General features: G+C 56.9%; 114 protein-coding genes and 1 pseudogene (2 of these 115 only partly in view). 63 read left to right on the forward strand and 52 right to left on the reverse strand.

From position 1 onward, the window contains the following. Positions 1 to 587, reverse strand: the 5' portion of a protein-coding gene (locus K5Q35_RS07110; protein ID WP_013964055.1) for an aspartate-semialdehyde dehydrogenase. It extends 436 nt beyond the left edge of the window; 587 of the gene's 1023 nt are visible here — the first part of the coding sequence; it begins with the start codon at positions 585 to 587; the stop codon falls past the left edge of the window. Between the two features lie 152 nt (positions 588 to 739). Between K5Q35_RS07110 and K5Q35_RS07115 the strand changes: the two genes are divergently transcribed. Then, complete coding sequence (locus K5Q35_RS07115; RefSeq protein WP_220799022.1) at positions 740 to 1891, forward strand: DUF3095 domain-containing protein; 1152 nt, start codon at positions 740 to 742, stop codon at positions 1889 to 1891. Here K5Q35_RS07115 and K5Q35_RS07120 read toward each other — a convergent pair. From K5Q35_RS07120 to K5Q35_RS07135, 4 genes are all read right to left on the reverse strand, one after another. Further along, complete coding sequence (locus K5Q35_RS07120) at positions 1888 to 2658, reverse strand: HpcH/HpaI aldolase/citrate lyase family protein (RefSeq protein WP_220799023.1); 771 nt, start codon at positions 2656 to 2658, stop codon at positions 1888 to 1890. The genes K5Q35_RS07115 and K5Q35_RS07120 overlap by 4 nt on opposite strands. Positions 2659 to 2736: 78 nt before the next feature. Beyond that, complete coding sequence (locus tag K5Q35_RS07125; protein ID WP_220799141.1) at positions 2737 to 3411, reverse strand: hypothetical protein; 675 nt, start codon at positions 3409 to 3411, stop codon at positions 2737 to 2739. Position 3412: 1 nt separating this feature from the next. Then, a complete protein-coding gene (locus tag K5Q35_RS07130) occupies positions 3413 to 3700 on the reverse strand; it encodes a hypothetical protein (RefSeq protein WP_013964059.1) in 288 nt (95 codons plus the stop codon). After that, positions 3697 to 3849, reverse strand: coding sequence for a hypothetical protein (locus K5Q35_RS07135; RefSeq protein ID WP_158308174.1), 153 nt, complete (start codon positions 3847 to 3849; stop codon positions 3697 to 3699). The genes K5Q35_RS07130 and K5Q35_RS07135 overlap by 4 nt, the downstream gene beginning before the upstream one ends. A 24-nt stretch (positions 3850 to 3873) precedes the next feature. On the opposite strand from K5Q35_RS07135, the gene K5Q35_RS07140 reads away from it, so the two are divergent. The 3 genes from K5Q35_RS07140 to K5Q35_RS07150 all read left to right on the forward strand — a co-directional run bounded on the left by K5Q35_RS07140 (position 3874) and on the right by K5Q35_RS07150 (position 6387). After that, positions 3874 to 4371 carry a hypothetical protein gene (locus K5Q35_RS07140; RefSeq protein WP_220799024.1) on the forward strand — a complete coding sequence of 166 codons (498 nt, stop codon included), beginning with the start codon at positions 3874 to 3876 and terminating at the stop codon, positions 4369 to 4371. Between the two features lie 199 nt (positions 4372 to 4570). Continuing rightward, positions 4571 to 5200, forward strand: a complete 630-nt coding sequence (locus tag K5Q35_RS07145; protein ID WP_220799025.1) for a ribonuclease HII — start codon at positions 4571 to 4573, stop codon at positions 5198 to 5200. A gap of 89 nt (positions 5201 to 5289) precedes the next feature. Beyond that, positions 5290 to 6387, forward strand: a complete 1098-nt coding sequence (locus K5Q35_RS07150) for a site-specific DNA-methyltransferase (RefSeq protein WP_220799142.1) — start codon at positions 5290 to 5292, stop codon at positions 6385 to 6387. Positions 6388 to 6577: 190 nt separating this feature from the next. On the opposite strand, the gene mutY is transcribed toward K5Q35_RS07150, so the two are convergent. Beyond that, positions 6578 to 7645 (reverse strand): A/G-specific adenine glycosylase, encoded by a 1068-nt coding sequence (mutY, locus tag K5Q35_RS07155; protein ID WP_220799026.1) that lies wholly within the window; start codon positions 7643 to 7645, stop codon positions 6578 to 6580. A gap of 84 nt (positions 7646 to 7729) precedes the next feature. Here mutY and K5Q35_RS07160 point away from each other — a divergent pair, with 84 nt between their 5' ends. Then, positions 7730 to 8239, forward strand: coding sequence for a DUF721 domain-containing protein (locus K5Q35_RS07160; RefSeq protein WP_220799027.1), 510 nt, complete (start codon positions 7730 to 7732; stop codon positions 8237 to 8239). A gap of 13 nt (positions 8240 to 8252) precedes the next feature. Then, positions 8253 to 8924 carry a DsbA family protein gene (locus tag K5Q35_RS07165; protein ID WP_220799028.1) on the forward strand — a complete coding sequence of 224 codons (672 nt, stop codon included), beginning with the start codon at positions 8253 to 8255 and terminating at the stop codon, positions 8922 to 8924. Between the two features lie 78 nt (positions 8925 to 9002). Here K5Q35_RS07165 and lpxK read toward each other — a convergent pair whose 3' ends face one another. From lpxK to K5Q35_RS07195, 6 genes are all read right to left on the reverse strand, one after another. Next, on the reverse strand, positions 9003 to 9998 hold the full coding sequence (gene lpxK, locus K5Q35_RS07170) for a tetraacyldisaccharide 4'-kinase (protein ID WP_220799029.1): 996 nt from the start codon (positions 9996 to 9998) through the stop codon (positions 9003 to 9005). After that, positions 9985 to 11232, reverse strand: a complete 1248-nt coding sequence (locus K5Q35_RS07175; protein WP_220799030.1) for a 3-deoxy-D-manno-octulosonic acid transferase — start codon at positions 11230 to 11232, stop codon at positions 9985 to 9987. The genes lpxK and K5Q35_RS07175 overlap by 14 nt, the downstream gene beginning before the upstream one ends. Positions 11233 to 11238: 6 nt before the next feature. Continuing rightward, the gene (locus tag K5Q35_RS07180) at positions 11239 to 11481 is read right to left on the reverse strand and encodes a DUF4170 domain-containing protein (RefSeq protein ID WP_013964068.1); all 243 of its coding nucleotides are present in this window, start codon (positions 11479 to 11481) and stop codon (positions 11239 to 11241) included. Positions 11482 to 11559: 78 nt separating this feature from the next. Next, a complete protein-coding gene (locus K5Q35_RS07185; RefSeq protein ID WP_044025473.1) occupies positions 11560 to 12336 on the reverse strand; it encodes a 3'(2'),5'-bisphosphate nucleotidase CysQ in 777 nt (258 codons plus the stop codon). Continuing rightward, the gene (locus K5Q35_RS07190) at positions 12323 to 13669 is read right to left on the reverse strand and encodes a TldD/PmbA family protein (RefSeq protein WP_220799031.1); all 1347 of its coding nucleotides are present in this window, start codon (positions 13667 to 13669) and stop codon (positions 12323 to 12325) included. The genes K5Q35_RS07185 and K5Q35_RS07190 overlap by 14 nt, the downstream gene beginning before the upstream one ends. An 84-nt stretch (positions 13670 to 13753) precedes the next feature. After that, positions 13754 to 15262, reverse strand: a complete 1509-nt coding sequence (locus K5Q35_RS07195) for a DUF2125 domain-containing protein (RefSeq protein WP_220799032.1) — start codon at positions 15260 to 15262, stop codon at positions 13754 to 13756. 133 nt (positions 15263 to 15395) lie between these two features. Here K5Q35_RS07195 and K5Q35_RS07200 point away from each other — a divergent pair, with 133 nt between their 5' ends. Both K5Q35_RS07200 and K5Q35_RS07205 read left to right on the forward strand, forming a co-directional pair. Then, entirely contained in the window at positions 15396 to 16145 is a 750-nt protein-coding gene (locus K5Q35_RS07200; protein WP_220799033.1) for an SDR family oxidoreductase, read from the forward strand. Then, complete coding sequence (locus K5Q35_RS07205; RefSeq protein WP_220799034.1) at positions 16142 to 16750, forward strand: enoyl-CoA hydratase/isomerase family protein; 609 nt, start codon at positions 16142 to 16144, stop codon at positions 16748 to 16750. The genes K5Q35_RS07200 and K5Q35_RS07205 overlap by 4 nt, the downstream gene beginning before the upstream one ends. An 18-nt stretch (positions 16751 to 16768) precedes the next feature. Here K5Q35_RS07205 and K5Q35_RS07210 read toward each other — a convergent pair whose 3' ends face one another. Then, complete coding sequence (locus tag K5Q35_RS07210; RefSeq protein WP_220799035.1) at positions 16769 to 17485, reverse strand: VIT1/CCC1 transporter family protein; 717 nt, start codon at positions 17483 to 17485, stop codon at positions 16769 to 16771. 181 nt (positions 17486 to 17666) lie between these two features. Between K5Q35_RS07210 and K5Q35_RS07215 the strand changes: the two genes are divergently transcribed. The 11 genes from K5Q35_RS07215 (at position 17667) to K5Q35_RS07265 (ending at position 29260) form a co-directional block, all read left to right on the forward strand. Continuing rightward, entirely contained in the window at positions 17667 to 19004 is a 1338-nt protein-coding gene (locus K5Q35_RS07215; protein ID WP_220799036.1) for an MFS transporter, read from the forward strand. A gap of 35 nt (positions 19005 to 19039) precedes the next feature. Next, positions 19040 to 20512, forward strand: a complete 1473-nt coding sequence (locus K5Q35_RS07220; RefSeq protein WP_220799037.1) for an NAD(P)-binding domain-containing protein — start codon at positions 19040 to 19042, stop codon at positions 20510 to 20512. Further along, complete coding sequence (locus K5Q35_RS07225; RefSeq protein WP_220799038.1) at positions 20509 to 20988, forward strand: hypothetical protein; 480 nt, start codon at positions 20509 to 20511, stop codon at positions 20986 to 20988. The genes K5Q35_RS07220 and K5Q35_RS07225 overlap by 4 nt, the downstream gene beginning before the upstream one ends. Next, complete coding sequence (locus K5Q35_RS07230; RefSeq protein ID WP_220799039.1) at positions 20988 to 21575, forward strand: peroxidase-related enzyme; 588 nt, start codon at positions 20988 to 20990, stop codon at positions 21573 to 21575. Before K5Q35_RS07225 ends, K5Q35_RS07230 begins: the two co-directional genes overlap by 1 nt. Further along, positions 21572 to 22678, forward strand: coding sequence for an NAD/NADP octopine/nopaline dehydrogenase family protein (locus tag K5Q35_RS07235; RefSeq protein ID WP_220799040.1), 1107 nt, complete (start codon positions 21572 to 21574; stop codon positions 22676 to 22678). Before K5Q35_RS07230 ends, K5Q35_RS07235 begins: the two co-directional genes overlap by 4 nt. A 44-nt stretch (positions 22679 to 22722) precedes the next feature. Continuing rightward, positions 22723 to 23829 carry a PotD/PotF family extracellular solute-binding protein gene (locus K5Q35_RS07240; RefSeq protein WP_013964080.1) on the forward strand — a complete coding sequence of 369 codons (1107 nt, stop codon included), beginning with the start codon at positions 22723 to 22725 and terminating at the stop codon, positions 23827 to 23829. 77 nt (positions 23830 to 23906) lie between these two features. After that, positions 23907 to 24884 carry an ABC transporter permease gene (locus K5Q35_RS07245; RefSeq protein WP_220799041.1) on the forward strand — a complete coding sequence of 326 codons (978 nt, stop codon included), beginning with the start codon at positions 23907 to 23909 and terminating at the stop codon, positions 24882 to 24884. Beyond that, positions 24881 to 25672, forward strand: coding sequence for an ABC transporter permease (locus tag K5Q35_RS07250; RefSeq protein WP_013964082.1), 792 nt, complete (start codon positions 24881 to 24883; stop codon positions 25670 to 25672). Before K5Q35_RS07245 ends, K5Q35_RS07250 begins: the two co-directional genes overlap by 4 nt. Continuing rightward, positions 25669 to 26754 (forward strand): ABC transporter ATP-binding protein, encoded by a 1086-nt coding sequence (locus K5Q35_RS07255; protein WP_220799042.1) that lies wholly within the window; start codon positions 25669 to 25671, stop codon positions 26752 to 26754. Before K5Q35_RS07250 ends, K5Q35_RS07255 begins: the two co-directional genes overlap by 4 nt. A gap of 366 nt (positions 26755 to 27120) precedes the next feature. Continuing rightward, a complete protein-coding gene (locus K5Q35_RS07260) occupies positions 27121 to 27858 on the forward strand; it encodes a serine protease (RefSeq protein ID WP_220799043.1) in 738 nt (245 codons plus the stop codon). 220 nt (positions 27859 to 28078) lie between these two features. After that, positions 28079 to 29260 (forward strand): MFS transporter, encoded by a 1182-nt coding sequence (locus tag K5Q35_RS07265; RefSeq protein ID WP_259650485.1) that lies wholly within the window; start codon positions 28079 to 28081, stop codon positions 29258 to 29260. On the opposite strand, the gene K5Q35_RS07270 is transcribed toward K5Q35_RS07265, so the two are convergent. Beyond that, positions 29241 to 30167, reverse strand: coding sequence for a LysR family transcriptional regulator (locus tag K5Q35_RS07270; protein WP_220799143.1), 927 nt, complete (start codon positions 30165 to 30167; stop codon positions 29241 to 29243). The two genes, K5Q35_RS07265 and K5Q35_RS07270, sit on opposite strands and share 20 nt — an antisense overlap. Before the next feature lie 340 nt (positions 30168 to 30507). Between K5Q35_RS07270 and K5Q35_RS07275 the strand changes: the two genes are divergently transcribed. The 5 genes from K5Q35_RS07275 (at position 30508) to K5Q35_RS07295 (ending at position 37590) form a co-directional block, all read left to right on the forward strand. Further along, the gene (locus K5Q35_RS07275) at positions 30508 to 31131 is read left to right on the forward strand and encodes a glutathione S-transferase family protein (RefSeq protein WP_220799044.1); all 624 of its coding nucleotides are present in this window, start codon (positions 30508 to 30510) and stop codon (positions 31129 to 31131) included. 45 nt (positions 31132 to 31176) lie between these two features. Then, positions 31177 to 32811, forward strand: a complete 1635-nt coding sequence (locus K5Q35_RS07280; RefSeq protein WP_220799045.1) for a pyridoxamine 5'-phosphate oxidase family protein — start codon at positions 31177 to 31179, stop codon at positions 32809 to 32811. Positions 32812 to 32949: 138 nt separating this feature from the next. Beyond that, complete coding sequence (locus tag K5Q35_RS07285; RefSeq protein WP_220799046.1) at positions 32950 to 34554, forward strand: FAD-dependent oxidoreductase; 1605 nt, start codon at positions 32950 to 32952, stop codon at positions 34552 to 34554. Between the two features lie 387 nt (positions 34555 to 34941). Next, positions 34942 to 35403 (forward strand): (2Fe-2S)-binding protein, encoded by a 462-nt coding sequence (locus tag K5Q35_RS07290; RefSeq protein WP_013964091.1) that lies wholly within the window; start codon positions 34942 to 34944, stop codon positions 35401 to 35403. Positions 35404 to 35406: 3 nt separating this feature from the next. Beyond that, positions 35407 to 37590, forward strand: a complete 2184-nt coding sequence (locus K5Q35_RS07295; protein ID WP_220799047.1) for a xanthine dehydrogenase family protein molybdopterin-binding subunit — start codon at positions 35407 to 35409, stop codon at positions 37588 to 37590. 92 nt (positions 37591 to 37682) lie between these two features. Here K5Q35_RS07295 and K5Q35_RS07300 read toward each other — a convergent pair whose 3' ends face one another. The 9 genes from K5Q35_RS07300 to K5Q35_RS07340 all read right to left on the reverse strand — a co-directional run bounded on the left by K5Q35_RS07300 (position 37683) and on the right by K5Q35_RS07340 (position 46770). Beyond that, positions 37683 to 38459: an oxidoreductase gene (locus K5Q35_RS07300; RefSeq protein WP_220799048.1), complete on the reverse strand. Its 777-nt coding sequence runs from the start codon at positions 38457 to 38459 to the stop codon at positions 37683 to 37685. Between the two features lie 11 nt (positions 38460 to 38470). Continuing rightward, a complete protein-coding gene (locus tag K5Q35_RS07305; RefSeq protein ID WP_220799049.1) occupies positions 38471 to 39346 on the reverse strand; it encodes an SMP-30/gluconolactonase/LRE family protein in 876 nt (291 codons plus the stop codon). Next, entirely contained in the window at positions 39346 to 40269 is a 924-nt protein-coding gene (locus tag K5Q35_RS07310) for a 3-keto-5-aminohexanoate cleavage protein (RefSeq protein WP_220799050.1), read from the reverse strand. The genes K5Q35_RS07305 and K5Q35_RS07310 overlap by 1 nt, the downstream gene beginning before the upstream one ends. Continuing rightward, complete coding sequence (locus tag K5Q35_RS07315; RefSeq protein ID WP_220799051.1) at positions 40266 to 41210, reverse strand: 3-hydroxyacyl-CoA dehydrogenase; 945 nt, start codon at positions 41208 to 41210, stop codon at positions 40266 to 40268. Before K5Q35_RS07315 ends, K5Q35_RS07310 begins: the two co-directional genes overlap by 4 nt. Then, on the reverse strand, positions 41207 to 42250 hold the full coding sequence (locus K5Q35_RS07320) for an ABC transporter ATP-binding protein (RefSeq protein WP_220799052.1): 1044 nt from the start codon (positions 42248 to 42250) through the stop codon (positions 41207 to 41209). Before K5Q35_RS07320 ends, K5Q35_RS07315 begins: the two co-directional genes overlap by 4 nt. A gap of 1 nt (position 42251) precedes the next feature. Next, positions 42252 to 43331: an ABC transporter ATP-binding protein gene (locus K5Q35_RS07325; RefSeq protein ID WP_220799053.1), complete on the reverse strand. Its 1080-nt coding sequence runs from the start codon at positions 43329 to 43331 to the stop codon at positions 42252 to 42254. Next, entirely contained in the window at positions 43331 to 44263 is a 933-nt protein-coding gene (locus K5Q35_RS07330; RefSeq protein WP_220799054.1) for a carbohydrate ABC transporter permease, read from the reverse strand. The genes K5Q35_RS07325 and K5Q35_RS07330 overlap by 1 nt, the downstream gene beginning before the upstream one ends. Next, a complete protein-coding gene (locus K5Q35_RS07335) occupies positions 44260 to 45108 on the reverse strand; it encodes a carbohydrate ABC transporter permease (RefSeq protein WP_013964100.1) in 849 nt (282 codons plus the stop codon). The genes K5Q35_RS07330 and K5Q35_RS07335 overlap by 4 nt, the downstream gene beginning before the upstream one ends. Before the next feature lie 66 nt (positions 45109 to 45174). Continuing rightward, on the reverse strand, positions 45175 to 46770 hold the full coding sequence (locus tag K5Q35_RS07340) for an ABC transporter substrate-binding protein (protein ID WP_220799055.1): 1596 nt from the start codon (positions 46768 to 46770) through the stop codon (positions 45175 to 45177). A 304-nt stretch (positions 46771 to 47074) separates the two neighbouring features. Between K5Q35_RS07340 and K5Q35_RS07345 the strand changes: the two genes are divergently transcribed. From K5Q35_RS07345 to K5Q35_RS07380, 8 genes are all read left to right on the forward strand, one after another. Further along, positions 47075 to 48130, forward strand: coding sequence for a sugar phosphate isomerase/epimerase (locus K5Q35_RS07345; protein WP_220799056.1), 1056 nt, complete (start codon positions 47075 to 47077; stop codon positions 48128 to 48130). A 4-nt stretch (positions 48131 to 48134) separates the two neighbouring features. Continuing rightward, complete coding sequence (locus K5Q35_RS07350; RefSeq protein WP_220799057.1) at positions 48135 to 49322, forward strand: Gfo/Idh/MocA family protein; 1188 nt, start codon at positions 48135 to 48137, stop codon at positions 49320 to 49322. A 63-nt stretch (positions 49323 to 49385) separates the two neighbouring features. Beyond that, on the forward strand, positions 49386 to 50363 hold the full coding sequence (locus tag K5Q35_RS07355) for an aldose 1-epimerase family protein (protein WP_220799058.1): 978 nt from the start codon (positions 49386 to 49388) through the stop codon (positions 50361 to 50363). Positions 50364 to 50387: 24 nt separating this feature from the next. Next, positions 50388 to 51380, forward strand: a complete 993-nt coding sequence (locus K5Q35_RS07360) for a LacI family DNA-binding transcriptional regulator (protein ID WP_220799059.1) — start codon at positions 50388 to 50390, stop codon at positions 51378 to 51380. A gap of 162 nt (positions 51381 to 51542) precedes the next feature. After that, positions 51543 to 52433, forward strand: a complete 891-nt coding sequence (locus K5Q35_RS07365; RefSeq protein ID WP_220799060.1) for a helix-turn-helix domain-containing protein — start codon at positions 51543 to 51545, stop codon at positions 52431 to 52433. Between the two features lie 163 nt (positions 52434 to 52596). After that, positions 52597 to 52797, forward strand: coding sequence for a hypothetical protein (locus tag K5Q35_RS07370; protein ID WP_220799061.1), 201 nt, complete (start codon positions 52597 to 52599; stop codon positions 52795 to 52797). 212 nt (positions 52798 to 53009) lie between these two features. Then, entirely contained in the window at positions 53010 to 54038 is a 1029-nt protein-coding gene (locus K5Q35_RS07375; protein WP_220799062.1) for an AraC family transcriptional regulator, read from the forward strand. 179 nt (positions 54039 to 54217) lie between these two features. Continuing rightward, positions 54218 to 55423, forward strand: coding sequence for an acyl-CoA dehydrogenase family protein (locus K5Q35_RS07380; protein WP_220799063.1), 1206 nt, complete (start codon positions 54218 to 54220; stop codon positions 55421 to 55423). Positions 55424 to 55993: 570 nt separating this feature from the next. On the opposite strand, the gene K5Q35_RS07385 is transcribed toward K5Q35_RS07380, so the two are convergent. Further along, entirely contained in the window at positions 55994 to 57343 is a 1350-nt protein-coding gene (locus K5Q35_RS07385; RefSeq protein WP_220799064.1) for a FliI/YscN family ATPase, read from the reverse strand. An 81-nt stretch (positions 57344 to 57424) separates the two neighbouring features. Here K5Q35_RS07385 and K5Q35_RS07390 point away from each other — a divergent pair, with 81 nt between their 5' ends. From K5Q35_RS07390 to K5Q35_RS07460, 15 genes are all read left to right on the forward strand, one after another. Next, positions 57425 to 57823 carry a FlgB family protein gene (locus K5Q35_RS07390; protein WP_013964113.1) on the forward strand — a complete coding sequence of 133 codons (399 nt, stop codon included), beginning with the start codon at positions 57425 to 57427 and terminating at the stop codon, positions 57821 to 57823. 13 nt (positions 57824 to 57836) lie between these two features. Continuing rightward, positions 57837 to 58226 (forward strand): flagellar basal body rod protein FlgC, encoded by a 390-nt coding sequence (gene flgC, locus K5Q35_RS07395; RefSeq protein ID WP_011566602.1) that lies wholly within the window; start codon positions 57837 to 57839, stop codon positions 58224 to 58226. Positions 58227 to 58279: 53 nt separating this feature from the next. After that, entirely contained in the window at positions 58280 to 58606 is a 327-nt protein-coding gene (fliE, locus tag K5Q35_RS07400; RefSeq protein ID WP_013964114.1) for a flagellar hook-basal body complex protein FliE, read from the forward strand. Position 58607: 1 nt separating this feature from the next. Beyond that, the gene (locus K5Q35_RS07405) at positions 58608 to 58877 is read left to right on the forward strand and encodes a flagellar biosynthetic protein FliQ (RefSeq protein ID WP_011566604.1); all 270 of its coding nucleotides are present in this window, start codon (positions 58608 to 58610) and stop codon (positions 58875 to 58877) included. Between the two features lie 2 nt (positions 58878 to 58879). Continuing rightward, positions 58880 to 59593, forward strand: coding sequence for a flagellar hook-basal body complex protein (locus tag K5Q35_RS07410; protein WP_013964115.1), 714 nt, complete (start codon positions 58880 to 58882; stop codon positions 59591 to 59593). A 30-nt stretch (positions 59594 to 59623) separates the two neighbouring features. Further along, the gene (flgG, locus tag K5Q35_RS07415; protein WP_013964116.1) at positions 59624 to 60409 is read left to right on the forward strand and encodes a flagellar basal-body rod protein FlgG; all 786 of its coding nucleotides are present in this window, start codon (positions 59624 to 59626) and stop codon (positions 60407 to 60409) included. Further along, positions 60406 to 60828 (forward strand): flagellar basal body P-ring formation chaperone FlgA, encoded by a 423-nt coding sequence (gene flgA / locus K5Q35_RS07420; protein ID WP_220799065.1) that lies wholly within the window; start codon positions 60406 to 60408, stop codon positions 60826 to 60828. Before flgG ends, flgA begins: the two co-directional genes overlap by 4 nt. 9 nt (positions 60829 to 60837) lie before the next feature. Continuing rightward, positions 60838 to 61569, forward strand: coding sequence for a flagellar basal body L-ring protein FlgH (gene flgH / locus K5Q35_RS07425; protein WP_013964118.1), 732 nt, complete (start codon positions 60838 to 60840; stop codon positions 61567 to 61569). 9 nt (positions 61570 to 61578) lie between these two features. Further along, positions 61579 to 62079 carry a flagellar basal body-associated protein FliL gene (locus K5Q35_RS07430; protein WP_220799066.1) on the forward strand — a complete coding sequence of 167 codons (501 nt, stop codon included), beginning with the start codon at positions 61579 to 61581 and terminating at the stop codon, positions 62077 to 62079. Positions 62080 to 62632: 553 nt separating this feature from the next. After that, on the forward strand, positions 62633 to 62938 hold the full coding sequence (locus K5Q35_RS07435) for a hypothetical protein (RefSeq protein ID WP_220799067.1): 306 nt from the start codon (positions 62633 to 62635) through the stop codon (positions 62936 to 62938). A 52-nt stretch (positions 62939 to 62990) separates the two neighbouring features. Then, positions 62991 to 63701, forward strand: coding sequence for a transglycosylase SLT domain-containing protein (locus tag K5Q35_RS07440; protein ID WP_013964122.1), 711 nt, complete (start codon positions 62991 to 62993; stop codon positions 63699 to 63701). A gap of 2 nt (positions 63702 to 63703) precedes the next feature. Then, on the forward strand, positions 63704 to 65788 hold the full coding sequence (flhA, locus tag K5Q35_RS07445) for a flagellar biosynthesis protein FlhA (RefSeq protein WP_013964123.1): 2085 nt from the start codon (positions 63704 to 63706) through the stop codon (positions 65786 to 65788). Further along, positions 65785 to 66555: a flagellar biosynthetic protein FliR gene (locus tag K5Q35_RS07450; RefSeq protein ID WP_013964124.1), complete on the forward strand. Its 771-nt coding sequence runs from the start codon at positions 65785 to 65787 to the stop codon at positions 66553 to 66555. Before flhA ends, K5Q35_RS07450 begins: the two co-directional genes overlap by 4 nt. Beyond that, the gene (gene flhB, locus K5Q35_RS07455) at positions 66552 to 67640 is read left to right on the forward strand and encodes a flagellar type III secretion system protein FlhB (protein ID WP_220799068.1); all 1089 of its coding nucleotides are present in this window, start codon (positions 66552 to 66554) and stop codon (positions 67638 to 67640) included. The genes K5Q35_RS07450 and flhB overlap by 4 nt, the downstream gene beginning before the upstream one ends. Beyond that, positions 67637 to 68050: a hypothetical protein gene (locus K5Q35_RS07460; protein ID WP_013964126.1), complete on the forward strand. Its 414-nt coding sequence runs from the start codon at positions 67637 to 67639 to the stop codon at positions 68048 to 68050. The genes flhB and K5Q35_RS07460 overlap by 4 nt, the downstream gene beginning before the upstream one ends. Before the next feature lie 102 nt (positions 68051 to 68152). Here K5Q35_RS07460 and K5Q35_RS07465 read toward each other — a convergent pair. The 7 genes and pseudogenes from K5Q35_RS07465 to K5Q35_RS07495 all read right to left on the reverse strand — a co-directional run bounded on the left by K5Q35_RS07465 (position 68153) and on the right by K5Q35_RS07495 (position 72792). Then, positions 68153 to 68862 (reverse strand): annotated as a pseudogene (locus K5Q35_RS07465) (IS6 family transposase). A 134-nt stretch (positions 68863 to 68996) separates the two neighbouring features. Beyond that, entirely contained in the window at positions 68997 to 69785 is a 789-nt protein-coding gene (locus tag K5Q35_RS07470) for a DUF1217 domain-containing protein (RefSeq protein WP_013964128.1), read from the reverse strand. Then, positions 69785 to 70189 carry a flagellar biosynthesis repressor FlbT gene (flbT, locus tag K5Q35_RS07475; protein ID WP_013964129.1) on the reverse strand — a complete coding sequence of 135 codons (405 nt, stop codon included), beginning with the start codon at positions 70187 to 70189 and terminating at the stop codon, positions 69785 to 69787. Before flbT ends, K5Q35_RS07470 begins: the two co-directional genes overlap by 1 nt. Further along, positions 70186 to 70557 (reverse strand): flagellar biosynthesis regulator FlaF, encoded by a 372-nt coding sequence (flaF, locus tag K5Q35_RS07480; protein ID WP_220799069.1) that lies wholly within the window; start codon positions 70555 to 70557, stop codon positions 70186 to 70188. The genes flbT and flaF overlap by 4 nt, the downstream gene beginning before the upstream one ends. A 70-nt stretch (positions 70558 to 70627) precedes the next feature. Then, positions 70628 to 71950 (reverse strand): flagellin, encoded by a 1323-nt coding sequence (locus tag K5Q35_RS07485; RefSeq protein ID WP_013964131.1) that lies wholly within the window; start codon positions 71948 to 71950, stop codon positions 70628 to 70630. A gap of 208 nt (positions 71951 to 72158) precedes the next feature. Next, positions 72159 to 72518, reverse strand: coding sequence for a flagellar export chaperone FlgN (locus K5Q35_RS07490; RefSeq protein ID WP_013964132.1), 360 nt, complete (start codon positions 72516 to 72518; stop codon positions 72159 to 72161). Continuing rightward, the gene (locus tag K5Q35_RS07495; protein WP_013964133.1) at positions 72511 to 72792 is read right to left on the reverse strand and encodes a rod-binding protein; all 282 of its coding nucleotides are present in this window, start codon (positions 72790 to 72792) and stop codon (positions 72511 to 72513) included. The genes K5Q35_RS07490 and K5Q35_RS07495 overlap by 8 nt, the downstream gene beginning before the upstream one ends. Positions 72793 to 72908: 116 nt before the next feature. On the opposite strand from K5Q35_RS07495, the gene K5Q35_RS07500 reads away from it, so the two are divergent. Next, complete coding sequence (locus tag K5Q35_RS07500; RefSeq protein WP_220799070.1) at positions 72909 to 74246, forward strand: flagellar hook-length control protein FliK; 1338 nt, start codon at positions 72909 to 72911, stop codon at positions 74244 to 74246. A gap of 9 nt (positions 74247 to 74255) precedes the next feature. After that, the gene (locus K5Q35_RS07505; RefSeq protein ID WP_220799071.1) at positions 74256 to 74936 is read left to right on the forward strand and encodes a flagellar hook capping FlgD N-terminal domain-containing protein; all 681 of its coding nucleotides are present in this window, start codon (positions 74256 to 74258) and stop codon (positions 74934 to 74936) included. Here K5Q35_RS07505 and K5Q35_RS07510 read toward each other — a convergent pair. The 5 genes from K5Q35_RS07510 to K5Q35_RS07530 all read right to left on the reverse strand — a co-directional run bounded on the left by K5Q35_RS07510 (position 74933) and on the right by K5Q35_RS07530 (position 80286). Then, positions 74933 to 76267 carry an FAD-binding oxidoreductase gene (locus K5Q35_RS07510; RefSeq protein WP_220799072.1) on the reverse strand — a complete coding sequence of 445 codons (1335 nt, stop codon included), beginning with the start codon at positions 76265 to 76267 and terminating at the stop codon, positions 74933 to 74935. The genes K5Q35_RS07505 and K5Q35_RS07510 overlap by 4 nt on opposite strands. Continuing rightward, complete coding sequence (locus tag K5Q35_RS07515; RefSeq protein WP_220799073.1) at positions 76267 to 77085, reverse strand: ABC transporter permease; 819 nt, start codon at positions 77083 to 77085, stop codon at positions 76267 to 76269. Before K5Q35_RS07515 ends, K5Q35_RS07510 begins: the two co-directional genes overlap by 1 nt. After that, a complete protein-coding gene (locus K5Q35_RS07520; protein ID WP_220799074.1) occupies positions 77082 to 77957 on the reverse strand; it encodes an ABC transporter permease subunit in 876 nt (291 codons plus the stop codon). The genes K5Q35_RS07515 and K5Q35_RS07520 overlap by 4 nt, the downstream gene beginning before the upstream one ends. A 37-nt stretch (positions 77958 to 77994) precedes the next feature. Beyond that, complete coding sequence (locus K5Q35_RS07525) at positions 77995 to 79122, reverse strand: ABC transporter ATP-binding protein (RefSeq protein WP_220799075.1); 1128 nt, start codon at positions 79120 to 79122, stop codon at positions 77995 to 77997. An 81-nt stretch (positions 79123 to 79203) separates the two neighbouring features. Beyond that, the gene (locus K5Q35_RS07530; RefSeq protein ID WP_220799076.1) at positions 79204 to 80286 is read right to left on the reverse strand and encodes a polyamine ABC transporter substrate-binding protein; all 1083 of its coding nucleotides are present in this window, start codon (positions 80284 to 80286) and stop codon (positions 79204 to 79206) included. Between K5Q35_RS07530 and K5Q35_RS07535 the strand changes: the two genes are divergently transcribed. The 7 genes from K5Q35_RS07535 to K5Q35_RS07565 all read left to right on the forward strand — a co-directional run bounded on the left by K5Q35_RS07535 (position 80286) and on the right by K5Q35_RS07565 (position 88376). Continuing rightward, positions 80286 to 81134 carry a GntR family transcriptional regulator gene (locus tag K5Q35_RS07535; RefSeq protein ID WP_308443343.1) on the forward strand — a complete coding sequence of 283 codons (849 nt, stop codon included), beginning with the start codon at positions 80286 to 80288 and terminating at the stop codon, positions 81132 to 81134. The two genes, K5Q35_RS07530 and K5Q35_RS07535, sit on opposite strands and share 1 nt — an antisense overlap. Before the next feature lie 78 nt (positions 81135 to 81212). After that, positions 81213 to 82610 (forward strand): aspartate aminotransferase family protein, encoded by a 1398-nt coding sequence (locus K5Q35_RS07540; RefSeq protein WP_220799077.1) that lies wholly within the window; start codon positions 81213 to 81215, stop codon positions 82608 to 82610. A 237-nt stretch (positions 82611 to 82847) separates the two neighbouring features. Beyond that, a complete protein-coding gene (locus K5Q35_RS07545) occupies positions 82848 to 83963 on the forward strand; it encodes an ABC transporter ATP-binding protein (protein ID WP_044025477.1) in 1116 nt (371 codons plus the stop codon). Between the two features lie 120 nt (positions 83964 to 84083). After that, complete coding sequence (locus K5Q35_RS07550) at positions 84084 to 85190, forward strand: extracellular solute-binding protein (protein WP_220799078.1); 1107 nt, start codon at positions 84084 to 84086, stop codon at positions 85188 to 85190. A 72-nt stretch (positions 85191 to 85262) separates the two neighbouring features. Beyond that, entirely contained in the window at positions 85263 to 85550 is a 288-nt protein-coding gene (locus K5Q35_RS07555; protein ID WP_013964145.1) for a DUF1330 domain-containing protein, read from the forward strand. 3 nt (positions 85551 to 85553) lie between these two features. Beyond that, complete coding sequence (locus K5Q35_RS07560; RefSeq protein WP_220799079.1) at positions 85554 to 87194, forward strand: ABC transporter permease; 1641 nt, start codon at positions 85554 to 85556, stop codon at positions 87192 to 87194. A gap of 3 nt (positions 87195 to 87197) precedes the next feature. Then, a complete protein-coding gene (locus K5Q35_RS07565; RefSeq protein WP_013964147.1) occupies positions 87198 to 88376 on the forward strand; it encodes an ABC transporter permease in 1179 nt (392 codons plus the stop codon). Between the two features lie 40 nt (positions 88377 to 88416). Here the strand turns inward: K5Q35_RS07565 and K5Q35_RS07570 are convergent, their stop codons facing one another. After that, a complete protein-coding gene (locus K5Q35_RS07570) occupies positions 88417 to 89772 on the reverse strand; it encodes a lytic murein transglycosylase (RefSeq protein ID WP_220799080.1) in 1356 nt (451 codons plus the stop codon). Positions 89773 to 89969: 197 nt separating this feature from the next. Between K5Q35_RS07570 and K5Q35_RS07575 the strand changes: the two genes are divergently transcribed. Continuing rightward, entirely contained in the window at positions 89970 to 90662 is a 693-nt protein-coding gene (locus K5Q35_RS07575) for a glutathione S-transferase family protein (RefSeq protein WP_220799081.1), read from the forward strand. On the opposite strand, the gene rnr is transcribed toward K5Q35_RS07575, so the two are convergent. The 6 genes from rnr to dapD all read right to left on the reverse strand — a co-directional run bounded on the left by rnr (position 90659) and on the right by dapD (position 96935). Next, positions 90659 to 92914, reverse strand: coding sequence for a ribonuclease R (gene rnr / locus K5Q35_RS07580; protein ID WP_220799082.1), 2256 nt, complete (start codon positions 92912 to 92914; stop codon positions 90659 to 90661). The genes K5Q35_RS07575 and rnr overlap by 4 nt on opposite strands. Positions 92915 to 92919: 5 nt before the next feature. Continuing rightward, on the reverse strand, positions 92920 to 93519 hold the full coding sequence (locus K5Q35_RS07585; RefSeq protein ID WP_220799083.1) for a TIGR04282 family arsenosugar biosynthesis glycosyltransferase: 600 nt from the start codon (positions 93517 to 93519) through the stop codon (positions 92920 to 92922). Beyond that, on the reverse strand, positions 93516 to 94661 hold the full coding sequence (dapE, locus tag K5Q35_RS07590) for a succinyl-diaminopimelate desuccinylase (RefSeq protein ID WP_220799084.1): 1146 nt from the start codon (positions 94659 to 94661) through the stop codon (positions 93516 to 93518). Before dapE ends, K5Q35_RS07585 begins: the two co-directional genes overlap by 4 nt. 67 nt (positions 94662 to 94728) lie before the next feature. Beyond that, a complete protein-coding gene (locus K5Q35_RS07595; RefSeq protein ID WP_013964153.1) occupies positions 94729 to 95082 on the reverse strand; it encodes a hypothetical protein in 354 nt (117 codons plus the stop codon). Between the two features lie 9 nt (positions 95083 to 95091). Further along, the gene (locus K5Q35_RS07600; RefSeq protein ID WP_259650486.1) at positions 95092 to 95916 is read right to left on the reverse strand and encodes a hypothetical protein; all 825 of its coding nucleotides are present in this window, start codon (positions 95914 to 95916) and stop codon (positions 95092 to 95094) included. 191 nt (positions 95917 to 96107) lie between these two features. Next, the gene (gene dapD / locus K5Q35_RS07605) at positions 96108 to 96935 is read right to left on the reverse strand and encodes a 2,3,4,5-tetrahydropyridine-2,6-dicarboxylate N-succinyltransferase (protein ID WP_220799086.1); all 828 of its coding nucleotides are present in this window, start codon (positions 96933 to 96935) and stop codon (positions 96108 to 96110) included. A gap of 171 nt (positions 96936 to 97106) precedes the next feature. On the opposite strand from dapD, the gene K5Q35_RS07610 reads away from it, so the two are divergent. After that, a complete protein-coding gene (locus K5Q35_RS07610) occupies positions 97107 to 97943 on the forward strand; it encodes a TIGR00730 family Rossman fold protein (protein ID WP_220799087.1) in 837 nt (278 codons plus the stop codon). A gap of 100 nt (positions 97944 to 98043) precedes the next feature. Here the strand turns inward: K5Q35_RS07610 and K5Q35_RS07615 are convergent, their stop codons facing one another. From K5Q35_RS07615 to K5Q35_RS07625, 3 genes are all read right to left on the reverse strand, one after another. Further along, positions 98044 to 98790, reverse strand: a complete 747-nt coding sequence (locus K5Q35_RS07615; protein WP_220799088.1) for a DsbA family protein — start codon at positions 98788 to 98790, stop codon at positions 98044 to 98046. Further along, the gene (gene rlmN, locus K5Q35_RS07620) at positions 98790 to 99974 is read right to left on the reverse strand and encodes a 23S rRNA (adenine(2503)-C(2))-methyltransferase RlmN (protein WP_220799089.1); all 1185 of its coding nucleotides are present in this window, start codon (positions 99972 to 99974) and stop codon (positions 98790 to 98792) included. The genes K5Q35_RS07615 and rlmN overlap by 1 nt, the downstream gene beginning before the upstream one ends. Before the next feature lie 108 nt (positions 99975 to 100082). Further along, complete coding sequence (locus tag K5Q35_RS07625) at positions 100083 to 100613, reverse strand: invasion associated locus B family protein (RefSeq protein WP_013964159.1); 531 nt, start codon at positions 100611 to 100613, stop codon at positions 100083 to 100085. A 174-nt stretch (positions 100614 to 100787) separates the two neighbouring features. Here K5Q35_RS07625 and K5Q35_RS07630 point away from each other — a divergent pair, with 174 nt between their 5' ends. Then, positions 100788 to 101768, forward strand: coding sequence for an asparaginase (locus tag K5Q35_RS07630; protein WP_013964160.1), 981 nt, complete (start codon positions 100788 to 100790; stop codon positions 101766 to 101768). 7 nt (positions 101769 to 101775) lie between these two features. On the opposite strand, the gene serB is transcribed toward K5Q35_RS07630, so the two are convergent. After that, positions 101776 to 102651, reverse strand: coding sequence for a phosphoserine phosphatase SerB (serB, locus tag K5Q35_RS07635; RefSeq protein ID WP_220799090.1), 876 nt, complete (start codon positions 102649 to 102651; stop codon positions 101776 to 101778). A 348-nt stretch (positions 102652 to 102999) separates the two neighbouring features. Here serB and K5Q35_RS07640 point away from each other — a divergent pair, with 348 nt between their 5' ends. Both K5Q35_RS07640 and serA read left to right on the forward strand, forming a co-directional pair. Continuing rightward, positions 103000 to 104163: a phosphoserine transaminase gene (locus K5Q35_RS07640; protein WP_220799091.1), complete on the forward strand. Its 1164-nt coding sequence runs from the start codon at positions 103000 to 103002 to the stop codon at positions 104161 to 104163. A 40-nt stretch (positions 104164 to 104203) separates the two neighbouring features. Next, on the forward strand, positions 104204 to 105799 hold the full coding sequence (gene serA, locus K5Q35_RS07645) for a phosphoglycerate dehydrogenase (RefSeq protein WP_220799092.1): 1596 nt from the start codon (positions 104204 to 104206) through the stop codon (positions 105797 to 105799). 71 nt (positions 105800 to 105870) lie between these two features. Here the strand turns inward: serA and tdh are convergent, their stop codons facing one another. The 3 genes from tdh to K5Q35_RS07660 all read right to left on the reverse strand — a co-directional run bounded on the left by tdh (position 105871) and on the right by K5Q35_RS07660 (position 108756). Continuing rightward, entirely contained in the window at positions 105871 to 106914 is a 1044-nt protein-coding gene (gene tdh / locus K5Q35_RS07650; RefSeq protein ID WP_220799093.1) for an L-threonine 3-dehydrogenase, read from the reverse strand. Continuing rightward, positions 106911 to 108098 carry a glycine C-acetyltransferase gene (locus K5Q35_RS07655; protein WP_220799094.1) on the reverse strand — a complete coding sequence of 396 codons (1188 nt, stop codon included), beginning with the start codon at positions 108096 to 108098 and terminating at the stop codon, positions 106911 to 106913. Before K5Q35_RS07655 ends, tdh begins: the two co-directional genes overlap by 4 nt. A gap of 94 nt (positions 108099 to 108192) precedes the next feature. Next, on the reverse strand, positions 108193 to 108756 hold the full coding sequence (locus tag K5Q35_RS07660; RefSeq protein ID WP_013964205.1) for a helix-turn-helix domain-containing protein: 564 nt from the start codon (positions 108754 to 108756) through the stop codon (positions 108193 to 108195). Between the two features lie 121 nt (positions 108757 to 108877). Between K5Q35_RS07660 and K5Q35_RS07665 the strand changes: the two genes are divergently transcribed. Next, positions 108878 to 110056, forward strand: a complete 1179-nt coding sequence (locus tag K5Q35_RS07665) for an acetyl-CoA C-acyltransferase family protein (RefSeq protein ID WP_220799095.1) — start codon at positions 108878 to 108880, stop codon at positions 110054 to 110056. 9 nt (positions 110057 to 110065) lie between these two features. Here K5Q35_RS07665 and ubiB read toward each other — a convergent pair whose 3' ends face one another. Both ubiB and ubiE read right to left on the reverse strand, forming a co-directional pair. After that, positions 110066 to 111613: a 2-polyprenylphenol 6-hydroxylase gene (ubiB, locus tag K5Q35_RS07670; protein ID WP_013964207.1), complete on the reverse strand. Its 1548-nt coding sequence runs from the start codon at positions 111611 to 111613 to the stop codon at positions 110066 to 110068. Next, complete coding sequence (gene ubiE, locus K5Q35_RS07675; RefSeq protein WP_220799096.1) at positions 111614 to 112366, reverse strand: bifunctional demethylmenaquinone methyltransferase/2-methoxy-6-polyprenyl-1,4-benzoquinol methylase UbiE; 753 nt, start codon at positions 112364 to 112366, stop codon at positions 111614 to 111616. It abuts the gene before it with no gap. Positions 112367 to 112585: 219 nt separating this feature from the next. Between ubiE and mutM the strand changes: the two genes are divergently transcribed. Further along, positions 112586 to 112767 carry the 5' end (the start) of a bifunctional DNA-formamidopyrimidine glycosylase/DNA-(apurinic or apyrimidinic site) lyase gene (gene mutM / locus K5Q35_RS07680; RefSeq protein ID WP_220799097.1) on the forward strand. 670 nt of this gene lie beyond the right edge of the window, so the window shows 182 of its 852 coding nt (coding positions 1-182); the start codon lies at positions 112586 to 112588; its stop codon lies beyond the right edge, outside the window.

Here is a 112767-nt window from a genome sequence, read left to right on the forward strand (position 1 = left end):
TTGAATGCGATCTGCTTGGTGAATTTCTTCGGTGGCTTGTCATCGGTCGGATTGTAGATGGATTTGGTCTGGTCCCAAAGCTCATCCGCCCCTTCCTTGCCCGCACCTGAAACCGACTGATAGGTCGAGACAACAACGCGTTTGATGGTCGCGCGGTCATGAAGTGGCTTGAGGGCCACCACCATCTGCGCGGTCGAACAGTTCGGGTTGGCGATGATGTTCTTCTTGGCATATCCTAGAATCGCATCGGCGTTCACTTCGGGCACGATCAACGGCACATCCGCGTCATAGCGGTACAGTGACGAGTTATCGATCACCACGCATCCGGCTTTTGCCGCTTTGGGTGCATATTTCTTGGTCGCCTCGGACCCAACGGCGAACAATGCCATGTCCCAGCCCGTGAAATCAAACGTATCAAGGTCCTTCGTCTTGAGCGTTCTTTCGCCAAAGCTGACGTCTGTACCCAGTGATTTGCGTGACGCAAGCACAGCAATTTCGTCCACCGGAAAGTGGCGTTCAGCAAGAATGTTCAGCATTTCGCGGCCCACATTGCCTGTGGCACCCGCAACAACGACGCGGTAACCCATCTAAATACTCCAATGTGTTTGATGTGATGGTGGGCGCGTCTTATACCGCTCAGCCCCCTGTGGAAAGGGCCGTCGTGCCTGCCCGTGCTGCGGCATAGAGTGCGCAGGTCGTTTTGTGATACGTGGAACATGGGGCAAAGAGGTGCAAGTCTATGGTTTCTCACCATCAGGGGGATAATTTTTACGATGGCTTGCCGCGTGAAACGAGCTTTGATCACCTGACGGACCTTGGTCGATACACGCCCTTGCCGGATGATTGGCAGATTGGCGTCGCTGATATCGTGAATTCCACCGGAGAAGTCGCCGCCGGGCGATATAAGACGGTCAATATGGTGGGGGCGGCAGTCATATCAGCGGTAATGAACGCGCTGGATGGGCAGCCGTTTCCATTCGTCTTTGGTGGCGACGGAGCCGGATTTGCAATTGGCCCGGATGAGGCTGCGGCGGCACAACAGGCATTGGCGGCGGTCGCGGTTTGGGCGCGCGCAGAATTTGACATTGGCATGCGGGTGGCATTGGTGCCGGTGGCCGACGCGCGCACTGCGGGTCACGATGTGCAAGTCGCCCGGTTTCAGGCCTCACCGGGGGCGGATTATGCGATGTTTGCCGGTGGCGGGCTGCTCTGGGCGGAGACGGAAATGAAAAGGCAGCGCTACGTCGTTGCCCCCGCCGCTGCCGGGACGATACCGGATTTGACCGGCCTGTCGTGCCGTTGGGCCCATATGAAAGCGCGCAACGGCAAAATCTTGTCACTGGTGGTCGCCGCAATGCCAGAAGCGGACGCCGCAGATGTGGCGGAGGTCTATAAGCAGGTCATTGATGTGGCGGAGCAGTTGGACCGGGGCGGTCATCCGGCCCCTCAGGTCGGCATGGTCTCACGTTGGCCACCGGCGGGTGCCACGCTTGAAGCTCATGCCGCGCGCGGGTTCGGATTGCTGGGTGCCGCGCGGCGCAAGGCGCTGTTCGAAGCACTGGTCGCTTGGGTCCTGATCCGTACCGGGCTGAAAATTGGCGGGTTTGATGCGCGACGCTATGCGCGGGTTGTTGCGGATAACGCTGATTTCAGAAAGCTGGATGACGGGTTAAAGATGACGCTGGATTGCGATGCAAAAACCCAGACGCGCCTGCAAGCGGTCCTTACCGCTGCGGCTGATCGGGGCATCGTTCGCTTTGGGATGGCCACACAGGACGAGGCCATGATGACCTGTATCGTTCCGTCGATCCTTACCGACGACCATCTGCATTTCATTGATGGGGCAGCGGGGGGATATACGCAGGCGGCCGCGCAGATGAAGACGCGTTAACCTTGTTTCCACTTGGCAGCGATTGATTTCCCGGTGTTCAAAAGCATCGCGATATCCATGGCAACAGCAACAAACCGGGCACCGGCATCCAAGGACGCCTTGATCATACCGTCGTCCGTGGTCAGAATACCTGCGGCCTTGCCGCTGTCGCTGATCCGCTTGATGGTTTTCAGGATTGTCGCCTGCATGTCCGGGTGCATGGTCTGCCCAAGGTATCCGAGGCTTGCAGACAGATCTGCCGGGCCAATGAACACACCGTCAACGCCATCGACCGCAAGAATAGCGTCGAGGTTATCAAGGCCGGTTTTATTCTCAACCTGCACCAGCAGGCACGTCTGCGCATCCGCGGTCGGGCCATAGTTTTCGATCTGGCCAAAGCCTGATGCACGCCCCACCGCGTAGCCCACGCCACGCCTGCCCTCCGGCGGGTATCGGCAGGCGCGCACGAGTTCCTGCGCCTGCTCCGCGGTTTCCACCATGGGCACGAGGATCGTCTGGGCCCCAAGGTCGAGCATTTGCTTGATGATCCACGTCTCGCCCACCGGCACGCGGATGATAGGGTGGCTGTCACTGCTTTTCAGCGCGATCATCTGGTCGCGGATCGAACGCACATCATTGGGCGAATGCTCGCCATCAATCAGCAACCAGTCAAACCCCGCATTGCCCAATATCTCTGCGGTGTAGCCCTCGGCCATGCTCATCCAGCAGCCAAAAAGCGTCTCCCCTTCGGACAGGGATATTTTGAACGTGTTCAGTGGCGCGGACATATCAGGCTTCCTTTTTGGGGTATTTGCGGGGTCTGTTCTGGACGTTCACGCGCTGAAACACCAGTGCAGCGCGCGGTTTCAGATAACTTTGATCACGTCCTTGTCGATGGCGAGCATATAGCCACGCCGCGCGATGTTCTTGACCAACAGCTCTGATACGATCTGGTTGCCAAGCGTGTCGCGCAAGCGTTTGATCCGTGTGGCGCCTGCGGCCTCTTCGCAATCGATCGCCTTGCGCCCTGAAATCATGCCTTCGATCTCTGAACCGGACAGAACATCGTCATCCATGCGCGCCTCAGCAAGGACCGACATCGTCTCCATCGCGGCGTCGGTCAGTTTGAAGCCCAGATTGTTGAGGTAGACCGTGTTTTCCTCGCGGCTGATCAGCAGCGAATTCACCTGTATGCCGACCCGTTCGATCTGCGCCATACGCCGGTTGAAACCGACCAGCATCACCAGAAAGACCAGTGCCGCGATCAGCATGGCCGTGGCAAAGACCAAAAGCACGAATATCACCACGCGGTAACTCATCAGGGTTTCAGAAAAGGCGGTGCCGGATTGTGCGAGAATCTCAAGCAGTTTGATTTCCGCCTGCGTGGTCAGATCGTCGTTCTCCACAAATAGCTTTTCGACCCGCGCATTAAACGCATTCGCATCCGGCAAGGCCCAGAACAGCATCGCGACCCCGACCGCAAGAATGGCGAGAATTCCCGCAATGCCATACCCAACGATCCGCCCACCCGAGCGGCGCATGTCAGTAGCGGAGGTAGTTTGGTCCTGCACTGTCTTTCCTTTCCGCCAGCCCGCTTTGGTCAAAGACCGATATCACGTTCAGCAGCGTCCACCCCTTTGGCGCAAGTCGGGCAGTCAGTTCCGCGCGGGCCGCCTTTTTGGAACATTCAGAAACCTCCGCAACCCCGTAATGCAGTCGCAGCGGATCGTCCTGTTTCGCCTTGTAATCGGCATAGCACCCGGCGGCCATGCCGGGCTGCGCCATGCATAAGGCGACAAGTGCGGCGCTGATAATGACAGAATATCTCATGTGAAGAACCTGCGCAGGATCACCGCGATATTCAATAACAAAAGGGGTCTGAGCCATGTGATATCGGATAACCATCCCACGATATTGTCTGTCGGCACGGGTCCGTCCCAGTTTGTGTCCAGAACGGCAGCACCCAAAGGCTGCCCCATGCACATCAGATAAGGACCTGCCCCATGACACGTAGATTTATTGCCACAGTGGTAAGCGCAGCGATCGCAGTTGCGGTGATCGGAAACACACCCGCGCGCGCAAATGAAGACCTGGCCCGCACGTTGGCTGCCATTGTTGGTATCGCGGTTGTCGGGGCGGTCATCCAGAACCAGCTGGATGATGACAAAAAGGACAAGCGAGCGAAACGCGCGCCGCATAACCGGTCCTCGGTGATCCATTCCAATGCGCGCTATAAAGACCATGTGATCAAACGCGCGACACCGGGCCGCTCGCCACGTCGCGTAAACCGCTGGCTGTTGCCCGGCGATTGTTTGCGCAGTTTTAACACCGGCAACGGGCGCTACCGTGTCTTTGGGAAAACCTGTCTTGAGCGGAACTATGGCGCGACACGCCAGTTACCGCAGGCCTGCAAAGTAAAGTTTCGCACGAATAGTAAAAACCGCGTGGGCTATGGCGCCCGCTGTCTGCGCCGCGCGGGTTACCAATTGGCCCGCGATTAAAGCGGGTCAGTCCAAGGCCGTATCGGTCCCTTCAAAGCGGCCTTGCACCTGAGGGAGGGCGTTCGGGCGTCTTCCCTCCTTTTTAACGAGTTCTGCGCCTCCGGTTACCGGGGGCGTTTTTTCGTTCTCAGCGCAGTAAATACCCCGCAAGCGGCAGCCGGGGCCTTGTGCCGGATGGCGAGACATTGGAAGAAAGCCCATGGAACCGAATTTTGAGATGGAAGAGGCCGCAATGGCGCTGGGCGCGCTGCGCGTGGCAGGCGTTGATGAAGTCGGGCGCGGCCCGCTCGCCGGACCTGTGACAGCGGCGGCGGTGGTGCTTGATCCGGCCAACATTCCTGACGGGTTGAACGATTCCAAACAGTTGAGCGCAAAACGGCGCAACCTGCTGGGCGAAGCGCTGGCCAGTAGCGCAGACATCAGTATTGGCCACGCCAGTGTTGAAGAGATCGAGCAACACAATATCCTGCGCGCCAGTCACATGGCGATGTTGCGCGCGCTTGCCGGCCTCAGGCTGCGACCGGATTATGTGCTCATCGATGGCTCCATGGTGCCGCAGGGGCTAAATCTGCGCGCACAACCTGTGGTCAAGGGCGACACCAGATGTCTGTCGATTTCCGCAGCCTCAATCATCGCCAAAATAGCCCGCGACAAGATCATGGTGGATTTAGCGCAACAGCATCCGGGCTATGGCTGGGAGAAGAACATGGGATATGGATCGAAAAGCCACATATCTGCGTTGCGAAATCTTGGGGTAACCCCACACCATAGACGTACCTTCAAACCGGTACACCATATGTTGTATCAAGATAAAATCGTAAAGCCTTGATTCAATAAAGAATTTGACCGCGAATCGACTTTGACTCATCTTACTCCCAACGAACGAGTGCAAAATGCACCGGGACCAGAGGCAGAATGATGATGACAAAGACCAAAAGTGCTGCGGCGCTTCCTTTGAACACGATTATTGATGGCGACTGTATCGAGGTGATGAACAGTCTGCCGGAGGCGTCCGTCGATCTGATTTTTGCGGATCCGCCTTACAACCTGCAACTCAAGGGCGATCTGCACCGGCCTGACAACAGCCGCGTGGATGCGGTGGATGATGAATGGGATCAGTTCGCCAGCTTTAAGGTCTACGATGATTTCACCAAGGCGTGGCTGAAGGCTGCGCGCCGTATCCTTAAACCTGATGGGGCAATCTGGGTCATCGGCAGCTACCACAACATCTTTCGCGTGGGGGCCGAACTGCAAAACCAAGGCTATTGGATTCTGAACGACGTGGTCTGGCGCAAATCCAACCCGATGCCTAATTTTCGCGGCAAGCGGTTCACTAATGCCCATGAAACGATGATCTGGGCGGGTCGTGACGAGAGCAGTAAATACACATTTAATTATGAGGCGCTCAAGGCGCTGAACGAGGGCATTCAGATGCGCTCTGACTGGGTGCTGCCGATCTGCACGGGTCATGAGCGTTTGAAGGACGAGAATGGCGACAAGGCCCATCCGACACAGAAACCGGAGAGCCTGCTGCATAGGGTACTGGTGGGGGCCACGAACCCCGGCGACGTCATTCTCGATCCTTTCTTTGGCACCGGAACGACCGGGGCAGTGGCCAAGATGCTGGGCCGTGATTTCATCGGCATCGAACGCGAAGCGGCCTATCGCAAGGTCGCCGAAAAACGCATCGCCAAGGTGCGCAAGTTTGACCGTGAAGCCTTGCAGGTCAGCGTGTCCAAACGTGCCGAGCCGCGCGTGCCGTTCGGGCAGCTGGTCGAGCGTGGCATGCTGCGCCCGGGCGAAGCGCTTTATTCGCCTCGTGGTCAAGTTGCTAAGGTGCGGGCCGACGGCACATTGATTGGGAATGACGTCAAAGGATCGATCCATCAGGTCGGTGCGCATCTCGAAGGCGCACCCAGCTGCAACGGTTGGACCTATTGGACGTTCAAACAGGATGGCAAAAAAGTTCCAATCGACGTTCTGCGCCAGCAAATCCGCTCAGAAATGACAAACTAGACATTCAAACATTTGAACACCGCCGGTGCCTGTGGCCTTTTTGAACAAGGCTGCCTGTGAGGGGCACTCACCTTAACCCCGCCTTTATTGGCGGGGTTTTTTTGTCTTTGCGTCTATAAAACGTTCTGGCGTTATAACCGCGACATGGTGAAAGGGGTCGGTGGCATAGGAATTTTTCGCTGGCACCGGATCACCTTGCGAGGTCAAAGGCCTTGCGCATGACCGTCGGCAGATCGGTGGGTTTGAATTCTGCAGCGTCGCGAAATTCCCCCGTTTCGGGTTTCGTGTCGATGGCCACCTGCGCGCGAAACACATGCAGGATCAGGTGGAAGTGTGTGAACGTGTGACGCACTTCGCCGTCGATCAACTGCCACTCGGCCGCGCAAGGCGGCGGGGCCTCGGGCAGGGGATGGCCGACATCGATCCAGTCTGATCCGGGCCAGCCCAGCATCCCCCCAAGCAAACCTTTGTCGGGCCGCGTCTCCAAAAGCCACGCGCCATCCGCCCGCCGAGCCAGAAAGACCGTGCCATGACGGGTTGGCTTGGCTTTTTTCGGCGTCTTTTTCGGCAGACCGGCGGCGGTCCCCTCTGCGCGCGCGGTGCAAGGGTCACGCCACGGGCAGATGCCGCAGGCGGGTGACTTCGGGGTGCAGATCGTCGCGCCCAGATCCATGACCGCCTGCGCGTAATCACCGGGGCGATCTGCGGGCGTCAGCGCGTCCGCCTTTTCCATCAGGATCGGTTTGGACGCGGGCAAGGGGACGTGAATGTCATGCAAGCGCGCCATCACGCGTTCGACGTTCCCATCAAGCACCGTATGCCTGAGATCGAAAGCAATCGAGGCAATCGCCGCAGCCGTGTAGGGTCCGATGCCGGGCAGTTTCAGTAATTCGGCATGATCGGCTGGAAATGCGCCGCCATAGTCCTGATCGACTGTGCGTGCGCATTTCAGCAGGTTTCGCGCGCGTGCATAATACCCAAGACCTGCCCATTCCGCCATCACATCAGCGTCTTTGGCTGCCGCCAGATCACGCACCGTCGGCCAGCGGGCGGTGAATTTTTCAAAGTAGCTTTTGACCGTGGCGACCGTGGTTTGTTGCAGCATCACCTCGGACAGCCAAATCCTGTAGGGGTCCGGCATTTGCCCAGCCCGGCGGTTCTGCGGTGGCACGCGCCACGGCATATTGCGCGCATGCACGTCGTACCACGCAAGGATCGCATCGCTCAGAACCAGTGGGTCATTTGCATTGTCACGCAATGTTTATATCCTTTGGGGCGCAGTAAGGCTGGTTGCGCAGCACTTCCGACGCTATGCTAGATCGACGTTTCAAGGAACATAGCGATGCCGCCTCGCCGCGCCAGTACAAAAGGATTTACCCGGACTTCGAGCCTGCTGACGCAGCGTATTCGCACGGCGTCTGAAACACGTGGCTTTGCACAAAGCCGTTTGCTGACCCATTGGAAAGAAGTAGCAGGCGACGCAATTGCCAGAATTTCCCGCCCGGTTGAGGTCAGCTATGGACGTGGCGGGCTAGGGGCGACGCTGACGTTACTGACCACCGGGGCCAACGCGCCCATGCTGGAGATGGAAAAGGAAAAGCTGCGCGCGCGGGTGAATGCGGTTTACGGCTACAATGCTATCGCGCGTGTGCGTGTGACACAAACCGCAGCGACTGGATTTGCCGAAGGACAGGTGGATTTCATACTTGGTGATGCCAAGCCAAAGACCGCCCCAATCGACCCTGCGCTGCGCCAAAAAGCGGCTGACACCGTTCAGCCTGTCGCGGACGAAGGGCTCAGAAGTGCGCTGGCGCTTTTGGGCGAGAACATTCTGAACAAGACAAACCGATGAAAAGGGAAACGCTATGTCGCGTATGATGATTATTTCGGCTGCAGTCGCAGTCATCGGCCTTGGGGCCTATTTTGTTACGTCGCCGGGCACAAACCCGGTGACGCCTGCGAACCCTCTGGGGGCTGCAAACGCGCAAGAGGCGGCTGATATCGATACCTCCACGATTGTTGATATGTCGCTTGGGAACCCTGACGCGCCTGTGACCGTGATTGAATATGCAAGCTACACCTGCCCGCATTGCGCCCGGTTCCATGAGGGGCCGTTCAAGCAACTCAAGACCGATTACATCGACACGGGCAAGATCAACTTTGTTTACCGCGAGGTGTATTTTGACCGCTACGGGCTGTGGGCGTCGATGATCGCGCGCTGTGCCGGCACGCCAGAATCGTTTTTCGGGATGAGCGATCTGATTTATCAAAATCAGTCTGAATGGTCCCGCGCGGGTGAACCGGCAGCGATCGTTGACGAACTGCGCAAGGTCGGCCTGCTGGCTGGTCTGGATCGCGACACGATGGAAGCCTGCCTGCAAAATGGTGACAAGGCGCAGACACTCGTCGCTTGGTACCAGGAAAATGCAACAGCCGACGGCATTGAAAGCACCCCAAGTTTCCTGATCAACGGCCAGAAATACAGCAACATGTCCTATGCGGAAATGGCCGAAGCGATCGACGCCGCAGCGGAGTGATCCGGGCGCGCAAGGAATACGTCACACAGGGTATCTAATCAGGCTGGCGGTCTAGCTGGCCTGATCAAGGTCTCGTATTCAAGGGTTCAAAACGGGTTTCAGCAGGTCTGCCAACGCGTTTTCCTGACCCTCAAAACTCAGACGAACGGGCAGCGTAATCACTTTGGTGCGGAAACTGTTCGGCAGGCGTGCGGCGTCTTTTTCGGTGGTTACAAGCTGCGCGTTATGCCTTTTGGCATCTGCTTCGAGGCGTGTCATCAGGGCCGTGCTCAGCGGCTGATGATCATCCAGCGGTTCACTGTGCACAACGTTTGCGCCCAAAGAGCGCAAGGTCGCAAAGAACTTTTCCGGGTGCGCGATACCGGCAAAAGCAATCGCGCGCATGTCGGACCAGTCCATACCCGTTTGCAGCGGGGTCAATGCGCCCCGGATGTGCACCAAATCGCGGGGCAGGATGCTGGTGTCAAATCGTGCTTGTGCATCCGCCGTGCCAATAGACAGCAAAGCATCAGCACGTTGCAGACCGACGTCCACCGGTTCGCGCAAGGGGCCCGCAGGCAGACACCGCCCGTTGCCAAATCCCTTTTCAGCATCAACAACAATCAGGTTGAAATCCTTGTGGACGGACGGGTTTTGAAACCCATCATCCAGCACAATCACGCTCGCGCCTGCTTTTACGGCGGCTGTGCAGCCTGCGGCACGATCGCGCGCAACCCACACTTCGGCAAAGGCCGCCAGCAGCAAAGGCTCATCCCCGACCTGCTCTGCACTGTGTTGAGACGGATCTACCTGAACTGGCCCCTTAAGAGAGCCCCCATACCCGCGCGTGACAACATGCGGCGTTTCAAACATATCCATGAGCGTCGTCAGCACCGCAATGACCGTGGGCGTTTTACCGGTCCCGCCGGCGTTCAGATTGCCAACGCAAATGACAGGTACATCCAATTTCAGAGGTTTGCCGTTTGCAAGACGACGGGCTGTTGCAATGCCGTAGACTGCCCCAAGCGGCTGTAAGAGCCGTGCAAAGACCGACGGCGCATGCGGAGGCGTGTACCAGAAGTCAGGGGCGCGCATGTGTCGTCTCCAGTTCGCCGTCCAATGCCGCTTGGACCAGATCAATGACGCGGTCGGTCAAGTCCGCCCCCTCGCTGACCACATCCCAGCCTGCATGCGCCATTGCTGCCGCCTGATCAGGTGCGATCAACTGCGTGACCGCGGCCCCAAGGGTCTCGCCATCCTTGACGATCCGTGCCGCGCCCGCTTTGGCCAGTCGTGAATAGAATGGCATGAAGCGACGCACATTGGGTCCATATAAAACCGCTGAACCCAGCGCTGCGGCTTCAAAAGGATTGCGCCCACTATAGCCCGCAACGAGTGAGCTGCCCATGAAGGTCACAGGTGCAAGGCGATAAAAAAGACCAAGGTCGCCATGATCTTCGGTCAGTAAAACCTGGCTTGCATCATCGGGCTCCTCTCCGAGGGTCCAGTCTGCTTTTCGCAGACCATCCGCCACGATTTTCTCGGCAAATACCTCAGAAAGACCACCATGGGCGGGATGCAGTACCAGTAGCAAACGATGGGACAGCCTGAGCGACTGCCGATGCGCCTGCAGGATAATTGGCAGTTCTTCTTCCTGAACATTGTTTGCCAGCCACACGGGCCGCCCCCGCAGGGTTTCGGTTAAATCAGTCAGATCCGCCTCGCGGCAAGCCAGCGCATTCCCGCCCGCCTGCAGAGGTGGCTTTTTGTCGATCCGCGCGGTTTCAACACCCAGAGCCTGCAATTTCTGCACAGCGGCGTTTGAGCGGACCATAATGGCGACAAAGGGTTCGAGCAATTGGCGCGAAAGCTCCGGAAGCCACCGGTCACGCTTGCCGTCGAACCCGGCCTCATCGGCATCAATCAGCGCGATTGGGCACCCGGCCGCATGTACCTTGTCCACCAGATTGGGCCGCAGATCACCCCACGCCCAGATCGCAACCTCCGGCATCCAATACCGCCAAAAGGACGTGATTGCATGGGGGTGCTCGCTTGGGATCTGTTCAATCTGGATCAGATCATGGGGCACCCAGCTGTGCAGGGTTTGCTCATAGGATGCAGGGTCGGGCAGCGTGATAAGAACATGAACCCCAAAGCGGGTGTTGCACAAGCGCTGTGCGAGATCCTGAACCGCCAGCATATTTTCCGGCTCACCTGCGTGTATCCATACCAAGGTGCCACGCGGGCGTTTTCCACGTGGCTTATAAGCCCGCTCGGTGGAGCGTTTGGACAACGCGCGATAGGCCGTCAGCCCGATGGAACGGGCCATAGTGAATTACTCCAGTTCTTCCGTGGAGGAGGCGGCGGTTTCCTCGTCACGCAACCGGTGGATATGCGCGATGAAATACCGCATATGCGCATTGTCCACCGTGCGTTGCGCCTCGGCTTTCCAGGCGTCGAAAGCGCCAGCATAATTTGCGTAAATTCCGACGATGTGGATGTCGTCGACATTTTTGAACGTATTCTTACTGGGATCAACCAGTTCACCGCCAAAAACAAGATGTAGCCTTTGTGCCATGCAAGCAGTCCTCAAAACGAAACGCGGGTGCATTCAGGGTTGCTGATATGCCCGTCGCGGTCAAGCGGTGCCCCCGCTTTACTGCGCGAGTGCTTGCATCAGGCTATAGTGCAACGGTTTGCCCGACGCCACCATGCCATTGAGCCTTGGGTCACGATTGTTGAAAAGCAGTGGCTTGCCGGACTGGTCCGTGGACGTCCCTTGTGCCTCTTCGACGATCAGGGAACCTGCGGCGACATCCCATTCCCACGTTGGTCGGAAGGTCAGCATGGCATCGAAACGACCCTGTCCGACCAGCGCCAGACGATAGGCCAGAGATGGACGGTGTGATCTGTTGAATCCCGGCACGCCGTTGGGCCAGTGATCCGCTGCGATCATCGGTTTGGCAGCTAATACTTCTGCGTTTTCAATATCGTTTGCGGTGGAAACCGAAATAGGCAAACCATTCAGCATGGCCCCTTTGCCCCGCGCCGCCGTATAGAGCAATCCGCGCAGCGGCAGATAGACGGCGCCTGCGGTAATGCGGCCTTTGTGGGATATGGCAACCGAATGCGCCCAGGTGCTTGAGCCATCCACGAAACTGCGGGTGCCGTCTATCGGATCGATGATGAACACCGTATCGCGCGACAGGCGCTCGCCTGTGTCTTCGCTCTCCTCAGAGAGCCATCCGTAGTCTGGCCGTGCCAGCCGCAAGACGGTTTCAAGATAGGTGTTAACAGCCAGATCGGCTTCGGTCACGGGGCCAGCACCGCCGGGTTTGTCCCAGCTTTGTGCACTCTGGCCGCTGAAACTGGTCGCAACGCGGCCGGCCATGACGATTGCGTCTGTGATCAGATCAAGGTCAGACGCCTGCAAGTGTCATCCCCGGCACCAGAAGCGAGGGCACGACCCGGCTCAGATGTGCGCGTGCATCGTTTGCGGGGACTATGTTCAACAGCATATCCCGCAGGTTTCCCGCAATCGTGCATTCGTTGACGGCATATGTCATCTCACCGTTTTCGATCCAGATGCCTGCGGCTCCACGGGAATAATCCCCAGTGTTGGAATTGATCGTCGAGCCGATCATCGAGGTGACCAGCAGGCCCGTGCCCATGTCGGCAATCAGGTCTGCGCGGCTTTGATCCCCTTGGGTGAGTGTGACATTCCACGTTGTGGGGCTTGGCCCCGAAGAGGCACTGCGCGCGGCGTTCCCTGTCGAGGAAATGCCCAGTTTGCGCGCCGTTGCAAGGTCCATGGTCCAGCCGGTCAGCACACCATCTGCCACGATGTCACGCGCCTTGGTTGGCAATCCTTCGGCATCAAAGGGGCGGGAGCCAGAGGTGCGGGGCCTGTGGGGCAACTCATGCAAGCTGATGCCTGATGGCAGAACCTGCTCGCCTTTCGCGTCGCGCAGCCAGGACGCACCCCGCGCCACGGAGGATCCATTCGCCGCCATCAACAAGTGACCAATCAGCGTTGAGGAAACACGTTCGTCGAACAGAACCGGATAGCTGCCGGTCGGGGGCTTGCGCGCGCCTGCGCGTTCAACAGTGCGCGCAGCGGCGCGGGTGCCGATGTCCTCAGGGCTGCGCAGGTCCGATTGAAAAATCCGGCTGTCGCCATCGTAATCCCGCTCCATCTCGGTGCCGGTGCCGCAGATGGCGACGCAGGACAGGCCGCGGTCGGTGCGCGCATAGCCCCCCCGAAATCCGTTGGTGGCCGCAAAATGCACCTCGCGCGATGAATACCCGGCGGAGGCGGATTGCACCTGACTGACTTGCGGGTTGCCAAGGGCTGCGGCCTCGGCGCGGGCTGCGTCCTCTTGCAGCGCGGCAGGCGATGGTTCCGGTGTGGGGTCATATAATTCCAAGGCGGCGATGTCGTAGCCTTGGGTGATCTGATCGGCGTCGGCAAGTCCGGCGCAGGGGTCTTCGGGGGCTTCTTTTGCCATGGCAACGGCCCGCTCGGCCATATCTTCAAGCGTATCCGAACGTGTGTCGGAGGCCGAGACAATCGCGCTGCGCTGGCCGAGAAAGACGCGCAGACCAATGTCGATGCCTTCCGAACGTTCAGCCTGTTCCAACGCGCCGTGGCGCACTTCGATGCCAAGGGACGTGCCCCGCACGGCCATCGCATCGGCATCATCAGCCCCCGCGCGCCGGGCAGCCTGCAAGAGTTGTTCGTTCAGATCGCTGAGGGCCTGCGTCATCATATGCTCCGTTAGAGGTGGGTTTGAGGTAGCGGCCTCGCTCCCCCTCTGCAAGGGCTGCGCTCAAAAACCGCGTCTGCGTGGTTACTGGATGCGCTGCCCGTTTGCCATCACATGGCCCTGATCGTTGATTTCGATCTTTGAGTTGAGCGTATCCGGCGCGTTTCCGGGCACCGCAAGCAAGCCCATCATCATACGTGCACCCATGGCCTGTTCCTCGGGCAACAAGCCGCCCGCCACCAGTTTGTCGATCAACCCATTTGCACCCGTCAGGGTCAGATCAACCGCCCCCTCAGGCTTGGGTGCACCCTCCGCGCTATTGTCGAACTCAAACGCGCCGTTGCCGACCAATTCCGCGCCAGCGACTGTGATCTGCATACGGTTGATGTCGAGCTTGTCGATTTCAGCCGGTGCCGCGCCGGGGTCGATCTCAGCGGCCACTGACGGGTCGAGGAAGTTGAACATCAAACGCGCCTTCCCGGCCAGGTCAAGCGCGATGGTCGCAGGGTCACGGGGCAGTTGCCCGCCGGGATCAAAAAGCCCCCAGAGCATGTCGGACATGGTGAAGCCATCAAGCGTAAAGCCCAGTGCAAAATCGTCCGGTGCCTCGGATTTGCGAATGGGCATCGCGATGTTCATCGCTGTCTGGGCCACGTTGAAATTGATCGGCAGCGGGAACTGAGGCGAGGTCATTTCCACCTGCATGTCGTCTTGTGCCGCATCATAGGTAAGCCCGTCCTGACCCAGTGTCACGCCGATGCGACCTGACTGACTGATCACCGATGCATCCGATGGCCCAGTCGGCGACGTGACATTCAGAGTCAGCGCGTTTGCGGCGTAGTTAAACGTCCCACCGGCCGTGAATCCTGCAGCAAGCATCGCCTCGACGTTGTTTGTATCAACGGCACGCAGGGGCAGGGTGCTTTGCCCATCAAATGTCAAGGACTGCATCTGCCCTGACATGTCGCTGCTACCGCCAGAGGCGGCATCGCTCGCTTTGAGCGCGTAGCGCGCCGCGCCAATTTCCATATCCTGCGTGTATCGCCGATGGGCATCCAGCACCATATCTGTCGTACCTGAGATATCATCCAAAGTGATCACAAACGCATTGCTCTGCGCGGGCAAAACCTGCCCATTCACTTCAAAACCGGTTGATTCCAGTGAAACCGTCTGCGCTGAATAGTCATACTGCAGGTCATTCGGGGTGCCTGACGCCACGATGCTCAGGCCGGTTTGTCGGTAGTCCGCAGAAACGCGGGTGATGCTGCCGGTGTCGTTCGGGGTCGCCATCTCAAATGGCATCACTGTGGGCAGGGCAACCGTCACCGTGCCATCGGCACGTTCCGTAAGCACGACCCGATCCATTGAAATGCTGCCGCCGCCAAGGCTTGCATCACCGCTTGTGATCGCCACACCGGTGACGGTCAACACATCGCCCGCGCGCGTTTCCTGCCCGGTCACGGAATACCCAAGACCGCTGATATAGGTTTTCCAATCACTCCAGACGTCATCTGCTGAAAGCTCCGCAAAGGCGGCGGGTGCGATCAGAACAAGGGCAGTGCTCGCCATAAAACGGCGCATGATACGGGGCATAAAGCGATCCTTTTTACACGGTTAAGCGCGCATGGTCTGCCAACGTCCTGCGATGGTCAAGAGCCGATGGGCTGGACGCTTAACAGTTGGGGGTTTACCACAGCAATAACAACCTGAGTGGAGGTGCGGTAACATGAATATGACAGGAAAAACGGTGATGATCACGGGGGCGAGTCGCGGGATTGGCGCCGAAGCGGCCCGCGTTTTCGCGCAAGCGGGGGCCAATGTCGCCCTTTTGGCCCGCAGTCAGCAACAGATTGCGGATCTGGCTGGCGAAATTGGGGAGCGGGCAGTTGCCATCCCCTGCAATGTCGCGCGCTACAGTGACATGGCCAAGGCCGTTGCCGCGACACAAGAAATGTTCGGCAGTCTCGATGTTCTGATCAACAATGCGGGGGCGATCGAACCGATTTCCCATCTGGCGGAGGCTGAGCCGGATGCCTGGGCTGACGTCATTGATGTGAACCTGAAGGGTGTTTTCTACGGTATGCATGCCGCTTTGCAGGTTATGAAGCCCGCAGGCGGCGGGACCATCATCACCATCAGTTCGGGTGCCGCGCATGGGCCGGTCGAAGCCTGGAGCCATTACTGCACCTCGAAAGCCGGGGCGCATATGCTGACCCGTTGTCTCGATCATGAGGAATCGCAGCACGGTATCCGGGCCATGGGCCTGTCGCCCGGCACTGTCGCCACGCAAATGCAGCGTGAGATCAAATCGAGCGGCATAAACCCGGTCAGCCAACTGGAGTGGGAGGTTCATATCCCCGCCGACTGGCCCGCCCGCGCCCTGTTGTGGATGTGCAGCGCCGAGGCGGATGAATGGTGTGGGCGCGAAATATCGCTGCGCGACGAGGGCATCCGCCGGAAGGTCGGTTTGACATGATTGATGTTGATCGCACGGGCGACATCTGGACCATCACGCTGAACCGCCCTGAAAAAGCGAATTCCCTGACTGAGCAGATGTTGGTCGATCTCAGGGACACGATGCGCGCCGCACAGACAGCGCGCGCCGTGATCCTGTCGGGCAGAGGTAAAGTCTTTAGCGCGGGGGCTGATCTGGAAGCTGCGCGCGCCGGTCTGGCCACATCGCCGCTGTGGGAAGAACTATCGCAGGCTGTTGCAAGTCTGCCGGGGTTATCGGTGGCTGCGCTGAACGGAACGCTGGCCGGTGGCGCCTTTGGTATGGCGCTGGCCTGTGATCTGCGTATCGCCGTGCCAAGTGCGAAATTCTTCTACCCGGTCATGAAACTGGGGTTTTTACCGCAACCGAGCGATCCGGGTCGGCTGGCTGCCCTGATCGGGCCGTCGCGGGCCAAGCTGATCCTGATGGGCGGTCAAAAGATCGCAGCGGATGAGGCGCTGGCATTCGGATTGATCGACCGGATCGTTGCACCGGATGATCTGATGGCGGTCGCGCAAACGCTGGTCGCGGATACTGTCGCAGCGAACAGTTCAATCGCGACGGGCATCAAGAAAATGTGCCGCTAACCCATGGATAATCCCGCGTTATCCGGGGTGAAAAAGGCTCCCGACCGAGAACGCGAGCAATGCCGCGACGCCGCCTATCAACAGCGTCTCAAGCCCTGATTTCCACCATTTTGACAAAGACCACCTGCTTTTTCCGGTGCCAATCAGAAAGAACGTCAACAAAGTCGCATAAATTGAAATCGAAAAAGCCGCATCAAGGTTCAGCAGGAAAGGGATCAGGGGAATACTGCCGGCCACGAGAAAGGCCGCGAATGTTGCCAGCGCTGCTTTCATCGGTTCCGGTTCAACACGCGACAGCCCGTATTCATCCGTCAGCATCAGGCCAATCCAATTCGTCTTGCTTTGGGAAATAGCCGTCGTGGCCTCTTCAAGCACGGTGCCGGACAGGCCGCGCAATTGCAGGATCTGACGCAATTCTTCCAATTCACCTTCGGGGTGTTGTTCGATGTGGCGCTCTTCGACCTGAACAATGCGTTTTCGGTCATCAAGTTCCGCCTTGGTGCCTGAATAGTTGCTGGCCGCCATTGAAAAGCCGTCAGCGATGATGTTCGCCACACCCAGAGCCACGATAATGTGGTGCGACAGCCCTGCCCCTGCGACCCCGGCGACGATGGCGAAGGTCGTGACCGCCCCATCAATGCCGCCGTAGATCATATCCTTGAGGTGCCCCGCGCGCTGACCTATCGAAAGGCGCTGGGCTATTTCTGTCGGGCTGTGTCCGTGTTCCTGTGTCATGCCTTCAATCTACACGATTGAAACGCGCCGTAATTGAGCAAGATCAAGGGACTGGCGGCCAAATGCCTCTTTTTGCGCAACGGATCCAGCGGGGCTGCGGGACACTTGCGCTGCCACTATCATGTTGATCCCACGACGTTAACTTCTATGCTGGCCCGTACACCCGAAGGGATTTCACGTCTTGAGCAGCCCGCTATCCAGCCCGACGTTTCGTCGACTATTCGCCGCGCAGATCTGCTCCTTGATCGGGGTCGGGTTGCTCACGGTCGCGCTGTCGCTTGCGGCGTTTCGGATTGGCGGCGCCGTTGCGGGCGGGCAAATTCTGGGGCTGCTGCTGGCGCTGAAAATGGTGGCCTATGTCATGCTCGCGCCGCTTGCAGAAACCCTGTTATCAGGGGTGTCGCGCAAGCGCGCAATGGTATCGCTGGACATGGGGCGTCTGCTGTTGCTCTTGCCCATGGCCTTTGTCACGCAACCTTGGCAAGTCGCCACGCTGGCCTTTGCGTTTTTCGTGCTGGCCGCTGGGTTCACGCCGCTGTTCCAATCGGTGATCCCGGACATTTTGCCTCAGGAGGCCGCCTATACCAAAGCGCTGGCGTGGTCGCGCGTCGCCTACACGACGGAAGCCGTCATGAGCCCGGTCATTGCAGCGGTCATGCTCAAGATCGTGGCGGGGGAGGCTCTGTTTTACGCCGCTGCACTTGCTTTTGCAGGTTCTGTGCTGGCGCTGTTGCTGACACGCTTTCCAACCGGCACACAAGCCCCCCGCAAAGGGCCGTTCCTGAAACGGGTCGGCCATGGGTTTTGGATCTACTGTCACACACCGCGTCTACGGGGATTATTTCTGTTGAACCTGTCGCTCTCCCTGTCCATGGCATGGGTGCTGGTCAACTCCGTGGTTTATGCGGGCACGCGACTGGGCGATTCCGAACATTACTTTCCCATCCTGATGGCCTGTTACGGCGCTGGTGCAGCTTTGGGGGCTGTCACCGTACCGAGATTGCTGACCCGCATCAGCGAACGCCGGGCGATGATCCTAGGGGCATTGGGTTTTGCGGGTGTTGGTGTCGCCTTTTCACTCCTGCCCGCGCCGCAAATGCCGTTTCTGGGCGCGGTCTGGGTGGCCTTTGGTGTGGCATCGTCCCTCGTGCTGACACCCGGCGGTTTGGTGATCACCAAGTCTGCGGCTCAAAAGGATCGCGCTTCGGTATTTGCTGCTCAGTTTTCTGCCAGCCATGCCGGGTGGCTGATTGCCTATCCGTTGGCCGGCTGGTTGGGTAGCTTGCTGTCGCTCGAAACGGCTCTTTTGTATCTTTCATTGATATCGATCGTTCTGACATTGATTGCGCTTCGGGTGTGGCCTGTGGATGATCCTCTGGATCTGGCGCACAGCCATCCGGAATTGCCAGACGATCATCCGCATCTACAACAGGTGCCCGCCTATGGCGCGCAGCACCGCCACATACACGCTTTTCGCATCGACGAGCTGCATCCGATCTGGACAGAGCAGTCGGTTTGATGCTGAAATGACAGGACTTTTGCAGGAAGAGGGCTATGACGGTTAAGGATTTCTCGCCAATCGACGCCATGGGTTTGCCCGCACTTGAAGGTCGGATCAAGGAAGATCTGGCGTTTTTGTGCTATCCCGGCAAAGCTTGGGTGCCGCAGCGCGAGGGCGTCACCGATGTGGTCATCATCGGCGGTGGGATGTGTGGCATGGTCGCGTGGCTGGGGCTGGCGACGGGCGGCATCCAGAATGTGCGTGTTCTTGACCGGGCAGAGACCGGGCGCGAAGGTCCATGGCTTAGCTATGCGCGGATGGAGACGCTGCGCTCGCCCAAGATGCTGACCGGTCCTGCATTCGGGCACGGCGCCTTGACGTTTCAGGCATGGTATCGCGCGCAATTTGGGGCCGCGAAATGGGATGCGCTGGATAAAATTCCGCGACCAATGTGGATGGCCTATCTGCAATGGTATCGCACCGTGCTGGAGGTTCCGGTGGAAAACGGCATCTCGGTTGATCATGTGGAGCCAGAGGGCGATTTGCTGCGCCTCACCGTCAAAGGGGCCGAAACACCAACGATCCTGACCCGCAAACTGATCTTTGCGACGGGTCGGGATGGGACGGGGGGGCCTAATATCCCTGACTTCATCAAGCACCTGCCGGGCCATCTTTGGGCGCATAGTGCGGATGAAATCGACTTTACCCGGCTTGCGGGCAAGCGGGTCGCGGTTATCGGTGTCGGGGCTTCTGCCGTGGACAACGCCGCCGAAGCGCTGGAGCATGGGGCTGCCGAAGTGCGCCACCTGATCCGCCGCAAGGAAATGCCGACGATCAACAAGATGATGGGGATCGGCAGTTTTGGGTTCACAGCGGGGTTTGCCGATCTGCCCGATGAATGGCGTTGGCGCTTCATGCAATACAGCTTTGCGACACAGACCCCGCCGCCGCACGGCTCAACCCTACGTGTCAGCCGCCATGACAACGCCTATTTCCATTTCGGCAAGGCCACGACCCGGATCGACCCACAGGGCGACGGAGCGATCATTCATTTCGCCGATGGCACCTTTTACGAAGCGGATTTCGTCATTCTGGGCACGGGATTTGTGATCGACCCCATGGCGCGGCGCGAATTCGGGGACACAGCGGGTGACATCCTGCTGTGGCAGGACGTCTACACTCCGCCGGAGGATGAAAAATCAGGTGATCTTGGCCGTTTCCCCTATTTGAACCCGGACTTTACGTTTCGCGAAAAACAGCCCGGCACGGCCCCATGGCTCGCCAACGTCTATTGTTTCAACTACGGGGCTTCGGCCAGTCTGGGTAAGGTCAGCGGCGATATTCCCGGTATCAGCGAGGGTGCTGCCTGGTTGTCGCGCGCCGTGGCGGCAAAGCTATATGCCGAGGATATCGAGGCGCATTGGGAGGGCATGCAGGCTTACGACACGCCTGAACTGAAAGGCGACGAGTGGGAGGCAACCCCCCTCGATGCCCACCCAGAGCCGCAAAAAGGGCGCGTTGCATGAGCATATTCGAAACGACCAGCCTGCGCGTGGCGGGTGTTGAGGTCGGTGGTAAGACTGCCGAAGCGATCAGCGGTCGGCACAACATCATCGAAATGACGCAGGCCGCCGAGGATGCGGTTTTACGCCCGCGCGATGCCGGTGCTTTTGGCCACGATCTGCGGGCGGCATTGGCGGCGCGGGTTGCAAGGTTGGCGGAGGATGATGCGCTGGCGTCCCACTACCTTGCAAAGGCAGGGGACAAGGCCGCGCTGGCTGATCCGACTGAAACCGGGGCGGCGCAGGGACTGTCCGCCGTTCTGGCCTTTGTCGACAAGGTCGCCAATCAGACCCGCGATATTGCGGCTGAGGATGTTTCCGGCTTGCAGACGGCAGGCGTTGAGGATGCGGATATCGTGCGGCTTTGTGAACTGGTGGCGTTTCTGGCCTATCAAACCCGCCTCATCGCCGGGTTGCGTTTGATGCAAGGGGCCGCGTGATGGCCCGTGTCATTCATAAATTCACCCGCAATGTCCCCCATTGGCAGCCACGCCTGACGCCGGTCAAACTGGCCGACGCCACACCGGAACAGCTTGAGGCGCTTCAGGTCACACCGTCAAATACCAAAGTGTCGGATTATGTGCTGACGCTGGCGCATGACGTGGAAAGCCTCAAGGTGCGTTCGCCTTTGTTCAACGCGATCATGTATGACGCTGGCGGGCTGTCGCGCTCGGAACGCGAGTTGGGCGCGCTGGCGGCATCCATGGTCAACCGCTGCATCTATTGTGCGGCTGTGCATGCGGATCGTCATGCCAAGATCGAGAAAGACACGACGACAACGGATGCCCTGTTCGCCGCAGGCGAAAAGGCCGATCTGAATCCCAGAGACCGGGCGATATTCGACTTCGCCCGCAAGTCAGCAGAGGCACCACCCACCGCCGGCGCGGCGGATATGGAGGCGTTGCGGCAGGCCGGTTTGTCGGATGCGGAAATCCTTGATCTGATCCTGTCGGCGGCTCTTTTTGGTTGGGCCAACCGTTTGATGCACGTGCTCGGTGATCCTGTGCGCAAGACGGAGGACGCATGAGCGACGCGGTACGCATAGGGATCGCCGGGGCAGGTTCGGTTGCCTTTGGCACCGCTGCATTGTTGCATGAACAGGGGCATGATCCGATGCTCTGGTCCCCTTCCGGTGCCGGGACCGAGGCGCTGAAAACTGCACCACTGCAGGCTTCGGGCGCAATTGAGGTCACGTTCGAACCGCGCATCGCGGGTTCTGCCGCGGAACTGGCGCGGGAAAACGACATTCTGCTGCTGGCCCTGCCCGCCTATGGGCACAAGGCGGTCATGGACGCGCTGGCACCGCATATCCGCGACGGACAGCATGTCATCATTTCCTCCCATGCATCCCTGGGGGCGGTCTATATGATGCAACTGCTGGCGGCGCGCGGCATCAAAGCGCCCATTACCGCATGGGGGACGACGGTCGTGACCGGCAGGCGGCAGACCGGCAGTGCCGTGCAGGTCAATACCGTGCGCAAACGCGTTGATCTTTGCACCGTGCCTGACACGCAGTCGGACCGCGCCCTTGATGAGTGCAAACGTCTTTTCGGCGACCGGTTCCAGCAGCGCGACGGGTTGCTGGCGATCTCCCTGTCCAACCTCAACCCGCAAAACCACATGGGCATCGCCCTTGGCAACATCACCCGGATGGAGCGGGGCGAGACATGGAGCCAGGGCCAGAATGTGACCCCAACCGTGGGGCGGTTGCTGGAGCAGCTTGATCTGGAACGGCTTGCCATTGCCGAGGCGCTGGGGTTGCAGGTCAAGACCATATTCGAGCACTTCCATCTGAGTTTTCATGTGCCCGTGGCCTCGATTTCCGAGATGAACCAACAGATGCACGCGCAGGGCAATGGCGGCACCGGACCTGCCAGTGCCGACAGTCGATATGTGACCGAAGATGTGCCCTATGGGTTGCAACTGACCGCTGTTCTGGGCCAGCTTGCCGGGACACCTGCGCCGCTGCACGAGGCGGGGATCGCGATATTTTCCGCCATGTACGCCCGTGATTTCAGCAAGGAGAATGCGCTTTTGGCAGCACTGGAGCTGGATAAGTTTACCCTTGATGACCTGACGCAGGCCGCCCGTAGCGGCCTGCTCGGGACGGCACCATCGGTGCCACAATAATAAACGATGCGGAAATCACTTCACCCAACAAGGAGACCTGAGACATGACGAAACTGATTTACGACCGCCGCCGCTTTCTGGGCACTGCTGCGATGACGGGTGTGGCGCTTGCCAGCCCGGCGTATCTGCGCCGTGCATCCGCTTCGGGCGGGGAGGTCAACATCTGGACCTATAACGATTTTGTGCCCGCCGCCTTCAAGGACCAGTTCGAAGCTGAAACCGGCATCAAGGTCAACGTCCGCCTCGTGGACGATCAGGGCAAGCAGTTCAACTTGCTGGCCGCCGAAGCCCCGAACCCGACGGTCGATATCATGACGGTTGCCGGGCACCGGTTCCTGCAGTTCATCGACAGCGAATTGCTGGCACCGTTGGATACCGACCGTCTGGCGAATTGGGGCAACATCAACCCGACGTTCTCCGAAAGCGACTGGGCCACGATCAACGGCAACAAATGGGGCGCGCCGATCCTGTCGGGCATGGAGGTTCTGTCCTACAACACCGATCTGGTGAGCGCGGATGAAGTCAAAAGCTGGAACGCTCTGTTCTCCGAGAAATTCAAAGGTCAAACCGCCTATATCATTCAGGACATGATGTCGATCATCATGCTCAAGATGGGCTATGACGGTAATATGGTCGCCTATATGGACGATCCGGAAAAAGCCGCCGCCATCGTCGAAGAGGCCAAGCAATTCCTGATCGAGCATAAACCGCTGGTGCGCAAATACTACGACAGCGGTGCCGAAATTCAGCAGATGTTCGTCAATCAGGACATCGCGCTTGGTCACAGCTGGAACGGCCCTGCGGCGGCCTTGATCAACGATGGCTTCCCGCTGGCGATGACCATCCCCGAGGAAGGGTCCTACGGCTTTGTCTATACCTATAATATCGCCAACAACGCGCCGAATGTGGACAACGCCTATACGTTCATCAATGCGATCCTCGCCTCGCCCGAGATTGGCGCGGCCATGACCAAGGCATCGGGCTTTATTTCGACCTACAAGGATGCATCGAACCACCTCACGGATCTGGAAAAGAAATCAACGGCCTTCCCGGATGAGGAACTGGCCAGATTGCAGTTCTTCCGCGCCGAGGCGAACAAGATGAAATACGAACTGGTTGATCCGGCCGTCGAAGCGGTCAAAGCCGCCTGATCTTGCGCTAACTTCTCCCCGCGCGCCCCTTTCCGGCGGGCGGGGACCCTGAACTTTTCCACCAAAGGAACCTGTCCATGCGCAACGAGGCCGCGGCCCAAGGCAGCATCCCGCAAAACGGGGGCGATCGCACGTTCTGGGGGCGTCTTTCTGGCTGGACGGCTTATCGCACGGTGATGGGCATCGCCACGGCATCGCCCCGGCGGCAGTTCATCATTCTGGCAGCTTTTCCGATCCTTTGGGTTTTGACGCAGCATTTGGGTCCGATGGTGCAGATGCTGCGCGTCAGCCTGTTGGATGCCTACCCCGTCGCCCCCGGCGTCGAACAGAGCTTCACGCTGGACAATTACGCGCGCTTTTTCGGCGATCAGATTTTCTGGCAACCCTTCTTTCGCACGCTGAGCTTTGCGGCGGTTTTTACCTTTTGCACGCTGATCCTGACCTATCCGGTGGCCTATTTCCTTGCGCGTCACGTCAGTCGCAAGAACCGGATGTTATTGTTATTATTGCTTCTTATTCCATTCTGGGTGGGGGAGATCGTGCGCACCTATGCGATCATGATCCTGTTGGGCAATACCGGTGCGGTTAATCTGGTGTTGCAGTGGTTTGGCCTGATCGACCGGCCTATCCCTTTCATGTACACCAGCTTTTCCATGGGGGTCGGCATCGTTTATCTGACTGCCCTATACATGCTTTTGCCGCTTTATTCCGCGCTGGAAAAACTGCCCAACAGCTATAACGAAGCCGCCGCTGACCTCGGTGCAGGGGCGTGGACCCGCTTTCGCCGCGTGACATTGCCCCTGACACTTGAGGGGATATCGTCGGGCTGCACGCTGGTGTTCCTGATCTCGACCGGGTTTTACGCCACGCCGGTGCTGTTGGGCGGGCCGTCCACCACCGTCTTTGCACAAACCATTGCGGGGTTCTTCCACGTGGCGGGGGATGAATGGCCCACGGGCGCTGCCTTTGCCACCATCATGTTTGCGGGTGCGATCGTGCTCACGGCTGTGTTCCAAAAGCTGATGTATGCGCTGCGCAAGGGAGACACCAAATGAACCGCGGCAATCGCATCCTGTTGTCCTGCATCTATTGGGCCTTTGTGCTCTATGTGTTTGTGCCGCTGCTTTTGATGATCCTGATGGGGTTCAAGGACAGCAAATTCATCGGGTTTCCCATCCGATCCTGGACACTGGATTGGTATTTGGGCGTCTTTGCCGATGCTGAACTGCTCTCCACTTTGGGGTATTCGGTGACCATTGCGATCCTGTCGACGTTGATCTCTATTGTGGTGGGCACATGGATCGCCGTGCTGCTGGAGGGGCGCAAGTTTATGGGCCGGGCGGCTGTCTTTGGCCTCACGTTGCTGCCAGCCCTCGTGCCGGGTATCATCTCCGCCATCGCCTTTCGCATCTATGCCCGCTGGCTGGGGATCGAGCCAGGGATGGGCGCGATTATCTGGGCACATGCGGTGCATAACGTGCCCTTTGTGGTGCTGGTTGTCATGGCGCGGCTGTCGACCCTGCCTAAAAGCCAGATTGAGGCGGCGCGCGATCTGGGGGCTGACCCGATCATCGCCTTTTTGCGCATCACCGTACCATACCTGATCCCCGCGATCCTAGGGGCCAGTATCTTTTGCTTGCTGCTCAGCTTTGATGATTTCGTACGGTCGTTTTTCCTCGGGGGCTACGAACCAACGCTGCCAGTTCTGATTTTCGCCATGTTGAGGTCGGGCATGTCGCCTGAGATCAACGCCATCGCAACGGTTGCGCTGGTCCTGACAGCCGCCATTGGCATCTGGGCAGAACGCTTCACCCGCCGCATGAACAGGGATACAAATCCATGAGCGACGCACACCCCCTTGTCCGCATCGAAGGTATTTCCAAGAGCTTTGGCGATACCGTTGCGCTGGATAATCTGACGCTGGACATCGCGCGCGGCGAGTTCGTGACGTTTCTTGGCCCCTCGGGCTGTGGCAAGTCAACGACGCTGCGTATCCTTGGCGGGTTTGAACGACCCGACAAAGGCCGCGTCATTCTGGACGGTGAGGATGTGACCACGCAACCGCCCGAAAAGCGCCACGTCAACATGGTGTTTCAGGACTATGCGCTTTTTCCCCATATGACCGTGCGGCAGAATATTTCCTTCGGGCTTGAGCTGAAGGGCATGGATAAGGCGAATATCAAACGCCGTCAGGACGAGATCATGGCCTTTCTCGAACTGGATGGATTTGGGGATCGCTATCCCGGCCAGCTTTCGGGTGGGCAGCGACAGCGGGTGGCGCTTGCCCGCGCGCTTGCGCCTGATCCGGCCCTTTTGCTGCTGGACGAACCCTTGGGCGCGCTGGATGCCAAACTGCGCGGGCAGGTTCAACAGGAACTGAAATCGATTCAGCGGCGCACGCATAAGACGTTCTTCTTTGTCACCCACGATCAGGAGGAAGCGTTGACCATGTCCGACCGTATCGTGGTGATGAACAAGGGCCGCGTTGAGCAAGACGGCACTCCCGAAGAGCTGTATTTTCACCCCGCAACCCGCTTCGTGGCAGAATTCATCGGAGAGACGAACCTGCTTTCCGGTCAGATGCGCGGGCGCGAGGGCGACAGGATCGTAATGGACTGGTTCGGCCACACGCTCAGCGGTCATGCACCAGCCGGGCCGCTGAAAACGGGCGATGACATAACCGCTTCCGTCCGGCTGGAAAAACTGGGGTTCCACGCGGCGCGACCGGATTCAGCCAACGCCGTACAGGGCAAGGTTGTCGGTAAAACCTTTCTGGGCAGCCGCATGGCGCTCGACCTGATCATCGAAGAGACCGAAGGGGCGACCCTGCGCGCTTTCGTGGATGCGGAAACAGGTCAAGCCGTCGGGTCGGACCCCGTCTGGATTGGCTGGGACAGCGACAGTATGGCAGTGCTGCAAGACTAGACCTTGCCCAAAAAATCACCTCTCAGCCCCAGTGCGCGCGGGTAAACGCCCGGGTTGATGGACTGCTCAGGTCAATCATCTGAAGCCCTTTCCAGAACCATTAAACCGGCGTTCGCAACGAATTTTTCTGTGCTGTAAACTTGTTCGAAAGGACGGTTTGAGACATACGACTTGAGCCGGATTTGGCTCAGATATCAACAATTCAGCAGAACCAGAAAAGAAAAGTCCCCAAGCAAACGGCAAGGACAGATTTTTGAAACTTCACTTTATCTACAGTTGCAACAAAGCAGGAAACGCGTTCTTGGCTTCCGGTTTGAAACGCAAAACCGCTTGGCAGTGTCAGGACCATTTAGGAGGACGGGCACATTGCCATTTTTAAAAACGCTGTTTTGCGGATTTGTCGTTTCCGTTTGCCTCACGACCCTTGCGTTGAGTGAGGGCTTGCCAGTGGTTGACGGGTCGACCCGGTCAGATTGGACCGCAGTGGGCGCCGTGATTGCGCAAGGAACCGAAGGCGGGTCAAGTTGCAGCGGAACATTGGTCGCGCCGGATTTGATCATCACCGCAGCACATTGTACCACCCAGAAAGAAGGGTTGCTCGACAGCCTGCGTTTCTTTGCCGGTCAGGATGGGACCCGATTTGTCGCAAGCAGCGGGTCGATTGACATTATCCGCCATCCAGATTGGGCAGATGCGACTGGCTCAGACAAATACCGGTTCGACGTGGCCGTCGTTCGTTTGAGCCGTCCTATTGCGCGGGATGTGGTAAGCCCGGTGCTGCTCGTGCCTGCCCAGCGGCATTTGCCACAAGAGGCTGTATTTCTAGGGTATCAGAATGACACTGGTCCACGTCTTCACGGTCGCTTTGATTGCGCTCTTTATCCGCTAACGCCCCAAGGGCTTCTCACGTCTGAGTGTCACGTGATCAGGGGAAATTCGGGTGGCGCGGTTGTGGTTCGACTGGAGCAGAACTGGTATCTGGCCGGGACCATCGTCGCCCGCAGAGAGCCAGACGGAACCGCGCTGGCGGCTCAGCTGAACGACTGGCTGCGCGGCCATGTCAGCGCGGCCTTGAAAAGAGAAGCGCAGCGGCTGGCCAGATGAAGGTTGAAACGCTTCCGCTTTTATACTGACACGTGATCCTTTTGCCGCTTATGGGCAACCCGGGCGCATTTCGTTTGGGAATGCCCGTTCTGCTTATCCCCTCAGTCCTGAGCATGGGCGTGGATGTCTGTTCAAAGCGAATTTCGGCGCGCTGCGCTGAAGATGCCGCGGATCGCCCTATAATCTATCACACAGAAGTCCATTAAAGGCCCTGCCGTTCGTGTCCGTAGTATCCGTTCTTTTCAATCGTAATTTCGCGGGTTTATTGATTGCCAACACAATCCTTGGCGCGGCGTTTCCTATTCAATTGATCCTCGGAGGGCTTGCGGGGCTGATGTTGGCACCAAGCCCGAACCTCGCGACTGTGCCAGCATCAATCCAGACATTGGCTGGCATGATCGCCGCAGCGCCATTTTCGCTTCTCATGGGGCGGCGCGCTGGATTTGCGCTCGGCGGTTTAATGACGCTGACTGGTGCAGTCATAGCCACCCAAGCTCTCTATTTTCAAAACTTTACCCTGCTTTGCGTGGCACATTTTTTGATGGGGGCCGGCTGGGCTGCGTTCCAGTATTTTCGTTTCGCCGGAAGCGAGGCCGTTGATCGGGACTGGCGACCGGTTGCAATCTCGTTGATGCTGAGTTCGCTTTTGATCGCGGCAGTGGCTGGACCGCAAGTATTCATTGTCGCGAAAGACGTGCTCACACCCATCCCTTTCGCTGGCGCATATGTGGCGACCGGCGTGATTGCAGTGCTCGGCCTCATCCCTCTCATCGTTGTTCGGATGCCGCAACCAGAGAGGCGTTTGAAGCGTGAGCCTTCCGGGAGGCTTTCCGCTCTGACCGTGCTTCGTCGCCCGGCCATCAGGCACGCCGTGGGGATCGCCGCCCTTTCGCAGGGCGTCATGGTTTTCCTGATGATCCCGACCCCTATTGCGATGGTTGGCTGCGGGTTCAGCGAAGAAACCGCAAGCGACGTCGTGCGCTGGCATATTGTCGCGATGTTTGCTCCCAGCTTTTTCACCGGCTTTCTGATCAAGCGCTTTGGAGCGTCAAGCGTCGCCATCACCGGGTTGGTTATCATGATCGCGGCCGCGGGTGCCGCTGGTCTGGGCCTGTCCGCGATGCATTTTTACGGCGCGTTGATCGTCTTGGGGGTTGGATGGAACCTCGGGTTTATCGGTGCGACCGCGATGTTGGACGCAGCGCTTTCCGAAGAAGAAAAACCGGCGGTGCAAGGTGCCAATGATACCATCATTGCGTTTGTGTCGACCATCTGTGCCTTTGCGGCCGGATTTATAGTTTCGAGTCTGGGGTGGGTGGTTCTCGCCATGATCTCTGGGGGTGGTTTGGCTCTCGCTCTGGCGATGCTGTTTGTGGACCGGGCTAGGCTATCGAAGATCTAGAATTATGCATTGGTGTAAGAGCGGGGATCGCACGCAACCGCTTTTTCGCAAGATCCAGAAAAGCGCGCACTTTCGCGGGTGCCCGGCGTCCTTCTGTGTGAACCAGATTGATGGGCATCGGCGCGGGCTCATACTCATCCAACGCGGTTTGTAGCACGCCTGCCTCAAGATCCGGGCCGATCTGATACGATAACACCCTGCACAACCCCCAATTTGCGCGCACGACAGACCGTGCCGTGGCAACACTGCTGACTGTCAGCCTTGGTCTGACATGAACGGTGTTTTGGGCGTCTGTGCCAAACCGCCACTCCGTACTGGGGCTGACCGGGGCCGCAGCGACAATTTTGTGATGCACCAAATCCGCGGGCTGTTTTGGCACTCCGTTCTGCTCAAAATAGGCAGGTGTTGCGCAAATCACCCGCCGCACTTCGCCTATGCGCACCGCCGTCAAACCAGAGGATGGCAGCGCACCAATGCGCACTGCTATGTCAAACCCCTCTTCGACAATGTTCACGATCCGGTCGACCATCAAGACATCGACGGTCACCGATGGATAGAGATCCAGATACTCGGTCAGGATCGGGGCCACATAGAGGCGCCCGAACTCATTTGAGCAGGTGATCCGCAAACAACCGGTCGGTGTTGTCGCCGCGCCAGCAGCTATCGCATCGGCAGCATGGAGTTGCGCAAGAATATCGCGGGCATCATCCAGATAGGCCCGCCCGGTATCGGTCAGCCGAACGGTACGGGTGGTGCGTGTGAACAGGCGCGTTTGCAGCCGCTCTTCCAGCGCATTGACGCCGCGCGTGGCCGAGGGTGCGCTGAGCCCCAACCGGCGCGCACCGCCTGCAAAGCTTTGTGCTTCGGCGACGGCGATAAAGACTTCAAGGGTTTGAAGACGGTCCAGAGCGCGTTCCTCACTTATTATAGTTACTTTCCAAAATAATGAAATTCATATTGCGAACATTCATTCAGAAGGCAAACTAATATATCTTGGTCCTCAAGCACACAGAAAAACCGAGATAACAAAATGACCCGCCATCCCCGTCCAGCGTTCACAGTTGAAACCGCCACAGAAAAGGTCTGCCGCGCTGATCGAAAGCTGTCTGGCGATCATGTGGAACACCGCGTTGTATCTATCAATGAACCGCACGGGAAACTTCACGGGCCACCCGTCCCCCAGTGCAAAACCCACTCAGGTCTGAGCGACCTTAATTTGTAACCCTTCTCTTGATTGGAATTTCAAAATGACACCTGTCAAACTCTATCGGAACCCGAAGTCGGGTCATTGCCACCGCGTCGAACTGATGCTGGCTTTTCTCGGCATCCCTTATGAGACGATCAACCTCGACATGGCGAACGGCGCGCATAAAGCGCCTGATTACCTTAGAATAAGCCCTTTTGGTCTGGTTCCCGCGATTGACGATGGCGGCTACACATTGGCCGATTCCAACGCGATCCTCGTTTATTTGGTTCAAACCTACGGGAAAGGATCGACCTGGATGCCAGAAGACCCCAAAACCGCTGCCCAAGTGCAGCGCTGGCTGACAATCGTGGCGGACAACGTCTATTCTGGCCCTTGTGCTGCGCGGCTTGTAAAGGTTTTTGGTGTCGCGCTTGATCATGCGGTTGCAGTAAGCAAGTCGCATGATCTGTTCACAATAATGGATGCACATCTGGCGCAACGCGATTGGCTGGCAGCGCGGACGATCACCATCGCGGATGTCGCGGCGTACAGCTATATCGCCCACGCACCTGAGGGTGGCGTCGATCTCGCCCCTTATCCCCACATCCGGGCGTGGCTGGCACGGATAGAAGCACAACCGAATTTTGTGGCCATGGCCGCATCCCCCATTTCCGCACTGTCCTGAAACCAAAGGGTCGCTGCACTTCGTGACACAACAAAGGCTGATATCATGACTGACCATGTAAACCCCTTCCATGCAGGAGAGCTGGCGGCCCAAGACCGTGCAGGTGCCAAGGATGTTGCGGATTGGGCGGGGGGTTTTATCCGCGATTACCTGCCGCAACAGCACCGGGACTTTTATAGCTCCCTGCCATTTCTGGTGATGGCGGGTGCAGATCACAAGGGGCGCATGTGGGTCACGCTTGTGGATGGCGACGACGGTTTCATTGCCGCGCCCGATGCACAGCACCTGATGTTGGACACGCTCATCGACAGTCGCGATCCGCTGGCCAAGGCCTTGGCACAAGGGACCGAGATCGGTGCAATTGGCATTGAGCTTGGATCAAGACGGCGCAACCGTTTCAGCGGAAAGTTGCATGCGACGCCAAGCGGGTTGTCGGTTGAGGTCCGCCAGTCATTTGGCAACTGCCCCCAATACATCTCACAGCGGGTCTGGAGCCGAGCACCAAAAGACGCGATGTCCCCGGCGGTTCATCGCACGGCTCTCGATCCATCACAAATCCGGTGGATCGAAACTGCCGATACGATGTTCATCGGTTCTGGACATGAAGGCAATCCGGATCATCCTTCATATGGTTTTGATGCCTCGCATCGCGGCGGGCCTTCGGGATTTGTACAAGTCACCGCGCCAGATCGTCTGCGGATACCAGACTACGCCGGGAACAATTTCTTCAATACCATCGGCAACCTCTTGGCTGACCCGCGTATCGGTATCGTGTTTGTCGACTTTGACACCGGGAGCCTGTTGCACATCACGGGGCATGCGCACATCGAATGGGCCCCATCGGCAACAGACGAACCCGAAGCGCGACGCATCATCGAGATCGAAATCTGCGCCGTTGTCGAACGCCCCGGCGCAATTGGGCTAAGGTGGGCAAAGCAAGAAACCCTGTCACGCCAGTTTAGCGTGACGCGGCGCGTCAGGGAAACGAATGAAATCACTTCTTTCTACCTCGCACCATCAGATGGCGCGCATGCCGCACCCTTTGAAGCGGGTCAGCACCTGCCGATCGAGGTTCAGATACCGGGGCAGACGGGCACCGCCAAGCGGACCTATTCGCTGTCGGGTCCACCGGATGCCAAAGACGGCTATCGCCTGAGTATCAAGCGTGAACCGCATGGCCTCGTCTCTAGCTTTTTGCATGACGACGTCCAGATCGGAGATACCCTGCAAGCGTCACCCCCTGCTGGTGACTTTGTAATTCCCTGCAGCACTTGCCCGCTGGTGTTGGTCAGTGCCGGTGTGGGCCTTACACCGATGGTATCAATGCTGCATGCGGTTGTGCGACAAAGTACTGAGCGCCCCGTCTGGTTTGTCCACGGCGCACGCGGCGGTCAAGATTATGCCATGTCTCAAGAGATTGCTGATCTCGTGGGGCGCAGAACGCTTGCGAGGCAAATCACGTTTTACAGCCGCCCAGAGCCAGAAGACACCTTGGGCAAACAATTTGATGTAGCAGGACGCATCAACGCCAAGGCTCTTTTGTCTCTCGGGGCAGGAAGCGGCGCGCACTATATGTTGTGTGGTCCGGCGCAGTTTCTGGCAAGCATCCGTTCGGGTCTGGAAGCGGCCGGCGTTCAACCCGATATGATCCACTTTGAAACGTTCGGCCCAACAGGATGATTGTCTGGCCGTGGTATGGCTTGACCACCTGTAATGCAGCGCGCCTTGAGATCATCTGGTTTTAGCTTATTTATTCAACTGACGCCGATAAAAGATGTCATACGACCTCACACCCACATCATTCAAAGAGAGATCAATATGGAAAGCCTCGCTCCGAATATTCAGGAAATGACGCGCACGCCGCTCTCCGAGATGCATGTTGAAGCGCTGCGATCTGCTGGTGAGGTTGTTGATTTTCCCGCTGACGAAGTGATCTTCGAGGTTGGCGATGCCATGGATAAGTTCACCTATATTCTTGAAGGCGGAATGGAGATTATCGATCCGGTCACGCGTAAAGCGTATCTGCCGACTTCACTTGGGCCAACGCAGTTTGTTGGTGAGATCGCATTTCTCAACGGAGGTGCCTATTCACTGCCGATGCGCACCACGATGGCAACCAAGGCCATACAGGTACCCCGTGAGAAGATGTTGGAACTGATGTCTGGCTTGCCCGAAATGTCCGATATCATCATCACTGTTTTCGCCGCCCGTCGCCGCCGTCAGATCGAAGCGGGTGATACCTCGCTTACGTTGATTGGTGTCGATAGTGACCGCAATATCCGCAGGATTGCCGAATTCGCCTCGCGCAACAAAATCCCCTTCAAGATACAAGAGCCCGGCTCGGCCGATGCCGAAGCCAAGGCGCGCGTTTGTGGTGTACCTGCAGATGAGCCTGCGGTGATTTTTGGAAGCAACCGTCTGGTCGAAGACCCGACACCTGAAAAGGTTGCTGAGCTTCTGGGCCTCGTGCTTGATGTGAAAGAAGACGAGGTCGTCGATACGCTGATTGTCGGAGGCGGACCCGCAGGAGTTGCCGCCGCCGTCTATGCGGGTGCAGAGGGTTTGTCCGCGATCGTGGTGGAGGATGTGGCTGTGGGCGGACAAGCGGGCACGTCCAGCCGGATCGAGAATTACCTTGGCTTTCCCACTGGTATATCCGGTGCTGACCTCGTCTGGCGCGGAGAGATACAGGCCATGAAGTTCGGGACGCGTTTCATGATGCCGCGCCGGGTCGAGAATCTTGAAAGGCGTCCTGATGGGATCTTTGTCGCCCACCTGAACAATGGGCAGCAACTTTGCGCCAAGTCAGTCGTTGTTGCCACGGGTGTGCAATACCGCCGCTTGCCGATTGAGCGTCTTGAGCATTTTGAAGGGAGCGGCATCTACTATGCGGCAACCGAGATGGAGGCCCGGTATTGCAAGGCATCCGAGGCGGTTATTGTTGGCGGCGGGAACTCGGCCGGTCAGGCGGCGATGTTCCTGTCGCGGACGGCACGGCATGTTCATGTTCTCATTCGTGGCGAGAGTCTCGCAGCGTCGATGTCAAGCTACCTGTCGGAGCGTTTGGAAAGCACACCGAACATCACCGTCCACTACAAGGCACAGATCACAGATTTGCACGGCGAGGCTGATCTGGGTGGTCTGACAATCAACCGAAACGGCGAGGAATGGAATCTCGATACGCCTGCGGTGTTCGTTATGGTTGGTGCCGCCCCCAATACCGGCTGGTTGGAAAGCCACTGCGCCCTTGATCCGCGCGGTTTTGTCCTGACCGGAGAGGACGCCGCCTCACCATTCGAAACCACCTGCAAAGGCATCTTCGCGGTCGGGGATGTCCGTGCGAACTCGGTCAAGCGGGTTGCCTCTTCGGTCGGTGAAGGATCGGTTGTGATTTCCAAAGTCTGGGAACATGTGAATAGCTAACCGGGGGAAAGACGGCACAAGCACAGTTTTAAGTCGCTTATATCGTCAGTTTTGTCTGTGCGCTGATTTCAACGCTGCCTTTAGACGCGTCGAAGGGCTTTAAATAGCCGTTCACGCCGCGCTAAAACGTCAGCTTTCGCCTGTGGAAGGACTATTATGTCATCCCTCGCGGTTTCTGCGCTGCAGGATGATCGTTGAGTACATGTTACCGGTTGCGAAACCCAGAATGTCGTCAAAACGCTGCGCCATGTGTGCAAACGGGATGGGTGTCTGCTCTCTGGACATGCGTGACATCCAGCAGTTGCTCAATTTGACTTTGCCGGATTTCAGCACACCTTTGTGCTACTCTGACATCTCTGTCGCTTCGGATTCGAAAGGATGCAAACCATGCCCACCACTTTCAGTGTAAACGGTAATTCAGTGACCTTGGATGTTGATCCCGATATGCCGCTCCTGTGGGCTTTGCGGGATCATCTTAAACTCACCGGAACAAAATATGGATGCGGGATAGCGCAGTGCGGATCCTGTACCATTATGCTTGACGGGTTTGCCACTCGGTCCTGTGTGACAGCCGTTGGGGACGTTGCGGGCGCTGAGGTTCAAACGATCGAGGGCGTGGAAAGCGCTGCTGCGCGCGCGGTGCAGGAAGCATGGACGACCCTCAACGTGGCGCAATGTGGCTATTGTCAGTCTGGACAGGTCTTGGTCGCAACTGAATTGCTGGAGAATACCCCAAAACCAACCGACGAGGAGATTGACGCGGCAATGGGAGCGAACATTTGTCGATGCGCAACCTATGCCCGCATTCGCAAAGGCATTCGCGCCGCTTCAGATGCATTGGAGGTTTAGATCATGCAATTCACCAAACCCGTTGAGCTGCAGGCAACCGTAAAATCGCCGGGACCCTCGCGCCGGTCTTTTCTTGTTGGTGCCACTGGTCTCGTCGTCGCGATGGCGCTTCCCATCAAAGGGCGCACACAGGCCCTTGCAGCGGCTGATGCAAAATTCGCGCCTAATGCTTTCATCCGTGTGTCGCCCGACAACGTTGTTACAGTGCTGATCAAACATCTGGAAATGGGTCAGGGTGCGAATACCGGTCTGGCGATCCTCGCCGCCGATGAGATGGACGCGGATTGGAGCCAGATACGCGCAGAGCAGGCACCGGATGATCCAGCCTTATATGCAAACCTTGCGTTTGGGGTCCAAGGTACGGGCGGGTCTACGGGCCTTGCGAACAGCTATATGACGATGCGTGAGGCCGGTGCGACGGCGCGGGCCCTGCTGGTGGAAGCCGCAGCGCAGACATGGGGCATCTCGGCAGGTGACATTTCTGTCTCGACGGGCGTCGTCACCAACGAGACGACCGGCCAAACGGCCACCTTCGGAGAGTTGGCAGAGCGCGCGGCAGCGCTCCCCATGCCACAAGATGTACAATTGAAAGACCCCTCCGATTTCAAACTGATCGGGGCCGAAGGAATAACCCGACTTGATGCGGCGGACAAAGCGCGCGGCCAGTCGACGTTCAGCATCGACGTCATGCGGGAAGGCATGCAGGTGGTGACCGTACTTCATCCGCCAAAATTTGGCGCTGTATTGTCGTCGCTTGATGCGTCAGCTGCATTGGACGTGCCCGGCGTGAATGCAGTACGCGAAATTCCGAGCGGCGTTGCTGTATACGGCGCGGATACATTTGCCGCATTGCGTGGCAGGGATGCGCTGATTGCGCAATGGGATGAAACGAACGCGGAAACACGCTCATCTCGCGATCTCGAGGAGCAGTTTCTCGAAGCCGCGCGCAGTCCGGCCCGCGTTGCGGAAAACATTGGTGACGTTGATGCATCGCTTGATCAGTCAGAGCGCACCTTTGAGGCGGAATATATTTTCCCCTATCTTGCGCATGCGGCGATGGAGCCATTGGACGGCGTCATCGAATGGACACCCGAACAGGCTGATGTCTGGTCTGCGATACAAATCCCGACTATTGCGGCACCGGTATTTTCGTCGACTTTAGGCGTGGCACCTGATGCGGTATCGATTCACACGATGTACGCCGGTGGCAGTTTCGGGCATCGGTCTACACCGACCAGTCATTTTGAAAGTGAACTTGCGCATGTGGCAGCGGCAGCGGGTCCGGGGGCTTACAAGTTACAGTGGACCCGAGAAGACGATATGACCCAAGGGTATTATCGACCGCTTACGGTTCATCGCTTCCGCGGCGGTCTTGATGCAGATGGTAACATAACTGGTTGGGATAATACGGTCGCAAATCAATCGATTATGGCTGGAACCATGTTTGAACAAGCCTTGATGACCGATGGTCTTGACCGAACCTCTTATGAAGGGTCGACTGATCTGCCTTACGCGCTTCCCGCACGACGCGTGTCCTGGGCGCAGATGCAGACTGGTGTCCCCGTATTATGGTGGCGCGCAGTGGGGCATACGCACACCGCCTATGCGACAGAGACGTTCCTCGACGAACTTCTGATCGCCGGAGGTCGTGATCCGGTTCAGGGTCGGCTTGATCTGATCACAGAGGACCGTCCGCGCGATCGCGCCGTTTTGGAGCGTGTCGCTGAAATGGCGCAGTGGAGCGGTCCCGGCACGGGCGAGCGCCGCTACGGTGTGGCGCTGCATCGTTCTTTCGGCAGCTTCGTTGCACAGATTGCGGAGGTGGAGGACCGGGACGGCACCCCTCATGTTACGCGCGTCTGGTGTGCCTTGGATTGCGGTGTTGCGGTGACGCCGGATGTTATCCGCGCGCAGATGGAAGGCGGCATTGGATTTGGCCTCAGTGCGACCCTGTTTGAGCAGTTGACGCTGGAAGCAGGCGGAACTGTACGCGAGCGTAACTATGGCGCGTATCGCGTGCTCGGGCTGGAGGAAATGCCCGAGATAATGGTTGATATCATGCCAAGCGAGGTTGCCCCGACCGGTGTCGGGGAACCCGGGACACCCCCAATCTCGGCCGCCGTCGGGAATGCCTGGCGCGCTCATACAGGGCAAACCCCGAGGCGGTTGCCGATCATCGGGGCGTGATATTCCCAGAGCTACGGTTCCCAAGACAAAGTTGAATTGCCTTGGGAACCATCAATAAACCGGACATCTGGCGTGCAAAAACGTCGCTAAACTCATCCGTTACCGGGGTTATCGTCCACCGTGCCTGCTACAAACTGATCAAGGTCTATAACCGCGCCGGTCATCATGCTGGCCCCCTCAGAGGCGAGAAAACACGTCAACGCGGCGGGGTCTGCGGGCATCAGCAACCGCCCGAAAGGTTGCGATGCCCCGACCGTCTCGCGCCAATCCTCGGCCAGCCCATGTACGTCAACCTGTGTGCGTTGTTCGCCCGGGGTCCAGGTCCAGCCCAGATTGATCGCATGCACGCGAATACGGTCGCGCTTCAGCGCGTTCGCGGTGTTTTTTGTCAGCGCCACGAGCGCGGCCTTGCTGGCGGCATAAGTGGCCAGAAACGGTGGCCCACCATGGGCAAGCATGGACGTCACATTCACGATGGTGCCGCCGTTGGTCATCGCGGGCGTTACGCATTGCATCGTTAAAAGGGGCGCGCGTACATTGATCTGAAAGATAAAATCAAAGAGCTCTGCCGTCGTGTCCGTCAGGCCCCCACGCGCGGTGGTACCCGCTGCGTTTACCAGAACGTCAACTGTGCCCAAACCCGCGATGGCGTGCGGCAGGTCGCGCATCAACGCCTCGGCATCTTGCAGATCAATGGTCAGACATTGCACCTCAGCACCGGCGTCGCTCAGTGTGGAGGCAGTATCAGACAGCGCCGCGGCGTCGCGATCAATCAGCAGCAGGCGTTTGGTTCCCTGCGCGACAAGGTGCTCGGCACAGGCCGCACCCACGCCCTGTGCGGCACCTGTAATGATGGCAGTTTTGGTCATCTGCGTCTCCTTTATCCTGCAAAACGGGGTTCAGGGCGGCCCGTCACACCCAGCCCATCAATGCGAAACGTGGCGCCCCTCAACGGGCCATCGCCGGGATATTTTGGCAAAGGCGGTTCCGCCATTGAGGTCACGTAAAGCGTGCCAAGGTCTGCACCGCCGAAGGCAACCGATGTGACCTTACAAACGGGCATCTCGATCACCCGATCCACGGTTCCGTCAGGCATGAAACGGAAAATCCGGCCATCGAATACGCATGCCGACCAGATTCCGCCTTCGCCATCCACTGTCGCCCCATCCGGCGCGCCGCCGCGTTCCGTCGGCAGTGCGGCAAAGGTTCTGCGGTTGGCAACGCATCCAGTTTCCACGTTGTAATCGAAAGCAGAGATTTCACCTGAAAAACTATCCGAGAAATAGAGCGTCTGCCCGTCAGGTGACCAGCACGGGCCGTTGGAACAAATGATGCCCTTTTCCAGCGCGTGCAGGCTCATATCCGCGTCCAGACGCCAGAAAGTGCCGGTTGGCTCTGCCTCGCCGGTGTCCATCGAGCCACAGAGAAACCGTCCCTTCGGATCCACCTTTCCGTCGTTCAGGCGGTTGTTCGGTTGGTCGGGTTCCGGGTCGACGATATGCTGGGTCTCTCCACTGTCCAGATCCAAGGCGTGAAACCCGTCCGTCAGCGCCACGATTGCCCCGCCACCCGCCCGCAGGCACATCGACCCGATGGCCGAGGGTATGGTCCAAGCCCGCATTTCCGCACCTTCACTGGTGCAGCGAAAAATGCGGCACCCGAGGCTGTCAATGAACCAGAGCCGCTCGCCCTCCGTGTCCCAGAGCGGGCCCTCTCCCAGCAGGGGTTTGACGTCTGCAAGAACCGAAATCTGCATCAGAAGTTCACATCCTCCGCGCCCTTCAGGCCCAGAATGCCGCGGGCCTCATCCGAGCTGGCCATGCTCAGGCCCAGACCATCCAGCACCTTGCCAACGGCGGCGATCTGCTCTGCCGCACTTTGCGCGAGAACCCCCGGCCCGGCCCAAAGTGAATCTTCCAGCCCGACGCGCACATGCCCCCCCATCGCAGCGGACATGGCGGCGATACGCAATTGTGCGGCCCCGGCCCCCAGCACGGACCATGCGTATTCATCGCCCAGGTGGCGATCTGCAACCGCGCGCATCAAGGTGACATCTTCGGGGTCCGCGCCAATCCCGCCCAACAGGCCAAAAACAGTCTGCACGAAAGGTGTCCCCGTCACGAGGCCCCGGTCGATCATATGGCGCAGGTTGCGCAGGTGGGCCGTGTCGTAGCATTCGAACTCGAACCGCGTGCCATTGGGGGAACAAGCCGCCAGAACATGTTCGATATCAGCAAAGGTATTACGGAACACCAGATCGCGTGATCCCTCCAGATGCGCATTTTCCCACTCCTGCGGCAGGTCGGGAAAGCGGGCCTGCATCGGGTACAGACCAAAGTTCATCGACCCCATGTTGAGAGAGGCCAGTTCAGGGCGGAAGTGCGCAGCAGGTGCCACGCGTTCAGCCACCTGCATGAACGGGCTGCCGCCTGTGGTGACGTTGATGACTGCGCCGGTTTCCTTGAGGGCGGGCAGGATGCGACCAAAACCTGCAATGGATTGATCGGGTTGTCCGGTCTCGGGGTGGCGCGCATGCACGTGCAAAATAGCCGCGCCGGCCTGAGCGGCACGGCGACCTTCGGCAATGATCTGCTCTGGTGTGACGGGCAGGTGGGGCGACATGCCCGGTGTGTGGATTGCCCCGGTCAGGGCGGCGGTGACGATAACCTTGCGACTCATTCTGGGTCCTTTTCAGCAAGAAGGCGGGCGAGATGGGCCAGACGCGCATCGCGCCAACGAATGCGATCGGCGCGATCTTTTGTGGGCAATGCGGCCCGGCGGTGGTCGCTCAGGCGCGTTTGCAGAGCACTCTTCCAGTCCGGGCGGGATGGTCTGTCTCGCCCTATTTCGGCATAGGCCTGCCCATACCGATCCATGAAATCAGCTATGCCGCCGGGCGCGTTGAGGTCAATCGTCTCGAAGGGTCCCATGAAGGCCCATCGCCGCGCCAGACCGTCGCGCATGGCGGTATCGATATCACCCGGTGTTGCGATGCCCCGGTCCACCAGTGAAAATGCTTCGTCCAGCAAGGCACCCTGCAGGCGGTTCATGATGAAACCCTCGATCTCGCGGGTGGTCTCAATCGGGCTTTGTCCGATGGCGGACATCAGCGCACGGGTACGGGCCATGGTTTCAGTTGTCGTCGCCGGACCCGGGACAAGCTCGACCGCGGGGATAAGGTGGGGCGGGTTGAGGGGGTGCGCCACGAGGCAGCGCGCCGCCCCGGCCAGCCCGGTTACAAAGTCCGACGGCAAAAGCGCGGAACTGGAGCTTGCGATCACGGCCTCTGGATCAGCGGCGGCATCCAGCATGGCGAAAACCTCACGCTTGATGCGGGGGTCTTCAGGGGTATTTTCCTGTAGATGCACCGCACCCGCCAGCGCATCCTCGAGCCGATCGGCCGCCCTGATGCGGGCGTAAATGGAATGCGGTTCCCCTTTCTGGATCAATCCAAGGGTCGCCATGGCATCAAGGGATGCGGGAATCGCCTTCATCGCCTGTGCTGTCACGTCCCTGTCGCGATCATGCAAAGCCACGGTGCACCCCCCCCGTGCAAAAGCGATGGCCCAGGATTGACCGATCAACCCGGCCCCGATGATGGCAACATGCGCAGCGCTCACAACCGCACCCCGGTATCAGTTGCAAAGAGAAGGATGCCATCAGCAGCCACATCAACACCGACCTCCATGCCAAGGGTCAGCGTGGTATCGCCACTGGTGATGGCGCGGATCTCGGCGTCCGCAGTGCCCACCGTCACGATTGAAAAGGCACCCAGCCGTTCGATGTCACGCACGGGTGCCTGAACGGGACCAGTGCCACCCGGTGTCAAATGTACGGCTTCGGGACGCAGAGCCATCATCACCGGGCCTCTTCCCCGGACACCGGGGAATGTGCCAAGCGCGCAGGTAATGCCCTCGGGTCCGGTTGAGGCTTGCAGGACCGAAGGACGCGGCGCGCCAACCAGTTCGGCCACGGCCAGTGCCGCCGGATTGGCGTACACGTCGCCCGGCGGCCCGGTCTGTTCGATCTTGCCTGCGTTCAGAATGGCAAGCGTATCCGCGACGGCCATGGCCTCGTCGCAGTCATGGGTGACGTAAATGAAGGTATGACCCAACTCGGCCTGCAAACGTTTCAACTCCACCCGCATCCCGTCACGCAACCTCGCATCCAGCGCGGCAATCGGCTCGTCCATCATATAGGCCGCCGCGTCGCGCGACAGGGCGCGCCCGATGGCCACGCGCTGGCGCTCGCCACCTGACAGGGCAGCGGGTTTCTTTTGCAGGATGTGCCCGATCCCCAGCACATCCGTCAGCGCGTCGATGCGCTGCGTGATGTGGGCCTCATCCTTGCCACGGCGGCGCAGGGGAAAGGCGATGTTGTCGCGCGCCGTCAAATGCGGAAAGAGCGCGAGGTTCTGAAAGACCATCGCAAGATCGCGCGCCATGGGAGCTGCGTTCGTGACATCCCGCCCGTCGATCAGAATGTGCCCCGCATCGACCTGTTCAAGTCCCAGCAGCAGCCGTAACAGAACCGATTTGCCTGCGCCCGGCGGGCCAAAGATCGAGGTGAAGCTGCCATCGGGCAGGGTCAGGCTGACATTCTGCAGCGCGGGTTGGCCAGCGTAAGATTTGGAGACGTTTTCAAGGCGTATCTCTGCCATGTCAGGAACTCTCCCCATGGGTCAGGCGCAAACCGGTTTTCGGATCGAACAGATGCGATTTCGCCAGATCCGGCATCAACGAAACAAGATCACCTGCAGCCAGTGGCGTGCTGCGCTCCCAGGTGCCAAGCACGCGCGTCGTGCCCAGATCAAAATGACCGATCCGGCGACGGCCCACAGTTTCAACCAGAATGGTGCGCGCAGAGATGCCCGTGTCGCTCAACGTCATGTCTTCGGGCCTGACACCAAGTAATAATTCTGACCCGCCGTGAGCGTTCGCCTTTGCCTGCAGTCGCGCATCAAGTTGCAGCGGGCCGGAGGGCGTGGTGGCCGCCCCTTCGGACATTTTCAGCGGGATCAGGTTCATCGACGGCGCGCCGATGAAGCCCGCAACGAACGTGTTGTGAGGACGTGCATAGATCTCGGCGGGTGAGGCGAATTGCTGAAGGGTCGCGTTGTCCATCACGGCAATGCGATCGGCCAGACCCATCGCCTCGATCTGATCATGGGTCACGTAGACCATCGTCTGTTTCAGGCTGCGTTGCAGTGACCGTAAATCCGAGCGCATCTTTTCGCGAAAGGCCGCATCAAGGTTTGACAGCGGTTCATCGAGCAAAAAGATCGACGGCTCCACAATGGCGGAGCGTCCAATCGCAAGCTTCTGCATCTCGTTCACCGACAAAGAGGCAGAGGGCGCATCAAGGCGATGCGACAAGGCCATGAACTCCGCCATCTCACCGACGCGGCGATCAGTTTCTGCACGGGGTACGCCCTGCACCTCCAGCCCAAAAGCCAGATTGCCACGCACGGACATATGCGTGAACAGCGCATAGTTCTGAAAGACAAAACCCACGCCACGCCTGTCCATCGGCACCTGCGTCACGTCACGCCCATCGAAATGGATGCTGCCCTCATTTGGGGCCTCAATGCCGGCAATCATGTTCATGGTTGTGGACTTACCGCAACCGGAGGGACCTAAGATAGCCACAAATTCCGCATCCCTGATCGCAAGGTTCATGCTTTGAACGGCGGTGAAACTGCCAAACCTTTTGGTCGTTCCCTCCAGTGTAACGCTGGCCATCAGGCATCCCCCCCGCGCCGGTTGACGGCCGCCATGATCAATGCCGTCAAAACAGACAGCAGCACCAGCACCGTGATCCCTATGGCTGCGACATAGGACCATTCGAGGTCCTGAAAGGTCCGCTTATAGAGAAACAGGGACAGCGATTCAGTGGCTACACCCGGCCCGCCGCCGGTCATGACAAACAACATGTCGAAAATCTTGAAACACTCGATGACGCGCAGGCCAATGGCGATGGCGATCACCGTCTTGATCCGGGGTAACGCGATGCGCATGAATCGCTGACGCCAGTTCGCACCAAGCAGGGTGGCCGCGCGCATCTGATCGTCCGGGACACTCATCAGACCGGCAAAGAGAATGAGGAACATCAGCGGCGTCCATTGCCAGACATCGGCAATCACAACCGCGATGAAAGCACGGGTGGTGTCGTTGAGCCAGTTAACATCAAGTGCACCCGGCCAGACGGTTGAGAGGGCAGCGTTGAGCGGACCTGTCTGCTGAAAAATCAGGAAGAATATATAGCCTGCCACCGCAGGCACGATCATCATCGGCATCAGGATCAGAGAATAAAGCACGGGACGCGCCGCAACACCCTCGTAGAACAGCGCGGCGAGGGCCAGACCCAGACCGACCTCGATCGGTACGGCGACAGCGACGAACAGCAGGGTCCGCCAGACCGATCCCCAAAGGTCGGGATCGGTGAACAGATACGTGTAATTGTCGACCCATGCCCAGGACCGCCAGGCGTGATACCAGGGATCGCCGTCCAGCGGTGTCCACCATGTGAGCGAGATATAGATCTGCATGACCAGGGGAAAAGCCACGATGAAAATCAAGAGCACGACCGTCGGTGTCAGCAGGCGCCGGGCCAGACCGCGCCGCGCGTCGTCAAGGTCACTGCCGGTCGGGTCAGGTGTCTGTGCATCGCTCATTGCTTGAGTGCTCCGAAAGTCAGGCCGCGCACCAGAAACCGCTGGATCGAAATACCCAACACGATGGGTGGTATGGCAGCGATCAGGCCAAGAGCGGCCTTGGCCCCGTAAAGCTGCCCCGAGGCGGCTGTCGCGAGAGAGTTCATATAGACGGGAATGGTCGTCCATTCCTTGCGTGTCAGCAGCAGCGCGATCAGGTAATCCGACCAGTTCAGGATAAAGATGAACAGCGCTGTGGACGCTACGGCGGAGGCGACGATGGGCAGCACGATCTGGCGGAATGCCTCAAAGGGGGTGCAGCCCTCGACGATGGCGGCCTCCTCTATCTCGCGGGGCAGCTCGTCGAAATAGGCCTTCATCAACCAGTAGGAAAACGGCAGCGTCACGATGCCATAAATCAGCGACAGCCCCCACCACGTATCAATCATGCCCAGAAAAGCCCACATGATCATCACCGGGATCATCACGGCGAGGGGCGGAAAGATGCGTAGCTGCAAAAGTGACAAACCGATGCTTTGCGCGATTTTCTCACGGCTGACGGCGTAGGCGGCAGCCGTACCGCACACCACCGCGATCAACGTGCCGACCACCGAGGTCAGCAGCGAGGCAAAGAGCGGCCCCCAGACTGTGCGGTCCAGACCGACCGGTTGATCCGGGCTTTGCCCTGTGAACACATAGCGGAAATTGTCCCACGTGGGATCCTTGGGCAGAAAGGTCAGGCCCCCGGCCGCAGAGGTCCATTCAGCCGCCGGTTTGAACGCCATCGTCGCCATCCATGAGATCGGCAAAAACGCGATTGCGGCGAAAAGGGCGACCGCGAGGGTGCGCAGGAAAAGTCCGGTCATCGGCGACTCCGGGTCATTAGGTTGGGGGTGTGTCCCCGGACCGCGCGGCCCGGGGTAAGGGATCGGTTATTCGACGATGGTCGGCCAGGCGGCCCGGCTCGCCTGAATGACCGGGATCATCTTGTCCTCGCCCTTGCGCCGGATCGTCCGCTCCCATTTGCGCTGCGCCGATTTCATGGCATCCTCGGGTGATTTTTGCCCGGTGAGGGCGGCCTGCAACTCTTCGTCCAGCGCGGTATCCAAGGCGGTCTGTCCAGCAAAGTTGATCGTCGGCGCGGAGCGTGCAATCGTCTCGCGGATCGCGTCCATCATATAGGGGTGATAGGTTTCCTCCACGAAGGGTTCCGAGAAGTTTGCCTTCTGGAAGGGATCAAAATACCCGGCGGGGTTGCCCGCCATCCATGAATAGGTCCGCGTCGAACTGAGCCACTGCAGGAAAAGGTATGCGGCCTCCGGGTTGGCGCTGCGCGAGCTGACAGTACCGGTGATGTTGTAATAGATCACCGATCGGCGCACGAGGCCGTCGTCATGCTGCACACCCGGCGGGGCATAGGCCGACAACATACCCGCCGCAGGGCTTGCAGGGGTGCCGTCCGCGTTCATCCGGTCCACGAATTTGGTCACGTTGGTGTAGGTGGTCAGATGCGGTGTCTGGCCGGACCCGATACCGGAATACCCTTTGGCATAGGTCCAGGACAGCGCATCCGGATGCGCCCACTCTCGCGTGGCGACATATTCGGTCGCCGCCTTGATTGCCTGATCGGTATCGAGGTTGGGGCGACCGTCTTCGTCGAACCAATACATATTGGGCACGGCCTGTGCTGCAAAGCGCGCATAGAACCGGGGCAGACCCCAGAACGGAGCCATATCGTTGCCATTGCCGTAAATCGGCGTGCCGCCCAGACCGGTCCGACCCGTGAAAAACGCGCTGATGTTGTCGCTTTCTTCCCATGTGGTGGGTGGGGCGAGGGCGCGACCATTGGCGGCCTCGTAATCGGCACCATGCTCTTCGAAGTAATTCGCGTTGTAGACCCAAGTCTGGAAATCGCCATCCAGCGAAGCGCCGTAATAGTCACCACCGTATTTATAAAGCAGCTCCGCCGTTTGTGCCGTGGGCGTGCCGCGTTCCTCATCGGCCCAGTCAGGCTGATGCTTGGCGACGAACTCATTGAGGTTCATCGCCCCGCCGGATTCCACCAGATCGCCAAGGCTGTTCCAAGGATGGGTGTAGATATCAAAGGCACCCGATTGCGTCGTCACGTCCTGCAACACGCGCTTCCAGATGTCACCTGCGGGCGCGCCGATGATCTCGATCTCAACGCCTGTTTCGGCTTCCCAAACCTCCTTGACCGAAGGGCCAGAGGGGAAAGGCTGCGTGATTTGACCGATGGCACCGTCGGTCAGAAGCATGGTGATCTTGGCCGGTGCCGTACCGTCAGCGACCATTTTCTTCATCGCCTCAATGGCTCGGCCTTCAGACATGGATTCGTCATATTGAAACCGCTCCGCACCGGGAAAGCCGGTGGGTCCACCAGTCATGCCGGAGGCTAAACTGGATGCATGTGCCGGGCGCAGAAAGCGTGGATTGAGGCCAATCGCACCGAGCGCTGTCATGGTGGCAGCACCGCGCATTAAGCTGCGTCGTGTCATAGTGTTTTTCATATTGGTCCCTCCCCGGACATTGGCGGCGAAAGCGACTCGCCACTTCTTAACGGTATGAGGAAACGTTTACATACGTCAAGTGTGCAAACTAGGCGCTAATACTGAGGTGCGAGAATTTTGGGGATGGCAGAACAAATAACATACTAAAATATAGTTTATTTTCAATATTTTACCAAATTGATCGTTGAGAGGTTAAGAGATCATCTTGACAGACAGGCGTCAATTTCGCCTACTCATCAAAGAAAACGTTTACACTAAATGTTGTTTCTCGGAACTGGGGAACGCTTCAACGGGAGGAAGAAAAGTGAAAACAATCAAAGGACCGGGTCTGTTTCTGGGGCAATTTGCAGGGGATGAGGCGCCATTCAATAGCCTGCCTGCGATTTCGAAGTGGTGTGCCGATTCGGGGTTTGAAGCGATTCAGCTGCCGATGTGGGACCAGCGTTTCATTGACGTGCAGAAAGCAGCGGACTCCAAGGATTATGCGGACGAGCTTGTCGGCATCGCCAAGGAGAATGGCGTCGTCATTTGCGACACGGCCAGCCACATTCAGGGTCAGCTTTGCGCTGTACACCCGGCTTATGACACTTGGATGGATGGTTTGTGTCCGCCCGAAGTGCGCGGCAATCGCAAAGCGCGGCAGGAATGGGCCGTGGGCCAGCTAAAGGCTTGCGCACATGCCTCCAAAAACATGGGGCTGACGGAACACGCGACATTCTCCGGCGCGCTGGCCTGGCCGTTCTGGTATCCCTTTCCGCAGCGTGATGGTGCCCTGATCGACGAGGCATTCAGCGAACTGGCCCGAATCTGGACACCCATTCTGGATGTGTATGAAGAATGCGGCGTCGACTTGTGTTTCGAGATTCACCCGACAGAAGATCTGTTCGACGGTATCACCTTTGAGATGTTTCTGGAAAAGACCGGCAACCACAACCGCTGCCACATCAACTATGACGCCAGCCATTTCGTGAAACAGGGCCTCGACTATGTCCAGTTCATCGATTTCTACCATGAGCGGATCAAGATGTTCCACGTCAAGGATTCCGAATTCAATCCGACCGGCAAACAGGGCTTCCTGTCAGGCTATCAACCCTGGCTGAAACGTGCAGCGCGCGACCGCAGTCTTGGGGACGGCCAGACCGATTTCGGAGCTATCTTTTCGAAACTAACCGAATATGACTTTGACGGCTGGGCGGTCTATGAATGGGAAGACTGCATCGAACATCCAGAGGATGCGGCCCCCAAAGGTGCTCAGTTCATCCGCGATCACATCCGCCGGGTGACCGATAAAACCTTCGACGATTTTGCCGGTGGCAAGGGCGACACCTCCGGGGTGCGCGCCATCCTCGGGCTGGAGTAAGCCCATGGCGATTGAATCATTCGGAGCCTCAGGCGCGGCCAAGCGGCTGCGGCTGGGCATGGTCGGCGGCGGGCAGGGCGCGTTCATCGGTGCGGTGCACCGTATGGCGGCCCGGCTCGACGACAAATTCATGCTGGTGGCGGGTGCGCTTTCGGCAGATGCCGAGCGGGCGCGGGCGTCGGGGGCTGAACTGGGCCTTGACCCCGAACGTACCTATGACAGCTGGACGGACATGCTGGAAAAGGAAGTCGCCCGCAAAGATGGCATTGATGTAGTGTCGATCGTGACACCGAACCACTTGCACTATGACATCGCAAAGGCATTCCTGCAAAAGGGCATCCACGTCATCTGCGACAAACCGATGACCGTGACACTGGAAGAATCCCTCGATCTGGTCAGAACTGCGGACGCGTCCGGGGCAGTGTTCGTGCTGACCCAGAACAACACCGGCTATCCGCTGGTACGTCAGGCGCGCAAGATGGTGGCGGACGGAACCCTTGGGGACATTCAGGTGATCCGCACGTCCTACGTTCAGGACTGGCTGACCACCGCGCTGGACGCCGAGGGTCAGAAGCAGGCGGCTTGGCGCACCGATCCCGCGCAGGCCGGGGCCGGTGGATCCATCGGCGACATCGGTGTGCACGCCTTCAACCTTGCAGCTTTCATCTCGGGATTGGAGCTGGAGGAGGTCTGCGCCGACATGCGTTCTTACGTGCCGGGTCGGCAGTTGGACGACAACGCGAACGTCCTGCTGCGTTATAAGGGCGGTGCCACGGGGACGCTCTGGACCTCGCAGGTGGCGCCGGGCAACTACAACCGTCTGTCCATCGGAATCTATGGTACCAAGGGCGGGCTGGAATGGGTCGGCGAGGACAACGACAACCTCTACTATACGCCATTTGGCGAACCGACCCGCTGCATAACGCGCGGGGGTCCGGGGGCGATGGACGTGGCCAATGCGGCAACCCGAATGCCACCCCGCCACCCTGAGGGTTATATCGAAGGTTTCGGCAACGTCTATTCGAACGCGGCTGAAGTCATCTGGGCCACCAAGGATGCGCGTGACCCTGACCCGATGGCGACGGACGTACCCACGGTGCGCGACGGGGCCAAGGGCCTTGCCTTCATCGAAGCCTGTGTACGCTCGGCTAAAGACGGGGCAAACTGGCAAAAGGTTGCGGCGGTCGACTGACGTGCCGCTTTGACGTCGCGCTGATCTCCCGGCGGCGCGGCGTCGCATTCGCGAAAGGGTGCCATGGAGATCAACGAAATCACGCGTCGTTCCGCACATGGGCGCGCTCTTGCCGATCTGAAACTTGTGACTGTCGCGGATGGTCCGGGTACCGGCGGCAGGTTGCTGCAACTGCGCACGCCCGCCGGGCTTGCCGCCGATATCGCCCTTGACCGCGGCGGTGATCTTCTTCGCCTGTCGTGGAAAGGCCGCGAGGTTAGCTGGCATTCTGCCGCCATGGCCCCGCATCCCTCGCCCAATACGGACGCCGAACATGGTCTTGGATTTCTGCGCGGATTTGATGGTTTCATCGTCACATGCGGATTGGACCACCACGGCCTGCCTGCCGAGACGTCCGCAGACGACGCTTGCTATCCGCCGCGCGATGTTCACGTACACCCTTTGCATGGGCGCATTTCGACCGCCCGCGCTGATCTTGTTACCAAAGAGATCGACTGGCAGGCCGGCGAAATCGTGATACGTCTGGTGATCCGCCAGACATCCGTCTTTGGCGAAAACCTCGAATTGCAGCGGGACTATCGCTTTGCCCTTGAGCAGGGCGATATCATATTGACGGACCGCGTCACCAACCGCGGATTTCGCCCTGCCCGCCATGGTATTCTATATCATGTGAACGTCGGCTTTCCGGTTCTCTGCGAGACCGCGCGCCTTACCGGAGAGCACTGGGAATTGGCCAAGCTGATGGAGATGGGCGCGCTCCCGAAAGATGACCATGTCGAGAATGTCGATGTTGCGCCGTCACCCCCGGATGGTCAGATCGGACTGAGGGGCGGGGGTGTCGATCTGTCGTTGCGCTATGATCCGTCCAGCCTGCCCGTCACGGCGCTGTGGCGTGCTTTCCAGTCCGGGACCTATGCGCTTGGGCTCGAACCACAAACGGATCTTTCAGATAAAAGTACGGCATTGCTGGCAGCCGGTGAAGAGAGGGGCTATAGGTTGCATATTTCTGTTCAGGACACACAAGAGGATGTGCTGCCCTGAAAAACACGAAAGGCTGCGCACGATATGACCTCTCCCAGCGGCAAGGCTTCGATCAAGGATGTGGCGCGCGCGGCCGGGGTGTCCATCGCCAGCGTCAGCCGTGCCATGAATGCAGGAACGGGCGGCGTCTCGGCGGCTACCCGCGCTAAGGTCGAAAAAGCGGCGGCTGAGCTGAACTACAGCCCCTCATGGGTCGGACAGGCATTGCGTGGGCAGACCAATGATACCTATGCGATGATCATATCCTCGATACAGAACAACTTCTTTTCCGCAGTCGCCTGGGAGATCGAACGCAGGTTGAATGATCAGGGCGCCGCGATGCTGCTGTTCAATTCGAACGAAGATCCGGCGCTGCAAGACAGGTGCCTGCGCGAAGTGACCTCGAGGCAAGTTGCAGGGGTCTTTCTGCTATGTGCGGTCGATAGTCCCGGATTGACGGCGTTGGCCAAACATACATCTGTTTTGTTCATCAACCGGCGTGTCGACTCCATGCCTGATATTCCCTTTGTCGGCATCGATGATCGATCCGCAGCCACCGAAGTGGCGCGCGCCGTGCTGCGTGAAAAGCCCGACCGCATCGGTTTGATCCATGGCCCGCAACGTTCAGCCACCAGCAGGGTTCGGCTGGAAGGTTTCCTGTCAGCTTTCGCCGCTGGTGGACGTCCGATGCAGCCCGCTGATATGGTTGAAGCAGAGCTGTCGATGGAATCCGGATATGACGCCGCACGCCGCTTGTTCAATGAGGGCAACTTCGATGCGCTCGTTTGTGGCAATGATCAGATAGCCTACGGTGCCTACCGCCGTTGTCGTGAGATAGGGCTGACCATACCGGGTGATGCTGCGATATATGGCTTTGACGATAATCCGTTGAACCAATGGCTGGCACCGTGGCTCAACACGGTCAGCGTACCTCATATTCGTTTCGCAGAAGAGGCCGTTCAGGGCATGGCGATGCTGATCGATGGAAAGCGGCCCCAAGACGCAATCCTTCCCTATGATCTTCTTCTGCGACGCTAGGCTGAAACGGTCCGAACACGCGGCGGCTGGCAGGTGCACTGCTTTTGCGGATTGAAGCGCACGGGCCACAGAACGACACCGCGCTTCTGTCCAATGAGGGACCATTCGCGCCTGATAGATCAGGTTTGTGTTCTTGATCACAGGTCTGGTAGAAAACGGCGCATGCCCCGCCGATACGCTGAAATCTATCCGTCTTCGCCGCTGCTGAACAGTGATGCCATGCGTCATGTTTCGGCGGCAGCTTTGATGTCCGTCCGCTATTTTCAGGCCGAACCTGACAGCATGCCAGAAGAGGTTTTTGCGGAACACCATGTGCTGTTGAACCTGTGCGATACGCCGCACCGTGTTCAGAACAGGCGGGACGGCGAAATGCGCGATTTCACGTTCTACAAAGACGAAATCATCGTCACGCCAGCGGGAATGAAATCGGGATGGCGTTGGTTCGGTCAATCCGATGTAATCGTCGTGACGCTGGATCCTGCAAAGGTACAAAAGTTCGCGCAGAGCGAGTTGGGCATCATTCTGGACACACAGCAGTTTGCCGATCTCCCGCAGTTCAGTGATGCCGATCTATGTGCTGCGGGTGTTATGCTGCGCGACGCGCTTGAGAGCGACGATTTGACCTCCGGTGTGATGTTTGAGGCCATGAGCCGCGTCTTGCTGGTCAAACTTTTGCAACGATACGGTCAGAAACGTCCCGAAGAGTTGGCGCTGTCTGCCCGCTTCACATCGGATCACTACGGGCAGGTGCTTGGGTTTATCCGCGCCAATCTGGACCGTACGATTTCGGTTGATGATCTGGCTGGTGAAGTCGGCATGTCGCCGTCGCACTTCGGCAGGGTGTTCAAGGAAACGCTGGGTCAGACGCCGATGCAATATGTTCTGGCCTACCGGATCGAACAAGCCGTCGAGATGATGAAAGACGCAAGTCTCCCGCTGGGCAGTATCGCGCTCGATTGCGGTTTTGCGGATCAGGCGCATTTTTCGCGCAGCTTCAAGCAAATCACAGGCCAGACCCCGCGCCACTATCGTGCGTTATCGGCGCGTAATTAAAAAGCCGCGCGTGATCTGCACGTCAAATTGATTTCGTGCTCTCTGAAAGAAAAGCAGAATCCTACAAAAACCGAGCTGCCCGGTTTAATGAATTGCGGACGATGCGCTGTATTTCCTGTGTCGTCGGGCAAGACGCCCAAACGCTGTCACAGGAGGGACTGAGATGAAAAACTTCGCCTTGACGGCCGCCGCTGTTGTGCAGGTTAAAACCTGCACTGTCCCCTTTGACAACGAAGGTGCGACCCTGCCCGGAACGCGCTATCTGCCAGAAGTGCATGACGGCTCCTTTCTGTCAGCGGGTGTCGTGACCGGCACGATTCCCGCCTATGACAGTAGGCGGAACAACCCGGGTTGGGTTGGCTGACGGACCTATCTTGCAGCGAACAATTGGGGGTCATCTGACACAGCCCCTCGCCTTGGTGCATTCCGAGACTGCTGCCATCCCGCACCGTGCGATTGCAGCCTTTGCAAGGAAACCAGACGGACAAGGCGCGGTAAAGGCCGTCTAGGGCGGGGCCTCGCGGGTGACTAAAAGTGTTTTTCGCCATCTCATTTGATGATAGCGACGGGCTTGGGATGACCATTGAGAAACTGCCACAGTTATCGACCGTTTCCAGCCAGTTCATTGCGGACTGGCTGGCGGCGTTGCGACCTCTGTGCAGTGCGGATCACTTTGCCTCCTTCTTGCAGCGTTCCGATCTGCAAACCGGTGAGGACGTGCCAAATGGCAGGGTGACGCTTGATCAGATCGTCTGCCTCTATCGATTGGCGGCTGTCGAGACCGGGGATGAGATGATGGGTCTGTGGTCGCGCCCGATCCGGCACCGTGCCTTGCAGCACCTTTTAACTTCCGTCCGCGAGGCGACTTCTCTGTCCTCGGCGCTTTACCGATTTTCGACATTCTGGAACCTTTTGTTGGATGACTATGAATTGGTGTTTTCGGAAACCGACGACATGTCTGCCCTGCGTCTCATGCCACGCACCGATCTCATACCCCAACGGTTTGGCCATATGCTGATCCTGAAATTGGCGCATGGCCTGATTTCGTGGTTGGCGCGCCACGAGGTGTCCGTCAAGGCGGTGGGTTTCGCCTTTGCGCGTCCCGCTTTCGATGAAGACTACGCCGTGATCTTTCCCGCGCACGTGCGGTTTAATCAGCCCACAACGTCGATTACATTCGATTTGCGCGTTCTGGGGCCGGTTCAGGTGCGCAGCTCGGCCGATTTAGACCTTTTTTTGGAGAATGCGCCCAGAGACTGGATCTTTACACGCTCCCAAGTGCACACCCAATCCTTGCGGGTGCGCAGCTATCTCAGCCAGACAGGTTGGGACAATGCGAACCTGACGGGGGCCGCGCGCGCCCTGCATCTGACACCGCGCACCCTGATCCGCAAGCTTGAGGCAGATGGCACGTCGTTTCAGGTGATCAAGGACGCCTTGCGCCGCGACATTGCGATCCGTCACTTACAAACGGGTCAGCACAGCATCGAATCTGTTGCTCATGAGGTTGGGTTTTCCTCAGCGGCCAATTTCCACAAAGCTTTCCAAAGGTGGACCGGCAACCGACCGGGTGAATATAGGCGCAGGCGCACAGCTGAAGAATAATTTTGTCACTTTCGGACAATATGCTGTCACCTTGGAAGATCGCGCAAGCTCTGCCAAATCTCTAATTGAAGCAATGAAAGAGCATCTCACCCTTGCGCAATGCCCCGTTTAGTACTTGCTGACCGCAGACTCTTCGCGGCAGAATACGACAATGCGCCCTTCCGATAAGGATCGATCACATGTCAGACAAGTTACAAGAAATTCTCACATCTGCCCATGATCATGCCATGCAGATCATCGCCCCGAATGTCGATGCATGGAACGCCGCAAAGGCGTGGCCGCGCGATGCATCCGACAAGGCGGGTGCGGCTGGGCTGATGGGTCTTTATGCCCCCGAGGCATGGGGTGGTCAGGGCCTGCCGCTGTCCGAAGGGATACAGGTCTATGAACAACTGGGCCTCGGCGATGGCGCTTATGCCTTTGCTCTGTCGATGCATAACATCTGCACCTTTGCAGGCTGTGGGTATGGCACCGATGCGTTCAAGGAAAAATGGGCGCGTGACCTGACGTCAGGCCGCAAGTTAGCGAATTTTGCCCTTACGGAACCGCAATCCGGGTCCGATCCGATGAAGATGTACACCCGTGCGACCATAAACGACGATGGTACATGGACGATCAGTGGGTCGAAAGCATGGGTAAGCCTTGCAACCGAAGCGGACATCTATTTCACCGTCGTCAAGACCAGTGACGCACCCGGCCACAAGGATATGGCGATGATTGCCATTCCCGCAGACGCCCCCGGAATCAGTTTTGGTACGCCTTATGAAACGCCGTCTTACAACTACCTGCCGATGTCCGAGATGTATCTCGACAAGGTTGTGGTCAGCGAGGACAATATCATCCTGCCGATTGGTCAGGGCTTGCAGGGATCCTTGATGGCCATCGACATCGCGCGCGTATCCATCGCGTCAGGCTGCTGCGGGTTGATGCAGGCAGCGCTCGACACTGCACTGTCATATTCCAAGAACCGTAAGATGTTTGGCGGTAAAAACCTCGATCTGGATGGGATCCAGTGGATGCTGGGCGAGGTCGCGACCGATCTTGAGGTATCGAGGTTGCTCTACCGGAAGGCGGCCGAGGCTCTGGGTACACCGGAGGGCCCGCTGATGGCCGCACATGCAAAGCGCTTTGTGCCGGATGCTGCCGTGAAGGCCGCCAATACCTGCACACAAGTCCTTGGCGGCATGGGATTGTTGCAACCCTATGGATTGGATCGCCTCTCGCGCCTTGCGCAAATGCTGCGGATCGTGGACGGCACAACCGAAATCAGCCGCGTGGTCATAGGGCGCGCCTTGCAAAAGCGTGCGGCTGGCTTGCCTGACCTTCCTGTGCCCAAGGGTTTTGGCGAAGCTGATGACAATGCTACGTCTATTGCCGCGCAATAACGCATGCGGCGTATACAGCGGTTAGCCTGACAGAGGCTCCTGACCGGTCGAAACCTTCAATGCGTCCGGTACTTAACGGGCGATGAACGTCTCTTTGGGTCGCGGCCATAACCACATAGATCATCCTGACCGATCAAATGCCCAGTGAGGTTTCGATGAAAGGACACCTCACTGGGCAAAGCTTGCAGAGAATTCTACCGTCTTTTTACATCTTCCCTCTCATCCTAAAGGCGTCGGACTTCCTTACGATGGCTTTCGCTCTCAGCGTTCTCATGCAGACAGGCCATCGGGTCAGTTTACGGACGCGTTTGCCCCCACTTGCTTAGCGTTCAAAGCCCAAACCGCTGATCCGAGGCTGCTTGTGGACTGTTTATACTGAGGGTCGTTGCGAGGCACACTGCGCCATGGCAAACCCCTTACCCATTCTTGGTCTCCTACATCGGAAACACAGCTTGAAAGAGACAAAGGCCAGACTGTCCTAAAATCAAGAGGCGGCTTGCCGAGAAGGGTCATTGTGCAGTTACATCGACGCACCTTTGATTTCACGACTAGGAAATTGCCTTTAAAGCATCATTGTACCATGTTCGATCTGGTTTGGATCTTGTTGCGTCTAAGTAAGAGTTCCAGTTGCGAGAAGCTGTTCGTGACGTCTTGTTTCTCCGGTTTGGCGAAGAACGCGTCCAATTCTGACCAAACTTGAATTGCCGAATCGATTTCCGGATCGGAGCCCTGCGAATAAAGGCCGGCTCGGATCATCATCTCATTTTGTTCGTAAACGGACAAATAGCGTCTGACGATAGAGATCAATTCATTCTCTATGTCATCTGCTGCAGCTGGTAGACTGCGCGAAATAGACTTGAGCACGTCGATGGCCGGGTATCTCCCTCGTTCTGCAATTTCTCTGTTTAAAACGATATGGCCATCAAGAACCCCACGCAGGATGTCCGCAATAGGCTCTTCCATATCCGACCCTGCAACCAAAACGCTGAAAATTCCGGTAATATCGCCTTGTGAGCCTTCACCGGGTCCGGCGCGCTCACACAGCGACATTATCAAATGTGCGGTGGACGGGGGATAGCCACGCAGAACGGGTGCTTCGCCCGATGCGACAGCAACTTCGCGATGTGCTTCTGCAAACCTCGTAATCGAATCTGCCAGAATAAGAACTGATAACCCCATGTCGCGGAAATGCTCAGCAACGGACATGGCGGCCCAAGCGCACCGTCTTCTGATGAGTGGCGATTGATCTGATGTTGCGCAAACGACGACGGAACGTTTCAGCCCTTCCGACCCTAGAACCTCTTCCACGAAATGGCGCAGTTCGCGACCGCGCTCCCCAACCAATGCGACAACCACAACATCTGCTGTCATATTTTGTGCTAGATGTCCCAACAAACTGGACTTTCCCACACCTGACCCTGCAAACAGTCCCACACGCTGACCTTTTACGACCGGGAGCATGGTGTTCAGAACGGACATGCCCGTGTTAAGGCGCGCACCCATCGACCGGCGCAATGCAGGCTCGGGCGGGGCGCTTCGCAAGCTTCTCGCGTGTGCGCCGCGCAGTAGTGGTTTTCCGTCAATTGGATTGCCGAAGGGATCAATGATTCGACCGATCCAACCCTCTGATGGCGCGATACCGCGCGCCTCCAGAAGTGCCGCGCGGTCATTGAGGGCGACACCCTCTGCATCCTGATCCGGCAGAATAACAAGAGTATCGCCATCGAGTTGCAAGATCTCGCCCGACAAGGGGTCGCCTTGTCGATATACAACGACTAAATCCCCAATCCTTGCCTTTCCTGCAAGCCCGGCAATGTGGATCACCCCAGCCTCAACGCGGCAGACACGACCGATTGACCGGACAGGGTTCAATTCAGTGATCTGCGCAGTGAGACCGGCGAAGGGAATCGGCTGGTTCATGTCATTCCTTTGCTTTCTGCACACTCTTTCTAAAGGAATCAGAGTTAAGCCTTGATGAAATCACATGAGGGAGAAACCCGGATGTTTGAAAAATTAGAACTCTTTCGTATGTCGCACGCAATGGCCGTTCATGCCGGTCAAAAGCAGGCGGTGACGGCACAGAATGTTGCGAATTCAGATACGCCTGATTTTAAGGCTAAAGACCTGATCGCATTCTCTGACGCATATCGGCTTGATCCGTCCAACGGTGGATGGGGATCCCAAAAAGCAACACGTCAAACACATATACACGGTGCGGCCGCTGGCCAGACACCTGATCCGATTGTCGACGAGAATGGCGTCGGTTCGCCCAACGGCAATACTGTCTCGCTTGAAAATGAAATGCTGAAGTCGCTGGATGCAAAGCGACAGCATGACCGCGCACTCGCAATCTACAAATCGTCACTGAGCATTTTGCGTGCCACGTTGAGTAGAAGCTAGAGGGATCAAAATCATGAGTGAATTCTCTAAATCTCTGGACGTAACGACCAGCGGCCTGAAAGCCCAAGCAACGCGGCTGCGTCATCTGTCCGAGAATATTTCAAATGCTGACACGCCGGGATATCGTCGCAAGCTGGTATCTTTTGAAACCGCATTCGGCGGACAGGGCGTTTCGACGGTTGAAACCAGCCGCGTGCGTTTGGACCAAAGCACGCTGGAAAGGGTCTATGACCCGTCCCACCCGATGGCGGATGAAAGCGGATATTTCGATGGATCAAATGTCGATCTGTTAATCGAGTTGAGCGACGCGCGGGAAGCGCAGCGAAGCTATGAAGCTAATCTGAAAGTCTTTGAACAAACACGGAAAATGTCCAGCAGCTTGATGGAGCTTCTGCGCAAGTAACAAGTAACGACTGCCTCAAGCGAAGCGATAGGTAGAACAAAAGGAGATCCAGAATGGATATGAAAGCAGTTTCAGCGATTCAGAACTTTACGAACGCCCGTGCGACGTCGGCGATAGAAAGCTATCAACAGGCCCGACCCGCGACAGAGCCGTTTCCAGAAGAAAGTTCGGCATCAGAAACCATGGGCCGCGTTGCAAAGGATTTTGCGGCGACACTGGCCGAAAGCGAAGAAATCGCTAAGTCATCGATGGTGGGTGACGCTGACCCACACGCGCTTGTACAGGCGCTCGCACAAACGGAACTGGCTGTAGAAGCGGCCGTTCGGGTGCGTAACAAAGTCGTCGAAGCCTACCAGGAAATCTTGAGGATGCCGGTTTAAAATGGCCGATCAAATCATCTTCTTTGATACCTTACGGCATGGCCTGTGGATCGCGGTATTGATCTCAATACCAGTGTTGACCGCAGCTTTGGTCACCGGTGTATCCATTGGCTTGGTGCAAGCACTTACCTCCATTCAGGAGATGACACTTACCTTCGTGCCGAAACTCGCGGCAATCGTCCTCGTGTTCTGGATGTCGATGGGCTTCATGACACAAACTCTTGTGTCGTTCTTTCACGAGCAAATCATCCCACTGATTGTAGGAGGCTAACGATGGAAAACTCAGGATATACCACGATCACAAGACAGTCGGGCCTCGCGAAAGAGATGCGCGTTGTTGCAAACAATATTGCCAACGCCGCGACATCCGGCTTTCGTCAGGAAGGTGTCATCTTTTCTGAATACGTAAAATCAGTAGACGGCGCTTCAAGCTTATCTATGGGCCAGGCAGATGCTCGGAATACGTCTTTTGCCCAAGGCGGGCTGACACAGACAGGTGGCCAGTTTGATTTTGCAATTGAAGGCGATGGGTTTTTTCTGGTGGAGACGCCTTTGGGCGAACGCCTCACGCGTGCCGGGGCATTCTCACCGAACGCAGACGGCGATTTGGTTACACCAGACGGATATCGCGTTCTTGATGCTGGTGGTGCACCTGTGTTTATTCCACCCGGTGCAGAAGATATAGCCGTCTCTGCGGATGGAACGATCTCAACAAATGGCGACCCCGTTGGGCAATTGGGATTGGTTCAGCCATTGAACCCACAAGGCCTCCTTCGTGAAGATGGGGTAATGTTCCGTGCCGATGAAGGGTACGAACCAGCAGAGCAGGGCCGGATTCTTCAGAGTTTTGTTGAGAATTCCAATGTAAACCCGATCCTGCAGCTGACCCGTATGATTGAAGTCCAACGCGCTTATGAGCTTGGCGCAAGTTTTCTGGAAGCTGAAGATGAACGCGTCCGACAAGCCATGCGGACAATATCACAATAGTAATTTAACGATCAAACTAGGATAAATGACATGCGAGCTTTAAAAATTGCTGCAACGGGTATGAGTGCCCAGCAAATGCGCGTTGAGACAATCTCGAACAACCTCTCGAACATGAGCACAACAGGCTATAATGCGCGCCGCGCTGAATTCGCCGATCTGCATTACCAGCAGATGTCGAGGCCGGGCACTGTGAACGCAACCGATGGAACGGTGTTGCCCACGGGCGTACAGCTGGGCTTAGGCGTGCGCCCTTCCGCGGTTTCAGTCCAGCTGCAACAAGGGTCTCTGGCAGCCACAGGTGGCGATTTGGATTTAGCGATTGAGGGTATCGGGTTCCTTGAAGTTACTTTGCCTTCCGGGCAAGCAGCCTACACCCGAGACGGGGGGCTGAAGCGTGATGCAGAAGGGCTGATTGTAACTTCGGATGGATATCCGGTTGAGCCGGAAATCGTAATCCCCGATGACGCCAGAAGCATTTCCATCAACACATCGGGCGAAGTGTTCGCATATTTTTCTGATGCAACAGATGCGGAACTGCTTGGCCAATTCAATATGGCAGGGTTCACGAACGCCAAAGGGCTTGAGGCATTGGGTGGCAACTTGTTTGCAGAAACTGAGGCATCTGGTGCTGCAATCGTTTCCACACCCGGAGAAGACGGTCTTGGCACGGTGCGCCAAGGGTATCTCGAAAGCAGCTCCGTGGATGCTGTGCGTGAAATAACCGAACTGATCGAAGCGCAGCGCGGCTACGAGATGAATGCCAAAGTCATATCAGCAGCCGATCAGATGATGGGCGCGACCACGCAAATCCGATGATCAGATTTGCCCTCATCTCATGGTTGGTGTGTTCGCCCGTCTTTGTGTTCGCAGAAGTTGTGGTGCCCGCCAAGACAATCCGAGCGAATGCGACAATTTCCGCCAGTGATATCACGCTTAAGCCCATCAAGAACGAAAACGCGTACTCACTGATGGCTGATGTGGTGGGTCAGGAAGCGCGAACCACACTATACGCGGGCCGACCAATACTCTTCGACGATGTTGGCCCTCCTGCCATCGTGTCGCGCAACCAGATTGTGCTGCTTAGCTATCAATCATCTGGGTTGAAAATTCTGACAGAAGGACGTGCCCTTCAACGGGGCGGCGTTGGTGACCGGGTTCGCATAATGAACCTCGACTCGCGTGCAACACTTTTTGGCCAAGTACAGGCTGACGGCTCGATCAGAGTGTCAAATTAGGAAAACTCGATGAAAAACGCCTTTTTCTGCTTCACTACGGTTGCTTTGATATTGTCAGGCTGTGCGAGGTTTGACCACTTGGGTAAACCTCCGTCGTTCAGTCCCGCGAGCGCAACAAAAGAGCACACAGCGATGCTGTCTCCCGGGCTGCCGCTTCGCGTAGACGCACCAACTCCAACTGACGATGCGTCCTTGTGGTCCGGGGCTCGGCAATCTCTATTTGGCGATCGCAGAGCTGTTCAGCAGGGTGACATCCTTACTGTTGTGATTGAAATTGACGAAGAAGCGGAGATTTCCAATGCAACAGATCGATCCAGGTCCGGGTCAGAGAGTTTGGGAATACCAAACCTGTTTGGCGTTCCACAACGGATAGATCGACAGCTACCAGCAGGTGCAACACTTTCGGACGCCGTTTCAATCAATTCCTCCAGCAATTCGTCCGGTGATGGATCTGTGAAGCGGAATGAAAAGCTTACTCTGCGTGTCGCCGCAACGATCGTTGATGTGCTCCCGAACGGAGTGCTGTCGATCGCTGGAAGTCAAGAGTTGCGGGTAAATTTCGAAATGCGTGAGTTGCTGGTTTCAGGGTACGTGCGACCAGAAGACATCTCCCGTCAGAATGAAATCACCTACGATAAAATTGCGACCGCGCGCGTTTCCTACGGCGGTCGTGGCCAGATAACAGATGTTCAACAGCCGCGCTGGGGTCAGCAAGCCCTTGATATCGTATTGCCTTATTGAGGTTACATCATGAAAAAGATCCTCCCTATCTTAATGCTACTCCTCGGATCTGCGGCGGGTGTTGGGGCGGGCGTATACCTGCGGCCACCACCGGCTGAAGAGGCGGCTGCGCCAGAAGAGCTTGCCGAAGAAAGCAGCGAGACCACTGCAAAAGAAGAAGCCAAGGATGAATTGCCGATCGCGGGTAAGGAATATGTTAAACTGAGCAATCAATTTGTTGTTCCGATCGTTGAGAAAGACCGGGTGTCCTCAATGATTGTTATGACGCTAAGTGTCGAAGCACCCGAGGGCCAAGGGCAAGCAGTATACGACCTCGAGCCAAAAATAAGAGATGTATTCTTGCGAATTCTCTTTGATCATGCGGCAATTGGTGGGTTTCGAGGTGCTTTCCTGAACAACGAGAACCTTGACATCGTGCGTCGAAATCTGCGGGACGGTGCCATCAAAACTTTTGGACAAGATCTCATTAGTGACGTTCTTATTTTTGAGATTGCTCGACAGGACTATTAGGTGGATTTGTCTTGATGTGATTTGTTATCGGCTCTTTCTCATAATGCTTTGATCAAAGCGGCATAAACTATCTGCCGTCAGCGGTTGTGTGTTAGGTTTGAGGGTTTGGACGACGCAGGATACTTGGTTCATCCTATCGATTGCGAAACCGAGATGGCGAGGAACCTCCAGACGCCACCAAAAAAGTGGCCAAGAAAATTCGCCGCAAGACGCGGAAAACCCATTCCGCGGAAGAGAAGTTCCGCATTGATTATTCGGGACTGCGCGGCAAAGAGAGCATCGCCGTTCTCTAATGCTACCGAGGTATCGCGGAGGGCCTGTATTCTAGAAGGTCGATGGCATTTAAAGAGCGTATGGCGGACTTGACGTCTGAGAACCGCCTGCTTCAGAAAAGCATGATAAGGGCCGGGAAATTCGAGGAATGAGATACTCCAACTTTACTCCGAGCGCCGGAACGACGGCACACCCGACAACGTCGCTTGTAACAACAAAATCAAGCCAAAGTCCCCGACTCTCAAACCGATCATACATATGACGGCAGAAACTCCTCTTTTTGAACGACTATGATCTGCGCCTTGCGCTCATCCGCGTAGCGATTTGCCATTTTGTTTTCGTAAAAACTCCCTTCTTTACCGTCGTTTCTGGCTGCGGAAATTCCGGGAGTGGCTCGGTGATCGACCACAGCGCGCTTTCATGTGCGGACCCGGATCGGATGCACGCCGAATGTCTCGATCAGCTCCGCAAATACCATCTCATCATGGACGGCTTCGTTCACCCTGTGCTTCATCTTGGCGATTGGTCTGATATTCCGAGAACACTTCAAAGTGTTGAATTCTTTTGTGCTGGTTACTCAAAATAAACTCAATTCCAATATTTGTTGAGCACCGCAGAACGCGGGTGTTGGAGGATCAATGCACAAGTGCAAGCGTTTCGTTTACCTTTTCTCCGCTCTTTTTCTGTTGGGCTTTTCTGATAGTGCATATGCATCCACCCAAAATACCGCCGCTCAACACGTGTGTGATAGTGCTGCAGTTCAAGCTTCGCGCATATCAAATGTCCCTTTGAGCGTCTTGAAAGCGATCGCCAGAACAGAGAGCGGTATCACGGTAAATGATGCGTTTACCCCTTGGCCTTGGACGGTAAACTCAGAAGGACGCGGCGTTAGGTTTTCTTCGGCTGAAGAAGCCATCGAATACGTTGGGTTGAACCGCCAACGCGGCGTAAGCAACATTGATATCGGATGCTTCCAAATAAATTATAAATGGCACGGGGCGAATTTTTCGTCTGTTCAAGAGATGTTCAATCCATACCAAAACGCACTCTACGCCGCGAATTTTCTAGCTTCGCTTCACGATGAGTTTGAGGATTGGACCAAAGCTGCCGGCGCGTATCACTCTCGAACAACGGCACATTCAGATCTGTATCTGGCAAAGTACATTCCAATTCTGGAGCAGCTTGATCAGGCGCCCGGCCTAGGCGCAATGCAAAAAAAACGCACGACAAAAACCAATTCTTTTCCACTTCTGATCGGTCAATCCGGGGGTTCCACGCGAGGCTCGTTGTTCCCTTTAGGCGCTTCATCCAGAGGTAACTTGCTCATATCCATAGGCGGAACAAACTGAAGATGGAAAATTTCACGTTTAAAGCACTGTTCAACCCGACCATCCTGCTGGCAATGGCCCTGATGGCCGTCATCGTCATGATGATCTTACCGGTCCCGTCATGGGTGCTGGACGCCGGGCTTGCCGCATCATTCGCTTTGGCCATCCTGATTTTTACGGTGACCCTGTTCATCGAACGGCCATTGGATTTCTCGGCATTTCCCACTATCCTTCTGGCATCCCTGATGCTTCGACTGTCCCTGAATGTCTCATCAACAAAACTGATCATCGGGCAAGGCCATACCGGTACCGATGCCGCGGGCGAGGTCATCGAGGGCTTTGCACAATTCGTGATGGGCGGAAGTGTGTTCCTCGGGCTAGTTGTTTTTTGCGTTTTGTTGATCGTAAATTTCATGGTGATCACAAAAGGTGCGACGCGCATGGCCGAAGTCGGCGCACGTTTTGCTTTGGACGGCATGCCAGGCAAGCAACTTGCCATCGACAGCGATATGGCGGCCGGTGCGATTACGCATACAGAAGCCAAGGAACGCAGAGAACGCGAACAACAGGAAACGACGTTTTTTGGTTCGCTTGATGGCGCTTCAAAATTCGTCAAAGGCGACGCAATTGCGGGCCTGTTGATCACACTGCTTAACCTTGTTGCAGGTCTGATCATGGGGATCGTTGTGCACGGAATGCCACTTGGCCAGGCGTTCGAAACCTATGCAATACTCACGGTTGGCGATGGGCTGGTGTCACAAATACCAGCTGTCGTAATATCCATTGCATCTGCTCTTCTGTTGGCACGTGGCGGCGCTCAGGGCGCGACAGACCTCGCAGTTTTTGCACAGTTGGGACGGCATCCCTCAGCACTTGCCACAGTTGGCGTTTTGATGGCCCTCTTCGCCTTTTTCCCCGGGCTGCCTTTTGGGCCGTTTATTGTCGGAAGTATCGCGTTAGGAGTCGTCGCCTACCGTCTCCACAATGCGCAAAAACGCGTGCCTCAAGAAGCACTGGCCCTGCAAGATGATAGCGCAACACCCAAAGAGGCGGTTCTGGGCGACATACTGGAGATTGATGACGTCCATGTAGAGTTTTCGCAGGATTTGGTGAACATGGTGCTCGATCCCGGCACCGGTTTGGACGCACGTATTTCGAACATGAGAACACATGTGGCCACGGTGTATGGTTTAATACTTCCGGAAATACGTTTGACCGACAATGTTGGCCTGCCGACCGGTACATATGTGTTGAAAATACAAGGTGTTGAACAGGCCAGAGCCCAGCTGAACCCAGAGCAGGTGTTGGCACTCATTCCGGAAAACCCGGTAAACTTGCCAAGTGGTACAGATACGAATGAGCCAGTTTACGGGGCACCGGCGCGCTGGATAAACAGAAGAGATCAGGAGAGTGCAGCTTTAGATGGCCTGACCTTGGTAACACCTGCGGAAATTCTCGCGACGCATTTGTTAGAGACCGTCAAACGCAATTTCAGCCGTCTTTTGACATTGAAATCCCTGAGAAGGCTGCTCTCTGAGATGAGTAACATTTCGAATCCTGCGAGGGCGGAAGCAAATCGAAAACTACTGGATGAAATGATACCGGATAAGGTGCCGATTGATGTTCTGCATTCTGTTCTTCGACTGCTCCTGGACGAGCAGGTATCCATTCGCAATCTGCCCCTGATCCTTGAGGCAACGGCTGAAGCTCGTGGGAGGAACTCTCAGGTTGAAGCAATCTGCGAACACGTTCGTCAGCGTTTGGGTTTCCAACTCGTCGCTGAAATGCGTCGAGAGGATGGAACGTTGCCACTCATTCAACTGGCACCGGAATGGGAGGATACGTTTACCATTTACCAAGTCGAAGCAGACCGTGGCCTGGATATAGCCTTGCCACCTGATTTATTTAACAAGCTGGCGGAAAACGTGTCGGAAAAACTGCAAGCGGCGAACCAAAACGGCATTAATGCAGCGCTGGTTACAAACACAAAGCGCCGCCGTTTCCTGAAAACTGTTATGCGCGCCAAAGGTATTAATAATCCGGTTTTCTCCTTTGAAGAAATTGGTTTAGACGCTCGCCCGTCTTTGGTCGGGGTTGTCGCCGCGTGATTGCACTACAAGAGCTTCTTCCGTTCCTGAACTCGGCTATCTGGCACGGCTTTGTGGTGTTTTGCCGCGTGGCCGCGTTGGCAGCTGTTTTACCAGCCTTCGGAGAACAGACGCTGCCTGCCAGAGTAAAACTGGCGGCTGCTCTCGCATTTACACTGATTGTGGCGCCAGCTTTGCCGACAATTTCTCCACCCAATGCGATTGGCTCGATATCACTGGTAATCCTTACCGAAGTCGTCGCAGGCTTGGCAATCGGCATTGGTCTTCGCTTGTTTGTACTTGCCCTCCAAACGGCCGGGTCAATCGCCGCTCAGTCGACATCATTGTCTCAGGTTCTTGGTGGGGCAGCTGTGGATCCATTGCCAGCAATGGGGTACATCTTGGTGATTGCCGGCTTGGCTCTGGCGGTCATGGCGGGCCTGCATGTAAAAGTCGCGCATCTGATCATATTGTCTTACGACTTTATGCCGGTAGGGCGTTTTGTAGCTGCCGCAGACGTATCAGAATGGGGCACGAAACAAGTCGCGCAAGCCTTTTCCTTGGCTTTCACGCTTGCCGCGCCCTTCGTCATTTTGTCCGTTCTCTACAATTTCGCACTGGGCGCAATAAACAGGGCAATGCCGCAACTTATGGTCGCCTTTGTTGGTGCCCCCGTGATCACTTTGGGGGGGCTGGCGCTTTTACTGATTTCCGCGCCCTATATGCTGACTGTTTGGTTGGCCGCAATGGATCGCTATCTGGCTAATCCCTTTGGAGTATTGCCGTGAGCGCTCCTGATGACGAGGCAGACAAGTCTTTTGAGGCGACGCCACAGAAACTGCAGGAAGCGCGCAAAAAAGGTGAAATTGCGCGGTCGACTGAACTTTTGACTGCGGCATCGTACGCAGGGTTTTTAGTCGCCATTCTTGTTTCAGGCGAAAGCGGGTTGTCACATTTGGGGGCTACGCTGGCTGTCATTATCGGTCAATCTGCGCAAATTGCACCGCTCTTTTTTGACGGCGCCGGCACGGTTCCTGCGCGAGGAATTATTCAGGCAACAGGTTCGGCGCTGCTGCCTATTTTCGTTTACCCTGCGTTAGCTGTGATGCTGGCTTTGTTTGCAACGCGAGGCATCGTCTTTGCTCCAAATAAAGTGCAACCTAAACTGTCCAAAGTATCTATCATTTCGAATGCGAAAAACAAATACGGACGAACGGGACTGTTCCAGTTTGTTTTAAGCTTTTCAAAATTGATGATTTACTCGGCCATATTAGCCATTTTCCTTTATCACCGCACAAGCGAGATGGTTGCAGCACTGCATACAACACCACAATACACGGTTATCTTGCTAGCCAAGATCTGCATCGAGTTCCTTATTTATGTTGTAATTGTATCGGCCATAATTGGTGGCATAGATGCAATATGGCAGCATTTTGAACACCTTCGTAAGAATAAAATGTCACGCAAAGAAGTCATGGATGAGACAAAAAATAGTGAAGGTGATCCATACATGAAGCAAGAGCGGCGGCAACGGGCTCAATCCCTGGCGGGCTCTCAGGTGGCCGTCGAGGTCGCTGCTGCAGATGTTGTGATTGTGAACCCGACACACTTTGCAGTTGCATTGAAATGGGAAAGAGCACCAGGACAAGCACCTGTCTGTGTCGCCAAAGGCGTTGACGAAACTGCATTGCGCATCCGGGAAATCGCGAAAGAAAATGCAGTTCCGATTCATAGTGATCCACCTACAGCACGGGCCCTGCATTCAACGACCAATGTAGGCGACCAGATCGCTCCGGAACATTACAAAGCCGTCGCAGCAGCTATCAGGTTTGCTGAGAATATGAGAAAACAATCGAAAGGAAAAGCGACGTGAGCAAGCGTCAGCTAAACGCAATAAAACAGATCTTTGATCTACAGTTCAAAAAAAAACAAGGCGCGTTTCTGGCTGTGGTCCAAAAGGAACAACAGTTGCGTGGGCAATTGAAGAAACTGGACACCCAAGTACGCAATTCGCAAATCCACGAACACCAGAATATGCAAGCTATTGGCGCGGACGTCATTTGGCAGTCCTGGGTTGAGCGAAGCAAAAAAACACTGAACTTGGAATTGGCCCAAGTTTTAGCACAGAAAGAAACGCTGCTTTCCAATGTAAGAAAAGACTACGGAAAGTTGTTGGTAAGTCGTGAGCTGTATTCATCTATAGAAAGTACTGAGCGCAACCAAACGCAGGCAAAGCTATTGGTCTCTGCAATAGAAACGACAATTACCGCGCGAAACTCTTAGACTGCAGCAAAAGAGCGTGATTGCCCCGCCCAAGTGCTTCCCTATTCAAAAGGTTCTGTTGCGTTATTTGGAAGTGGTCGGATTTGAGCTTTAGCCTTGGGATTATGCAGCCTCATCGAACAGCCCTGCAACGAAGGCAATTTCGTTGAGCACACCTGTTTGGTCATTCTCAAAATGGCCTTTCTTTATCGCCCTGAGTGTTTCAATTCCTTTCAAGGTGTTCTTCTCGGCCGTCAGACTTCGGAACCCTCGTTTAGGTTTTAGTAGTTGTTTCAATGTGCCGTGATCGCCTTCAATTCGATTGTTCAGATGTTTTCGATCGAAATGCCGGATCGCGTCGTCCGGTCCGCAAAACAGGGTCAGTTCCCTGATCACTTTGGCGTAGTTGTGAGCCTTGTCGGTGATGACCGTCATCGGCTGGGAGCAGCGAACAGTCTCGCTGGCCTGTCGCATGAAAGCCCTCGCAGCATTGGCGTTTCGCCGTGCTGTCAATCGAAAATCAATCATCGACCACGTTGATCAACAGAACGCCACAGATAGCACCAAGGGCCATTTACCCGCACGTATGTTTCATCAACATGCCATTGCAGGCCGCGCCAACTTCGATGCCGACCATAGGTACGTTTTCGGATCTCAGGGCCAAACTTTTGGGCCCATCGATACACGGTCGATGCATCCACCGAAATACCGCGTTCCGCCAGCAAATCACGCACATTACGGTAGGAGAGTGGATATCGACAGTACCAACGCACAGCCAGCAGGATCACATCCTTGGGAAATCGAGGATTCTTAAAAGGATTGCGCTGTACCATTGATGCCTCACTACTTGATCAAATCACAGCATCAGTCCTGAAAACGAATAACGCAACATAACCATCGAAAGTGATGTGGGAGAGGCCGCCAGTATATATCCGACGGTGAATTTAAACCCAGAATGCCCGAGGCTTCAGGATTGCAACAGCGTCAATGCTATCGAAGCTGATGACGTGTTAGCATTGAAGCTGTCGAGTTGAGATCGAACGATGTATTTTGTGACCAAGTCCTGTACCGCTTCGTCACCAGCAAACTGACTTACTTCATCTGTACCAAAAACCGCGCGAGAGCGTTCTTTGAAAACAACTAACTGCTGATCGATATCTATCTGACCAAAGGACGAGGGCAAATTTAACGCTTTTTCAAAAACGGCGCGCAGTGGAGGTTGGCCCATGATTCCAAACCACTTGGCGTCGTTGGATGTATCATCCGTGGCCAGAGCCGGAATCTCGCGCTGCGCAAAAAGAGCGACCCTCATGGAATCATCTTGGCTTCCAGTGGCAATCTCAAAACTGTTTGCACGGTATTTCGCAATTATGTCCTGTGCAAACCCCGTATCCTGTAATTTCAATTGTTCTCCCGGCCCTAAACCGAACGCTGCTGAGAAGTCTTTGTATCGGCTATCTGAAAACCTATTGGCCAACGAGTCTTCGTTTGTTGTACCTTCTTCAAGGACCTTCTTGATAAAAAATCTGTTATCAATATCGTCTTGCAGCCCAAATGCACCCAGAGCGACCTCTCTCAGACGTCGATCGGCAACCAGTTCTTCAGCCGTAGTTACACTGGATATTTTCTCTTCAAAGTACTCCGCCGCGCGCGCTAATTGTGACGACTGGTTGAAAGCTGCGAACTGACTATCGTAAGTCCGCTGTAAAAACCGCCAACCGGTGAGGCCGGTGGATGGAATGATTGGAGTAAACATCAGTGAGGCCGCGCTGCAAGCAACCGATCTTCCCGGGGCAGTAGGGCCCTGAGGGCTTTGAGTGCTCTGTAGTGCTGTCCTTCGACCAAACCACGTGTTGCATCAGCCAGTACGTTTCGGCTATCGGGATCTGTAAAGACTTGGCTAAGCTCTTCGATTTGGCGCAACAAAGGCAAGTGCGCATCGTCGGGGCTTTTATCGCCTGACAACACTAACTGCATTGCGAAACACGCGCGGCGGACGGGCGTTTTTGCGTCCTCCGGGTGAATTGCATCTCTCAGCCTAAGAATATGGGCATCAGGCGTCATGATGGCGAGGCGGCTTCGACGGTCGCCATTTTCTATGACAACGCCGTTAATGAGCACGCGCTCCTTTGGGCTTAACTTTAGAACCAATCCGCTCATTTGCCTGATACCTCGTGTTTTAGTCCTTTGAGAATCGCTGCATTGATTTCCAGCAAAGGCACCGCGTTCTCGGTCTTGCGCATGACCTTATGTGAATGCAGCCGCGTGAAATCCGCCAAATACACAATCCTTGCACGCAACTCATCGGGGAGAAGGTTGTCTGGATTTCCTACGTCTATGGCTAGCGTCGTCCATAGTTTGTTGTTCTCATGCAAAGCTTCTGCCAAAGCGGGAAAATCGTCTTGTTGCATTGCACGTTTCATGCGGTGCGAGATGCGTGCGATCACCTCATACTCAGTGCTGCGCGCCGTTTTGATCGGGGCCTGTGTTGGCGCATAAGCGCGTTGAGCCTGAGCGAATGAGTTCACGTTGCAACCTTCATGAAAGTTTCAGAGAATTGGAATCAGGGGCGCGATTGTTCGCGCCCCTGAAATGGTTTTAACGGAAGAGAGACAGGATTGTCTGCGGTGCCTGATTGGCGATCGACAAAGCCTGAACACCAAGCTGCTGCTGTGTCTGCAGAGCCTGGAGCTTAGCGGATGCTGCCTCCATGTCGGCATCGACAAGAGAACCGATACCGGATTTCAGACCATCCATCAGCTTACCGACGAACTCATTCTGGGTTTCGATGCGCTTGCCATCGGAACCGAGCGAAGCAGCCGCGTCGATTGAGGTCTGGATCAGAGTTTCGATTTCCGCCAAGGCAGACTCTGCGCCAGCTGCAGTTGACACGTCGATTTCATTCAACGCTTCAAGGCGACCACCGATTGTTGTGTCTGCTGCTGCGTACTGTTCAGCGTTGATGCTGAAAGTATCGGCAGCCACACCAGTTGCTGGTGTAATCTCAATGCTGTTACCGTTTGCAACAGCGACTGGGTTCGTGGCATTTTCACCAAGAGCTTCTGTTACATAGGCATTGAACTTGTCTGCGAGCGCAGTAGCAACATCAGCTGCCGTGTCGCCATCTCGTGCGACAAAGGTTATATCACCATCCGCTGTATCAAGAAGGTTGTCGAGTGCACCCCCGTCAGCTGAAAGCATAATTTGGAAACCTGTCCCTGCCTCCACTGCGTCAGTCGCAGCCGCGCCAAAAGAAAAGGCATCGACGTCCGCCGTAGGCGCCGCAGCACCAGCTTGAGCAACGGCCACCTGAGTTGCTGCACCACCGACTGAGATGATGTCAGTCGCGGCGGTTACTGCAGTTGCTGTGAAGTCAATTGCCGATGCGCCTGTTCCCAGATCCTGCTTTGCTACAGCAATATTGCTGGCAGCAACCGTTCCATCACCAGCTCTGTCAAGCGACGACAGAATGTTTGATGTGCCTGAGCCAGCAGCATCTGTGCCCGACTCAGTATTGGACAGCAGGTTAAGGCCATTGAACTGTGCTGCACCAGAAATCGACTGGATTTGGTCGCGCAGCGCTTCGATGTCTGTCTGAATTTTGTCACGGTCGACGTTTTCTTCCTGCGCATTGACGATCTTGCCTTTGATCTCTGTCAGCAGGTCAGTGATGCCTTCAGCGCCGTTCAGCGCCACACCAACGGTGGACGAACCAAGGGACAGCGAGTCAGAGATCGCTTTGAAGCCTTCCACGTCCGACGACATGACCTTGGAAATCGCCCATGTAGCGGCGTTGTCTTTGGCGCTTGCGACTGTTTTACCAGTGGAGATTTCGCTTTGTACTTTGCCCAGATCGTTGTTGATGGACTTGAGAGTTTGCAGTGCGACCATTGCACTGTTGTTGGTAAGAATGCTTGACATAAGCATGTTCCTTTGATCAATCACGCTTTGCGTGGATTACGTCCGGAGAAACGTCCCCGAACAAAATATGTCTTTCTGACCAATGCATTCGCCCATTATCAGACAATGCGCCATCCGACCTCGGATGCATGAGCACCATGCCGCGAAAAACCCTAACGAGTTCTAAAGTGCGCCTTGGTGATTATGTCTGTTTTTACGCAAATTCGGCTTAAGCCCGTTTTTCCAGTGACGCGTCATTCGTCATATTGATCGAGCGTTTGGTTCCGTTGGCATCATAGGTGTCCAACGAACTGCGCACACGACGCATTGCAGCAAGACGCCCGGCGACCGACCGGATGCCTGCAAGTGCGTGGTCAAGCAGGTCTTGGTTTCGTTTCATTTTCCCTGTCAGGTCGTGCAATGATTTGGCTTCGACCTGTTCCAAGACAGAAAGTTCTTCAATCAGTGATTCTTTCTGCTCCAGCAAGCGTCCGATTGCCTCAAGGTTGCCGCTCAAAAGCGCTTCACGCTCCTTTTCCAGCACATCATCGAGCGCACCGACGACATCACTACCTACAACATTACTCATGACTCTTCTCCTTCAGGGATTCAAAAAGCGCTTCGGATAGGCCGATTCCGCCGGCCTTGACCATCATCATCGCTTGCTCCTGAACCAGAAACGACGCGAATTGGTCCTCACCGGCGCCACCGCTAAATTCACTGCTTGATTTGCCCAAACCGGCGGACTTGAGCATTTCTGCCAGGAAGCTTGCCTCCATCTTGTTGGCAGCTTCTCGTAGCGCCTGTTCATTTCGCGCGGTTGAACTGGGTGGCATCCCCGCCACCGATGAAAGCTCTGTCATTCTAACTAGCTCCAATTGCAATTACTTTCAGTGATATTGCATGCAACCAGTAAAGAAGCGGTAACTAAGCTATGTAACAACAGTGCCAGAAACGCGGAAGAATTCCCGGAGGCGACATGCTTGATATACTGACGACACAGACATCATCCCAGCAAACGGGCAAGGCTGCCCAAAACAAGAAGACTGATACTTCAGACGCGAAAAACCAAGCATTCGCGGAAGAGTATGCTGCGACTGGCGATGATCTTGAGAGGACCGGACAACAGCAAGCCGAAGATGCACAAGCAGCATCCGAGGACCAGCAGTCGGGGGATGAAACGGGTGCGGTAGAGGACACTGAAGCGTCACCCGAGAACCCTTCGAATTCGGACACAGAAGCTAGTGAGACCGCAGCTGCTGATCAGCCGGCCTTTGCGATTGTGGATAGCGGCAAGGCGGGGAAATTGCCTGACAGCGAGGCAACATCACCAACCGCCGAGCTGAGCAATGCGAAACGCGCGAATACACAAGACCTTGTGCAAGCACCGCCTTCAGATGCGGCAAAACCCAGTGAAAGTGCTGGCGTATCCAAGAAACTCGCGGCCTCGGCTGCGGAGATTTTTGTGACTGCCAAAGCAGCAGAAAATGTGGTGTTGCCAACATCAGAACGACTTACAGAACAACCAGCAAAAGGCGTACGAAGCGACGCGCAGTCCATGACCGCAGCTTTGGTCACACGGGAAAACACGCCAGTCGCTGGTGTGAACGCTCCTACCTCCAATGATCACGTGTCCGAAAAGCTGAAGTCAATAAAGCTCAGTGAAGAGTTAGCAGCGCGGGCGGTTTCATCGCGCTCTGACACTCAGGGTCAGCAGGTTACACCGGCTGCAACCAATACTCCGCAAGCCGCAACGATGGTGCCAATGACGACCCTTGCCAAAGTGGATGCCGGTAAAGAAAAGACGCTTTTGGATTCGACAAGCGCATTAAACATTGAAGCGCTAAGCGCGACAGAATCCCGTGGCACATCATCTACAGCGACGACGCCGCTTAATCAGCTTCTGGGGCGTGCAGAAACACCTGCCGCGATTGCGCGCCAGATGGCCGAGGCACTGCAAAAACTGCCGGACCGGCCCGTTGAAATTTCGCTCAATCCCAAGGAACTAGGCCGTGTTCGCATGAACATATCTGCAGTGGAGGCGGGAATCACCGTAACCATTGTCACGGAACGTCCGGAAACGTTGGATTTGATGCGTCGTAATATCGACCAACTCGTTCGCGAATTTGAGGCGATCGGATACAACGACATTAATTTTGCCTTCTCCGAAGGGGAAACACAGCAGAGTTTTGGCGAAGGTGCGGACGAAAGAAGTAGTGTGCAATCTACCCAGCTAGAGATTTTGGAAGCGGAAGACGTCGCCGAAGCCAACGAAACAAAATTGCATGCGCAAACTGGCGTAGACATTCGACTGTAAGGATAAAACATGGATATTCTGAACGCCCAGGCGATACAGCCCACAACACAACTGGGAACTGCACAGGCAAGCAACAGCGCCGCCTTGTCTTCCGATTTTGAAACATTCTTGAAAATGCTGACAGCACAGGCACGGTTTCAGGACCCTCTGGAGCCTATCGATTCCTCGGAATATGCGGCCCAGTTGGCGCAGTTTTCGATGGTGGAACAACAGGTCCTGTCAAATGATCTGCTCACCGAATTGGGCGCTCAACTCGGTTCAAACAGTATTGGTCAGATGGCTGCATGGATCGGCATGGAAGCGCGCACAACCGCGCCCGTGGCCTTTGACGGTTCGCCGATAACGGTACTGCCAAAATCCGAAGCCGGTGCGGATGAAGCTTATCTGGTTGCATACGGACCGGATGGTTCTGAAGTGCAAAGGCAAGCGATAACACCCGGTACGGACCCGATTGAGTGGTTTGGGTTGGATGATAACGGTACGGCATTGCCGATTGGAAATTACAGCTTTGTGGTTGAAAGCCGTGCTGTCGGCCAAACAATCGGAACCTCCCCAGCCGAGACATACAGCCGAATTACCGAAGCCCGACGCGAAGGCACGGATACCGTATTTATACTGAATGGCGGATCACCTGTCTCTGCCGCTGACGTTTCAGCGCTGCGCGAAGCATCCTTGCAAAGCGACCCCTAAAAGCAGTCTTGCAGCATCAACTGCGCATAGACCGGCGGCATCAATATGCGACGGGCACGCCCCAATGGGAATTTGGTGAGTGGCTTGCACATCACTTCGGGGCATTCGCCGGTGGCGCGCCCAAGCACCATGTCCGCGACCAGCTTGCCAGCGTAACTGCCCATCGCAACGCCGTTTCCATGATAGCACATGGCGGTCCAGATACCTTTTGAAGCCGGGATTTCCCCGGCATAGGGCAGCTTGTTTCTCGCCAGACTTACCATTCCGGACCACATATTCGGGGTTTCAACATTGGTCCATGCGGGAAACATTTTTCGAAAGTCTGCTTGCGTTTTTTGCCGGGCCTGCGTTTCAGCCTGCGCGCTTGAGCGCAAAGCACCACGCATTCCAAATAAAAAGCGCCGGTCTGGCATCAGCCGGAAGTAATGCAGCAGGTTTTGCGAATCATACCCCATCTGGTCCGTTGTCCAACCTTGAGCATCAAGCTCCGCGTCACTCAATGGTCGTGTCACGAGAACGGTCGATTGCACCGGCATGAAGCGACTCGCCAACCAGTCCGGAACGTCTTCGGATGAATACCCGTTGGTCGCGACGATGACCTGTTGCGCGCTCACAATGCCTTGCGGGCACTTAAGGTCGTGTCCTTGATCCTTTCGGGTGATATTATGAACAGGCGCGTGCGCGAAAAGACGTGCGCCGGCGCTCATCGCCGCCGATGCAAGGCCGGCAAGCAACTTGCGCGGGTTCAGCCCAAATCCAATAGGTATCGACAAAGCCCCGAAAAACCCCGGCCCGCCGGTCATGCCCAAGTTTGCAAGGTCTGATTGTTCAATTACTGTTGGGTCAACGCCATAATTTTCATGGGTCCGCTTTGCCATTTTCTCCAGTGCTGCCATATCTTTGGGGCGGCAGGCAAATTCAGTTTCGCCGCTTGAATGGCGGTCAACATCAAGGCCCAGCTTTGTGATCGTCTCCTCTACGAAAAGAACCGCCGCCTTTTCCGCGCGCCGGAACGCCAGCCGCGCATCGCGCCCGTATTTGGCATCCAGCTCATTGTCGCTCGCGATCCCACCGCCAAGACAACAAAAACCACCATTGCGACCAGAAGCGCCCCAACCGATGTCTTGCGCCTCCAGCAGAGCAACTTTGACACCCTGCGTGGCCAGATGCAGCGCTGCGGACAGACCTGTAAAACCACCGCCAACGATAGCCACATCGACAGTTAAATCGCCTTTCAACGCGCTCAGTTTCGGCAGATCACATGTTTCATCCCACCAGCACCCAGCGCGCGGCCCCTCGTCATAAGTATATGCATTGAAAATACGCTGCATCAGGCTTGGATGGCTGCGGCGCGTTCATCTTTTTTCTGCCGGATCATACTCCGTTTCGAAACCAGCGATGCCGCAACCACCCCGACCGTCACAATCGCAATCATGATTGTCGACAGTGCGTTGATTTCAGGTGACACGCCAAGGCGCACTGCGGAGAATATCTTGATTGGCAATGTCGTTGCGGACGGTCCGGCGGTGAAAGATGCGATGACGAGATCATCAAGGCTGAGGGTAAAGGCCAGCAACCATCCTGAAATGACGGCCGGGGCTATAATCGGAAGGGTCACGAGCCTGAAGGCGTCAAAGGGCGAACAGCCTAAATCCAGCGCGGCTTCTTCCAGTGAGCGGTCAAAGGTCAACAGCCGCGACGAGACCACGACCGACACAAAGCACATTGAAAAGGTCGTATGCGCCAGCACAATCGTCAGAACGCCGCGGTCCAGACCGATGCCAATAAACAGCAGCAGGAGTGACAGACCTGTGATCACCTCCGGCATGACAAGCGGCGCGTAGATCATCCCCGAAAACAAGGTCCGACCCACGAAGCGCCCGCCACGCACCAACACATAGGCCGCCATCGTGCCCAGGATCGTCGCGAGCGTAGAGGAAAGAACCGCGACCTTAATCGTGACCCAGGCCGCATCCAGAAACGCTTCGTTCTGGAGTAGCTCACCATACCATTTCGTCGAAAACCCGGCCCAGACCGTGACCAGTTTGCTTTCGTTAAAGGAAAATATGATGAGGATAAGCATCGGCAGATACAAAAACGCAAATCCCAGCGTGAGCGACGTGACATTGAACCAGCTGAGCCTGTTCATGCCTCTTCCTCCGCCTGCCGTTGCTGGTTGCGCTGAAACAGAACGATGGGAATGATCAGGAGCAACAGCAAAACAATGGCGACGGCGCTGGCCACCGGCCAGTCACGGTTGTTGAAGAATTCTTCCCACAGCACTTTACCGATCATCAGGGTGCCGGAGCCACCCAACAATGACGGGATGACGAATTCACCCAAGGCAGGAATAAACACGAGGAAGCTGCCTGCTATGATGCCGTTTTTTGACAGTGGGATCGTGACGAGCCAAAACGCTTGAAAACGTGAGCAACCGAGGTCTTCGGCGGCCTCGATCAGGGAGCCATCCAAACGGTCAAGTGCCGCGTAGATTGGCAAAATCATGAACGGCAGATAGGTGTACACAATCCCGATATACACCGCCTTATTCGTGTTCAGGATCGTCAGTGGTTCAGCAATAATACCGGTCCACAGTAGGAACTGGTTGAGAAACCCTTCCTGGCTGAGGATGCCCATCCACGCGTAAACGCGGATCAGAAAAGATGTCCAGAACGGCAGAATGACCAGCATCATCAAGGTCGGACGCCATTCTTCTGGAGCTCGGGCCATGCCATAGGCGATTGGATAGCCCACACACAGGGTCATGAATGTTGACAGCACAGCAATTTGCAGCGAGCTGAGATAAGCCTTCCAATAGAGGTCATCCGACGCGAGAAATGCAAAGTTCTCGAAATCCAGACCCGCAATAAACGCCCCGAACCCGTCCTTCAGCGTGGGCGTATAGGGTGGGATCGCCAAGGCAATGTCTGACAGTGAAATCTTGAAGACGATACCAAAAGGGACAAGAAACAGCGCTACCAGCCACGCGTAAGGAATGGCGATCAGAAAAAGGCGCTGCATGATCAGAGGCCTCCCGGTATTATCTTGGGCGCATGTATCATTCCGGCAAAAGTACGCCGGCGGTCGATGTCCAGCTTAGCCAAACCGTGTCTTCCCAAGTATAGCTGCGCCGCGATACCCGCCGCGTATTTGCTGTCTGTGCCTTGATGATCTGCCCGCCCGGCAGTTCCACGTGATAGGTGGACAGGTTGCCAAGGTACGCGATGTCGAGAATCTTGCCCTGCACCGCGTTTTCGGCAGTCTCTGGCCGTTCGGCGTGAATGCTGACTTTCTCCGGGCGCAGCGCAAGGTGACAGGGTTGCCCCTCGGAAAAGGGTCTGCTTGAGGTGGCGACGAAAGGGGCATTCCCTTCTGCCCAGTCGATGTGAAACTGCTCATCCCCTACGGCGCGCGCCGTTCCGGAAATGATATTCACCTCACCAATGAAATCAGCCACATAAAGACTGTTTGGCGCTTCATAAATACGTTCGGGAGTCTCAACTTGCATGATGCGACCTTCGTCCATGACCGCAACACGACTGGCGACGGTCATGGCTTCTTCCTGGTCATGCGTGACGATGACAAAGGTTGTGCCGGTTTTTTCCTGAATGTCCATCAGTTCAAACTGTGTCGCCTGACGCAATTTGGCATCCAGTGCGCCCAGCGGCTCGTCCAGCAAAAGCAGCTTCGGTGCTTTGGCGAGGCTGCGGGCGAGGGCCACCCGCTGACGTTGCCCACCGGAAATCTGATGCGGCTTGCGCTGCGCGAATTTTTCCAACCGCGTCAGCTTGAGCATTTCAGATACACGCGCGTCCAGCGCGTCACTCGATACCCTGTCACGGCGCAGGCCAAAGGCGATGTTTTCATACACAGTCAGATGCGGAAAAAGCGCGTAGGACTGGAACATCATGTTCACGGCGCGCTTGTTGGGGGGAAGGGGCGCGATGTCCGCCCCGGCCAGTTCAATCACTCCCGATGTGGGCTTCTCGAAACCGGCCAACATGCGCATCATCGTCGTCTTGCCGCATCCTGACGGGCCCAGCAGCGCAAAGAACTCTTGCTCAAAAATATCCAGCGTCAGGTCGTCGATTGCCGTAAAATCACCGAACTTCTTTGTCACCGACTTAAACCGGATCAAAGGTTTTTGTGCTGGATCTGTCCAAGGTTCAAATACGACTTGGTTCACGACATGTCCTTACTTAAGCCCTAAGGGTCAGGCAGGTTTAAAGGAGGCGGCACAGATGCACCGCCTCCTTTTGGTTCTGTCTCAGGTTCCGGATTTAACTCTGGTCCACATCCGCGTAACCACGCGCTGGACTTTTGCCGGGTAAGGCGTGACGGTGAACAGGTTTTCCAAGGTCGCATCATCGGGATAAACCGCAGTATCCGTGATCACGTCTTCGACCAGAAACGGCTTGGATGCCGCGTTGCCGTTAGCGTAATACACATAGTTCGTTGCGGCAGCGATGTTTTGCGGATCCATCATAAAGTTCAGGAATGCATGCGCCCCTTCGGGGTTTGGCGCGTCGGAGGGAATGGCCATCTGGTCAAACCACATCAGCGCGCCCTCGGTTGGAGCGTTATAAACAATCTCAACGCCGTTATCCGCCTCGGCGGCGCGGTCACGCGACTGAAGAATATCGCCGGACCACCCGAACGCGACGCAGATGTCACCGTTTGCCAGCGCGTTGATATATTCGGAACTATGGAATTTCTGCACGTAGGGGCGCACCGCGGCAAACACAGCTTCGGCTTTCGCAATTACGTCCGGGTCATGGCTGTCGGGGTCTTCTCCTATATATTTCAAAGCTGCCGGGATCATTTCAGTCGGAGCATCGAGAAAGTGAACGCCGCACTCGGACAGTTTTTCCATGCTCGCCGGGTCAAAAATCAAGCTGAGCGAGGCAATCGGCGCGTCCGCCCCCAGAATTTCCTGCACCTTGTTGACGTTGGTGCCAATGCCGGTGGTGCCCCACATGTAATTGATCGAGTATGCGTTATCTGGATCATATTGTTCGGTCCGCGCTTTTACCACATCCCACATGTTTTCCAGATTGGGCAGCTTGGATCGGTCAAGCTTTTGAAACGCACCTGCAGTGATCTGGCGCTGAAGGAAGGTTCCGGTGGGGACTACCACATCATAACCTGAGCCGCCGGCGAGCATCTTTGTCTCAAGGACTTCGTTGCTGTCAAAGACGTCATAAACCAGATTGATACCGGTCTCTTCTTCGAACTTTTCAAGCAGCGACTCGTCGATGTAATCAGACCAGTTGTAAACACGTACGTCATCGGCAAGCGCTGCCGTGGCTGACAGCGCGACCACAGCACTGGTGATCATAAGCTTGTTCATTGCATTCTCCCTTTGATGCGGCCGGGTTTTTCCCGATTACACATAATTTGATCAACTTTTGCCCAACTCGGCAAGACACGTTATGCTTTCACGCGAGATTAGCTTGTGCAAGGGATGCATGTTCTGCACAAGCAAAGGAAGATGAAGACGCACTGCCGCTGCTTGGAAAAAAGGCAAAAGGACGCCTCATGGAATATGTAAAACGCCCGGTGCATCAATCCGTTTACGAGGATATCCGCGACCAGATCCTCTTTGGAGACATGGCGCCGGGGCAAGCGGTGACTATTCAGGGGCTGGCTGATACGCTTAAAGCGGGTATGACGCCGGTTCGTGAGGCCATCCGCAGGCTGACTTCTGACGGGGCGTTAAATATGACGGAAAACCGTCGTGTCAGCGTTCCGGTTATCACGCATAACTGCATTGAAGAGCTTGAATTCATGCGAAAAACGTTGGAGCCAGAGCTGGCCCGTCGCGCTGTTTCGAAAATTACGGATGCCGCGAAAGAGGTGTTGCGTGCGCATGACAACGCGCTGAATTCGGCCATCTCGCAAGGCGACATCAAAGGGTATCTGACGCATAATTATCACTTCCATGCGACCCTGTACCAAGCCGCAGAAGCCCCCATCATGACCGCTACAGTTGATCGTCTCTGGTTGCGATTCGGGCCGTCCCTGCGGGTTGTATGCGGCAGGCACGGGACCATGAATCTGCCTGATAAACACGCAGATTTGTTGGCCGCGTTGGACCGCAACGACGCGATGGGCGTTCATGATGCGATGGCTGAAGATGTCCATCAGGGCATGATTCAAATTCGAGAAGCCTTGCATGCAACAACTGAACCGAATTGATTCGATTGACTCCCCTTAATTTGATCATATTCTGAATTCAGCTTAAAAACCGAAATTGCAAGAAATGTCAGGTGCCTCATGTCCGTTATCTCGAATCATATGCCAACTGCCGAATTGCAAGCATTGGATGCTGCGCACCACATGCACCCGTTCACGTCGAACGAGGCTTTGGCCAATAAAGGCGCGCGGGTCATTACCCGTGCTGACGGCGTGTATCTGACGGACAGTGACGGCAACCGCATTCTGGATGGCATGGCGGGCCTGTGGTGTGTGAATATTGGCTATGGCCGCCCGGAAATGGCAGAGGCCGCCGCCCGCCAGATGAAAGAACTGCCGTATTATAATACCTTCTTCATGACGACCCATGTCCCCGCGATTGCTTTGGCCCAAGAGGTTGCCAAGCTAGCGCCAGCGGACATGAACCAGATCTTTTTCGCCAGCTCCGGGTCAGAGGCAAATGACACGAATATTCGTCTCGTGCGCACCTATTGGGCGCAGAAAGGCAAGCCGGGGAAATCGCATATCATCAGCCGCAAGAATGCATACCACGGATCGTCGGTCGGCTCGGGCAGTCTTGGTGGGATGACCTACATGCACGAGCAGGGCGGCATGCCCATTCCCGGCATCCATCATATCAACCAGCCCGACTGGTGGTCCGAGGGCGGTGACATGACGCCCGAAGAGTTTGGTGTGGCCTGCGCCAAGGAGCTCGAAGCCAAGATTCTTGAGCTTGGCGAGGACAAAGTCGCCGCCTTTATCGCAGAGCCTGTGCAGGGCGCAGGCGGTGTGATCGTCCCCCCCGAGACCTATTGGCCAGAAATCCAGCGAATATGCGATGAATATGAAATCCTGCTGATCGCGGACGAAGTGATCTGCGGATTTGGACGCCTCGGCGCGTGGTTCGGTTCTGAGGTGATGGGAATAAAACCGCACATCATGACGATCGCAAAGGGCTTGTCATCAGGCTATCAGCCCATCGGCGGCTCGATCGTCTGCGATGAGGTGGCCGAGGTGATCGGCCAGACCGAGTTCAATCACGGCTATACCTATTCCGGGCACCCCGTTGCGGCAGCCGTCGCGCTCGAGAACCTGCGCATCATGCAGGAAGAAAACCTCATCGAACACGTGCGCACTGCAGCAGCCCCTGCGTTGAAAGCAGGGCTTGAAACGCTCGCAGATCATCCGCTTGTGGGTGAAGTGAGCATCAAGGGAATGATGGCGTCATTGGCGTTGACCCCGCACAAGGACAGCCGGGCAAAGTTCGCATCAGAGCGCGGCACGATTGGCACGATCTGCCGCGACAGGGCCTTTGCGAACAACCTTGTGATGCGCCATGTTGGCGACCGCATGGTCGTATCGCCCCCTCTGATCATTCAACAAGAAGACATCGACGCGCTGGTCGAACGCGCAGGCAAGGCCCTCGATGAGGCCTATTCAGAGGTCAAATCCAAAGGGCTTTTGAAGGCTGCATCCTGAAAGCAGCGGCTTGATACAGCTTTTGGTTGTAATCCTGCTTTGAACACGGCCTGCGCAAACGGTCAGAACGCCTGAATGATGTATTTCATGCAGGCTATTTGGCGTGTGATTGAGGTTTTGGCAGTCAAGCTAACTATTACAAAGCAAATTCCACAGATTTCCACCTAAGTGCTTGCACTCTGGTGTCACAGTAGTTTTACATTGACTCAACAAGCGCGGTTAACCGCCGGAAGAACAATGGGGAGCCAAACCTTGGCTGGAAATAATTCAAACGACGCCTTCGTCGAATTTGAACGTGTGCAAAAAAGCTATGATGGTGAAAATCTTGTCGTAAAAGACCTGAACCTGTTCATGCCAAAGGGTGAGTTTCTGACCATGCTTGGGCCATCCGGGTCCGGGAAAACAACATGCCTGATGATGCTGGCCGGGTTTGAAACGGCGACGCATGGGGATATCCGACTTGACGGGGTGTCCATCAACAACATTCCACCCCACAAGCGCGGCATCGGGATGGTTTTCCAGAACTATGCGCTGTTTCCACATATGACCGTGGCGGAAAACCTCTCCTTCCCGTTGGAAGTGCGCAAGATGGGAAAATCGGACCGCGAGGCGAAAGTGAAACGCGCGCTCGACATGGTGCAGATGGGTGATTTTGCCGGGCGCCGTCCCGCACAGCTTTCCGGGGGCCAACAGCAGCGGATCGCCTTGTCCCGCGCGCTTGTCTTCGAGCCGGAACTGGTTCTGATGGACGAGCCGTTGGGGGCTCTGGACAAACAATTACGCGAAACGCTGCAGTTTGAGATTACAAATCTTGCACACGCTCTGGGGATCACGGTCGTCTATGTGACACATGACCAGACCGAAGCCTTGACGATGTCGGACCGTGTCGCGGTATTTGATGACGGTCGCATTCAGCAACTCGCGCCGCCAGACAAACTCTATGAGGAGCCCGAAAACAGTTTTGTCGCGCAGTTCATCGGCGAGAATAATACGCTTGAAGGTGTGGTCAAAGAGATCAAGGGCGATCATTGCCTGATCCAGCTGGACGATGGTGGGCTGATTGATGCCAAACCGATCAACGTGTCGGCGGTCGGTGAGCGGACCCGTGTTTCCATCCGGCCTGAACGGGTCGAATATAACAAGGACCGCCTCAGCCCTGATGCGCATACCCTGCATGCCGAAGTGCTGGAGTTCATCTATATGGGTGACATCTTCCGGACGCGTCTGAAAGTGGCCGGCACCGAAGAATTCGTGATCAAAACACGCAATGCGCCTGATGTAGAGCGCCTGCAACCCGGCCAATCCATCGAAATTGGTTGGCTGCCAGAAGATTGCCGCGCCTTGGACGCCTGACAGGTTCTTGGTGCGCGACGTATCGTGCCCTTAGTGGGTCACGATCTCAAAGAGGTGGTGAATAAGTCCGTTGTCACCTGCCTCACATTCGAAACGGGCATATAAATCGGGAGACGATGAATGAAACTGACCAAATTGCTTTTGGCCTCAAGCGCGTTGACTATGGCCACCGGTATGGCCATCGCGGAAGAGGAAATGGCGAACGAAATGACCATCGTAAGCTGGGGTGGCGCGTATTCAAACTCGCAACAGCAAGCGTATCACAACCCCTATATGGAAAAGACCGGCGTCAATATCATCAACGATGAAAGCTCGGCCGAAGCGGTGTCAAAACTGCGCGCCATGAACGAGGCGGGCAACATCACATGGGATGTGGTGGACGTCGTTGCCGCTGACGCCTTGCGCCTGTGTGACGAAGGTCTGGCGATGGAAATCGACGCGGACGAAATGCTGGCCGCAGCGCCAGACGGAACACCAGCTTCCGAGGATTTCGGCGACCTGCTTGTGGGCGATTGCTTCATCCCGCAGATCGTCTACTCCACCACTGTCGGCTACCGCACGGACATGGTTGGTGACACACCGCCCACGTCCATCTGCGCATTGTTTGACACCGAAGGTTATCCGGGAAAGCGCGCGCTGGAAAAGCGCCCGATCAACAACATGGAATGGGCGCTGCTGTGTGACGGTGTTGCAAAAGACGACGTCTACGACGTGCTGGAAACGGACGAAGGTCAACAGCAGGCGTTGGACAAGCTGGACACCATCAAAGATGACGTGATCTGGTGGTCCGCGGGTGCGGACACCCCGCAGCTTTTGGCGGATGGCGAAATCGTCATGGGTTCGACCTACAACGGTCGCCTGTTCTCGGTCATCGAGGAGCAGAAACAGCCCGTGGGTATGCTCTGGGACGCTCAGGTCTTCGATCTGGACGGCTGGATCATCCCCGCAGGTCTGCCCGAAGACCGTCTGGCTCGTGCGCTTGACTATGTATATTTTGCGACCGACACGCAGCGTCTGGCAGACCAGTCCAAGTGGATCAGCTACGGCCCCGCGCGTGTGTCTTCTGCACCATTGGTTGGCACACATGCCGAATTGGGTATCGAAATGGCACCACACATGCCAACCGATCCGGAAAACGCCAAGAACACGTTCCTCTATAACTACGAGTTCTGGGCTGACTATCGCGACGATATCGACGCGAAATTCCAAGCTTGGCTGGCCCAATAAGCGCCACTGAGCGTCTGAGATCAGGAAGGGCGGTACATCCGCCCTTCCCACAAGAATAAAAGGGGACAAACAATGCCCAAGGGATACATCATCGGCAACATCAGTCTGAAGAATGCCGACGCATATAAGCCTTACAGTCTGCGCAACGATGAACTGGTGCCACGCTATGGCGGCCGGTTTCTGGCGCGCGGCGGGCCTTCGGAAATCCTTGAGGGCGAAAGCCGTCCCCGCCATGTCATTATCGAATTCCCGTCCTATGCAGACGCGCTCGCGTTCTACAATGACCCCGATTATCAGGAAAACATGAAAATCCGGCAGGCAAACGCCGAAGGATCCATCATCGTTGTGGAGGGCGTTTGAGCCATGACCGATACCGCTGAACACTCCGGCCCGATGCTCGCGGCAGATGGCCGCCCGCTCAAAGCAAGCCTGAACCGTGCGTTGCGCCGCCAAAAGATGCGCGCGCTGTTGCTGATTGCGCCGCTGTTGCTGTTCGTGCTGGTCACGTTCATCGCGCCGATCGCGGATATGCTGTTCCGCTCCGTCGAAAACCAGATTGTATCCGACACATTGCCCCGCACCACGAGCGAGCTGGCAGCATGGGATGCGGACACCGGAGAAATCCCACCGCAGGAAACGTTCAACGCGCTGTTCAAGGACGTCTTTATCGCCGCTGAGCGCAAAGCGCATACGCGTCTGGGCTCGCGGCTCAACTATGAACTGACGGGTGTTTCATCCCTGTTTCGCAAGTCAGGCCGCAGTGTCGATGACATGGCGGAGGTCTATCAGGACCAGTTCGAAGACCTCAACGACTTCTGGAAAGAGGGCGAAAACTGGAGCCAGTTGATGGGCTCAGCCGCATGGCTCACGGCAATGAACGGCTGGAGCGAGGACAGCGGACAGGCGCAGCCGGTTTTCGAGGTGCGCGACGACATCGCTGCCGCCTTGCCGGAAACGACTGCTATCTATGAGGAATTCGCAACCTTCGTTCAGATCGAGGAAGAAGAACGCCTCACCACCGAAGACCCTTGGGCGTTGGTTTATGCCGCGCTTTACGAGGACTTATCAGTGGGCGCGGACCTGTCCGGCATCACCGGCACAGGCAGTGCAGAGCTTCAGGCCGCAGCCAATGCCGCAGCGGCGTTTGAAACCGTCGATTTTACTGCGGCCTTTTTCGAGGTGGACGAAGACTGGCACGACATTGAAGTCTGGCAGACAATTCAGACCTATACCCCCGATTTCACCTCCGGCTATTTCCTGAACGCGGTTGATATGAAAAAATCTCCCGACGGCCCGGAAATGCGCCCGGAGAACGAACAGCTGCACATCATGCTGTTCATGCGCACGATGTTCATGTCGCTGGTGATCACCGGGAGCTGTATTCTGCTTGGCTATCCTGTTGCGTGGATACTGGCCAACCTGCCAGCGCGCACGGCGAACCTGCTGATGATCCTCGTGTTGTTGCCGTTCTGGACATCGCTTTTGGTGCGTACCTCGGCATGGAAGGTGATGTTGCAACAGCAGGGCGTCGTGAATGATACCCTTGTCTGGCTTGGGATTGTTGCGGATGACAGTCGCCTTGCGCTGATCAACAACCAGACCGGTACGATTATCGCGATGACGCATATTCTGCTGCCATTCATGATCCTGCCGCTTTATTCAGTGATGAAAACGATCCCGCCCAGTTATCTGCGCGCCGCCAAGTCATTGGGGGCCACGAACTGGACGGCCTTCTGGCGGGTCTATTTCCCGCAGTCCGTGCCCGGTATCGGCGCGGGGTCCATCCTCGTGTTCATCCTGTCCATTGGGTACTACATCACGCCAGAGATTGTGGGGGGCACCACCGGTACATTCATTTCCAACCGGATCGCCTATCACATTTCCAGCTCACTGAACTGGGGTCTGGCCGCGGCACTTGGGGCCATCCTGCTGGTGGTCGTTCTGGCGCTCTATTGGGCTTACGATCGAATTGTTGGCATCGACAACGTGAAATTGGGAGGCTGACACATGGTAGCCCTGACACCTGTATCCCGGACTGAACCGTCCTTTTATGTCCCGGTTGTGGCCGCGTTCGGTGCCTTTGCCGGCCTTTTGGTCGGCACGGCGCAGGGCAGTTCTCTGCTCGGCGTTATCATTGGCGCGGCGCTGATGGGTGCTGTTTCCTTTGTTCTGACCAAGGTTATCAAAAACGAAAAGATCTGTGTCTGGGGCCTTGTCATTCTGCTGGGTATAACCGGGTTCCTGATGGGCGGTATTCCGGCGGGTCTGATCGGGGCGGCATTCGGATGGTTTTTTGCCTGGCTGAGCTTTTGGCTCTACGAGTCACGCTATCGTCAGCATCTCGTGCCCTACCTCACACCGGGGCAGGTCCTGTGGCATTACACCTTCCGTGTGATCTGCGGCGCGATCCTCGTGTTTCTCATCACACCGATCCTTGTGGTCATGCCGCTGAGTTTCAACGCGCAGAACTTCTTTACCTTCACGCCTGAAATGCTGCGTTTTGATCCGGCGGGCTATTCGCTGAAACACTACGAGGATTTCTTTACCAATTCGGACTGGCAAGGTGCCTTGGCCAATTCGGTCAAGATCGCCCCGGCCGCGACATTGCTCTCGGTGACCTTCGGTACATTGGCAGCCATCGGCCTTAGCCAGCCGCACGTTCCGTTCCGCCGCGCCATCATGGCCATTCTCATTTCACCCATGATCGTGCCCCTGATTATTTCAGCTGCGGGCATGTACTTTTTCTACAGCCGCATCGGCCTGCAGGGCACCTATATGGGCGTTGTGCTCGCGCATGCGGCCTTGGGTATCCCCTTTGTCATCATCACAGTGACTGCAACGCTGGTGGGTTTTGACAACTCGCTGACGCGCGCTGCGGCCAATATGGGCGCGAACCCCGTCACAACATTCTTTCGGGTGCAGATGCCGCTTATTCTGCCGGGTGTCATATCGGGTGGCCTTTTCGCGTTTATCACCTCCTTTGACGAAGTGGTTGTGGTGTTGTTTGTCGGCTCTGCCGGTCAGAAAACGCTGCCCTGGCAAATGTTCACAGGTCTGCGCGAACAGATCAGCCCGACGATCCTCGCCGTGGCGACGATCCTCGTGTTTATCTCAATCGCCCTGCTGACAGTGGTGGAATTGCTGCGTCGGCGGTCTGAACGACTACGCGGGATGAGCCCCGCGTAGTCTGAACGACGCCAATGCTTTTTCTATTGCGCGGTAAACCTCACCGCAGTTTTTGCAGCAAAGCTGACGAGGCATAGCCATCAGGAACCAGACCACGGTTGCGTTGAAAGGCGCGGATCGCGTCAATCGTGTTGGGACCAATACGCCCGTCAACGCCTTGTGTGTTGAACCCTGCGCGGGTCAACCGCTGCTGTATTTCCTTGCGTTCCGCAAAAGTCAGCGCTCTTTCGTCCGTGGGCCAGCTTGACCGGATCGGGCCGCCCCCTTTGATGCGGTCGCTCAGATGACCCACCCCGATGACATAGGCATCCGCGGCATTATACCGTTCGATGGCGGCGAAATTATCAAAGATCATGAATGCCGCACCCCCCGCACCCGCAGGCAGTAGAATGGCCGCGCGCCCGTGATTGGCCACTTTGCGACCGCTCATGTCTCTGACACCCAGGCGCGCCCATGCACCGGGCGTCTTCTTGGTGCTCCGGTTGGCCTGCGCATAGTCAAACACTTGCGGCAATTGCACTTCAACGCCCCAGGGCTGGCCGGTTTTCCAGCCTGCGTTTTTCAGATAGGCTGCGGTGGAAGCCAGCGCGTCGGTTGGATCCTCCGACCAGATGTCGCGCCGCCCATCGCCCGTGAAATCAACGGCATAGGCAAGGTAAGACGTGGGAATAAACTGCGTATGCCCCATGGCCCCGGCCCAGCTGCCGGTCATATTGCGCGGGGCCGTGTCCCCGTTTTGCAGGATTTTCAGCGCCGCGATTAGTTGCTCTTCGAAAAACGCGCCGCGACGTCCTTCATAGGCCAAAGTCGACAGCGAGCGGATCACATCATTTGAGCCACGATACGCGCCATAGCCGCTTTCCAGCCCCCAGACCGCGACGACGACTTCTTTTTCGACCCCGTAGCGCCGCTCAATCGCCTCCAGCGTTGTGCGATGTTTGGCCAGTGCCGCCTTGCCATTCGCGATGCGCCGATCCGAGGCCGCGCTTGCAAGATACTGCCAAATCGTCTTGGTAAATTCGGACTGATTTCTGTCCCGCCGGATGACATCACTGTCAAACGTCACACCGCGAAATGCCGGGTCCAGCGTTGCCGATCTGATCCCTTGCCGGGTGGCGCGCTGTTTGAAACCTGATACCCAAGCGTCAAACCCGGCGGCCGAAGTAGCCAGCGCAAGAGCAGTTTCGGCTTGGCCCTTGATGGTATCCGACCTCAGTTTGGGTCGCATCACCTGCTCAATCGCGGTGCCTGACGCGGCTACGTCGACTATGTTTAGCGGCGGCGCAACGGCCGGGCGCACTACGGGCCGCAAGGACTGCCCGGACGTCTGGGCAAAAGCACCATTTGCCCCCAACACCAAGCCAAGCATACCCGACCAAAAGATCATGCGTTTCATGAAAATATCCTGCTACGGTTTTTTATTATTAATGACAGTGTAGCGCGACTTTGCTTTCGGAAAAAGAACTCTGTGTCTTTATCGCGGCCTGTCGCCGACAGCGAAAGGGATTGGTCGTTCTACGCAGCGCTTGTTGCACCGGCACAGATGAGTTGTCTAACATGCGCTGAACATTGCACGTCACGCAGGATTGAATGATGATCAAACTACTGACCTTTCCACCGGCGTTCGGGCTTTTTGCGGCGAGCCCGTTCTGCGTCAAAGCCGCCTATCTCTTGAATATGTCCGGCCAGAAATGGGAGCGTGAGGATATTCTGGACCCGCGCAAAATGCCCTACGGAAAGCTGCCTGCCATCCGCGCAGGGGACCGGTTGATTGCAGACAGCGACCGTATTCAGGCATACCTTGAAAGCGAGGGTGCGGATTTCAACAAAGGGTTATCGGACCTCGACAAGGCCAATGCCCGCGCCTTTATTCGCATGTCTGAGGAACATTTGTATTTCCATCTGGTGCTAGACCGATGGGCCGATGACGCCATTTGGCCCAAGGTGCGCGATGTCTATTTTTCGCAAATCCCGCCCGGCCTGCGCCATGTCATCGCAGCCGGTGTGCGCAGAAAGACCCTAAGCGGGCTGCACGCACAGGGTCTCGGTCGGCTAAGCCAAGAGGAACGTTTGGCGAGAATAGAGCCTGATATAGATGCGATCACCGTGCGTTTACGGCACAGTAAATTCCTGTTTGGGGACCAGCCAACCGCCGCCGATGCCTCGGTTGCGCCCATGTTGGCGGCTGCAACCGCATCGCCGGGAGTGACGCCGATGGGCCGGATGATCTCAGGGAATGAGGTCTTGATGACGTATATCGCAGGGGTCGAGGAAAGCTGCGGTTAGCTCCGGCTGCGTTTCACCTTGCGTTTGATTTTATCCGCTTTGCGCTTGGCTTTGACACCGCGCTTGCGCGGCGTGCGTCCCGCAGGTGATCTGCGCCCCTGCGCCAGTTTCGCCCCCTCAAGTTCCAGCAGCTCAAGCGCGATCCCGCCGGTGATGGGTGCCGCCTCTGCCAGACGTACGGTGGCGCGCTGTCCAAGACCGATGATCTGACCGCTGTCTGCGCCCATCAGAGTTATGGTTTCCGCGTCGAAATGAAAATACTCGTTGCCGATGGAACGCATCGGCACCAAACCATCCGCCCCCGTCTCGTCCAGTTTAACAAAGATGCCAAAGCGCGCAATGCCACTGACGCACCCGGTAAATTCGCTGCCAACCCGTTCGCTCAGGTAGGAGGCAAGGTAACGGTCGGTCGTGTCGCGCTCCGCAACCATCGAACGGCGCTCGGTGTCCGAGATATGCGTGCCGGTGTCGTCAAGCCCGTCCGCGTCTTCGGGCCGCAAACCGTCCTTGCCCCACCCATGGGCAGAAATCAAAGCGCGGTGCACGATCAAATCGGCATAGCGCCGAATGGGGGAGGTGAAATGCGCATAGCGCGGCAAGGCCAGCCCAAAGTGGCCCAGATTGATCGGCCCATAATAGGCCTGCGTCATCGAGCGCAGGGTGGAGATGTTGATCAGCTCCGCCTCATCACTGCCCGCAGCCTCCTGCAACAAGCGATTCAGATGCGCGGTCTTGAGCACCTGACCCTTGGCCAGATTATACCCGCTGGCGCGGGCGGTTTCGCGCAGCGCATCCAGTTTCTCCGGGCTTGGTTCTTCATGAACGCGGAACAACAGCGGGGATTTCTTTTCGATCAGCGTCTCGGCGGCGGCGACATTCGCCAGCACCATGAATTCTTCGATCAGGCGATGCGCATCGATCCGCTCTTTGAAGCTGACGGAGGTGACGGTGCCATCCTCCGCCAATTCGATGCGCCGTTCGGGCAAATCCAGCTCAAGCGGTTGACGCCGGGCGCGCGCCGTCACAAGGGCAGCGTAAGCGGCGTAGAGCGGTTTTAAAACAGGCTCCAACAGGGGCTGTGTGCGTTCATTCGCCGTGCCGTCGATGGCGGCTTGCACCTCTTCATAGTGCAGGGAGGCAGGTGATTGCATCAAGGCGCGGTAAAAGCGGTGGCGCAGTTTGTTTCCGTCGGCATCAAGGACCATCTCGACCGCAATGCAGGCCCGTGGCACCCCTTCGTGCAGGGAACACAGATCACCGGACAACCGGTCCGGCAGCATCGGCACCACGCGGTCCGGGAAATAGGTGGAGTTGCCCCGCTTGCGCGCCTCGCGATCCAGTGCGCTGCCCGGCGTCACATAGGCTGCAACATCCGCAATCGCGACCCAGACCACATGCCCGCCCTCGTTTTTCGGGTCCTCATCTGCATGCGCGAAACAGGCGTCATCATGATCCCGCGCATCCGACGGGTCGATGGTGATCAACGGAAGGTCGCGCAAATCCTTGCGACCTTCAGGGCCAACGGGTTTTGCGGCATCTGCCGCTTCGATCACATCATCGGGAAAGCTGTCTGGGATACCGTGCTGGTGGATCGCAATCAGCGATACCGCCTTGGGCGCGGATGGATCGCCCAAGCGTTCAACGATCCGCGCGCGCGGCAATCCCATCCGTGCCTTGGGTCCGGCTTGTTCTGCCTCGACCAATTCGCCGTCCTTGGCGCCATGTGTCGCTCCGCTGGCAACCTGCCATTCCTTGTCGGACCCTTTATCAATCGGCTGGATGCGCCCACCCTCCGCCGTCTGGCGGAAAACACCGACAACACGGCGCGGGTTGGTGCCGATGCAGCGGATCAAACGCGCTTCATAATGATGTGTATCGTTCTTGACCAACGTCAGACGCGCGAGGATACGATCCCCCGCCCCCATCGCCGGATCGGACGCACGTGGTATCAGCAGGACGATGGGTTCCTGCCCGATGCCGTGCCATTCCATGGGTTTGGCATACAGATCACCGTCGTCATCCGGCCCGGTAATCTGCAAGACGCTGACCGGCGGCAGGCGTTCGGGGTCCTGATAGCTGCGGTTGCGCTTTTCAAGGTGGCCATCGGCCTCAAGTTCCTTGAGCACGCGCTTGAGATCAATCCGCGCGGCCCCCTTGATGCCGAACGCCTTGGCGATGTCGCGCTTGGCGGTCAGGGTCGGGTTTTGTTCAATCCACTCAAGGATGTCGTTTTTTGTAGGCAGGCTGCTCATCCCTGTCAGGTAGCACGCTGCCCCCGTGCCGTCATGCGCAAATCAGCGGTTGTGTCCACATCCTGCAGTTTATCTACGTAAGCCACTGAAAAATCACCGAGCGAGCGTACCGTATCGGCCAGCGCAAATTCTGTTGACCAGCGCACCGATTGAAACAATTGCGGCCGGGCAGGGCGCGCATTCTTCAGACCGATCAACCAGTAGCCGCCATCATAGGCAGGCCCCAGAACCGCATCCGCATGGCCAAGCGCCCTGAACGCCCGCGCAATATGACGCCGCTCAATCCCCGGAATGTCGGCACCGATGACGCAGACCGGACCGGGTCCTTGCCCCCGCAACGCGCGTTTCATGCGGATGCCCAGATCGCCCTTTCCTTGGGGGACGCGGCGCAGACCACGGGGCCAGACGCGGCTTTTTAGCCCTTCGTTGTCCGGGGAGACCATCAGAACGACATCCCAGCGTGGGTCCTGCAGCCGCCGGATCAGCGCGGTTGCCTGATGGCGAAACCACCAGGCCGCATTGGTCATGCCGATCTCGTGGCCCAAACGGGTCTTGACCCGACCGGGGCGCGGCTCCTTAAGCATGATCGCAAGGGTGCGTCTCATGCAAAATAGTCGGTGAGTATTCTCGAATAGATCGCTTTCAGCTCGACGATGTGATCGGTTTTGACGTGCTCATCGACCTGATGCATGGATTGACCGACCAGACCGAACTCAACCACCGGGCAGTGATCTTTGACAAAGCGCGCATCTGATGTGCCCCCCGTAGTGCTGAGCACCGGCTCGATACCGGTTTGCGCTTTCACCGCCTTGCTGACGAGCGCGGACAGGGGGCCGGGCGGGGTCAGAAAACTCTCCCCCGAAATCTTGATCCGCAGGCCGGTCTGGACCCCGAATTCAGCCTCTATCTTGGACAGTTCTGTCTTGATCCACTCGGTCAGGGATGCACCGCTATGTGCATCATTGAACCGGATATTCACCGTGCCGGAGCAACTTGCGGGAATGACGTTCGTGGCAGGGTTACCGGTATCCACCGTGACAATTGCCAGCGTTGAGGGGTCAAAAAACTCGGTGCCCTCATCGAGCTTATGGCTGGCCAGCCGGTCCATCAGGCGCATAAGTGCGGGCAGCGGGTTGCATGCGCGGTGGGGGTAGGCGGCATGCCCCTGCTTGCCGGTCACCGTGATCCATGTGGTCAATGATCCACGGCGGCCGATCTTGATCATCTCCCCCATGCGATCCGGGCATGTGGGCTCTCCGACGAGACAGGCGCTCATCTGTTCGCCCTGCGCCGCCATATAGGCCAACAACGCAGTCGTGCCGTCGATTGCATCACCCTCTTCGTCCCCGGTGATGGCCAGCACAATCGCCCCATCGGGGGGCGTGTCGCGCACGAAATCCAGCGCAGCGGCGGCAAAAGCCGCAACGCCTGATTTCATATCCGTGGTGCCACGCCCGTACATGATGCCGTCTTTGACCTCAGCGCCAAAAGGCGGCATGGACCAGTCATCCGCATTGCCAATCGGCACAACATCCGTATGCCCGTTAAAGCCAAAAGTCTTAGGGTGCCCCTTGCTGCCCCAGCGCGCGAAGAGGTTGCGAATGCCGCCGCGGTCGGCCCATGCACAGTCAAACCCCGCATCGCTGAGCACGTCGTGGAGGATATCCAGCGCGCCCTCATCGGCAGGCGTCACGGATGCGCAACGGACCAGATCAGCGGTCAGACGAACAGGATCAACAGCGGTCATGGTGTATTCTCGTATCTAACAAAGCCCTATTCCTACAGGTGCGAGCGAAAGCTGCAAGGGCGGCAGTTTATTCCGCCTCTTCGGTTTGAAACGTCCCGTAGAAAGGCTCCATCTGCGCGACAATAACGGCGTTTTCATCAAGCGCGCGTTGCATCAACACGCGTTCCTCATCGCTGATTTCATGACCCTCGGACAGGCGTTCTTGCAAGGTACCATATCCTGTCACATCCAAAGGGGCCGTATCCGCCTGTTTCAGAATGGCCACGGTTTCGCGCACGGCCTCTGCTTCGTCGATGCCGCTGGCATAGATCACGAGGGCCGCGCCGGTTGCCTTTTTCGGCAGCCCGTCGCCTTCCTTGCGGCCAATCTGGACGACAAGCGTATAGACCTGCTGGCGCGAGGGTTTCTTTTCCTTTGTCATGTTCCCTAGTTAAGGCTTGGCAAAGGGCATCACAATGGCTTTATCAAGGCGCTGCTCGACGGGCCAGTCGGCATAGGGCTCCCAATCCGCTTCCATCTCGTGCAGATGCCGCAGGCCCGCCAAGAGCGGGATGCGCAGTTCTGTTGGCAACATGATGTAATCGTCTGCCTGTTTTTCATAACGTAGCGCCATTTTACCGGTGCAATCACGCGTCGCGATCGCATCAAGGATCATAAGTGCGGTGGCCGCCGCGTAAGATGGGTGCACAGGGTCCAATGATACCCGTTCGATCACCTCGGAGGGGAACCACCCGCCGAACTCTGACAAAATGCAGCTGCCTTTCAGGCAGTTGTCCAGCGCTTTGCGGTGCACTTCGCGGGTCTCCTGGGGGGCCAGCGTGCAGACGACGTCCCGCATGTCTTCTGTCATGGAACGTGCAATGATCTTGAGAAGCCGGGTCAGATCTGTTTCGTCGTAGGTGCGCAGGTCCGTGCCCCTGGGCAGTTGGTCCAGCCTGACGAGACCCAGCGTGTCCGCCCGGCGAAACCCGTTCATCAATGCCGCGCGCACGGGGGAGGGCGCTTCGCGGAACCGGTCGCGAAAGGCGCTCCAGTTCCAGAAAAGATCGTCCTCTCCGGCGCCATAGTTCAGGCGGTCCGCCAGCAGGATGATCGTTGCAGTCATGAAAGCCGGGTGGTTCTGGTTGGGCATCGACGCAACCATCATCAGTTCGGCATGCAGCGCTTCGACATCCGCAGCAGACATCCTGCATTCCTGATCGAACACCAGACGCTTGAGATCTTCGCGCAGGCGCGGGCTAAGTTGCAAAGCCAATTCCGAACACCCTGCTACCGCAGCGCTCTGCAGGTCAGACAAGATCTGAAGCATGGTGAAAGTTTTTGGGGCGGCTATTTTCCTCATGCGACCTGACTAAAATGACATCCGGGCAGGATTGCATCGCAATCAGGTCATCATGCGGATATTACTGGGGCGAAACCGCCCCAAGCAATAACATTCAGTAAAAATCAGTCGCGCAGCAACTCATTGATGGATGTTTTGGACCGTGTTTGCGCATCCACTTTTTTGACGATTACGGCACAATAGAGGTTCACACCGTTTTTTGATGGCATGGACCCCGCGACAACCACAGAGCCTGACGGGACTTCGCCATAGGTGAATTCGCCGGTTTCACGGTCGACGATTTTCGTGGATTTGCCGATGAAAACGCCCATCCCCAAAACCGAGCCTTCGCGCACGATGCAGCCTTCGACAACTTCGGAGCGCGCGCCGATGAAGCAGTTGTCTTCGATGATCGTCGGGCCTGCCTGCATAGGTTCAAGCACACCGCCAATGCCGACGCCACCCGACAGGTGCACGTTCTTGCCAATTTGTGCGCAGGAGCCGACGGTGGCCCATGTGTCAACCATCGTGCCTTCGTCCACGTAGGCACCAAGGTTCACAAAGGACGGCATCAGGACAACGCCCGGCGCGATATAGGCTGATTTGCGCACGACACAGTTTGGCACGGCGCGGAAACCGGCGTCTTTCCAATCTGCCTCACCCCAACCGGCGAATTTGCTGTCCACTTTGTCCCACCAGCCGCCGCCTTGCGCACCACCGGATTGCATCTCCATGTCCTTGATCCGAAACCCGAGCAAGACGGCTTTCTTGGCCCATTGGTTCACATGCCAGTTGCCATCGCTTTGGCGCTCAGCCACGCGCAGACCACCGCCATCAAGCGCTGCAAGCGTGGCTTCGATTGCGTCGCGCTGGGCCCCTTTGGTTGCGGGCGAAATGCTGTCGCGCGCCTCCCATGCGGCCTCGATCGCGGTTTCCAGCTCAGCATTTGACATCGGATTCTCCCCTCAGGTGACAGTGTTCCACGCGCCTATACAAGCCACGCAGCGCCCGTGCAATCCGTTCACGAAAGTTGAACAACCTCGGGTTAGGTAGGAAAGGCCGTTGCATATCGGCGCACATCATGCGCCCCTGCACGCAAAGCGATTGATCAAAGAGGACTATTCATGAACCGACGCCACCCTTTGCGCCACGCCTCTGCCGACCGAAAAGCCATTCGCGAGGTCCCGGACACACCGCAGACCCGCGCGCCACAGTATCGGCTCGCCTTTGCGGATGATGACTTTTTGTGCCGTGAGGAATTGCGCCCGGTCCGGCTGCAACTGGAATTGCTGAAACCTCAGATGCATCTGGATGCGCTTGGCATCAACAGCACCATCGTGCTTTTTGGCGGCGCGCGTATCCCGAGCCCGTCGAGCAAGGATAGCGCTGCGACTAAAACACTGGCTGATTTATCGCATTTCTACGACGAAGCGCGGGAGTTTGCGCGGTTGATGACCCTCAAGAGCATGGAAGCCGAGGGCAAGGAACATGTGATCGTGACCGGGGGTGGCCCCGGCGTGATGGAAGCGGGCAACCGCGGTGCAATGGACGCAGGCGGGCGGTCCATCGGTCTGAACATCGTGCTGCCGCACGAACAGGCTCCGAATTCCTATGTGACGCCTGAATTATGCTTTAATTTCCACTATTTCGCGATCCGCAAGATGCATTTCCTGATGCGGGCCAGCGCCATCTGCGTCTTTCCCGGCGGCTTTGGCACGTTGGATGAGCTGTTCGAGGCGCTGACGTTGATACAGACCGGACGCATGCAGCCCGTTCCGGTTCTGCTTTTCGGGCGCAAGTTCTGGGACTGTATCATCAACTGGGATGCGCTGGCCGATGCGGGCACGATTTCTGCGGAAGACCTTGAGCTGTTCAGTTTCGTGGAAAGTGCAACTGAGGCGATGGAAGTAATTGACCGCTGGCAGGAAACGCCGACCCGCGAGGCCATGCCCGGTCGTTAAGAGCGACTGACGAAGTACCTGAAACATCAAGTATCACGTAACGCGTTGAAATTCTTGATTTCAGACGGCGGTGGGTGAGTCAGGTTTTTCGCATGACGCTTTAAGCGCAAACCGTCTGCGGTTGCGATCTTTCGATCTCGATCAGCTTGGTGAGGTCCGCGTCATTGATGGCACCGATCACGAGGGTCCGCCCCACCATCGTGCCGGGCGTTCCCGGTATGCCCAGCCGTCGACCCAGATCCATGCTGGTGGCCAAGGCCCGTGCCACCCGCGGTCCTGATACCTCCTCGGTGAATGCATCAGGGGGCAGGTCAAGCGCATCCGCCATTGTTTGCAACGCTGCAGGACCCGGGCGCAGGAAACGCTGCGAAAGATAGGCGCGCGCGGCCTCTTCTGCATCGAGAAATCGCGCCGCCAGAACCGCCTGTGCACTGCGCAGCGACGCGGCCCCCAACAGCGGCATTTCATGCCAGATCAGTCGCACAGGCGCGCCAGCGTCCCGGCGCTCCATCAAGCGCTGTTCAAGCACTTTGCAATAGGGGCAGTTGAAATCACTGAAAATAGCGATTGGCACGACATCGGGCTGCCAGCCCTCTGGCCCGAAAAGAGCCACACAGGGCGATGCCGCCCGTTCGGGTGATGGCGCGACGTTCGTTGAGCCCTGCACATCAAGGCCGAAAAACGGATCAATGCCCCCGGATATGCTGCCGCCAGTGATCCGGCGAAACCCGGCAAACCCGGGCAGCGGTTCGAATTCGAAATCGGCCGGGATACGCCGCAGTATCGGTGGAATAGCAACAGCAACGGCGACGATGCCGCCCACGACAAGCACATCACGACGGCGCATTATGCGCCCGCCAGACCTGCCTCTGCCGCGATCTGTTTGCGGGATTTGCGCGCGCGCTCGGTTGCAGACTTCAACTGCCCGCAGGCCGCCATGATGTCTTCACCGCGCGGCGTTCGGATGGGCGATGCATACCCGGCCTTGTAGATGATATCGGCAAAGGCCCGGATGCGATTGTTGGAGGAGCGTTTGTAGGGCGCGCCGGGCCATTCGTTGAAAGGGATCAGGTTGATCTTGGCGGGAATGCCCTCAATCAGCTTGACGAGGCGGCGGGCGTCTTCGTCGCTGTCATTGACGCCGTGCAGCATCACGTATTCAAAGGTGATCCGTTCCGAATTGGATACTTTGGGATAGGCCCGCAAGGCGTCCAAAAGCACCTCGATGTTCCAGCGTTTGTTGATCGGGACCAACTTGTCACGCACGTCATCGGTCGTTGCATGAAAGCTGATGGCCAGTTGGCAGCCGATTTCAACAGCGGTGCGCGCGATTTCCGGCACGACACCGGATGTGGACAGGGTAATGCGCCGCCGGGAAAGTTGAATGCCCTCCGGGTCCATCGCGATTTTCATCGCATCGCGGACATTTTCAAAATTATACAGCGGCTCGCCCATGCCCATCAGGACGATGTTGCTCAGCAGGCGCGTTTCGTCTTTGGGCGCACCGATTTCCGGCCACTCGCCCAGATCGTCCCGCGCGATGATCACCTGACCGATGATTTCGGCGGCGGTGAGGTTGCGCACCAGCTTTTGCGTGCCTGTATGGCAGAACGAACAGGTCAGCGTGCACCCCACCTGACTGGAGACACACAAGGTGCCGCGCCCGTCCTCGGGAATATAGACGACCTCAACCTCGTGACCGCCTGCGATGCGCACAAGGTATTTACGCGTGCCATCCTCGCTGACCTGCCGGGTGACGACCTCCGGGACTTCGACGACGAATTTTTCCGTGAGTTCCGCGCGATAGGCCTTGGAAAGGTTGGTCATCAGATCAAAGTCGCGCACGCCCCATTGATAGATCCATTGCCAGATTTGCCCCACACGCATCTTTGCCTGCTTTTCGGGCGTGCCCTCGGCAATCAACACGTCGCGCATGGCTGCACGGGTCAACCCAACCAGATTGACGGGACCGTCCGGCAATTTGCGCGGAATGGTGTGGACATCTTGCGTGATGGGCGCGTTGGCGGACATAAGAACGACTCTCAAATGGCTGAATGCCGCTCTATATAGGGTTTTCCAAACAGATCAAAACAAAAAGCCCCACCCGCGGGCAGGGCGATGCCTCACATCCACTCAGTGTCAGCCCGCGCAGCGTTTTTCGGCGTCTTCGGTTGCGGCCGTAAACCCGAGCAGCGAGAACGTGTCCTTGGTGGTTGTGCCCCGGCTGGAAATCCCGGTCACAACCGCGTCTGCCCCGCGTTTCATGGCCGCCACGATCTTGGCATCATCCGCCGCACTTGCCGGCCATGCCCAATCGCCATCGGTAAACAGGGAATACTCAGTGCCACTGATCGCCATCGTTACCTGACTGCCGTCCCGGAACGGATAACCGCCGGTAAAGGCCACCTGACCATTGGCATTGGCCGAGGGGTGGAAAGAGACCATCAGCAATATGTCGCCCCGGGTGGCCGCAACAACACGCCCCTCGCGGGTATTTACCGTCTCCGTCGGGACAGAAACGCTCCAGCATTCTTTTGGATCGTTTTCTACAAAAACGCTCCAGTCGGTCTCGGCGGCGACCCGGTTGCTGCTCACGTCTTGCGCAGCGGCGTATGATCCGATGAGCAGCGTTGCACTGGCCAACCCCAGAAAACTCTTGGTAATTCGCATGTTTTACAGCCTCCAGCTGTGCTAACCTCAATCTGTCCTTCTGTTACGGCGGGTCTTTTTTACACCACTCTTTACAACAGACGACCTTGTTTCTCGATAAAAGTAACAGTAGCGCAATCTTGACAGTAGGCGAAAGCCTGATTGGCAAGAATTCGCTAAAACGTGAGGAAAAAAATGTCACAACCGGTTCCAATGGTCGAAATCTGGCGCGGTCCGTTTCTGGAGAGTATGCACACAGGCCATGCGGTGATATGTGACGGAGCAGGCGAAATCATTGATGCCTGGGGCGATCCGGATCAGGTGATGTTGTCGCGCAGCTCATCAAAAATGATACAAGCGCTACCATTGGTTGAGTCTGGTGCCGCAGATGCCATGGGCCTGACATCGCAACATCTGGCGCTGGCCTGTTCGTCGCATGAGGGCGCCCCCATGCACACGCAGCGCGTCCGCGCATGGCTATCGACGCTTGATCTGACGGATGATGCACTGCGCTGCGGGTCGCATATGCCCTACGATCAGACGACGCATGATCAGATGCTCATTGCGGCTGAGAAGCCGTGCCAGTTCCACAACAATTGCTCTGGTAAGCATACCGGCTTTTTGACGCTGTCTAAACACCTCGGTGGCAATGCGGAGTATCTCGAAACAGATCACCCGGTGCAAAAGGCTGTGTTGGAGGCGTTTGAAAGGGTCACATCCGAAACATCGCCCGGCTTTGGCATCGACGGGTGTTCGGCCCCGAATTTCGCGGGCACTTTGCACGGGATGGCCCGCGCGATGTCACGCTTTGCAGCCAGCCCAGAGGACAGTGCCGAGGCGCGCCTGCACCGGGCCATGCGGCTGCATCCTGAACTGGTGGCGGGTGAAAATTGCGCCTGTACGGATTTAATGCGGGCGACCGACGGCAAAGCAGTTGTCAAAACCGGGGCCGAAGGATTCTTCAACGTGATTATACCGGAACAGAAGGTCGGCATCGCGCTGAAGATCACCGATGGGACGACGCGCGCGTCCGAATGTGCGATTGCGGCGATTTTGGTCAAACTGGGCGTTCTGGCGGCAGATCACCCCGCGACGATGAAATATGTGAATGCCCCCATTCTGAACCGCAGGGGGCTCACCACAGGCTATATGCGCGCCGCACCCGCGCTGCTGTAGCAGGCCATTATGCCGGGTGCACGAAGTCGCCTTCGCCATAGCCTTGCAGATACAATAATGCGGTCAGATCACCGTGATTGATGCGGATATCACATTGGGCGGCAACGCTTGGCTTGGCATGCAGGGCGACACCGGTGCCCGCAGCTTTCAGCATGCCCAGATCATTCGCACCGTCCCCAACCGCAAGTACGTCGCTTGTTGAGATGCCCAGACGCTGCGTGATTTCATTCAACGCATCGACTTTGGCTTGCTGGCCCAGAATGGGCGTGCCGACCTCTCCGGTGAGGGTGTCGTTTTTGGTAAGCAACGTATTGGCACGGTTTTCGTCAAAGCCGAGCTTGCTGGCGACCGACTGAGTGAAGGCCGTGAAGCCACCGGACACCAGCGCGGCATGCGCGCCATTGGCCTTCATCGTCGACAAAAGCACTGGACCGCCCGGCATCAGAGTGATGCGCGATGACAGCACATGATCAATGGTTGCAAGCGGCAACCCCTTGAGAAGGCCGACGCGTTCCCGCAGGGCGGCATCGAAATCCAGCTCGCCATTCATGGCCCGTGCCGTGATCCCTTTGACATGCTCCCCGACGCCAGCCTCGTCAGCAAGTTCGTCGATGCATTCCTGCTGGATCATTGTGCTGTCCATGTCAGCCAACAGCATTCTCTTGCGCCGCCCTGTCGCAGATTGTGCGACCAGATCAACCCCCAGCGCCTGTACTTCGGTCCAGACCTCCCAGAGGTTTTCCGGCTTTTGTGCGACCTCAAATTCGGCGGCACCGCGCGGTGACAACCACGCAATATCCCCACCGCCCCACGCATTTCGCAAGGCATCAACCAAAGCGAGGTCAAGCATCTCAGGCTTTGCAATGAGGGTGATTGAAAACATATGCGCGGCATCCCATCGGATAGAAGTCTGGGACGAAGTACACAGCTGCGCCCCTGCTCTGCAACCTCGGAACGCCTGATTTTTTGCGTGCTGTATCATGGTCGACCATCTTGGATGGGCGCTCTTGGCTACTCGCAGAGTGGCACAGCCAGACTGACGGCGTAAGCGCAGGGCCTGAGTGTTGAAAGGTTTCGGCGTGTTTCCGATTGTGAACAGGCGGGCCGCCAAAACCGCAGATTCACGCGATATCTTTCCAGAAGCGGGTTGTGCCAGTCGGCCGCGTGAATTATCCGCATTCGTGGGACACCCTTCCCCAACGAAGGGCGCTTATCTGGAAGGATAGCATCAATGGCTATACAACAACCGGCAACGCGGCCGGACATGAAACCTGTCGCCGTTCCGGCGAATCCGCGTTTTTCTTCAGGGCCTTGCGCCAAACCCCCCACATTTGATCTGAACAAGCTGGCAGACGCGCCGCTCGGCAGGTCGCATCGTGCGTCTGAGGGCAAGGCAAAGCTCCTTCAGGCAATTGAAACGACACGCGAGATTCTCGGCGTGCCGGCGGATTATCGCATCGGCATTGTTCCGGCGTCCGACACCGGCGCGTACGAAATGGCCATGTGGTCGCTTCTGGGCGAACGGCATGCCGAAATGGTTGCCTGGGAAAGCTTTGGCGCGGGCTGGGTCACGGACGTGGTCAAGCAGCTCAAGATCGCCCACACGGTTCACACGGCAGACTATGGCGACATCGTGGATATGGCGGCGTTGAATTATGATCACGACGTTTGCTTTACGTGGAATGGAACAACCTCGGGCGTGCGGATGCCGTCGGGTGATGCGATTCCGGCAGACCGCGCAGGGCTGACGTTATGCGATGCCACCTCAGCCGCATTCGCGATGGACCTGCCATGGGACAAGCTGGATGTGACGACGTTTAGCTGGCAAAAAGTGCTGGGCGGGGAGGCGGCGCATGGCATGCTGATCCTGAGCCCGCGCGCGGTTGAACGGTTGGAAAGCTATACACCGCCATGGCCGTTGCCCAAGATTTTCCGACTCACCAAGGGCGGTAAACTGATCGAGGGTATCTTTACCGGTGCCACGATCAACACACCTTCGATGCTGTGCGTTGAGGATTATCTGCAGGCTTTGGATTGGGCCAAATCGGTCGGCGGCCTGCAAGGTCTGATCGCGCGCGCGGATGCCAATGCAGGCGCAATCGCTGATTTCGTCGCGGCTCATGACTGGATCGACTTTCTGGCCAAAGACCCGGCGACACGGTCGAATACTTCCGTGTGCCTGAGGTTCACTGACGCGCGTATCTCGGATGGCACAGCATTCGCGAAAGCCGTGGCAAAGCGTCTGGCGGAAGAAAACGTGGCCCTCGATATCGGAGCATATCGCGACGCGCCTGCCGGTTTGCGTATCTGGTGTGGTGGTACGGTTGAGACCTCGGACATCGAAGCAATGCTGCCTTGGCTCGCATGGGCTTTCGAGACCGAAATCAACGCATAATTCGCACAACCATTCCAGACTTCAAAAAAGGACCAGCAAGATGGCTCCCAAAGTACTTATTTCTGACAAACTGTCGCCCGCCGCCGTTCAAATTTTCAAAGACCGTGGCATTGATGTGGATTTCCAACCGGATGTTGGAAAAGACAAAGACAAACTGGCCGAGATCATCGGCAATTATGACGGTCTCGCCATCCGCTCTGCGACCAGGGCGACCGAGAAAATCATCGCGGCGGCAACGAAGCTCAAGGTGATTGGCCGCGCCGGGATCGGCACCGACAACATCGACAAGGATGCAGCCTCCAAAAAGGGCATCATCGTGATGAACACGCCCTTCGGCAACATGATCACGACGGCAGAACATGCTATCGCGATGATGTTCGCAGTGGCGCGCCAGATCCCCGAAGCGTCGGCCTCTACCCATGCGGGCAAATGGGAAAAATCGAAGTTCATGGGTGTTGAGCTTACGGGCAAGACGCTTGGCGTGATCGGGGCCGGTAACATCGGTGGCATCGTCTGTGATCGTGCGCGCGGTCTCAAGATGAAGGTCGTCGCCTATGATCCGTTTCTTGGCGAGGAAAAAGCCAAGAAAATGGGTGTTGAAAAGGTTGAACTGGACGCCCTTTTGACCCGCGCTGATTTCATCACCCTGCATGTTCCGTTCACCGACCAGACGGCCAATATCCTGAGCGCCGAAGCGATTGCGAAAATGAAACCCGGTGTGCGGATCATCAATTGCGCGCGCGGCGGTCTGGTGGATGAAGAGGCGCTCGCCGATGCGCTGAAATCCGGCCATGTGGCAGGGGCTGCTTTCGACGTGTTCTCGCAAGAACCTGCGACGCAGAACCCGCTTTTCAACCTGCCCAACGTTGTGTGCACACCGCATCTGGGGGCTGCCACAAGCGAGGCGCAGGAAAACGTGGCCTTGCAGGTGGCCGAGCAGATGTCTGACTATCTGCTGACTGGTGCGGTGAGCAATGCGCTCAACATGCCATCCGTGACGGCCGAAGAGGCAATCGTGATGGGTCCGTGGCTCAAGCTATCGGGGCATCTGGGGGCCTTCATCGGTCAGATGACGGATGAACCGATCAAGGCGATCAATATCCTCTACGATGGCTCCGTGGCCGAAATGAACCTCTCTGCGCTGAATTGTGGCGTGGTTGCGGGTATCATGAAAAAGGCCAATCCGGACGTAAACATGGTGTCGGCCCCTGTGATTGCACAGGAACGTGGCATCTCGATTTCCACGACAAACCAAAGCAAATCCGGGGTTTTTGATGGATATATCAAAGTGACGGTTGTCACGGACAAGCGGGAACGCTCCGTCGCGGGCACTGTGTTTTCGGATGGAAAACCTCGGTTTATCCAGATCAAGGGCATTCAGATCGACGCAGAGGTCGGTGCGCATATGCTGTATACCACGAACGAAGACGTGCCAGGCATTATCGGGACGCTTGGACAAACCATGGGCGAAAACGGCGTCAACATTGCGAACTTTACGCTGGGTCGCGCTGTGGCCCAAGGGGAGGCTATCGCGCTCTTATATGTGGACGATCAGGTGCCTGCACCCGTTATCAAAAAGCTGGAGGCGACGGGTATGTTCACGCAGGTCAAGCCTCTGATGTTTGACGTGGCATAACGCTGATGAAGAAAAGCACGGCAAAAGCGCAGTTTCGCGCTTTTGCCTTTTCCAGCGATTGACGATCTGTTTTACAGGCTGGCCCAATCCAGAACGACCTTGCCCGATTTTCCAGACTTCATGGCTGCAAACCCGGCCTCGTAGTCATTTGCGGAAAAGCGGTGCGTGATGACTTTCGTCACATCCAGCCCGTTTTGAAGCATGGCAATCATTTTATACCATGTCTCAAAAATCTCGCGCCCATAGACACCTTTGATGGTGATGGCCTTGAACACGATCCGGCTCCAGTCGACCGGGGATTTACCGGGCGGAATACCGAGCATGGCAATCCTGCCCCCCATGGTCATCGCATCGACCATCTGATCCAGCGCTTGCTGGTTGCCCGACATTTCCAGACCAACATCAAACCCCTGTTTCATGCCAAGGTCCGCGATTGTCTGTTTCAGATCGTCCTGCGCCACATTGACCGGCACCACGTCTGCCACCTGAGAGGCCAGCGCAAGCCGGTCGGCATTCACATCCGTAATCACCACGTGGCGCGCACCGGCATGGCGCGCGACCGCCGCCGCCATGATCCCGATGGGGCCTGCGCCCGTGACCAGCACGTCTTCACCAATCAGATCAAAGCTCAGCGCGGTATGCACGGCATTGCCCAACGGGTCGAGGATCGCGCCGATGTCATCGGAAATATCATCGGGCAGGGGCACTACGTTAAAGGCGGGCAGCTTGAGGAATTGGGCAAAAGCGCCCTGTTCGTTCACCCCGATGCCGCGTGTGGCCGGGTCAAGATGGAATTTTCCCGCCCGGCTTTGGCGTGACGTTTTACCAATCAGATGCCCCTCACCAGAGCATCGTTGCCCGATGGACAGATCGGTCACATTGCGACCGACTTCAACGATTTCACCGGCAAACTCATGCCCTGTGATCATGGGAACAGGAACGGTGCCCGCCGCCCAGTCGTCCCAGTTCCAGATATGAATATCGGTGCCACAAATCCCGGTTTTGTTGATCTTGATCAGCACATCATCGGGTCCGATTTCCGGAACTGGCGCTTGGGTCATCCAGATCCCTTCACGGGCATGCAGTTTTGACAGTGCTTTCATTCCGTTGCTCATTTTATCACTCCAAGCCTGCGCCCGACCATGGCAAAGGCTTCCAGCGCCTTGTCCAGATCATCCCGCGTCAACGCCGCGTTCATCTGCGTTCTGATCCGGGCCTGCCCGCGCGGAACTACAGGATAGAAAAAGCCCGAAACGAACACGCCCTGATCAAAAAGCTGCGCCGCCATGTCTTGCGCCACTTGCGCTTCGCCCAACATGATCGGAACAATCGGATGCGCGCCCGGCAGCAGGTCGAAATTCAGCGCCTCAAGACCGTTGCGCCAATATGCCGTGTTTTCAAAAAGCTGTGCGCGCAGGTCGTCCCCGGCCTCGACCAGATCAAGCGCTTTGATACCCGCCGCAACAATTGATGGCGGCAAGGAATTGGAAAAAAGGTAAGGTCGCGCGCGCTGCCTTAAAAGATCAATGACCGGCTGCGGCCCTGCAATATAACCCCCGATGGCCCCGCCCAATGCCTTGCCCAGCGTGCCGGTCAGGATGTCCGCTGACACACCGGCATGCGCAGGCGTGCCGCGCCCCTGAGGGCCCATGAACCCGGTTGCGTGGCAATCATCAACCATCAGCAGCGCGTCGTATTTTTCGGCCAGTGCCTTGATATCGGACAGTTTTGCCAGATACCCGTCCATGCTGAACACACCGTCCGTGGCGATCATGATAAAGCGGGCACCCTCATCGCGCGCCAGCTGCAATTGGCCTTCCAGATCGGTCATGTCAGAATTGGCGTAGCGATAGCGCCGCGCCTTGCTCAGCCGGATACCGTCAATGATCGAGGCGTGGTTCAGCGCATCGGATATGACCGCATCCTCTGGCCCCAGGAGCGGTTCGAACAGGCCACCATTCGCGTCAAAACAGGCCGCAAAAAGGATCGCATCATCCATCTGCAAGAATTGCGCCAACCGCGCTTCCAACTGGCGGTGCAGGTCTTGCGTTCCGCATATGAAACGCACCGACGCCATGCCAAAGCCACGCGGTTCCATCGCGTCCTTAGCCGCAGAAATCAGGTCAGGGTGATCCGCCAGTCCCAGATAGTTGTTCGCACACAGGTTGATGACCGACTTGGCACCAACGGCGATCTGGCCCGCCTGTGGCGAGGTGATCGCGCGCTCTTTCTTCATCATGCCGTCGGTTGCAATCTGATCGAGCGTGGCACTGATATGCGACAGGTAGGCTTGTGTCATGGCTGAACTCTCCTTTGCGCAGGTTCTAGCATAGCGGATACGATTCCGAAATAGGGGAATAACACAATAGCGGAATTAATCTGTTATTACGGATTTATGCGTTCTGAACCACAAGAAAGGCGCGCGCGGCGCCGATCGCTTTTATCCGATGCGGCACGTCTGCGCTGTAGCGGGCGGTATCACCGGCTTCGAGCCGACTGATGTTATCCGCACTGCTGACATCGACCACCCCTTCAATCACGGTCAGATGTTCGCGCGCGCCACGGGTATGCGGCTGACTGTCGAGCACCCCATCCAACGAAAAGACCAATTCGTATACTTCGTGTTTCCCAGCCTCTTCAGGCGGTGATAGAATACGAATGCGCAATCCTTTACCGAGGTTTTCAATGGTTGGGACATCTCCCGAGCGCAGGGTTTCGATCTTGGATTTTGTCGCGGCAACATCCAGCAACCCGGCAAAGTCCACCTGTAAGGCGCGTGTGAGATTCCAAAGCGTTGAAATGGTGGGGCTGCTTTCCCCGCGTTCGATCTGGCTGACCATGGACCTTGATACCCCGGAGAGCTTGGCGACCGCATCCAGCGACAGGCCCTGCACCCTGCGCGCATCTTTCAAACGTGCGGGTAATTGTCCAAGGATTTGATCTGTCTCTTCCGTCATACCGGAAAATTCACTTATATAAAGGACGTTGTCAACAAATGACGTAACATCAAGTTAAGTCGGTGCTGACAATCCGATAGGACACCCGCATAGTGGCCGCAACAAGCAAGCGGAGGGTATCATGACCAAAGAGATCGTAATTCTGGACGGCGCGCGCACGGCAATCGGTACGTTTGGTGGCGCATTGGCCGCGACGCCCCCCATAGAACTCGCCACCGTGGCCAGCGCGGCCGCATTGCAACGGGCAGGCGTCGAGGGGGCGCAGATCGGACATGTCGCCTTTGGTCATGTGATCAATACCGAACCGAAGGACATGTACCTGAGCCGTGTGGCCGCGATGCAGGCGGGCGTGCCTGATACGGTCCCGGCGATGAACGTCAATCGGCTGTGCGGCTCTGGTGCGCAGGCGATTGTCTCGGTTATTCAGTCGCTTATGCTGGGTGACGCGGATTTCGCCCTTGCGGGTGGTGCTGAGAACATGTCGCGTTCGCCCTTTATCATCCCGCAACAGCGCTGGGGTGCAAAAATGGGGGACGTTAAAACGCTTGATATGATGTTGGGCGCATTGAACTGCCCGTTCGGCACCGGGCATATGGGTGTTACGGCGGAAAACGTCGCGGCAGAGCATCACATCAGCCGCGCCCAGCAGGACGGATTTGCCTTGCAAAGCCAGCAGCGGGCGTCTGATGCTATCGCAGCGGGCCATTTTCAGTCCCAGATCACGCCCGTCGAGGTCCGCGTGAAACGGGACATGGTGGCTTTTGAAGTGGATGAGCACCCTAAGGCGACAACTCTTGAAGCCTTGTCGGGGCTGCGCACCGTCTTCCAGAAAGACGGGACCGTGACCGCAGGGAATGCCAGCGGCATCAATGATGGTGCTGCGGCAGTTGTTTTGGCAACCGCTGAGGCGGCCGAAAAGGCCGGATTGAAACCAAAGGCCCGCGTTCTGGGCTATGCGCATGCGGGCGTGCGGCCCGAAGTCATGGGCATCGGCCCGGTGCCCGCCGTTCAAAACCTGTTGGCGCGCACGGGCCTGTCGGTGGCGGATTTCGATGTGGTCGAAAGCAATGAGGCCTTTGCTGCGCAGGCGCTGGCCGTCAGTCAGGAACTGGGCCTCGACAATGCAAAGGTAAACCCGAATGGCGGCGCAATTGCATTGGGTCATCCTGTTGGAGCGACAGGGGCGATTATCACCCTCAAGGCGATGTACGAATTGGAACGGATCGGCGGCAAACGCGCGTTGATCACCATGTGCATCGGCGGTGGTCAGGGCATCGCCCTCGCGATTGAGCGGCTGTAAACGTCGCGTCTAGAAAAACATCAGGTCGATCGCGATCAGGGTCAGAGACCCGGATACCCCGATGGTGACACCAAGGATCAAACCACCCAAGATCCACTTGCCCCAGTCATTGCCCTTGCGCAGGGGCTGCGGGTTGGAGGTACGGATCAGCGCGTTTTCGACCATCACGGGCAAGCGCGGGCCGAAGCGCGCCAGCACCCGTGCCGTTTTGGCCAGATCCTTCAGTGTCGCGCGCGGCCCGATTGATTGGGAGATATAGTTGGTCACCACAGGGCTTGCCACTTCCCAGATGTTGATCTGAGGGTTCAGCGACCGCGCGACACCTTCAACGACGACCATGGTGCGCTGAAGCAGGATCAGCTCGGTCCGGGTTTCCATGCCAAAGCGTTCGGTCACTTCAAAGAGGTAACTCAACAACCGACCCATAGAGATTTTCGTGGCGTCCATGCCAAAGATCGGCTCACCCACCGCGCGCAGGGCGCGTGCGAATTCATCCACGTCTTTGTCAGCCGGGACATACCCCGCCTCAAAATGGACTTCGGCGACACGTTTGTAATCCTTGCGGATAAATCCAAACAGGATCTCTGCGTAGACGCGCCGGGTGTATTCGTCGATGTGCCCCATGATGCCAAAATCATAGGCAACAATATCCCCATTGGGCGCGACCTTGAGGTTGCCCTGATGCATGTCCCCATGGAAATATCCATCCCGCAGCGCGTGGTTCAGGAACAGCTGCAGGACGCGGTTGCCCAGGTCCACCCGGTCATGTCCGGCGGCATCTATGGCGTCATTGTCCCCCAGAGGCACACCCGCGGCCCAGCCAAGCGTCATGACCCGTCGCGCGGAAAGATCCCATTTGATCTCGGGCAGCTGAAAGCCCTCGTCGTCTTTTGTTGTTGCCGCGAATTCCGATGCTGCGGAGGATTCCAGCCGCAGATCAAGTTCACCCTGCACGACCCCGTCAAAGTGTTCGATGACATCCATCGGGCGCAAACGTCGCGCGCCGGGGGCGAACAGATCGACCATCCGCGCTGCCAGATAGAATGCATCAACGTCCTTGTTGAACGCACGTTCTATGCCGGGACGCAGAACTTTGACCGCCACATCCTCGCCCGTGCTTGCGATCCTTGCGCGGTGGACCTGCGCAATCGACGCCGCAGCCACCGGTTCGCTGAATTCTGAAAAAACTTCATCGACGGGAACGCCGAGTTCCTTGGACACCTCGGCTTTGGCCACTGCCACTGAAAAGGGCGGCAGCTTGTCTTGCAAAACCCTGAGCTGCACGGCGAGTTCGTCGCCCACCACATCCGGGCGGGTCGACAGGATTTGCCCGAATTTGATGTAAGCGGGGCCAAGCGCGGTCAAGGCACGCGTGGCCGGGGGCATGGACGGATCACCATTATAGCCCAGAAACTTGAACGGCACACCCAAGGCCCGCGCCACAATGCGCACGGCAGCGGGCGCTTCAAAGGCGTCGAGGACGACCTTCATCGCGCCGGTGCGTTCCAGCGTTGCGCCTGTTCGGATCAGACGCCAAATGTTGTGAGGTCCGCGCATTCAGAGTTTCCAGCCAGAGTGCAGACAGGCAATGCCCATGCTCAGGTTGCGGAATTTCGCGTTCTCGAACCCTGCATCCCGCACCATTTTCAGGAACGTGTCCTGATCCGGGAAATTGCGGATCGATTCCACCAGGTATTGATAGCTGTCGCGATCCCCCGCGATGGCCTGTCCCATGCGCGGGATCACGTTGAAACTGTAAAGATCATAGGCTTTTTGCATTGCGGGGTTGGGCAGTTGGCTGAATTCCAGCACCATCAGACGCCCGCCGGGACGCAGCACACGAAAGGCTTCGTTCAGGGCCTCTTGCGGGCGGGTGACGTTTCGGATGCCAAAAGAGATTGTGTAGACGTCAAAGGTGTTGTCGGCAAAGGGCAGCGCCATTGCATCCCCGGTGACCCAATCAAGCTGTTCGACCATGGCTGCGGCCTCTGCGCGTTTGCGCCCCTCAACCAGCATTGATTCTGTCAGATCCAGCACTGTCGCGTGGCCGTAGCCTGCACGCTTGAGAAAACGGAACGAAATGTCACCCGTTCCGCCCGCCACATCCAGTAGCTTTTGACCCGCGCGCGGTGCCAGCCAATCCATCATCGCCTCTTTCCACAAGCGGTGGATGCCGACGGACATGACGTCATTCATAATGTCATACTTGCTGGCCACTGAGGAAAAGACGCCCTGCACGCGCCCGGCTTTCTCGCCTTCCGGCACGGTTTCGAATCCAAAATGGGTGGTTTTATTGCTGTCGTCGGTCATCGGTACTTGCGGTCCTCGGCTTTCGAGCTTTGTTATAGAGCGCGAAGGGCTGGGCACAATGCGTCCCTTTCGTCACAGCGATCAGAATGAGTAAGACGCCTTGAGAAACTTGGCAAGCAAACGGAAGTGTAGTTCGCAAAATGCGCCTTGATAAAGAAGCCGAGCAAGCCCAAGCGACACTTCCAGCGCCCGCCGCCGCGACAAGAAAGCTGACAGAATATGCCTGAACTGCCCGAAGTAGAGACCGTGCGCCGTGGCCTGACCCTGGCGATGGAGGGCGTGGTGATTACACAAGCGGATGTGAACCGCCCTGATTTACGCTGGCCCTTCCCTGTTGATATGGCCGCCCGGCTGACCGGTAAACGGGTGGAAAGGCTGCGGCGGCGCTCAAAATATATTCT

The sequence above is a fragment of the Roseobacter sp. OBYS 0001 genome (assembly GCF_019654895.1).
GTDB lineage: Bacteria > Pseudomonadota > Alphaproteobacteria > Rhodobacterales > Rhodobacteraceae > Roseobacter > Roseobacter litoralis.

Coding starts and splice junctions, on each gene's coding strand:
- K5Q35_RS07115 (WP_220799022.1), top strand. CDS start 740: ATGGTTTCTCACCATCAGGGGGATAATTTTTACGATGGCTTGCCGCGT.
- K5Q35_RS07120 (WP_220799023.1), bottom strand. CDS start 2,658: ATGTCCGCGCCACTGAACACGTTCAAAATATCCCTGTCCGAAGGGGAG.
- K5Q35_RS07125 (WP_220799141.1), bottom strand. CDS start 3,411: ATGCGCCGCTCGGGTGGGCGGATCGTTGGGTATGGCATTGCGGGAATT.
- K5Q35_RS07130 (WP_013964059.1), bottom strand. CDS start 3,700: ATGAGATATTCTGTCATTATCAGCGCCGCACTTGTCGCCTTATGCATG.
- K5Q35_RS07135 (WP_158308174.1), bottom strand. CDS start 3,849: ATGGGGCAGCCTTTGGGTGCTGCCGTTCTGGACACAAACTGGGACGGA.
- K5Q35_RS07140 (WP_220799024.1), top strand. CDS start 3,874: ATGACACGTAGATTTATTGCCACAGTGGTAAGCGCAGCGATCGCAGTT.
- K5Q35_RS07145 (WP_220799025.1), top strand. CDS start 4,571: ATGGAACCGAATTTTGAGATGGAAGAGGCCGCAATGGCGCTGGGCGCG.
- K5Q35_RS07150 (WP_220799142.1), top strand. CDS start 5,290: ATGATGACAAAGACCAAAAGTGCTGCGGCGCTTCCTTTGAACACGATT.
- K5Q35_RS07160 (WP_220799027.1), top strand. CDS start 7,730: ATGCCGCCTCGCCGCGCCAGTACAAAAGGATTTACCCGGACTTCGAGC.
- K5Q35_RS07165 (WP_220799028.1), top strand. CDS start 8,253: ATGTCGCGTATGATGATTATTTCGGCTGCAGTCGCAGTCATCGGCCTT.
- lpxK (WP_220799029.1), bottom strand. CDS start 9,998: ATGCGCGCCCCTGACTTCTGGTACACGCCTCCGCATGCGCCGTCGGTC.
- K5Q35_RS07175 (WP_220799030.1), bottom strand. CDS start 11,232: ATGGCCCGTTCCATCGGGCTGACGGCCTATCGCGCGTTGTCCAAACGC.
- K5Q35_RS07180 (WP_013964068.1), bottom strand. CDS start 11,481: ATGGCACAAAGGCTACATCTTGTTTTTGGCGGTGAACTGGTTGATCCC.
- K5Q35_RS07190 (WP_220799031.1), bottom strand. CDS start 13,669: ATGACGCAGGCCCTCAGCGATCTGAACGAACAACTCTTGCAGGCTGCC.
- K5Q35_RS07195 (WP_220799032.1), bottom strand. CDS start 15,262: ATGCCCCGTATCATGCGCCGTTTTATGGCGAGCACTGCCCTTGTTCTG.
- K5Q35_RS07200 (WP_220799033.1), top strand. CDS start 15,396: ATGAATATGACAGGAAAAACGGTGATGATCACGGGGGCGAGTCGCGGG.
- K5Q35_RS07205 (WP_220799034.1), top strand. CDS start 16,142: ATGATTGATGTTGATCGCACGGGCGACATCTGGACCATCACGCTGAAC.
- K5Q35_RS07210 (WP_220799035.1), bottom strand. CDS start 17,485: ATGACACAGGAACACGGACACAGCCCGACAGAAATAGCCCAGCGCCTT.
- K5Q35_RS07220 (WP_220799037.1), top strand. CDS start 19,040: ATGACGGTTAAGGATTTCTCGCCAATCGACGCCATGGGTTTGCCCGCA.
- K5Q35_RS07225 (WP_220799038.1), top strand. CDS start 20,509: ATGAGCATATTCGAAACGACCAGCCTGCGCGTGGCGGGTGTTGAGGTC.
- K5Q35_RS07230 (WP_220799039.1), top strand. CDS start 20,988: ATGGCCCGTGTCATTCATAAATTCACCCGCAATGTCCCCCATTGGCAG.
- K5Q35_RS07235 (WP_220799040.1), top strand. CDS start 21,572: ATGAGCGACGCGGTACGCATAGGGATCGCCGGGGCAGGTTCGGTTGCC.
- K5Q35_RS07240 (WP_013964080.1), top strand. CDS start 22,723: ATGACGAAACTGATTTACGACCGCCGCCGCTTTCTGGGCACTGCTGCG.
- K5Q35_RS07245 (WP_220799041.1), top strand. CDS start 23,907: ATGCGCAACGAGGCCGCGGCCCAAGGCAGCATCCCGCAAAACGGGGGC.
- K5Q35_RS07250 (WP_013964082.1), top strand. CDS start 24,881: ATGAACCGCGGCAATCGCATCCTGTTGTCCTGCATCTATTGGGCCTTT.
- K5Q35_RS07255 (WP_220799042.1), top strand. CDS start 25,669: ATGAGCGACGCACACCCCCTTGTCCGCATCGAAGGTATTTCCAAGAGC.
- K5Q35_RS07275 (WP_220799044.1), top strand. CDS start 30,508: ATGACACCTGTCAAACTCTATCGGAACCCGAAGTCGGGTCATTGCCAC.
- K5Q35_RS07280 (WP_220799045.1), top strand. CDS start 31,177: ATGACTGACCATGTAAACCCCTTCCATGCAGGAGAGCTGGCGGCCCAA.
- K5Q35_RS07285 (WP_220799046.1), top strand. CDS start 32,950: ATGGAAAGCCTCGCTCCGAATATTCAGGAAATGACGCGCACGCCGCTC.
- K5Q35_RS07290 (WP_013964091.1), top strand. CDS start 34,942: ATGCCCACCACTTTCAGTGTAAACGGTAATTCAGTGACCTTGGATGTT.
- K5Q35_RS07295 (WP_220799047.1), top strand. CDS start 35,407: ATGCAATTCACCAAACCCGTTGAGCTGCAGGCAACCGTAAAATCGCCG.
- K5Q35_RS07300 (WP_220799048.1), bottom strand. CDS start 38,459: ATGACCAAAACTGCCATCATTACAGGTGCCGCACAGGGCGTGGGTGCG.
- K5Q35_RS07305 (WP_220799049.1), bottom strand. CDS start 39,346: ATGCAGATTTCGGTTCTTGCAGACGTCAAACCCCTGCTGGGAGAGGGC.
- K5Q35_RS07310 (WP_220799050.1), bottom strand. CDS start 40,269: ATGAGTCGCAAGGTTATCGTCACCGCCGCCCTGACCGGGGCAATCCAC.
- K5Q35_RS07320 (WP_220799052.1), bottom strand. CDS start 42,250: ATGGCAGAGATACGCCTTGAAAACGTCTCCAAATCTTACGCTGGCCAA.
- K5Q35_RS07325 (WP_220799053.1), bottom strand. CDS start 43,331: ATGGCCAGCGTTACACTGGAGGGAACGACCAAAAGGTTTGGCAGTTTC.
- K5Q35_RS07330 (WP_220799054.1), bottom strand. CDS start 44,263: ATGAGCGATGCACAGACACCTGACCCGACCGGCAGTGACCTTGACGAC.
- K5Q35_RS07335 (WP_013964100.1), bottom strand. CDS start 45,108: ATGACCGGACTTTTCCTGCGCACCCTCGCGGTCGCCCTTTTCGCCGCA.
- K5Q35_RS07340 (WP_220799055.1), bottom strand. CDS start 46,770: ATGAAAAACACTATGACACGACGCAGCTTAATGCGCGGTGCTGCCACC.
- K5Q35_RS07350 (WP_220799057.1), top strand. CDS start 48,135: ATGGCGATTGAATCATTCGGAGCCTCAGGCGCGGCCAAGCGGCTGCGG.
- K5Q35_RS07355 (WP_220799058.1), top strand. CDS start 49,386: ATGGAGATCAACGAAATCACGCGTCGTTCCGCACATGGGCGCGCTCTT.
- K5Q35_RS07360 (WP_220799059.1), top strand. CDS start 50,388: ATGACCTCTCCCAGCGGCAAGGCTTCGATCAAGGATGTGGCGCGCGCG.
- K5Q35_RS07365 (WP_220799060.1), top strand. CDS start 51,543: ATGCCCCGCCGATACGCTGAAATCTATCCGTCTTCGCCGCTGCTGAAC.
- K5Q35_RS07370 (WP_220799061.1), top strand. CDS start 52,597: ATGAAAAACTTCGCCTTGACGGCCGCCGCTGTTGTGCAGGTTAAAACC.
- K5Q35_RS07375 (WP_220799062.1), top strand. CDS start 53,010: ATGACCATTGAGAAACTGCCACAGTTATCGACCGTTTCCAGCCAGTTC.
- K5Q35_RS07380 (WP_220799063.1), top strand. CDS start 54,218: ATGTCAGACAAGTTACAAGAAATTCTCACATCTGCCCATGATCATGCC.
- K5Q35_RS07385 (WP_220799064.1), bottom strand. CDS start 57,343: ATGAACCAGCCGATTCCCTTCGCCGGTCTCACTGCGCAGATCACTGAA.
- K5Q35_RS07390 (WP_013964113.1), top strand. CDS start 57,425: ATGTTTGAAAAATTAGAACTCTTTCGTATGTCGCACGCAATGGCCGTT.
- flgC (WP_011566602.1), top strand. CDS start 57,837: ATGAGTGAATTCTCTAAATCTCTGGACGTAACGACCAGCGGCCTGAAA.
- fliE (WP_013964114.1), top strand. CDS start 58,280: ATGGATATGAAAGCAGTTTCAGCGATTCAGAACTTTACGAACGCCCGT.
- K5Q35_RS07405 (WP_011566604.1), top strand. CDS start 58,608: ATGGCCGATCAAATCATCTTCTTTGATACCTTACGGCATGGCCTGTGG.
- K5Q35_RS07410 (WP_013964115.1), top strand. CDS start 58,880: ATGGAAAACTCAGGATATACCACGATCACAAGACAGTCGGGCCTCGCG.
- flgG (WP_013964116.1), top strand. CDS start 59,624: ATGCGAGCTTTAAAAATTGCTGCAACGGGTATGAGTGCCCAGCAAATG.
- flgA (WP_220799065.1), top strand. CDS start 60,406: ATGATCAGATTTGCCCTCATCTCATGGTTGGTGTGTTCGCCCGTCTTT.
- flgH (WP_013964118.1), top strand. CDS start 60,838: ATGAAAAACGCCTTTTTCTGCTTCACTACGGTTGCTTTGATATTGTCA.
- K5Q35_RS07430 (WP_220799066.1), top strand. CDS start 61,579: ATGAAAAAGATCCTCCCTATCTTAATGCTACTCCTCGGATCTGCGGCG.
- K5Q35_RS07440 (WP_013964122.1), top strand. CDS start 62,991: ATGCACAAGTGCAAGCGTTTCGTTTACCTTTTCTCCGCTCTTTTTCTG.
- flhA (WP_013964123.1), top strand. CDS start 63,704: ATGGAAAATTTCACGTTTAAAGCACTGTTCAACCCGACCATCCTGCTG.
- K5Q35_RS07470 (WP_013964128.1), bottom strand. CDS start 69,785: ATGTTTACTCCAATCATTCCATCCACCGGCCTCACCGGTTGGCGGTTT.
- flbT (WP_013964129.1), bottom strand. CDS start 70,189: ATGAGCGGATTGGTTCTAAAGTTAAGCCCAAAGGAGCGCGTGCTCATT.
- K5Q35_RS07485 (WP_013964131.1), bottom strand. CDS start 71,950: ATGTCAAGCATTCTTACCAACAACAGTGCAATGGTCGCACTGCAAACT.
- K5Q35_RS07490 (WP_013964132.1), bottom strand. CDS start 72,518: ATGAGTAATGTTGTAGGTAGTGATGTCGTCGGTGCGCTCGATGATGTG.
- K5Q35_RS07495 (WP_013964133.1), bottom strand. CDS start 72,792: ATGACAGAGCTTTCATCGGTGGCGGGGATGCCACCCAGTTCAACCGCG.
- K5Q35_RS07500 (WP_220799070.1), top strand. CDS start 72,909: ATGCTTGATATACTGACGACACAGACATCATCCCAGCAAACGGGCAAG.
- K5Q35_RS07505 (WP_220799071.1), top strand. CDS start 74,256: ATGGATATTCTGAACGCCCAGGCGATACAGCCCACAACACAACTGGGA.
- K5Q35_RS07510 (WP_220799072.1), bottom strand. CDS start 76,267: ATGCAGCGTATTTTCAATGCATATACTTATGACGAGGGGCCGCGCGCT.
- K5Q35_RS07515 (WP_220799073.1), bottom strand. CDS start 77,085: ATGAACAGGCTCAGCTGGTTCAATGTCACGTCGCTCACGCTGGGATTT.
- K5Q35_RS07520 (WP_220799074.1), bottom strand. CDS start 77,957: ATGCAGCGCCTTTTTCTGATCGCCATTCCTTACGCGTGGCTGGTAGCG.
- K5Q35_RS07530 (WP_220799076.1), bottom strand. CDS start 80,286: ATGAACAAGCTTATGATCACCAGTGCTGTGGTCGCGCTGTCAGCCACG.
- K5Q35_RS07540 (WP_220799077.1), top strand. CDS start 81,213: ATGTCCGTTATCTCGAATCATATGCCAACTGCCGAATTGCAAGCATTG.
- K5Q35_RS07545 (WP_044025477.1), top strand. CDS start 82,848: ATGGGGAGCCAAACCTTGGCTGGAAATAATTCAAACGACGCCTTCGTC.
- K5Q35_RS07550 (WP_220799078.1), top strand. CDS start 84,084: ATGAAACTGACCAAATTGCTTTTGGCCTCAAGCGCGTTGACTATGGCC.
- K5Q35_RS07555 (WP_013964145.1), top strand. CDS start 85,263: ATGCCCAAGGGATACATCATCGGCAACATCAGTCTGAAGAATGCCGAC.
- K5Q35_RS07560 (WP_220799079.1), top strand. CDS start 85,554: ATGACCGATACCGCTGAACACTCCGGCCCGATGCTCGCGGCAGATGGC.
- K5Q35_RS07565 (WP_013964147.1), top strand. CDS start 87,198: ATGGTAGCCCTGACACCTGTATCCCGGACTGAACCGTCCTTTTATGTC.
- K5Q35_RS07570 (WP_220799080.1), bottom strand. CDS start 89,772: ATGAAACGCATGATCTTTTGGTCGGGTATGCTTGGCTTGGTGTTGGGG.
- K5Q35_RS07575 (WP_220799081.1), top strand. CDS start 89,970: ATGATCAAACTACTGACCTTTCCACCGGCGTTCGGGCTTTTTGCGGCG.
- rnr (WP_220799082.1), bottom strand. CDS start 92,914: ATGAGCAGCCTGCCTACAAAAAACGACATCCTTGAGTGGATTGAACAA.
- K5Q35_RS07585 (WP_220799083.1), bottom strand. CDS start 93,519: ATGAGACGCACCCTTGCGATCATGCTTAAGGAGCCGCGCCCCGGTCGG.
- dapE (WP_220799084.1), bottom strand. CDS start 94,661: ATGACCGCTGTTGATCCTGTTCGTCTGACCGCTGATCTGGTCCGTTGC.
- K5Q35_RS07595 (WP_013964153.1), bottom strand. CDS start 95,082: ATGACAAAGGAAAAGAAACCCTCGCGCCAGCAGGTCTATACGCTTGTC.
- dapD (WP_220799086.1), bottom strand. CDS start 96,935: ATGTCAAATGCTGAGCTGGAAACCGCGATCGAGGCCGCATGGGAGGCG.
- K5Q35_RS07610 (WP_220799087.1), top strand. CDS start 97,107: ATGAACCGACGCCACCCTTTGCGCCACGCCTCTGCCGACCGAAAAGCC.
- K5Q35_RS07615 (WP_220799088.1), bottom strand. CDS start 98,790: ATGCGCCGTCGTGATGTGCTTGTCGTGGGCGGCATCGTCGCCGTTGCT.
- rlmN (WP_220799089.1), bottom strand. CDS start 99,974: ATGTCCGCCAACGCGCCCATCACGCAAGATGTCCACACCATTCCGCGC.
- K5Q35_RS07625 (WP_013964159.1), bottom strand. CDS start 100,613: ATGCGAATTACCAAGAGTTTTCTGGGGTTGGCCAGTGCAACGCTGCTC.
- K5Q35_RS07630 (WP_013964160.1), top strand. CDS start 100,788: ATGTCACAACCGGTTCCAATGGTCGAAATCTGGCGCGGTCCGTTTCTG.
- serB (WP_220799090.1), bottom strand. CDS start 102,651: ATGTTTTCAATCACCCTCATTGCAAAGCCTGAGATGCTTGACCTCGCT.
- K5Q35_RS07640 (WP_220799091.1), top strand. CDS start 103,000: ATGGCTATACAACAACCGGCAACGCGGCCGGACATGAAACCTGTCGCC.
- serA (WP_220799092.1), top strand. CDS start 104,204: ATGGCTCCCAAAGTACTTATTTCTGACAAACTGTCGCCCGCCGCCGTT.
- tdh (WP_220799093.1), bottom strand. CDS start 106,914: ATGAGCAACGGAATGAAAGCACTGTCAAAACTGCATGCCCGTGAAGGG.
- K5Q35_RS07655 (WP_220799094.1), bottom strand. CDS start 108,098: ATGACACAAGCCTACCTGTCGCATATCAGTGCCACGCTCGATCAGATT.
- K5Q35_RS07660 (WP_013964205.1), bottom strand. CDS start 108,756: ATGACGGAAGAGACAGATCAAATCCTTGGACAATTACCCGCACGTTTG.
- K5Q35_RS07665 (WP_220799095.1), top strand. CDS start 108,878: ATGACCAAAGAGATCGTAATTCTGGACGGCGCGCGCACGGCAATCGGT.
- ubiB (WP_013964207.1), bottom strand. CDS start 111,613: ATGCGCGGACCTCACAACATTTGGCGTCTGATCCGAACAGGCGCAACG.
- ubiE (WP_220799096.1), bottom strand. CDS start 112,366: ATGACCGACGACAGCAATAAAACCACCCATTTTGGATTCGAAACCGTG.